Below are 105110 nucleotides of genomic sequence, written 5' to 3'. Positions count from 1 at the left end.
TGGAGTCAAATTGCTCCATGATTGAAAATAATCCCCCAAAAGGAGTGAGTCTGTAGTTTCCTGATTCCATTTGACGACCTTAGGGAAATTAGTTGAAATCCCGATGTATAGCAGGACGCGTATTTAGGACTTGCAATCAAGTCCTGTCAATTAGTTTTACAAACACCCCTTCAGGTTTCGCGAATTTAAAATTCGACACCCCTTGTGTCAGAAATCCGCGAAATATGTGAAATTCGTAGTTCCCTAATTACCAGCTAATTACCTCAAAACCCCAAATCCAACCAGTTTGCTCATCCGCGGTTGACTATCGAATCGCGGTGCGGTTCAAGCCCATCCGCCTCGCGGTTGAGGCTCCGTCGCACGGCCATTGAACCCGAATCGCACAGCCACAAGGTTCTAATCGCAGCGTCGCGTCATTTTTTAGTAGCTCCGACCTTGTTTCTCGTACAGAAACATGGCGTATTTTTCTCTGGATGCTCCGGGAAAAAACATCAAAAAACCGTCATATAATTTTACAGGCGGAGCCATTGGCTCATCAAAAGATAAAATGCACTTTTACGGGTCATTTCACGTCAATGTTACATTGTCACACGATTATGAAACAAATGGGGGGTGTGTTTAGGTCCAAAAAGGCTATCTTTGCGATAGAAATCTAACAATGAAACAGTATGAAACTAAAAACAACCTTGGTGGCAAAAGTCTTTGCCACACTTGCCTTATGTTTTGGAGCAGGTAACGCGCAGGCTGCCGTTGATCCCAATTTCTACATTTTCCTGTGTTTCGGACAGTCGAACATGGAGGGGAATGCCAAAATCGAGGAGCAGGACCTCACGGGTGTGGACCCCCGGTTTATGATGATGGCGGCCGTCGACGATGCTTCCCGAAACCGTCGCATGGGTGAATGGTACACAGCCGTGCCGCCACTCTGCAGGGAGAACACCGGACTGACACCGGTCGATTATTTCGGTCGGACCATGGTGGAACGACTGCCTAAGGAAGTCCGCGTGGGCGTCATCACGGTGGCTGTGGGTGGCTGCCACATCGAGACTTTCATGCGCGATTCGGTCGACAATTATGTCAAAACGCGCGCACCGCAATGGATGAAAGGCATGCTCAAGGCCTATGGCGACAATCCCTATAACCGGTTGGTGGAGCTGGCTCGCAAGGCTCAGCAGGAGGGCGTCATCAAGGGCATCCTGCTGCACCAGGGCGAGTCGAACACTGGCGACAGGCGCTGGCCGGAGAAAGTGGCTTGGGTTTACAACCAGCTCATCGCCGATCTGAACCTGAAATCGGAAGATGTGCCCCTGCTGGCAGGCGAGGTGGTGAGGGCCGACGGGCGCGGACGCTGTGTCGCCATGAACCCCATCATCAACTCGTTGCCCCAGACCGTGCACACGGCTCACGTCATCTCGTCTGAGGGATGCACGAGCGGTCCCGACGATTTGCATTTCGATGCGGCCGGATATCGCGAATTGGGACGGCGCTATGGCAACAAGATGCTCTCGCTTTTGGGCTATCCCACCTATCAGGCAGTGACTGTTCCCGCCGACGCCAAGACGGCTTCGACCGTCATACCGGGCAACGAATTCCCCAAGGTGGACGGTCAGCGCAGGGCCTATTTCCAGCTGCGCGCACCACAGGCAAACCGTGTTCAGTTGGATATCTGTGGTAAGAAATATGATATGCAACGCGATGCCAAGGGCGTGTGGACGGCCGTGAGCGACCCGCTCGTGGTGGGCTTCCACTACTATTTCTTCTTGGTCGACGGCGTGCAGATCGTCGATCCGGCCAGCGACACGTTCTTCGGCTGTCACCGTCAGTCGGGTGGCATCGAGATTTCCGAGGGTGCCGAGGGCAACTACTACCGTCCGCAGCATGGTGTGGCCAAGGGTCAGGTGCGCTCGGTGGAATATTTTGCGCAGTCTACCAATGAATGGCGCCGCGCGATGGTCTATACGCCCGCTGAATATGAAAAGGGAAAGAAACGCTACCCCGTGCTCTACCTGCAACATGGCATGGGCGAGGACGAGACAGGCTGGAGCCACCAAGGGCACATGCAGCATATCATGGACAACCTCATTGCCGCCGGAAAGGCCGTGCCGATGATTGTCGTGATGGAGAGCGGCGACGTAAAGGCACCTTTCCGTGGAGGGCGCAACGAAGTCGGCCGAAGCAACTATGGTTCCAGTTTCTACAAAGTGTTGCTCAACGACCTTATTCCGATGGTCGACAAAACTTTCCGCACCAAGACCGACAGAGACCACCGCGCGATGGCCGGACTGTCGTGGGGCGGACATCAAACATTTGATATGGTGTTTACCAATCTGGACAAATTCTCATACGCCGGAGGCTTCAGCGGAGCCATATTCGGATTGGATGTCAACAAGACTTACGACGGAATCTTCTCGCGTCCGGACGAGGTGAACAGCAAGCTGCACTATCTCTTTCTCGGCTGTGGCAGTGAGGAGAACATGGGAACGGGCAAGTTGATCGACGATTTGCGCGGTGCCGGTATCAAGGTCGACGACTATGTTTCTCCCGGTACTCACCACGAATGGCTCACCTGGCGTCGCTGTCTCAAGGAATTTGTGCCACATTTGTTCAAGAAGTAGGTTGTGTTTATGTTGAAGCAAGTCTTTCTTGCCGGACTTATCTTGCTGGGCACCCTCACGGGGAGTGCTCAGCAACGGCTTTGGTATCATCAGCCTGCATCTAAATGGGTGGAGGCTCTGCCCATCGGCAACGGCTTTTTGGGTGCCATGGTCTATGGTGGGACACGGCAAGAGACTCTGGCGCTGAACGAGACAACGTTTTGGTCGGGCGGTCCCCATGACAACAATTCCACGGAATCCTTGTCCTATCTGCCGGAAATCAGACAGAAAATCTTTGAGGGAAAGGAAAACGAAGCCCAAAAACTCATCGACCAACACGTGGTGAAAGGGCCGCACGGCATGCGCTTCCTGCCCTTGGGCGACGTGAGGATACGGTTTGAGGAACATGGCGAAGTGGGGCAGTACAGCCGCAGCCTGAACCTTGAGAAGGCACTGCACGAGGTGAGCTACACCATCGGTGGAGTGAAAATCCAGCGTGTATCGTTTGCATCCTTGCCGGATCGGGTGATAGGCATGCGCATCAAATCATCGCGGCGAACCTCTTTTACCATCTCTGTCCACAGCCTCTTTCAATCCGAGGCGCAGACCCACGGCAACGCGCTCGAGGGCACGGTCTATGGAGACAGTCAGGAGGGAGTGGCCGGAAGGCTGCGTGCGCACTATCGGATCGTGGTGAAAGGTAATGGCAAGGTGGTGCCCACGGGCGACAGCCTGCGTGTGGAGCGAGCCTCAAATACGGAAATTTACATGGCCGCGGCCACCAATTTCGTGAATTTCAAGGATGTCAGTGGCGACGAGAAGGCTGTGGTCAACCGGCTGATGGCGGGTGTAAGCGGGCAGTCGTTCGACAGGCTGCTGAAGCGTCACGTGCGAGCCTACCGCTGTCAGTACGACCGGGTGAGCCTCACCCTGAACGGCGCCTCGCCGTCACCCCATGCGCAGTTGCCCACCGATGAGCGGCTGAGACAATTTGCGGGGAGCCAGGATATGGGCATGGTGGCACTGATCTTCAACTACGGTCGCTATCTGCTCATCTCCTCGTCGCAACCCGGCGGACAGCCTGCCAACTTGCAGGGAATATGGAACGGCGAAAGAAATGCGCCGTGGGACAGCAAGTATACCATTAATATCAACACAGAGATGAACTATTGGCCTGCCGAGACCTGCAACCTCCGGGAGGCCGTGAAGCCGTTGTTCTCCTTGATCGGAGACCTCAGTCTGACGGGTGAGAAGACCGCACGGCAGATGTATGGCTGCAGAGGTTGGGTGGCTCATCACAACACCGACTTGTGGCGCATAGCCGGTCCCGTGGACGGAGCCTATTGGGGCATGTTTCCCAATGGCGGCGGATGGCTCTCCACCCATCTTTGGCAGCACTATCTCTACACCGGCGACAGGGTGTTCCTGAGGTTGTGGTATTCGGTGCTGAAGGGTGCGGCCGATTTCTATTTGGACTATATGCAGACCGATCCGCGCACGGGCTATCTCGTCGTGGTGCCCTCGGTGTCGCCCGAGCATGGCCCCCATGGCAAGTCGCCGGTGGGAGCTGGCTGCACGATGGACAACCAGATTGCCTTCGATGTGCTGTCCAACTGTCTGCAAGCCACGGAGATACTCAACGGCAACCGAGCGTATGCCGACAGCCTTCGCAAGGCCATTGCCGCCCTTCCACCGATGAAAATTGGTCGGCATGGACAATTGCAGGAGTGGCAGGAAGATGCCGACGACCCCAAAGATGAGCACCGACACATCTCCCATCTATATGGGCTATACCCCTCCAATCAGATTTCTCCTTACACCAACCCAGAGCTTTTCGGGGCTGCCCGCAATACGTTGTTGCAGCGAGGAGACATGGCCACCGGCTGGAGTTTGGCCTGGAAGATGAATTTCTGGGCCAGAATGCACGACGGCAACCATGCGTTCAAGATACTCTCCAACCTGCTGCGGATATTGCCCCACGACGGCGTGACCCGGCAATACCCCAACGGACGGATGTACCCCAACCTGTTTGATGCCCACCCGCCGTTCCAAATCGATGGCAATTTCGGTTGTACGGCCGGTATCGTGGAGATGCTCATGCAGAGTCACGACGGTGCGTTGCACCTCCTGCCGGCATTGCCCGACGCATGGGCTTCGGGTCATGTCCGCGGACTTTGTGCCCGTGGAGGATTCGAGGTGAGTATGTCGTGGAAAGACGGTCGACTTACCGAGGCCAAGGTGTTGTCGAAGTTGGGCGGCGTGCTGAGGCTGCGCTCGTCGGTTCCCTTGCAGGGCAAGAGCCTGCACCCGGCCGTCGGTCCATGTCCCAACCCCTTGATGGCCGGGGCCGAAATCAAGAATGTGGAATATGATCAAGCCAACCTGCACGGCGCTGTAGCTCCGGCCAAGGTCTACGAATACGACATTCAGACCAAGGCGGGGAAGAGTTATCGGGTAGAGCCGAAGGCATTCTGATCAAAAAACGATATAGGACAAAGTAGACGAAGAAAACAGCCAACTATATCAAATCCTATTTAACCAAACAGTAGAACATGAAACGATACCTTTCAATGATAGTGGCATTGGGTGTGATGACATCGGTTTTGGCAACCGAGAAGAGCTTTCTCAGTCCACAAGGAAAAATAAAAACAACCCTTTCGGATGCCGGTGGCCGTGCCACCTATACGGTGACTTATGAGGGAAAAACCATGATTTTGTCCTCGCCCTTGGGCGTTGTGACGCCCGAAAGGGATTTTTCCATGGGGCTGACACTCGTTGGTGCTCAGTCGAACGACATTCGGGAGCACTACCAGCTTAGGAATATCAAGCAGTCGGAAGTCGACTATCAAGCCACGGAAGCTGTGTGCCGATTCAAGACTTCGCAGGGCGACTCGATCGATGTCGTGTTCCGTCTGACCGACCGTGACGTGGCTTATTGCTACCGGCTCTATCCGGCCAAGCAGCGATTAAGGGAAGTGATTCAAAGCGAAAGTTCCGGTTTTCGGTTTCCTGAGGGCACAACGACCTTTCTTTGTCCGCAGGTAAAGCCCATGGGTGGATTTGCCTCGACCTATCCCAGTTATGAAACCAACTACACTTGCGACGACACTCTTGGCAAGAATGGATGGGGCGAGGGCTACACTTTTCCCTGTTTGTTCAAGGTAGGAGCCGACGGATGGGTATTGGTTTCCGAGACAGGGGTAGGCGGAAACTATTGTGGCAGTCGGCTCATCGGACATCAGGACGGTCTTTACACCATCGGATTTCCGCAACCGGGCGAGGGAAACGGCCTGGGATCTGTCGAGCCGGGCATGGCCTTGCCAGGACAAACACCTTGGCGCACGATAACGTTGGGCCGTGATTTGGCCAACATTGTGGAGACCACGGTGCCTTTCGATTTGGTGGAACAGCGTTATCCCGCCTCGCAGGAATATGTTTACGGCAAGGGCAGTTGGAGTTGGATTATCGGCATGGATGGCAGTTGCAACTTCGACGAACAGAAGCGTTATATCGACTTTTCGGCGGCCATGGGGTATAACTCCGTATTGGTCGACGCACTTTGGGACACCCGTATCGGTCGTGAGGGTATTCAACGATTGGCTGACTATGGCCGAACGAAAGGCGTGAGCCTGTATCTTTGGTACAACTCCAACGGATATTGGAATGACGCTCCGCAAGGACCGCGCGGCATTATGAGCGACCCGATCAAGCGAAAAGCCGAGATGAAATGGATGCAACAGACGGGCATCCGGGGTATTAAGGTCGACTTTTTCGGAGGAGACAAACAGGATATGCTGCAGCGTTATGAACAAATCCTGAGCGACGCCAACGACTACGGATTACTCTGCATCTTCCACGGCTGCACGTTGCCACGCGGTTGGGAACGCATGTATCCCAACTTTGCGGCCAGCGAAGCCGTCCTGGCCAGTGAGAATCTGCATTTCTCGCAAGAGATGTGCGATGCTGAGGCTCGTAATGCCTGCATTCATCCGTTTGTGCGCAACACCGTTGGCAGCATGGATTTCGGTGGATCGGCGCTCAACAAGTTCTATAATGCCAACAACCGTACGGGCAACCAGCGACGCACGTCCGATGTTTTTGCCTTGGCCACGGCCGTGTTGTTCCAAAGCCCAGTGCAGCACTTTGCCCTGGCTCCTAATAATCTGACGGATGCCCCCGCATGGGCTGTCGAGTTCATGAAGCAAGTTCCCACCACCTGGGACGAAACAAAATTCATTGACGGCTATCCCGGAAAGTATGTCATTATGGCTCGACGACACGCTGACCAGTGGTATATTGTGGGTATCAATGCAGAGAAAGATCCGTTGAAACGCAGCTTAACCCTGCCCATGTTGGAGCCAAAAAGCGAGCTGACGGTCTACTCTGACAGTCCGGCCTTGCAGGGCAAGGTGAAGCCCATGACCTATAAACGCAAACTCAATATCACGATACCGCAAAACGGAGGCATCGTTCTCATCGGTCGTGCAGAATAAAAGGATGTGATGATGAAAAGAAAAATAATGATGATAAGTGCAGCGCTCATGCTGCCAGTTGCCCTGATGGCGCAAAACCCCTTTGTGCAAACCCGATACACAGCCGACCCCGCCCCTATGGTGAAGGGCGACACCCTCTATGTCTATGCAGACGTAGACGAGCCGGGAGCCGATTTCTTCTGGATGTATCAATGGCGCGTGTATTCCACGACCGACATGGCAAACTGGACCGATCATGGCGAACTTTTAGGGCTCAACTCGTTCAGTTGGGCTGATGACCGCGCTTGGGCTACACAGTGTGTGGAGCGCAACGGCAAATACTACTGGTATGTGTGTGCCCACTCCAAGCTCTCCGGTGGCATGGCCATTGGCGTGGCCGTGGCCGACAGTCCGACCGGGCCTTTCAGGGATGCGCTTGGCCAACCTCTCTATGACGATGGGAAGTGGGACAATATCGACCCAACAGCCTTGGTAGACGGTGACCAAGCGTATCTCGTATGGGGCAATCCGGAGATTCATCAGGCCAAACTCAATCCTGACATGGTGAGTTTTGACGGTCTGGTGACGCGGGTGGAGCAGAATGAGAAAAGCTTTGGCGCCCCATCACCGGCCAAGCGGGAGAAGGGTGTGAAATACAAAGACCTCTATACCGAAGGCCCCTGGCTTTCCAAACGCGGCAAGAACTATTACATGTTATATGCCGCGGGGGGCGTGCCGGAACACATTGCCTATTCCATGAGCAAGAAGCCTCTGGGTCCTTGGACTTACCAAGCCACCATCATGCCACAACTCAACTCCACCCGGTCGTTTACCAACCATTGCGGCCTGGCCACATTCAAGGGGCACGATTACTTCTTCTACCACACCGGAAACCTGCCCGGTGGGGGAGGCTTTGCACGCAGTATGGCCGTGGAGGAGTTTACCTACAATGCTGATGGAACAATCCCAACCATCATGCCTTCTGCCCAAGGAGTGCAGCCCGTGGGCACGTTCAATCCCTATCAGCGGGTTGAGGCCGAGACGATGGCGTTCTCTCACGGACTCACGACGGAGCAAAACCACCGCACGGGCGTGTATCTGAGCGATGTGCATCATGGCGATTGGCTGAAATTGGCCAACGTTGACTTCGGATCATCCGGCCCCCGGCATATCACCGTGAGCGTAGCCAGTGCCACGCAGGGCGGTCGGATAGAAGTATATACGGACAGCATCGGCGGCAAACCCATGGCCGAAATTCCCGTCCCTGCTACCGGCGGATGGGAAGAATGGCAGACCCTTCAGGCCGACATCACTGCGCCGCCTACCGGCATCCACGATCTGTTCTTCTCATTCAAAGGTCAGAAAGGTCGAAAACTGCTGACGTTCGACTGGTGGAAAATGGAAGTTGCGAACCTGCAAGAACCAAGAAAATAACAGTAAAAGGCAAAGGGTTTGGCCAATGGCCAAACCCTTTGCCTTATCATTCAAACGTGGCACGCCTTTAACACAAACTCTTGAGGTTAAAGGCGTGCACACGAAATTTTAGATTAACACACTTTCTCGAGCTTCTTCATCACCGAGAAAATGAAGACGAACGATGCCAAGCAGAGTGCCACCAGCACGCCCCACACCATCGTGAGCGGCACGGCTTTCCACAGGTATGCGGGAATCTGCACCAGGAAGTTGCCAATGGCGGTTGCACCAAACCAGCAACCCATCATTAGGCCTTGGTATTTCAGCGGAGCCACTTTGCTCACGAAGCTGATTCCCATTGGCGAGAGCATCAGCTCGGCAAAGGTCAGCACCAAATACGTGGAAACCAGCCACAGGGGCGACACGCGCTGTTCGTCGGTGAGCGTGTAGCTCAGACCCACCGAGGCTGCAATCATCACCACGAAACCGAGACCGGCCACGAGCATACCGTAACCAATCTTGCGGGGAGCCGAGGGCTCCTTGCCCCGTGAGGCAAGCCATCCGAACAGAGCCATGCTCAGTGGGGTGAGGGCCACCACGAAGGCTGGGTTGAACTGCTGGAAGATGGGGGCAGAAACCGCTACCACCTCGCCGCTGCTCACCAATGCGCTGTATTTGTAAATCAAGAAAGCCAATGCAGCCAGAATCACCAAGCCGGCAATGCCCTTGCCCTTGCTCGTTTTGGCTTGGAAGACGGCTACAAGTGCATAGATGATAAAGATAACAGCCACCACGTTGGTCACGTCAAACAGCATGGCGGTGAGTCCCGTGGCACTGGTCTGCGTGAAGTCGCGGGCAAAGAACGTCAGGGTCAGTCCGTTCTGGTGGAAGGCCATCCAGAAGAAAATCACTACCGCAAACACCAGGAACAAAGCCACCAAACGGCTCCGCGTGTCGGCTTTCTCCTCGGGCGTTTCCTCATGTTCCTCCACCTTGACTTCCGACTTCACAGTCTTGCTCTTGGCTGAAGTATCGATGTGGGAGAACGTATAGCGGAAGACGTAGTAAATCAGCATCGACACCATCAGCGACACACAGGCCACCCCGAAGGCATAGTGATAGGCCACCTGCTCGCTCACGCCGAAAGTGTTTTGCGACCATTCCATCAGCTTGAGTGCGGCCGTGGGTGCAAACAGGGCTCCGATGTTGATGGCCATATAGAATATGGAGAAACCGTTATCACGCTGTCCGGCCATTTCGGGGGAGTCATAGAGTTTGCCCACCATAACCTGCAGGTTACCCTTGAACAGGCTTGTGCCGATGCTGATCATCAGCAGGGCGGCGATCATAATCACCACGGCCGGCGTTCCGGCACCGGCGGGAATGGCCATGAGCAGATAGCCCAGGAACATCACGATAATACCGATGGTCACACAGCGGCCAAAACCGATCTTGTCGGCCACGGCACCACCCACGATGGGGAGAAAGTAGACAAGCATCAGGAACGTGGAAAACACCGTCCCGGTCAGTCCCTCGCTCCATCCGAAGTTGGCTTGGAGAAAGAGTGCAAAGATGGCCAGCATGGTGTAATAGCCGAAACGCTCACCGGTGTTGGCAAGGGCTAAGGCGAATAGCCCTTTGGGTTGATTTTCAAACATAGTTGGTTTAAGTTTTAATTGGGTTATGATTGATGTTGAATATCTTGTTGTGTGGCCATGCGATTAGTGCTTGCCCCGCGTGTCCTGATAGCGGGTGATGTCGAACAGATAGGCCAGTTTCACCGTGATGGTGCCGAAATTGCTCGACCCGAAATAGTCGCGTTTGGAGTCGCCATAGATGTTTCCCAGACCGTAATAATAGCGTGCCTCAAGCAGGAAGCGCCCCGCCTTGGGGTGACTGTATTCCAGTCCCACGCCGGCCATGATGCCATAGTCCAGCTTGTTTTCCACGGCCATCGTGTCCTGCGCCACAATGGTGTTGGCCCGATCGGCCAGATTCATGTTGCGCCATTCAAAATTCGACTTCGTACTCTCGCTCAGGTAATAGCCAAACTGCGGTCCGGCGTTCACAAAGAAGTTCACGCCGCGGTCTTCACGCCCCCAGGCCAGATGGGCCATGAACGGCACCTGGATATAGTTGATCGTGCGACTGTATTCCTCGGGCAAACCCGTGGCAGCATTGATGACAGGCTGATCGTTGAGGTCGCGGATGTCCTCACACCATCCCATCTGCCCATAATTCACCTCGGCAGCTACCGACGCGATGGTGGAAAAATACTTCTCCACCGTGTAGCGCATGGAGATGCCGCCCGTGAGGCCGCCCTTCATTTTCTGCACCACTTTGGGGGTGAAGCGTATGGTCGTCATGTTATACCCGCCGTTCAGACCCACGGAGAATGTGCTGCGGTGCTCGCCCACCTGTGCCCCGACGCATAGGGGTAGCAGCAGGAGGAGTGCGGAGAGAATAGGCTTTGTCATAGCTTAGTAAGCAATGGATTCGATGCGGTTGCCGGGGGCATAGTGTATGAGTTGGAAAAACTGGTTTTGCATGCCGGCAGACCCCACCTGCCCGAACTTCAGCGGGCTCTGCAGCGGTGTGTAGGAACTCTGCCCCTTGGTGCCTTTGAAGTTCTTGCCGTGACTGACGAGTCCCCGGATGAAGAACTGGGCTTGGTCATATCCCGTGATGGCAAACCGTGGCAGCGCGTGCTGCATGTCCTGCCGGAACCATCGGCGGTAGTTCTGCTCCAAGCGCCTCGTCGCAGCATTCATGGGGTTATAGTAAAAATGGGTGGGGATGTAAGTGTCGAAGCGGTGAAACCGGTTCAGATTGTTCTCCGTGTACATCAGCCATTCGGTGTAGCCAAAGAGCGAGATGCGCAGCGAGGGCTGGTTGTTCTGCAGGCTCTCGAGCTTGGCCAGGGCGATGTTCAGTTCCGGCGACCGCCCCGTATTCAGGATAACCACATTGGGCTGGTTGGTGCGAAAGGCCTTGACAAACATGGCCTCGCTGTTGTTCAGATTGGTGATGCTGTAGGCTATTTTCCTGTTTTCCAATCGGTTGCGAAGGGCGAAGGTGAAGATGCCTTTCCTCGAGGTGGAGTCGTTGCAATCCACAAACACCGGATGGGCATTGGGGAAGCGCTGCAAGAAAGCCTCGATGGCGCTGTTGTTCAGCTTGTCGGGAGATTCCCATACCTGGAAAATCTGACTGTAGCGGGCCACGTCGTCTCCGTTGATGGAGAAGGGGATGACCAATTTGATGTCGCGCGCCTTGCAAAATTCGGCCAGGGCGCGCACCTGGTGGGTGTAGAGCGGGCCGAAGATCACGTCGCACTGTGCGGCGGCCGGGTCTTTGGTAAACTGAGTGATGTCGGCATCGATGTTCACGTTCCAGGCGTGCACGTCGGTCGATAGGCCGGCCGCCTTGAGGTCTTCGAGCGCCAGGAGAAATCCCCGATAATATTCCACCATGCGACGCCCGTCGCCGTCCACATCGTGCAGGGGCAGCATCACGCCCACCCTGACGGGTCTGCTTCCGAAAGCCACCTTGTTCTGGGGCTTGGGTGCAGTGCCCTGCTTCACGGCCTCGGGCTTGGGAAAGGGAATAAAGATATAGTCACCCTTTTTCAGCTCATAGCCCTCGACCTTCATCTCGGGGTTGGCCTCCATCAGTTCCGGCATGGTGATGCCGTATTTCTTGGCAATGCCGAAGATGGTGTCTTTCTTTTTCACCTTATACATATCCTGCCACTTGTTCACCTGGGCAGAAGCGTTGGCCACAAAGCAGAATGCTACGGCAACCAACAAATATCGCAATACTTTTCTCATATCTTCTTTACATGCAAAATGCTACTACCCTGCAAAAATACAAAAGTTCGATGTAAAAATGGCTAAAAAACCAAAGATTATTGTCGCGCGCGCCGCCTTTTGTCAAAAAAGATGAATGCTTTTTCGGTCAGGAATTTCGAAGCATTTAGAGAAAAAAGCGCCATGTTTTTGAACGTCAAACCAGGTCGGACATGCAGAAAAATCTTGCGGCGCTGCGGTTGAGGCCTTGTGGCGCTGCGGTTGAGGTTCCATCACCATGCGACGAAACCTTAATTGCGACGCGGTTAGGCTGTATCCGCACTGCGATTGCATAGTGAACCGCGGATGAGGAAACTGATTAGATTTTGGCTTTTGAGGTAATTGGTTGGTAATTAGGGGACTACGAATTTCACGAATTTCGCGAATTTCAGGGAAGGAGGGGGTTGGTTTTTAAATTCGCGAAACCTGAACGGGCAATTGTAAGATTTTCTGCCGGTGGCGATTTGGTCGGGCATCACCCTTCGCGGAGAACGGGGGCGGGGGCACGGCCGCCCTACGGCTCCGACGGTCAGGCCGCAACTTGTTTTCTGCCGGAGATGCAATAATCGGTGGGATTCGTGCGTTATTAGAGCGTATATACAATTTTTGCAAACATGATCGAATATATTCAAGGTGAGCTGACAGAGCTCACGCCGGCTCTGGCTGTGGTGGAGACCGGCGGAATAGGTTATGCCCTGAGCATTTCGCTCAACACCTACGACGACATCCAGGGCAAGAAGGCCGTGAAACTCTATGTTCACGAGGCCATCCAGACCGGTGGACGCGACGACAACTACACGCTCTATGGGTTTGCCTCCAAGCAGGAGCGCGAGCTCTATCGCATGCTCATCACTGTGTCGGGGGTGGGGGCCAACACGGCTCGCACCATGCTCTCGTCGCTCACTCCCAAGGAACTGTGCAACGCCATTGCCAACGGCAACGAGAAACTCATCAAGAGTGTGAAGGGCATTGGACTGAAAACGGCACAGCGCGTCATCGTCGACCTGCGCGACAAAATCGTTAGTTCGGGCATTGCCGAGGTGCTGCATGCCGGCACCCCTGACACCAAGGTCTCGGCTGTGAACACGGCCGTGAAAGACGAGGCAGTCTCGGCCCTGACCATGCTGGGCTTCTCGCCGGCGCCTGCGACCAAGACGGTGACGGCTATCCTCACCGAACAGCCCGACATGGTTGTGGAAATGGTGGTGAAGGAAGCCCTGAAGCGCATCAAGTAGGGCTGTCTGCTGTCTGCCCTTGAGCCTTGCCTGCGGGAGAAGTCAAACACGAAAGCATGAGAATCGGGAAACAATATGTCATTATTTTGCTGATGCTGGCCATGACCATGGTCAGCTATGCCGTTGTGTCCCCGTTTTTCCAGGTAGACCCCGCGCGTCGCAACGCCAACGCTCCAACCGCCACCAACCCCCCGGCACAGCCTGTGGCGAGCGACAGCAGCGAGACGCCCGACTCGCTCATCAACCCGCGGTGGAAAATCCAGCGCACCACGCCGATTACCTACGACGACCTCGACCAGAACGCCATGGACCTGAACCGTCCCGAGGGATTGCGGTATGAGGTGACCTACAACGACACCATCAACCGCTATATCATCGGTACCAAGATGGGCTCCACCTATCTCGCGGCACCCATCATGATGACGCCGGAGGAATATATGAAGTGGAGTGAGAAGCACGGCCGCGACGCTTTCTACCGCAGCAAGAACGACGAGATATACCGAGCCAAGGGCAAGGAGAAGTTCAGCTTTGCCGACATGCATTTCGACCTCGGCCCGGCCGAGAAGATTTTTGGTCCCGGCGGTGTGCGCATCCGGACGCAGGGAACGGCCGAGGTGAAACTCGGCGCCACGTTCAAGAGCATCGACAACCCCTCGCTTCCCATCCGCAACCGCAAGGTAACCACGATGGATTTCGACGAAAAGATTAACATTAACGTGAACGGTAAGGTGGGCGACAAGGTGAACATGAACCTGAACTACAACACCGATGCGACCTTCGACTTCGACGCGCAGAACATGAAGCTCAAGTATGACGGCAAGGAAGACGAGATCATCAAGCTCGTCGAGGGTGGCAATGTGTCGTTCCCATCAAACTCGTCGTTGGTGCAGGGGGCGAGCAGCCTGTTCGGATTGCGCACCGACATGCAGTTTGGCAAACTGAGTCTGCAATTGGTGGCCTCGCAGAAGAAGAGTTCGTCGAAGAGTGTGTCCAGCAAGGGCGGCAAGCAGCTCACGCCCTTTGAGATCGGCGCTGCCGACTATGAGGAAAACCGCCACTTCTTTCTCTCGCAGTATTTCCGCAACCATTACGACGAGGGCATGAAGACCCTGCCCAACCTCGCCACGGGCGTGAGCATCAGTCGGGTGGAGATATGGGTGACCAACAAGAACGGTACCACCACCAACACGCGCAACATCGTGGCCCTGACCGACTTGGGTGAGAGCACGGGCATCAGCAATGCGATGTGGTCGGCGGCCGGAACCAGAGTGCCGTCGAACGCGGCCAACACCGAGTATGCCACGATGGTGGGGAGCTTGGTAGGTGCGCGCAGCATCGACCAGACGTCGGGTGTGCTCGAGGGGGCTGGTCTGGTGGGTGGTGTCGACTATGAGAAACTGCAGAGTGCACGTCTCCTCAATCCCTCCGAATACACCCTGAACCGCGCCCTGGGCTATGTCTCCCTGCGCAGTTCGCTGCAGACCGACCAGGTGCTGGCCGTGGCCTATGAGTATACCTACGGTGGGCGTACCTACCAGGTGGGTGAGTTTGCCAGCGACATCACCGACGTGGGGCAGTCGCTGTTTGTCAAGGCGCTGAAAAACACCAGCAACAATCCCCGGCAGGGCAACTGGGGACTGATGATGAAGAACGTGTATTACCTGGCGTCGAACGTGGAAAAAGACAAGTTCCGCCTCGACGTGAAGTTCCAGAGCGACACAGCCGGCGTATACCTTTCTTATATTCCCGAGCAGCAGGTGAAGAGTCAACCGCTCATCCGACTGCTTGGTGCCGACCGGTTGGACAATAACAACAAGGCTCACCCCAACGGCTATTTCGACTTCGTGGAGGGCTACACCGTGACCGATGGGCGCGTGTTCTTCCCGGCGGCCGAGCCCTTTGGCAGGTATCTCTACAACTATTTGGTGGGCAAAGGCGTGAGTGAGGCCACGGCGCAGAAATATGCCTTCACCGAGCTGTACGACTCCACCAAGACCATTGCCCGGCAGATAGCCGAGAAGGACAAGTATCTGTTGCAGGGTCAGTATCGTGGAACGTCGGCCAATGTCATATCCCTTGGAGCCTACAGTGTGCCGCAGGGGTCGGTGGTGGTGACGGCCGGCGGCGTAAGACTGACCGAGGGTGCCGACTATTCGGTGGACTACAGTGCCGGGGAGGTGACCATTTTGAACCAGAGTATCATCGATGCCGGCACACCCGTCAATGTGTCGTTGGAGAGTCAGACGGCTTATTCGCAGGAGCGCAAGACGATGTTTGGCATGAACTGGGCCTACGATTTCTCCAAGAATTTCCAGCTCTCGGGTACGCTGCAACACCTCTCCGAGCAGTCGCTCACTACCAAGGTGCCCATGGGTAGGGAGCCGTTGAACAACACGTTGTGGGGCATCAACATGAACTGGAAGAAGGAAAGCCAGTGGCTCACCAACATGCTCGACAAGATTCCCTTGCTCCATCTCACCCAGCCCTCGCAGATATCGTTCTCCGGAGAGTTTGCGCAGCTCATCGCCGGACAGAGCCGTGGGGTGCAGGACAATGCCTCCTATCTCGACGATTTCGAGAGCACCACCGAGAAGTTGGACGTTTCCACCCCCATCAACTGGGTGCTGTCGAGTGTGCCTTCGATGTTTCCCGAGAGCAAAGACCGCACGGGTCTGACCAGCGGTTATAACCGTTCGCAGATGGCCTGGTACACCATCGACCCGCTGTTCACCCGTCGCAGCAGCAGCCTGACGCCTGCCCATATCAAGAGCGACCTCGACCAGCTGAGCGATGCCTACGTGAGAGAAGTCTATGTGAGCGACCTTTACCCCCAGCGCGACCGCAACAGCTACAGCGGAGCTACCTCCACGTTGCCCATCATGAACCTGGCCTATTACCCCAACGAGCGCGGGCCCTACAACTTTAACCCCAACCTGTTGCCCGACGGACGGCTCGCCAGCCCGAAAAACCACTGGGGCGGCATGATGCGTAAGCTCGACATGAGCGACTTCGAGGCCGCCAACGTGGAATATATCGAGTTTTGGATGCTCGACCCCTTTATCAATAGCAGCAAGCAACCCAATGCCTCGGAATACGGAGGAGACTTCTACATCAACCTCGGGGAGGTGTCGGAGGACATCCTGTGCGACGGCAAGAAGTTCTATGAGAGTGGTATGCCGGTCGACGGGTCAGACAAATTTATCTATACCCAGTGGGGTAAGATACCCGTGCAAAGCACGGTGACCTACGCCTTTGCCACGACCAAGGGCAGTCGCAAGCTGCAGGACGTGGGCTACAACGGACTGAACGACACCGAGGAACAGCAGTTTCAATCTTACCAAGACTACCTCACCCAAATGAAGGGTAAGGTGAATGCCGCCGTGTGGGATTCCATCTGGGCCGACCCGGCCAACGACAACTACCACTATTTCCGTGGTTCAGACCTCGATCAAATCAAGGCGCCCATCCTGCGTCGATACAAGTATATCAACAATCCGCAGGGCAACTCGCCCGACAACAACAGCCGCACCGAAGGCTATGACACCTCTTACAAGACCACGCCCGACGTGGAAGACATCAATCAGGACTTCACATTGAATGAATACGAGAAGTATTATCAGTATCGGGTTTCTATCCGTCCCGAGGACCTTGTGGTGGGCAAGAACTTCATTGTAGACAAGCGCGAATCGAAGCGCACGGCCCGCAACGGCACGTCGCCCACGCTCACGTGGTATCTGTTCCGCATCCCGGTGGATCGGTATGAGAGTCGCCACGGCTCCATCTCCGACTTCAGCAGCATTCGTTTCATGCGTATGTTCCTCACAAACTTCGAGCATCCGGTGGTGATGCGGTTCGCAAGCCTTGACCTGGTGCGTGGCACTTGGCGGTCATACGAGCAGAAATTGGACAACTCCGCGTCCACGGGGGCCATGACAACGGCATCGGTGAGCATCGAAGAAAATAACGATAAGACGCCCGTTAACTATGTTTTGCCGCCCGGAATAACCCGCGAGCAAGACCCAACGCAGCCGCAACTCGTGCAGGCCAACGAGCAGGCGCTCGACATCAACGTGTCGAACCTCTCGAGTGGAGAATCGAAAGCCGTATACAAGAAAACCATGCAGGACCTCCGGCAGTACAAACGTATCCAGATGTTTGTGCATGCCAATGCCCACGAACAGAACATTACCAACCTGCAGGACGGTCAGTTGGCCGTGTTTGTGCGCTTGGGTTCCGACTACAAGAACAACTATTATGAATACGAGATACCCCTGAAGCTCACGCCACCGGGCAAGTACAATCGGATGCTTCGGTCCGATTGCATCGCCGTTTGGCCTGAGGAGAACATGCTCAACATACCCCTCTCGGTGTTCACCGCAACCAAAAAGGTGCGCAACCAACAGAAGGGTCTCGGGCTCGCCTCATTCAATCGCCCCTACGAAGTCTACGACAACGGACATCCGCAAAACAAGATTACCGTGATGGGAAACCCCACACTGGGCGAGGTAAAGGTGATGATGATTGGCGTGCGCAACCTCTCTTCCGAGACCAAGAGCGGCGAGGTGTGGGTGAACGAACTGCGTTTGCAGGAATACAGCAACTCCGGTGGATGGGCGGCCAACGGCAATTTGAATGTCCAAATGTCAGACTTGGGCACATTGAACCTCCGTGGACGCTATGTGAGTCAGGGCTTTGGCGGACTGGAAGAGGGTGTGGACAGTCGTTCACAGGACGATCAAGGCGATGTCTCCTTTATGACCAACATCGAGCTTGGCAAGTTCTTTCCCGACAAGGCCAAGGTGTCGGCGCCGCTCTATTACAGTGTGACCAAACAGGTGACACGACCCAAATACAACCCCCTCGACACCGACATGGAGCTCAAGGAAGCCTTAGACGGCGCACCGACACGCCACGATCGCGATTCCATTGAGCGTATTGCCGTGACCAAGTCCATCAACACCAACTTCTCGCTGTCCAATGTGAAGGTGGGCATACAGAACAAGCGTCACCCCATGCCCTACGATCCGGCCAACTTCTCGTTCTTCTACAGCCATAGCCACAGTCATATTCAGGGCGAAACCACGGTCTACGAGAACGAGGACGACTGGCGCGGGGGCATGAACTACAGCTGGACACCGGTCTACAAGGCATGGGAACCCTTCCGAAAAGCCAAGGGCAAGAGCAAGTGGCTCGACTTCCCCAAGCGGTTCGGACTGAACTGGTTGCCGCAGAATGTGAGCTTCAACACCGATCTTTCACGCCACTATTATGAGTTCCAGGAACGCGACATGGAGGCCCTCGAGAATGCCGCCTTGCCGTTAGTGTTTGCCCAACAGTTCCTCTGGAACCGCGAATTCCAACTGCGCTGGGACTTGACCCGCAACCTGCACATGAACTTCCGCAGTGCCACCCATGCCGAAGTGGAGGAACCCTACACGCCGGTGAACAAGGATCTGTATCCCACTCGCTACGAGGCATGGAAGGACTCGGTGTGGAGAAGCATCCGAAGTTTGGGCACTCCGCTCGATTATCAGCAAAACTTTACGGCTTCCTACCAGTTGCCGCTCAACCTGTTGCCCATCTTCGACTGGCTCAACAGCGATGCCTCCTACAACGCGACGTACAACTGGTTGCGCGGCACCAAGCTCGAAGACGGCACCTCTCTGGGCAACACCATACAGAATAACCGCCAGCTCAACATCAACGGCACATTCGATTTGGTGAGACTCTACAACCACAGTGCGTTCCTCAGGAAGGCCAACGAGCGGTTCAGCAAGGAGCCGAGCCGAACGGACATCAACAAGAAGAAGGAGGCTCGAGAACGGGCTAAGGCTGAAAAGAAAAAGCAACAACAAGCCGAAGCCAAGGCGCGCGAGCAGGCCTTGGCCGACGGCAAGGACCCCGACGAGGCCGTGAGACAGCTTCGTGAGAGCAACAAACAGGCCGCACAGAAGAAGGCTGCGCTGCCCAAGAACAAGCATTCCTTTGAGAAAGAGATTACGCTTCGACCCGACACCACCATCGAGGTGAGCCACGGGCGGAAGACCAAGCGCCTCATGGTCTCGGCCAAAACAGCCGACGGCAAACGCCTGAAACTGCGATTCAGAAAGCTCGACGACAACAAGATACGCATCAAGAGCAACGTGGACTCGACTCTGAAGGTCAAACTCACCGTCACTCCCAAGTCGCCCCTCGACGAGAAAAAGTGGTACAGGGTGGCTCAATCCATGGCACGCGTGGCCATGATGGTACGGAATGTGAGCATCTCCTACCGCAATCAGTACGCCATGGCACTACCCGGTTTCATGCCCAACATTGGCGATGCCTTTGGCCAGACCAACCGCACGGGAGCCAATGTCCTCTCTCCCGGACTTGACTTTGCGTTCGGACTGATTGGCAACGACTACATTGAGAAGGCTCGTAGCAACAACTGGCTGCTCATCAATGACAGTGTGGCGACGCCGGCAACCACCAACCTGACCGAGGACCTGCAGGTGCGCATGAAGCTCGAACCGGTGAGAAACCTCATCATCGACCTCAACGCCAGTCGCACGATGACAACGGCCAAGAGCGTGCAGTATATGTATGAGGGCAACCCCACCACGCAGACCGGCATGTTCACCATGACCACCATGTCGCTGGGTTCGGCCTTCGAGGGCATGGGCAGTGCCGACAACGGCTTCAGGAGTGCCACTTTTGAGAAGTTCTGCCAAGCCATCACGACCTTCCGGGAGCGTGTCGAAGCCCGCTATGTCGGAACCCAATACCCCGCTGGTACGGCTCTGGCCGGCCGCCCGTTCGACCCCGCCAACGGAAGCGTGAACCCCTACAGTGCCGACGTGATGGTGCCGGCCTTCCTCAATACCTACACCGGCATGGGCGGCAACGGGCTCAACATCTTCCCCACGCTCAGGCAGTTGCTGCCCAACTGGACCATGCGCTACAGCGGATTGGGCAAACTGCCCGGACTGCGCGACTATTTCAAGAGCGTGAACCTGAACCACAGCTACAAGAGTGTCTTTGCCATCGGTTCCTACCAGAGCTATTCCACCTATATGCAACTCATGGGGCCGGGCATGGGCTTCATCAGCGATGCCACCACCGGCAACCCCGTCCCCAACTCGATGTACAATATTTCCACGGCAAGCATCAGCGAATCGTTCTCGCCGCTACTGGGGGTTGATGTCACGTTGCAGAACAATATGACGGCCAAGGTGGAATACCGGCAGACGCGCATTCTCTCCCTCTCGATGACGAGCATCCAGTTGAATGAGGCCGTGAGCAAGGACTGGGTGGTGGGCCTCGGCTATAAGGTCAACAACCTGAACCTTTTCGGACGACGCGGCGCACGGATCGCCCGGGGGCGAAGGAAGACCGGCGGCACCACCACCACGCAGAACAACAACCGCACGACCAGCTCCACGCGCGGCGGGGTGAACAACGACCTGAACCTCAGGTTGGATATGTCGTATCGCAAGCAGGCCAGCATCACGCGCGACATTGCCACCATGACTTCGGCGGCCAGCAGTGGGAACACAGCCTTCAAATTCTCGTTCATGGCCGACTACACCCTCTCCAAGCTGGTGTCGTTGAGCTTCTACCTCGACCGACAGACCAACACCCCGCTGCTGAGCAGCAGCAGCTATCCCACCACCACGCAGGACTTCGGTCTGAGCCTGCGGTTCTCGCTCACCCGATAATCCTCCCAGGCCTCGCCCCTGCCACCGCCGTCTCTGCCCGAACCGACGGGCAACGGGCAACCAACAAAAGGCGGCATCCGTGCCCATTGCACAGATGCCGCCAGTCTATAGCTATTTTTCTCCGACTTTACAGCTCGGCCTTGATGGCCTTTTCCACCTCGGCCATGTCTTTGGTCGGCTCGAAGCGCGCAACCACCTTGCCGTCGCGGCTGATGAGGAACTTGGTGAAGTTCCACTTGATGTCGCTGCTCTTGCGCCAGTCGGTGCCTTCCTTGTCGAACATGTCCACCAAGATGGGTGCAATCTTGTGGTCCATATCGAATCCCTGGAAACCCTTCTCGCTCTTCAGCCATTTGTACAGGGGCAGGGCGTTGTCGCCATTTACCTCGCTCTTCTTGAACTGGGGGAACTCCGTGCCAAACTTCAGGCGGCAGAACTCCGTAATATCCTCATCGGATCCGGGAGCTTGTCCACCAAACTGGTTGCAGGGAATATCGAGAATTTCGAAGTCTTTGTCCTTCAGACGACCATACATGGCCTCCAACTCCTCATACTGAGGGGTGAAGCCGCACTCGGTGGCGGTGTTCACAATGAGCAGCACTTTGCCTTTATACTCTGAAAGCTTCACTTCGTTGCCCTTCTTGTCGGACAAGCTGAAATCATAAATTGTTTTCATCTTCTGGTAGTTTTATGAATTGAATAATGATGTCACCGGGACTGCCCGGCGAAACGGTTGTTATCACAAATATAGTGGAAAAGGTTGATAACAGAAACGATTGCCCGAAACTATTAACGATACTTAACCCATCGGTTTGTACAAATTACATTTCTTAATTGTTGTGCGCGCCCTGCCGCGGCAGCCAAGCTGCTCATTCTTTCTACTCCGCCGCCACATGCTACTGGCCTGCGCTTATCGATCGTGCTTGGCTGCAGGGGAAGAAGCAGGGCTATGCCAGTTGGCAACATGCACCGGACTGCTGCCTGAAAAGCAGCTCACGGTCGATGCTGCATGTGTTAAACTTTGTGACGAGCGTGTAATGATTGTGCGGGAAAATGCGTTTATAGAGAGTAAACAACAAGAGCATCATGAAGCAAAGCATGGTTTTGACGGTCGCAGGAGTTGTCCTGACAAACCTGGTGGCATGTGGCGCGGCGGGGTCGTTACGGCGCGCACAGACAGACGTGCCCTACACCGTGGCACACCACTATTATTATAAACTCCACACCGAGGCGCCGGCCAACCCCATGGTCACCACGCGCGCAGAGTTTGACAAACGCTATGGCGAGGCTGCCGTCATGGGGAAGAACGGACAGCCCACCGCCATTGACTTTGAGCGGCAGTTGGCCATCGGCATTGTGCTGCCGCTCACCAACGACCATGTTGAGGTCAGGCCCACACGACTCACTGCCGACGGCGACACACTGGTGCTCTATTATCAGGTGAAGACCCTCGAGCGAAACATGCCCTCGACCATGCGCCCCATGGTCCTTGTCGTGGTGGATCGGGACCACAAGCGCGGCCATTGCAGGTTGCAGCGGGAGTGAACTGTCAAGAAAAGTTCACCATAAACGTGGGTCTGAAAAATCTTGTTCCAGCGCGCAAAAAAGTCTGTTTCGGGTCGACGGAGGTCGTTGGCGGGCATGTAGGAGACGGGTTGGTTGTGCGATTCATATCTAACGGCACGCTGGATAAGCCTTCGACGCACGGCGACGGAAGCCTACTCGCGCGGCGGTTAGGCTTTTGTCGCGATGCCAGAAAGGCCTAACGGCACGACGGTCTGTCGCGAAATCTGCTCGTTTTTCGCTTGCAACCGTGTAACCGTCTGACAGCTTGATATTTATGAAAAACGTCGAAATTTTGGCGTACAGACAGCGAACGACTTTTCGTTTTCAAATACGCGAAGCATGCGAGGGTGTTTGTCCTGAAAAATCAAGTTCCTTTTTTGTCGTCGATGACAGCCTGGAGTGTTAAATTCTGATGTTTTGTAGCGCCCGATTTGTCGTGATGCGGGAAAAGCATTATCTTCGTGGAAAAATCACGATGATGAAAACTCAGGGCAAGTTGTTGCTTGTGCCGGCGGGCGGACTGGCTAACCGAATGCACGCCATCGCCTCCGCCTATAACATGTGCCGCCGGGCCGATGTGGCGATGCGGGTGTTGTGGTTTCAGGACTGGGCGCTCCACGCGCCGTTTCACGCTATTTTTCGCGACTCGGACTTGATCCAAGTGCGCGAGGCTTCGCTGGTGGACCACGTGGTGTATGACCGTCCGCGACGGCGCAACCTTTGTGTGCCGCGACTGTTTCAGAACCTGCTGTTCGACCAGCGCATCGACGAGGAGCAGGTGACGGCATTGGTGGAGCAGGACTTTGACTTTGTGCAGTGGGCGAGGGATCACAACAGTTATATGAGTTGCTTTCGCGAGTTTGGCACGTTCGATGACGCGATTTACAGCCGCCTCTTCCGTCCTGTGGCTCAGGTGGAGGAGCAGGTGGAGCGCTTGGTGTCGCAGTTGGGCACGCGCGCTATCGGATTTCACATCCGTAGAACTGACAACCGACGGAGCATTGAGAACAGTCCGCTGTCGCTGTTTGTGGAGGCGGGACAGCGGGAGTTGGCCAATTGTCCGGACACTAAGATTTTTCTGGCCACTGACGACGAGCCTACCAAGAGGCAGCTGACGGAGATTTTTGGCGATCGATTGGTGATGCAGCAGGCTGAGGCCGACCGAAGCAGTACGCAGGGCATACGGGGTGGGCTGGTGGACCTGTACACGCTGGCTCGCACGGAGGTGGTGTATGGCTCGGAGGGCAGCTCCTTCTCGATAATGGCGGGGAAGATTGGAGGAAAACGGGTGGTAATTCAAAATTCACAATTCACAATTCACAATTAGGCTAACGCATTGGTAATGCAATATACGATAGCAGGAGGTCGTGAAATGTCGTGAACGTCGTTGCGAAATACGCTTTATGTCGATGCAGATATTCTAAGATTAATCTTGCGAAGCAAGAACTTAAGATTTTCTGCGATAAGCTTTCTGTTCAAATAAAAGATATTCTTCAGATATTCTAAGATACCGCATAGCGGTGCGGAGGAGTTTGCAATTCACATTTCACATTTTTCAATTATTCGCAAGCTCATCAACTCGTCACAATCGACTGCGCGTTGATTCTTTACTCTTCACTTTTCACTTCATACGTAGCCAAGGAAAATACGTTTACACCCTCGCTCTCTTTCACACAGCGCCTGAACAACCACACGCTGCTGGCCGGCGTGCAGGGCTACTTCACCAATCTGCGTGAGACCGGACTGTATTGTGTCAATGATGAGGATGACCCTCATCACGGCACGGCCTATACTTCGGTGGGCAAGAAGCATGCCTGCGAGGTTGGCTTCTTTGTGCAGGACGAGTGGACCATTCTTCCCGGGCATGACGGGCGACCTTGTCTTGGAATATACCCCTGGCACGTGGACGTTCTCTGTGAACGGTTCGTTGCAGGGAAAGATGTATATCGACTATATGAAGGACGACGAAGTTGCTGAGAAAATCAAGGAGACACCCACTTTCATGCTCTTCAATGCGCGTGTGGCCAAGCAGCTCGGTGCATTCTCCGTCTATGCCGGAGGGAAGAATATCTTCAGCTATTTGCAGGACGAGAAGCACACGGACAATGCTGCATTCATGTATGCTCCGGTCTATGGAGCCACATGGTATGCCGGCGTGAGTGTGAAGCTGTAGAACCTCATTTTTCCTTCTTTCCTCTTCCCTTTTCATTCTTCACTTTCTCTTCCCTTTCTTTATTCATTCCGAATTTTGTGAATGATGAGGGTATGTTTGTTTCGAAAAGTTTACAAAACGGATGATTTAAAAATTAGAAAACAAATCGAAGTTTTCTTTTTATTTTTATAATATCCTGATAATTAAATGATTGACATTTATTAACATACCAAAAGTTGTCCAAAATGAACAACGTATGGATATATTTGCTATCTTTGCAAGTGAAATGAAAAGCAACTGACAACAAACTTAAATTTACAAAATAACCCCAGAAAAATGATACAGACAGTAGTAAAACGCGACGGTCGGATTGTGGGATTCAACGACCAGAAAATACAGGCAGCCATCCGCAAGGCCATGCTCCATACCGACAAGGGCGAGGACGAGCAGCTCATTGTGAGAATCACAGACCACATTGCCATGAAGGGCAACCCTCAGATGTCGGTGGAGGAAATACAAGATGCTGTGGAGATGGAACTGATGAAGAGTGCGCGCAAGGACGTTGCGCAGAAATACATTGCCTATCGCAACCAGCGTTCCATTGCCCGCAAGGCCAAGACGCGCGACGTGTTCATGGAAATTGTGAACATCCGGAAAAATGAGGTGACTCGTGAGAATGCCAACATGAATGCTGACACGCCCGCCGGGATGATGATGAAGTTTGCGTCGGAAAGCACCAAGCCGTTTGTGGACGACTACCTGCTGTCGGAGGATGTGCGCGATGCGGTGAAACACAACATGATACACATTCACGACAAGGACTACTATCCCACGAAGTCGCTCACGTGTGTGCAGCACCCGCTGGATCATATTTTGAATTATGGATTCGTGGCTGGTCATGGGTCGTCGCGCCCAGCCAAGCGCATCGAGACGGCTGCCGTGTTGGCGTGCATCTCGCTGGAGACCTGTCAGAACGAGATGCACGGCGGACAGGCCATCCCTGCTTTCGACTTCTACCTGGCTCCCTTCGTGCGCTCGTCTTATATAGAAGAGGTGAGTACCCTGGCGCAGTTGGCAGGTCGGAATCTTGACCATTTGAAGGAGGCCGATATAGACGACTATCTGATTAAAGACCTTGAGGGGCTTGAGGGAGACGAACGGCTGAAGCAGCATGCCATCAACAAGACGGTGAACCGCGTGCACCAGGCTATGGAAGCCTTTATCCACAACATGAACACGATACACTCGCGCGGAGGAAACCAAGTGGTGTTCTCGTCGGTGAACTATGGAACGGATACCTCGGCCGAGGGTCGGTGCGTGATGCGCGAGTTGCTCACCTCGACCTACGAAGGTGTGGGCAATGGCGAGACGGCCATCTTCCCGATTCAGATTTGGAAAAAGAAACGCGGCGTGAACTATCTGCCCGGAGACCGGAACTATGACCTCTACCGATATGCCTGCAAGGTGACGGCACGCCGTTTCTTCCCTAACTTCCTGAATCTGGATGCCACCTTCAACCAGCACGAGAAGTGGAATGCCGACGACCCCGAGCGGTATAAGTGGGAAGTGGCGACGATGGGATGCCGCACGCGTGTGTTTGAAAATCGCTTCGGCGAGAAGACATCGGTGGGGCGTGGCAACCTGAGCTTCACGACTATAAATATTGTGAAGATGGCCATCGAATGCATGAACGTGAAGGATCGGGAGGAGCGCATCAACCTGTTCTTTGCCAAACTGGATCATTATCTTGAGTTGACGGCACGCCAGTTGGAGGAACGGTTCCAATTCCAGAAGACGGCTTACAGCAAGCAGTTCCCGCTGCTGATGACAAAACTGTGGAAGGGTTGCGAGAATCTGGGCGAGAACGATACCATTGCCAGTGTGATTAACGAGGGTACGCTGGGCATCGGGTTTATCGGGTTGGCAGAATGCCTCGTGGCACTCACCGGCAAGCATCATGGCGAGAGCAAGGAGTCGCAGGAGCTGGGCGTGAAAATTGTGACCTATATGCGCGACCGTGCCAATGACTTCTCGGAGAAATATCACCACAACTACTCGATTCTCGCTACCCCGGCAGAGGGCCTGAGTGGACGGTTCACGAGGATGGATCGCAAGGAGTTTGGGACAATAGCCGGAGTGACCGATCGCGACTATTACACCAATTCGAACCATGTGCCGGTGTATTACAAGTGCTCGGCACGCCATAAGGCAGAAGTGGAGGCGCCTTATCATGAGTTAACGCGTGGCGGACATATCTTCTATGTGGAAATCGATGGCGATGCCACTCATAACCCGGAGGTGATTATGGGTGTGGTAGACATGATGGATAAGCTGAACATGGGCTACGGCTCAGTGAACCATAACCGTAACCGGTGCATGGAGTGTGGCTACGAGAATGCTGATGCGCACATGGAGGCATGTCCTAAATGCGGCAGTCATCACATCGACCGCCTGCAGCGTATCACAGGATATTTGGTGGGTACCACGGACAGATGGAACAAGGGTAAGTTGGCGGAGCTGAATGATAGGGTGCAGCACGACGGGCTATAGCCTCGCTCCCTGGCTCCCTACGGCCTCTCCCCCCTTACCCCCTCTCCCGTAGGGGAGGGGGAGTAATTACTATGTTGTACGGTGTGTTGTAATATGGTAGGAAGTTAAAGATATTTGATAGAAAGATATAATGTTAGATAATAGAAGCAATTCCTACATTTCAGAGAAAGAAGAACCCCTCCCGTCTCCATCTGTTTATCCAGCATATCACTCCCCCTCTCCCGTAGGGGAGGGGGAGTAATTACTATGTTATACGGAGTGATGTAATATGGTAGGAAGTTAAAGATATTTGATAGAAAGATATAATGTTAGATAATAAAAACAATCCCCGCTTTTCAGAATCAGAAGAACCCCTCCCGTCTCCGTCTGTTTATCCAGCATATCACTCCCCCTCCCCTACGGGAGAGGGGGTAAGGGGGGAGAGGCTTCTTATCCTCTCCATCCTCGAAGACACCATGGTCGACGGCCCCGGCTTCCGTACATCAATCTATTGTGCGGGTTGCCCCAACGAATGTCCGGGCTGCCACAATCCGCAGTCGTGGGACATACGCAACGGACACGAGATGAGCGTCGAGGAGATTATGCAAGTGATTGAAGCCGACCCGTTTGCCAATGTCACCTTCTCGGGTGGCGATCCGATGTTCCAACCCGATGGGTTTGCCGAACTGGCCAAGGCCATCCGGGAGCGGACGAATAAGAATATATGGTGTTTTTCCGGATTCACGTATGAGATGTTGCTGAGGAATCCGCGGCAGCGCCGTTTGCTCGAGTTGCTCGATGTACTTGTAGACGGACCCTTCGTGCAGAAATTACGCGACGAGAGTCTTGTATTCCGCGGTTCGAGTAACCAGCGCATCATTGACGTGCAGGCATCGCTGCGCGAGGGCAGCGTAGTGATGTATCAAGTGTCGGCGTGAGTGTGAAAAAGCCAGCGAGTCAGGAGTTCCGGCTTAAGAAGGGATGAGAAAATTAATAACTTCCTCTTCCACACTGATGGTGTATGGACCCACGGGGGTGCGCATCAGTCGGCCATCAATACCCACCATGGCATTCTCGGCATTCTCCACCCTGACCATGCGGGTGCGGTAGGGGTGAACGCTGCGGTAGTTGAGAATCTTGCCCTTTACAAAAAGATAGATGCCCTCGGCCACTTGGGTCATGGGTGAATGGTAGGCCACCGATACGTCGAGCTGCCCATTGTATGGCACCGCGTTGGGTGTCTGGCCATAGCCGAGCGCATTGCCCACACACATTGTCATGACGCGTCGGTCGATGGTGTCGGAGTTGATTTTGATTCTCATCTTGTATTCCATGCGCTGGAAGAGAAGAAGGATAAACGAAAAGAGGAATGAAAGGGTGCGACTACCAAAGACATGTCGTGTGCGCCGGCGCAGGTTCATGATGGAAGCGATAAGTCCCACGTTGACACAGTTGAGGAAATAGCGGCGGCAGGCAGCGCCTTCCTTGTTGGTATAGCGCAGGCAGCCGAGGTCAATTTTCCGCACATGACGTTTCTTGAGCCACTTGATGGTCTGCGTGTAATTGTCTTCGTCAAATTCCCAGAAGTGTGCAAAGTCGTTCATCATGCCATTGGGAATCACGCCCAGCACCACGCGGTCGCGCTCGGTCTTTTCGACCTCCATCAGGCAGTTCACCGCGTCGTTGAGTGCGGAGTCTCCGCCCACGATTACGATCGTGTGGTAACCGTTGTTAATCATCATCTTGACCAGTCGGTCTACGCTTCCCTTGCTCTCGCTCTGCACGTGGTCGTACTCAATGTTATTCTTCTTCAGACACTGCTGTATCTTTTCCCATCTGCGAGCGGACGATGCAAACAGTCCCGACTTAGGACAATAGATTATTCCCCAGCGATTCTCTTCCATGATATCTTTCGTTTTATTTCATCGATTTTCTGCTGCATCGGGAGCATGGCATCAACCCAGTAGATGGGTGTGCCGCGGCGTTCCATTCCGCGAAACCAGGTCATCTGGCGTTTGGCAAACTGATGGATGGCTATTTCGAGCTGACGGAACATCTCCTCATAGGATAGTTTGCCGATAACATATTCGGTAACAAACTTGTATTCCAAACCATAATATATAATGTCTTCCGCAGGGATTCCCTTGTCGAGAAGTCCGCGGATCTCGTCGACCATTCCCTCGTCCAAGCGTTGTCTTAACCGCCTTGTGATTCTCCGGCGCCGCTCCTCCCGGTCAATGTCGAGACCGATCACGAGCGATCGGATGGGCGACATCTGCCGCTTGCCAGCATCGTGTTCAAGGTTGTAGGTTTCGATCTCGATGGCTCGGATGGCTCGTTGACATGAGTCCACATCAGTGGTGTTGTGCATGTTGGAACCCGTTTTCTGTTTCAGTTCCACAAGTATTTGTGTCAGTTCCTCCATGCTCTTTTGCTCCAATCGAGCCCGCAGTTCCGTGTTGCAGGGCACATCGGGTAGGGCGTATCCTTTCAGAACAGCTTCTATGTACAGTCCTGTTCCACCACAGAGTATCGGTTGCACCCCCCTCGACACCATGTCACGGTAGGCCAACTGGAAGTCCTGTTGGTAGCGGTAAAGGTTGTATTTGGTGCCGGGCTCGGCTATATCGATGAGGTGATAGGGCACCTGACGCCCGTCTACCACATAGTCAGCCAAGTCCTTTCCCGTGCCGATATCCATTCCCCGGTACACCTGTCGGCTGTCGGCGCTGATAATCTCGGCGTCCAAATCGGCGGCCAACTTAGCTGCCAGTGCCGTTTTGCCACAGGCTGTAGGGCCGAGGATGGTAATCAGGGGAATAGATGCGCCGCTGTTTTCTTCCCCGAGGGCGGAGTCGTCGGTTGTAGTGTCTTTGCTTATCACATCGCAAATATAGGTAAAAATAATCAAAAGCACAAAAAAGAAAAACGATAATCACATAATTCTTTTGGTTCATCCGACAATTGGAGTGATAACCCTTAATGAACAGGAGAGGCAGGGTTATACCTGAACAGGATACCTTCTGTGTCCTATTACATCAACTAAAATGGATCATCGTTCATCCATGCAGTTTTGTTTCATCAACAGTTGTCCGGGATGAATCCTGAGACAACAGATACTGATATTTTTTCTGACAAACATCTCTCTATATTTCGCGAATTTAAAAATAAGTTTCCATCGGTTTGAAATTCGTGAAATTTGGGATAATTTGTAGTGGGTTGACAATCAGAGTTTTAACAAATGTGATTTTACTATACGGCTTTTGTCGTCTACGATTAGATATCAAACGCCACTGCGGTTAAACTCTAATCGGATGGCAACTAATCAACGAAAATGAAGAAATGTCGAAGTTGGTGTAAACAGACTGATAATGAGCAGGAAATGGAGTCATTTGCATAAAACAGCTCTGTTCATATAGGGTAGTAATATACAGATTTAAGCAGAAGTTCAGTTACCAAATCATTACCCGATTTTGTCATAGGTAACGATGGAGCAATATTCGGTAACGAAATTATTTTCGCTCGTGTGGCTGTTGCTACGGTCGGCAGTTTTCTGCATAAGTGATATCTCCGTGAATTTGTCGAAAACAAAGGAGTGCAGGACATACCCATCGGAACCATTACAGAGGACTTGTTCGAGGAATACCGCTTCTTTCTCAAAAAGCGTAGACTGAAAGCATCTACCATCAACAGCAACCTCTGCTGGCTGAGCCGACTGATGTTCCGTGCGGTCAGCAAGAGAATTATCCGCTGCAATCCGTTTGAGAATGCCAAGTTTGAGAAAGTGGAAAAGAAGATACGCTTTCTGCAAAAGAGCGATGTGATGAAAGTTATGGCAATGAAGATGAACGACAAGGAAGCGGAGCTGGCAAGACTGATGTTTGTCTTTTCTTGCTTTACAGGCTTGGCTATCTCAGATATGGAGAATTTGGAATACAAGCATATCCAAACGGCAGCGGACGGACAGATGTACATAAGAAAGGAACGTCAGAAGACCAAGGTTGAGTTCATCGTGCCGTTACATCCCATAGCGGAAACCATCATCAGTCATTGCCGGAAAGAGCCAGAAAGAAGCGAGGTACAGCAGACGGTGAAAGAAAAAGGCGACCACCTTGTCTTTCACCGTGATTGCAGCCGCAGTGTCATGGATGCCAAACTGAGTATTGTGGGAAAGGCTTGCGGTATTCGCCAAAGACTTTCCTTTCACATGGCAAGACATACATTCGGCACGATGAGCCTAAGCGCAGGTATTCCCATTGAGAGCATAGCCAAGATGATGGGGCATGCCTCCATATCAAGCACTCAAGTCTATGCGCAGGTAACGGACAGGAAGATATCAGAGGATATGGACAGGCTTATTGCCAAGTACAAGGCAAAGGACAAAAATACTGGAAATGCAGATGTGGAAGCAGCAACGGACACAAAGACAATTCCCTTTGTTGTCAATTCAAATGGCAGAAAGGAGGAAACGGCATGAACGCAAACAATAACTGCCAAAGAAAGGCAGGCGTAACCAATTATCGCAGCATCTTTGATTGGGGCTACAATATGCAGATTGTCCATAGGGGAAACGGGGACATTGCTATGACGGAGGGAGAACTTGCAAGGTTCTTCGGAGTAACGTGGAGCAAACTCAACCACAGACTGCAAACAATTATGAAATCTGCCAACCTGCATCCCGAAGAAAAAGTTGCAGACGAGGAAGAAGTCGTTATCAATGGACAGCTCAAAGGTTATGCTCCGCTCTATTCGCTTCCTATGATTATCGCCTTATCTTTCCTGTTAGATAGCACGGAAGCGCATTTGTTCAGAAAGTACGTCTGTCTAAAGTTGCAGAATTCAGCATCCATGATAACACCGATATTCCTGATAGGCAACAGGCATAATTGATGATAATACTTCCTTTTTCTTTCACCGATATTATCCTACTACATAACTACAATAGAGATAAGACGGTGAAAGAGAAAGGATTGTGCCGTAGTTGGAAGATGGAATAACTATTACTACCAAGTAGCTACATTCTACATCTATGCTTTATTCGCAAAGTATTTCAGAAACTGTACTTCACTTTCACCCATGCTTCGGAGTTCTTACTGTACATTTGGAACTTACCTTTGTCGGCATGGAAATAGTCGTAGCCAGCGGTGAGCTCGATTTGGTCGTTAAGGGAATAGGAAGCCGAGAAACGATTGAAGATGCCGCCGTTGGTTACATCAATGTAGGCAAAGGTGGAGAGTTTCAGCGTGTTGCGCAGCAGTTCTTTGGCGAGCCGTGCTGTGGCAAGTCCTGCATTGCGGTAGGCAGAAAGTCCGTCAAGATTGCCCGAAGTGTATTTGTGGCAGTATTGAAGACTTACATTCCAATCGTTGCCCGGATACCAATCAAGTCCTGCAAGGGCGTTGAGGGAGTTGCGCTGCACGGCATTCTGTCCCAAGCCTACACTCTGCGCCTCGCCTATATAGTCGGCTATTTCGGCACGGACAACGAACTTACCTATGGGCAGTGAGCAATCGGCACCGAGCATAGTCATGCGATGGTACTTCCCGACTATGCGAAGCGATTTCCCATTAGCCGACAGTTCAGGACAAAAGGCAGGCTGTTTGTTCCACGTTCGCAAGGCACTCACAGAGAAATCCACTCCGCTTAGGTTTACGGTTATGCGTCCACCAAACTCCATATTCTTCAGTCGTTTCTCTGGTTTTCCACTTTCCAAGTCTATCGTATAGGGCAAAGGTGAGGACAAAAGGCGTATTGCCCATGGATTGCGCTCATCTGTGGGCAGTATGAAGAAGTCGGCTACAGGATTGCACACAGCCTCGAGCGTAACCGCTCCCATTGTGTACTTAGCACGCAGGGCATTGACAGGCATACGAATATCGTCATAGTCCTGTGCAAGAAATTCGGTGTAGTCGAACGGCGACACGCAGTCGGTAAGTCGCAGCGCATCTGCCACCCCCCATACCACAATCTGCCGTCCCACACGCAGGTCAAGATTACCCTTTGCATAGGCGAGATAAGCCTCGCGCAGCTCCAGTCCCGTGCGCTCTTTGAGTATTCCGTTGTAGATAGCGTTCAGCGACACAAAGAGCGAAGCCGCCCCTTTTTCAAGTTTCAGTTCTCCTCGCGCCCGAGTCCTCGATGCCATCCAGTCGGCTTTTCCCTCTGTCCTTACAGCGTGATAGGTATCGAGGAAACCTTTTACCTGCACCTGCAAAGCGTTGTCGTCGATAGTTTCGACTGTTTCTTCCAAAACTTCTTTCGAGCCAGCAACAGTGTTTTCCAAACTGATAATGGTATCTTCACAAACAATGGTGTCGCTCTCAGTTTGCAGCGTGTCGATTTGGGCTGATGCCTGTGCCGAGAGCATCGGCACAAGCAGGAACATACATAATCGGAGTAGGTTCATATCAGAGCCCTTTCTCCAATTTGGAAACGGTGAAGAGGTTGGGCGCCACCTTGATGTTGAATCGCTGGTTGTCCATGCGAATGATGGTCTTGTGCCCCGTCTGCACATTTTCCATTTGCATGAGGTGCATCGTCCAAAATCCCTGTACTTTATCGATGTTGGAGATAGAGAGTCGGCGGTGTAGCTTGTTCAGTTTATCGTAGTATTCAGCCTTGACAGCCATCAAACAGTCCTGTCTTATCCATGTTACTCGACGTGTATAGATTTCGTCCTTGTCATTGGGAATCGACTGCACCACCCAGCATCTATGTCCGGCTAAGTTTTCTTCTCGCAGGAGCTGGTGTTTTTCCTCGTCCACATTGCGCATACTCATGTCGTTGTAGGTAAAGTCGCTACCCATGAAGTAGTCGGTCTTCGACGACTTACCGCTGATGCGTCTTGTCTTTTTCATGGCAGGCAGATAGAGCCACTTGTCGTCCACCTTGCGTGGATTGTCGTAGTCCCAAGTGAGGAAACCTGTTCCCTTCACATCTCCGGGATAAGTGAAGAACATAATTTTCTTTGTGTCCTTGCCTATGTCCATTGCCCACGATTCGAGTTTGCGCACCCGTTTGTGCCCGCTTCTCTGCACGAGCGTCATTTCGATGGTGGCATAGCGTGTGTCGCCATCGGCGCGGTTCCTTACTTTCTGCATGATGTCTCTTCCTGTGAGACCTGCGGCGTTTGCACTGCAAATCGCAAACAAGGCGATGAGTGTCAATACTAATTCTTTTGCTTTCATTTGATACTGTTTTTTATTGTGAATTTGTCTTTTTTTCTTTGCCAAACACTCTGAGATACTTAAAGAGAATCGGCGTGAGGAACAGGTCTGCCAGCAATGCCGACACCATGCCCGCCACGGCAAGGATGCCCCAGTTGACCATCTGCGTGGCGTTCGACGACATGAATCCTGCGAACGTCGCCGACACGACCACGGTGGACATCACGATGGCAAGCCCCTCGGTACGGAACGTGCTCCTGATGGCGTTGCCGTAGTCGCCGCATCGGTCGTATGCCACGTGGCTGTGATTGATGAAGTGGATGGTGTCATCGACGGCGATACCGAGTATCATCGGTATGAGAGAGGCGGTCATCATGTCGAGCGGATAGTCGAGCCAGCCCATCATACCGCCCACTATGACCGCGGGAGCGAGGTTGGGAATCATACCCACCAAGCCGACCTTCCAACTGCTGAAGACGAGCACGAGGATCACGCCGATGACCAGCACCGAGAGCATCATCGACCACATCTGTCCACGCTCCACGTATTGCTGCATCACGGTGAACTGCGGTATGTTGCCCACCATCGAGATGTGCGCTTGAGGGAAGAGCCGCCGTGCCTCTGCCTGCAATGCGTCCATTTCCTTCTCCGCCTCGTTGGAGTTGTAGTTCTTGATTTCCACTTGAAGGCGTAGTCGCCGGTAGTCATAGTCCATCCAATACTCCGACTCCGTGCCGCCGGCGTTCTCGTAGAGCAGGAGGAGCTGTGCCACCATGTCTGCATCGTCGGGAATACGATAGAATTGTTGCTTGCCACCGTTGAGCGTGCAGTTCATGTCCTTGATGATGTCCGTCACGGAGTTGTGCCGCTTGGTGAGCAGATAGCCTTCTGTGATGGTAGCCAACTGATCGAGCCGTTTTAGGTTCTCGGGCTTCTTTGCGTCGTCTGCGTGCGGCAGTGTAATCATCAAGTCGTAGGAATACATCGACCCCAATTCCGTGTCGCATAGGTCGAGGAACTTCTTCACATACTCCACCTTGCGCCCCATTGTCTTCTCCACGTCGAACGCCGGCTCGATGAAGAACAGACCGATGCCGCAGAACAGCGTGAGCACCGACGACACGACAACGATACGCCGATGGTTGCGCATGACGAACCCGCCGAAACGCTCGAAGTGGTCGCCCACATAGCCCTCGAAGCTGTGCGACATATTCGCGTGTGGCTTCCTGTCCCTGCCCAGCGACAGCAGCACTGGCGTGACCACGAGACACGTGAGCAGCACCGACAGCAGGCAGAGCGAGGTGTTCAGACCAATGGCTTTCATCGGCACGATGCTCATGGAGAGGAACGTCATCATCGCCGCCACGGTGGTCAGCCCCGAGAGCAATACGCCCCAGCCCGTCTCGCCCACGGCATCGGTAATGGAAGCCTTGCGCCTGCCCGTTTCCACAAATCGTGTCTTGAAGAAGTTATATAGGTGAATGTTGTAGGCAATGGAACAGGCAAAAGTGAGTATGACGGCTATCATAGCCGTGCTCATGTCGATGTAAAGCCCCGTCCATCCTATGATGCCGAAGCCGATTATCAAGGCACATATTGAGGTAATCAGCGGTGCAATGACTCCACGCAGCGAGCGGGTGACGACGAGCATCACCACGATGGAGACGAGGAAGGCGATAGCGAACAACCGTCCCATCTCACCCTTCAGATAAACGAACTTCTCGTAGCTCATATAGGGCATTCCTGCGGCATTGGGCGATAGCTCTGCATACTTTGCTTTCGTGATGATGCGTCCTGCCTCCTTGCCCGTGACCATATCGGGAGCGATGTCGCTCGTCTTCTTCCACACGCTGTCAGCGGGGAATGGGCGCAGCTTCACCATGATCCATGTCATCGTGCCGTCCTTCGACACGAGTTTCTTCGAGAGGTAGGGCTTGCTGTATGCCTTGCGCTTGATTTCATTCAGTCCGGCTGCGTCCGACGGGATTTGCTCGGGTACAATCTGCTCGATGGTCATGCCCTCCTCCGTGCCAACGGCAAACTCAAGGTCGGTGAGCGACGTTACCTTGTCGGCATACGAGAGGCTGTCCTTCAGTTCGTTGCTCAGCTCGCGGATGAGCGTGAGGCTTCGCTTGGAGAACACGTCCTTGTTCTTCACCAATACCGCCACATAGTAGTCGTTGCCGAAGATGGACTTGAACTCATCTGTTTTCAAGAGCATCGGGTCGTCGCTCATAAAGTAGTCGTCGAACGAGGTCTTCATCACGATACGCTTCGTTCCCACGAACGAGAATGCGACAAGCAGGGCGAACAGCCCTACCACAAGCAGCCGGTGGCGCAGTATCCACTCCGCCGTCTGCCTGAACTTACGGTTGATTTTTTCGATTTTCATTGTTGTTTTTATTTTATGATTTATTTTCCTGTTGTAATCTCACCATCTGGGCAAACTTGCCACCTTTTGCTATAAGATCTTTGGGCATACCCTGTTCGCTGACCGTCCCGCCGTCAAGTACCACGATGTGGTCGGCACCCAGCACGGTGCGCATGCGGTGGGCGATGATGATGACAGTCTTGCCCTGCACCAGTTCAGAGATACCAGCCTGAATCTTTGTCTCGTTCTCGGCATCAAGGCTGGCGGTTGCTTCGTCCAAGAGTATCACAGGAGCATCTTTTAAGAGCGCTCGGGCTATGGAGATACGCTGCCGCTCCCCACCCGAAAGGGTTTCTCCATTTTCGCCAATCACTGTGTCGTAGCCTTGTGGCATACGATTGATGAAGTCATCGCACTGTGCCAATCGCGCCACATGCCTTACTTCCTCATCGGTGGCGTTGCGTTTTCCTATGCGTATATTGTCGGCAACAGAGGCATTGAAGAGCATCACGTCTTGGAATACTACGGCGTAATTTTTGAGCAACGTCTCTGGTTCTATGTCCGAGATGTCGTGTCCGCCCAGTGTTATCTTTCCACTATTGATGTCCCAAAAACGTGCAGCGAGCTTGGCAGTGGTACTCTTACCACCACCTGAGGGACCAACGAGTGCGGTTATCTCGCCTTGTCGGGCAGTGAATGAAACATTGTGAAGCACCTGCTTGTCTGTTTCGTAGGAAAAGCTGACGTTGTGGAACTCAATGTCATAGTTTGAAACTTCCACCTTGGTGTCGCCCGTCTGTATGGGCATTGCCTCCATCTCCTTCATTCGCTTGATGCGTATATCGAGAAAAGTAAGAATGGCAAGGTGATTGCATACTTCAAGAATTGGATTATAAACCATTGCCGAAACAAGGAGGAACGCCAAATAGACGAACACCGACACGTCGCCACGCTGAAGCATCCATGCGCCTACAACGATGACGGTAGGCATGCCTAATTTAAGCAGTACGGCAGAGATATTGACAAACGCACCTGTCAAGAGTTCACCGGCAACAAGTTCTTTTTCCAATATTTTTAATCGCTGGTCGAACCGCTGGTTGTATTCGTCCTCGCCATTGTACGACTTGATTTCCTGCACACACTCCAGTCCTTCCTGTATCTGTTCGCTCACGCCTCGTTTGATGTGGTAGACATGTGTAAAAGCCCTGTCCATGCGATTTCGTGAAACCAATAGCACCACCAAGGCAAATGGCACGACCCAAAACACAGCGATGGCTAATCGCCAGTCGTAACAGAACATTCCCGCTGCGATAATGACAATGCTCACCACAGAAGCAAATAGTTGGGGAATGGCGTGCGAGAACGTTGTTTCCAATTGTGTGCAGTCTTCCATAATAGTGGCAGTGAGGTCGGAGAGATTGCGCTCACCAAAGAAGGCGAGAGGCAAGCGGCGCAGTTTCTCGGCTAAAGAGATACGGCGTTGCGCACTCTCATTATATACGGTGGTATAGGTGCTGTCGTATTGCCGACGAATCACGACGAGCATCACAACCATAAGCCCTGCTGCCATGAGGAGATAAAACCACAACGTATGAGGGGTATTCCTTGGCATATTATCGAGATACTCCATTAAGAAGTAAAACAAATAAGTGGGTGGCAGCATCAGCACAAGGTTGAGCAGTGTCGAAAAGATGATGCCTTGCTGCAAGTCTTTTGCCCCTTTTTCCGTAAGAGCGAAACGGTTTTGAAAATATTTAATCATGACTTTATGACTTTATGACTTTTAATAGATGATAGTTTCCACGAAACAGATTGTTGATATTCATTCCACATACGGTGGTAATACTTTTCCTCCCTCAATAGTTCCTCGTGCGTTCCCTGTTCGACTATTTCGCCGTTGTCCACAACTACGATGCTGTCGGCATCCTGCACAGTGGTAAGTCTATGGGCTATCATCAGCACGGTTTTTCCTTGGGTGAGATGTGCCAGTGCCTTTCGGATAAGCTGTTCGTTTTCGGGGTCGGCAAACGCAGTCGCCTCGTCGAGTACGACGATAGGAGCATCTTTCAGAATGGCACGAGCAAGAACAATTCGCTGCTGCTCACCTCCCGAAAGATAAGTGCCTTCGGCACCGATAACGGTATCCAATCCCTGTGGCAGACGGTCGATAATCTCGCGACTTTGTGAGAGGTCGATGGCACGGTTGATCTGCTCGGTCGTTGCATCAGGATTGCCGTAACGTAGGTTTTCGATGAGCGAAGTTTTGAACAGACGGGTGTTCTGGAAGACGAACGACACGTTGCGCATCAGTTCGTCCTTGCGCATATCCCTCACGTCTACACCTCCAATGGTAACGCTGCCATGACGCACGTCCCAAAAACGGGGTATCAATCTTGCTATGGTGGTCTTTCCGCTGCCTGACGCTCCTACAAGCGCAACCGTCTTTCCTTCGGGAATGGTAAGGTTGATATGACTCACTGCATCTTTCTCCGCTCCCTCATATCGAAACGAAACGTTGTTGAAACGAATGTCGTACGCTTCTGCCCGTTTTGGCTTGTCGTGCTGCGAGAGCGGTGCAATATCAGTGAGCTGCTCTAATCGTTCCACAGCCTCATTTGCTAAGAAAAGATCCTGACTGAGATACATGGCTTTCATCACGTTGGAAGCGATGAGCGGTGCAATCACCACATAAAGTATCACGTTGGCAATAATTGTGCTTGTATCTCCACCGTGTCCTATCAGGATAATAGCAGTAGGAACAAGGATGAAGGCAAAGGCATTGATAGCCAGTATATAAAATGACATTGGCGTGCGCCACACAAGCGTACACTTGATGACAAGGTCGCGGTAGCTGATAATGCTATCGTAGAAGCGTTTGAACGAGAAGACTGTCTGTTGGAACACCTTGACCACGGGAATACCTCTGACATATTCCACTGCCTCTGCCCCCATCTTCTCCTGCGCATCAAGGTAGAGCCTTTGAAATTGGTTGTTCTTCGGGTTCATCATATATCCCATAATGCCTATCGCGCCAATGAGAGGTATCATTGCAGCCGCACCCAACTGCCAATCCACAGCGAATAACAGTACGATAACACCTATCGGAGCAACGACACAGCTCGCCACATCGGGTAGCAGGTGTGCCACAAAAGTATGTGTCTGTCCCGAATCCTCATCAATGATTTTGCGCATACGTCCCGTGTTTTGTTCATCGAGATAGCCCAATGGCGCACGCATTAGCCGTTGCATCGCTTTGCGCCTCATGTTGGTTTCGATACGGAATGCTGCAAGATGAGAGAGCATCAGTGCCAAAAAGTAGAGCAACACGTTTGCCACCGATATGACAAAAGCCCATAGAGCATAGTCTATAAGAGGTGTGTTTGAGAGGTTGCCCTTGGCGATAAGTAGTGTGCGCACCACGAGCCACAAAAGTATGAATGGGACAAGCGACAGCAGTCCGTTGACTGCCGACAGTGCTACGGAGCATGGCAGCAAGTATTTGCGCCCTCCCATGTAAGCTCCTAAACGTTTGAGAGTTTTCATCATATATTATTGTCTTTTTAATAATTAGTCCTTATGGTTTCAGTAATGCTTTCCAACCTGCCATGCTAAAGTCCATGTACTGCTCCAAGGCAACTTTGATATCCTCGTCGCTGTAATCTTCGTGTTCTACAATCTCGCAGAAAACGGTTATCCATGTAGAACAATTGATGTGAACCAAGAATGGCGAAATGTTGGCGTTGAGATGTGGATAGCGTTCTTTCATCAGTCGCAGATATTCCATACCCACTTTCATCTGTCTGTCCACCATCTTGTCTTTATATCCTTGTAGCGACGTACCCTCCGAGTTGAATAGGAGCAGTCGAAGCTCTGGGCGGAAGTCTTTGATGATGGCGAGCATGGCAAAGATGTAATCTATTTGGTGTTGCCGCATGTTGAACACGTCTATCGACAGAAACTTTTCGTCATTGTGCGACAGGATGTGTTTGTTCAATGCCTTGGTGAGAGGCCGCAGCACCTCGCAAAACAGTTCGTCCTTGCTCTTGAAGTAATTGTATAGGTTTCCTACAGCGACACCTGATTTGCGAGCCACTGTGCGGATGGAGGTGCAGCGTACGCCATGTGCGATAAATTCTGCACGAGCGGTAGCGATGATGCGCTGCCGAATGTCATCTTTCAGAGTTTGCATGATGAGGGTAAAGGGTTAATAGTGAACGTTGTTCAATTTTGTTCATAAAAAAAACGCACTGTTCTTTTCTTGAACAGTGCGCTTCGATAGTGGAGGGGTGTATATCCATATATGCTATATGGTACTTTCGTTTTATCATACTCTTGTATTTTCTTTGCTGCAAAGGTACGAGGTGTGAACAAGTTTTGCAATACTTAAAAGTGGGTATTTTATAATGGGCATAAATTATAATAGTACCCTCTCACAGAAATTAATCTCTAATTAGACTGTCGTGTCGTAGTGTGCAACTCTGAAAGCGAATACAATATTATCCGAGGCCTCTGCAAAACTCCATTTTGCCAGAAACACAATATCTGCCTACCAATAAGTTATACCTCCTGTCAGGGGAGTTTTGCAGAGATCTCATCTAAATAGCTTTTGGCAGTAGTCGCTAACGTGACGGGCGACTATATGGCACAGGGCTGCTCGGTGAGACTCGGCGGCATAGGCTCATTCTACTTCACGGCTGCGACGAACAATAACGGCGTGGCAACAGAAAAGGAAGTAACCGCCGCACTCATCAACAGCGTGCGTGTGCGCTTCATTCCCGAAACCCGCTTCCGTGGAGGCGGCACGAGGGTCACAGGTGGCGACTGCCGTGCCGTGCGTAGACTGGCAGTTGTGGACATCGAGTGAGAGGAAAGGAAAGGCGAAGTCGCCTCGGATGATTCTTCTTCGGGCGGTGGAGCAATCATCAACCCGTAACCGAAAGTTTTTTATAACTCTCTAATTTGTATGGTGCAAGGTCTGTTTCGAAATAGAGCTTGCGCCTGTTTTGTTTTCAAACAGAAAATGTCAGATCTTATGCTGGAAGGTGTTTGATATGTCCTTACGGTAGTTATGACACTGCAAAAAATGTCAGATTCGGTAATAAAGATATTGTTGGTACGCACTTTGCATTGATTTCAAACAACGACAATCAATATCTATATGGCAGGAAATTCAAAATGGATAGAAGGGGAAACTGTAGATTTCATAAAAACAGAAATTCGCAAGTCGAGACGGATGTTTCCATATATTGATGATAATGATAGGACACCATCATGGGATGGTAATATTTTCTTATATTCCAATTCAAGTGGAGAAAAGAACAATTTACTGGGGAAAATCCCTGTACAAGTGAAAGGACATAATATAAAGTCTTTCCCTAAAGGGAATATGAAATACCGTGCGGAAATGGCAGATTTGCGAAATTTCTATAACGACAAGGGTGTCCTATTTTTTGTTGTGTGTCTTCGGGAACATGAAGCAGGGGGATTTGAAAAGAAAGGGTATTATACATGTTTGCCTATTGTTAAATTGAAAGAATTGCTTGAGAAAGGAAAGGGGCAGACAAAAACAACCATAGAATTATCTCCAATGCCTAACAAGATAAAAGAGTTAGAGAAGTCTCTTTTTACTTTTTATGACGATTTAGGTAAACAAGTTAGTGTCAGATATGCCAAAGAACTTCCATCCATACAGGACTTAACCGATGAACAATTAGGGCGGCAATTTGAATTTACCGTTATTGTAGAGAACAACAAAAATCCATGGAATCAAATTACTTCATCTTATAGGTATCTTTATGCCAAAACAGCAAACGGAATATTGCCATTCAAGGAAGGACCATGCAAACTGTCTTTTATGACAGAGCGTGAAGCTACCATAAGAATTGGAGAGCAAATTTATTATAAGATGGCACTAGTGTCCGGTTAAAATTTCCAGACTGTCATTTAGTTCGTTAATATTCAATGATATACATCGATTTAAAAATTTTCCGATTTGAATTCTTATCTTTGTACTGTCTCATATATAAGATAGCACAGGATATGAATGTAGGAAACACTGTATTCTCGCAACTGATGTCTCTCATCCCTGATTACGAACTTAGGAAATGTGTTGACAGATATCGAGGGGATTTTCATGCAAGACGTTTCACTTCTCGTGAGAAGTGTCAGCCCTAAATTTGTATCTTACCCAAAAGTTTAGCGGACAGTAATAAAAATTATTCGCAAGCTCATCAACTCGTCACAATTAGGCTGCGCGCTGAGCAAGTTGATGCAACAAAAACGGTGGAGGGTTAATTGGGAAGAGGGAAATATAATTCAAAATTCACAATTCAAAATTCACAATTTGGCTGCGCGTTGAGCATGTTGAGGCAACAGAAACGGTGGAAGGATAATTGTGATAGGGAAGAGAAAGGGAAGAATGAAGAGTGAAGAGGGATGAATATGCATTACATGACTGTCGTATCACTCGAAAAGTTGGATGAAGCATTTTTGCGCTAACGGCTGTAGGTTGCCTGACTGCGGAGTATCTCCCGCACTGTCATCGCTCGTAGGATTCAGTGAGCAGCCGACTCCCGTATCACAAAAGAAGCCGCCCGACGCAGTGCATCGGGCGGCTGTATGTTGGACTTCTGTCCAATCAGGTTATCGCTTGTGAGTTATTACTTCAACTCGGCGAGGTACTTGATGGTGCGAACCATCTGAGAAACATAAGAGTTCTCGTTGTCGTACCAAGAAACAACCTGAACCTCGTAGTGGTTATCGTCGAGCTTCAGAACCATGGTCTGAGTTGCATCGAAGAGTGAACCGAACTTCATGCCGATAACATCAGAAGAAACAATCTCGTCCTCGTTATAGCCATAGCTCTCGTTAGCGGCTGACTTCATGGCCTCGTTCACTTTCTCTACGGTTACGTCCTTGCCTTCAACAACAGCAAAGAGAAGCGTTGTAGAACCTGTTGGAACGGGAACACGCTGAGCAGCACCGATCAATTTGCCGTTCAAGTCAGGCAGAACAAGGCCGATAGCCTTAGCTGCACCTGAAGAAGCGGGAGTGATGTTGCAAGCACCTGCACGTGAACGACGGAGGTTACCCTTGCGCTGAGGACCGTCAAGAATCATCTGGTCACCCGTGTAAGCGTGGATAGTCTGCATGATACCAGACTGGATTGGGAAGGCCTTGTTCAGAGCGTCGGCCATAGGAGCCAAGCAGTTGGTGGTGCAGGAAGCAGCTGATATAATCTTGTCTTCCGGAGTCAGGGTCTTGTGGTTGGTGTTGTAAACGATGGTGGGGAGGTCGTTGCCTGCAGGAGCAGAGATAACTACCTTCTTAGCGCCAGCCTTGATATGGGCAGAAGCCTTATCCTTAGAAGTATAGAAACCTGTGCACTCGAGCACCACGTCAACGTTCAAATCGCCCCAAGGCAGCTCTGATGCATCGGGCTTGGCATAGATGGTGATCTCCTTGCCGTCAACGATGATAGAGTTGTCTGTTGCCTCTACTGTGTGCTTACCCTCACCGAACTTGCCGGCGAAACCGCCCTGGGCAGTGTCATATTTAAGAAGGTGAGCGAGCATTTTGGGGCTTGTCAAGTCGTTGATGGCAACAACTTCATAACCCTTTGTTTCAAACATCTGACGGAATGCAAGACGGCCGATACGACCGAAACCATTAATTGCTACTTTTGTCATTTTACTTTTTTATTTATAAAGGTTTAAAAAATATTTTATCCTGTTACAAAGAAACTTTCCCTCGTACACTTGCAAAGTTACGAATTATTTTCTAAATTTGCAGTCGAACCAAGTATTAAATATCTTAAAAACAAGCATATAATCGACTATTTTGAAAAAAATAACAGGTTGAGTTGGTGAGTGTAAACTCTATATGTCAAAAACAACGCGTAATATTAATTATATTCATATACTTATGGGTTTTATTCAAGAATTTAAAGAGTTTGCCATTAAGGGCAATGTCATGGACATGGCTGTCGGTGTGATCATCGGAGGTGCCTTTGGCAAGATTGTATCATCACTTGTCGACGACATCCTGATGCCTGTGACCGGTCTATTCACTGGCGGTGTAGACTTCTCTAAGTTGTCTGCCAAGATAGGCGATGCCACCGTTACTTACGGTATGTTCATTCAGAATGTGATCGACTTTCTGATTATTGCAGGCTGTATCTTCATTATGGTCAAGGCCATGAACAAGTTGATCAAAAAGAAGGAGGAAGAGCCGGCACCTGCCGCTCCGAAGCCATCGGCCGAGGAAAAACTTCTCTCAGAAATCAGGGACTTGCTGAAGAACAAGTAACACCTATTATAATCATGGCGCCAACCTTCACAGAGGTTGGCGCCATGCATTTTATAACTTGATATAGTCTTTCGAGATGAGATCATAATACAGCGCTTCGAGCTCGCTCAGCGATAGTTGCTCCACGCTGTGTTCGATGATGCGTATCAGTTCTGCGCGTCGACTTTCCTCATCTCCGTCAAAATGTGTAAAGACTTTATCCATTTTCCACGATGTATTCAGTTTCCGACCACGATGTAGTTCCCCATACGGGGGAGCCTGCACGTCGTGCCGGTTGTTTTATTGGTTCACCGGCTTACCGGCGTTCATCCATTCCATGATTCCGCCGTTCAGATTCACCACCTCGAAACCCTGCTTGGCCAACATCCTGGCTGCTTTCATCGAGCGTTGACCGCTTCTGCAATACACATAGGCCGGCCTGTCCTTGTCGAGCGTTCCGGCCGCCTTGCTTGCAAAGTCGGGCTGTTTCACGTCGATGTTGACGGCGTTTGCAATGTGTCCTTCTGCGTATTCGCCTGGGGTGCGCACATCAATCAGTTGCACGCTGTCGGCGCTGATAGCTGCTTCGAACTGTGCGGCATCTACCGAGGTGATGTGCTCATTCTGCGCACACGAGCCCGTTCCGAGTCCCAGTGCTGCCAATATAGACATGATCAGGTGTTTCATTCCTTTGCCTTTCTATCGTTTTGTTATTCCTTTTTCTCGCGCTGTCGGTGTTGCAGAAGCGGGGGGGGACAGCACCGTGCCACCCCCGCTTGCATCATCCTGATTAGTCGAGCCACTTCACATAGCAGAAGTCCTGACGGTGAGGCAGATCCTTGTTCTTGGGGAACATGCGCACACAACTGCGGAATGCACCAGCCATATCAGGTTCTACCTCCAGCTCGAAGGTGTAGTTGTTGCCTTCATGGCTCACCTGCTTGAATTCGTGCACACTGAAGATTTCCCGATCCGACGGGTCGGTCTCAGGTTTCAGCGTAACGAGTTCCAGACCCACGGCATCGTTGAGTCCCTGCTCGTCGATGACATACTTCAGCGTATATTTCACACCCGTCTCTCCGCCGTTATCGAATACGCTGATATCCTTGCTTACAACGTGGATTCCGTCCCAGCGCTCGGCTACGGACTCTTTCCAGAGCGCAATATCCTTGGCCAGCTTGCTGTCGTTGGCAGACAGCTTCCTGAATCGTTTCTCCAGTTTAGTGTAGAACTTATCGTAGTAGTCGTCGAGCTGCCGCTTCATGGTGTAGTGGGGCGCGATGGTGGCGATGGAATTCTTGATAACCTTTATCCACTTTTCGCTGTAACCCTTCTTGTTACGGTTGTAGTAGAGCGGTATGATCTCGTTTTCCAGGAGCGAGTAGATGGTAGCCGCATCGAGTTGATCCTGATACGTCTGGTTCTCATAGGTGCGTTCCTGGGGGAGTGCCCAGCCGGCACCCTCGCGATAGCCCTCAACCCACCATCCGTCGAGCACGGAGAGGTTCACCACACCGTTCATCTCGGCTTTCTCGCCTGATGTACCCGATGCTTCGAGCGGACGGGTCGGCGTGTTCATCCAGATGTCCACGCCAGACACGAGGCGGCGTGCGAGCTGCATGTCGTAGTCCTCGAGGAAGATAATCTTGCCCAGGAACTCCGGGCGCTGGCTAATCTCGAATATGCGTTTGATGAGACCCTGGCCGGCACCGTCAGCGGGGTGGGCCTTACCCGAGAACAAGAAGATAACGGGATGCTCTTCATTGTTCACGATGCGGTTCAGGCGATCGATATCCGTAAACAGTAGGTGGGCACGCTTATAGGTGGCGAAGCGGCGGCAGAAACCGATCATCAGCGCATTGGGATTAATCCGATCGAGCAGCGACACCACGCGAGCCGGATCCTGCTGATTGCGGAGCCACGACTGCGTGAACTTCTCGCGGATATAGGTAACGAGCTTCTGCTTCAGTGCCATGCGTGTCTTCCACACTTCGTCATCGGATACATCGTAGATGGCATGCCAGATGTCCTCGTTGCTCTGGTCGTTGATGAAGTTCGGGTCGAAGAACTTATCGTACACCTTGCGCCACTCGGTAGCAGTCCATGTGGGGAAGTGCACACCGTTGGTGACATATCCCACGTGGTTTTCTTCCGGGAAATATCCCGACCATATCGGCGCAAACATCTTCTGGCTCACCCATCCGTGGAGCTTGCTCACGCCGTTGATCTCCTGCGAGGTGTTGCAGGCAAAGGTGCTCATGCAGAAGCGTTCATTGTGGTCGTCGGGATTTTCGCGTCCCATACCGATAAATTCGTCCCAAGAGATACCCAGGCGTGCCGGATAGCCGCCCATATACTTGCCGAAGAGTGCCTCGTCGAAATAGTCGTGACCGGCTGGAACCGGTGTGTGCACGGTGTAGAGCGATGAGGCGCGCACCAGCTCGATGGCCTGGTTGAACGTCAGTCCACTGTCGATATAGTCGCAGAGCCGCTGCAGGTTGCACAGAGCTGCGTGACCCTCGTTGCAGTGGTAGATGTCTTTCTTGATGCCCAGCTTGTTGAGCGTGAGTATGCCGCCGATGCCCAGCAGTATCTCCTGTTTCAGGCGGTTTTCCCAGTCGCCGCCATAGAGGGAGTGGGTAATCGGCCTGTCATATTCCGAGTTCATGTCGTTGTCGGTGTCGAGCAGGTAGAGCTTGATACGCCCCACGTTGGCGCACCACACCAGTGCATGCACCTGATAGTTCATATAGGGCACCTCCACCACCACTTGGTTGCCGTTTTCATCGAGCACACGCTCAATGGGCAACGAGTTGAAGTTTTGTGCATCGTAGTGTGCAATTTGCTGACCGTCCATCGAGAGCATCTGCGTGAAGTAGCCGTAGCGATAGAGGAAGCCCACGGCACAAAGGTCCACGTTGGAGTCCGATGCCTCTTTCAGATAGTCGCCAGCCAACATGCCGAGGCCGCCGGAATAGATCTTGAGCACTTGGTTCAAGCCGTATTCCATCGAGAAATAGGCCACGGAGGGGCGCTTGGTATCGGGCTTGGCATCCATATAGGCGCGGAAGGAGGCATACACGTCCTTCACCTTTTTCATTAGGGTGCGGTCCTTCACAATTTCTTCCTTGCGGTCATAGCCCAGTCGCTCGAGCAACAACACGGGGTTGTGACCCACTTCCTCGAAGAGCTTTTCGTCCAAACTCTTGAACAGTCTGCGGGCCTCATAGTTCCATGCCCACCACAGGTTGTGTGCAATCTCGTCGAGGCAGTTCAACTGCTCGGGGAGACGCGACTTGACAGACAGCTCCTTCCATTTGGGAGCATTGCTGTAATCTGCTTTAATTTTCATAACTATATAATTTATTAATTTTGTTTTACTGTTGTTTTCTTGCCTCAGCCTTGCGCAGTGCCAAGTCGTAGGCACGCTCATAGTGGACGATAAAGCGGTTCCATAATGCTTTTTTCGAGAGTCTCCGGGCTTTCTCCCGCACTTTTCTCACTTGCGTGTCGGACATGTTCGAATAGTCCACCACGATGTTCCTGATGGCGTCGGCCACGTCGGAGAGGTTGTAGTCAGTGCGTTCGATAACTTTCACGCCGTCTTCGATCACGCCCTCATGTCCTAACTCGGAGTTCACCCACAGCCCAAATCCGGCCAAGGTGGTCGTGATGGTGGGCACTCTGAAGGCCACCGACTCCAGTGGGGTGTAGCCCCAAGGCTCGTAGTAGGAGGGGTAGACCGAGAGGTCGCTACCCGGCACAATATCATAATAGGGCATGTCGATGATGCCGTCGTTGCCCGTGAGGTAGCACGGCACGAAGATGACCTTCACCTTGTCCGTGGCCCGATTCTTCATGCCCAGCCCCTGCATCATGCCCAACACCCTGTCGTCGTTGGCATTGTGCAACCAGTGGGTCACGGCGGGGAGTGTCAGCGGTTCGGCAAAGGTTTCCCCCGAGGCCAACCGCTCCTGTAAGTCCTGGCGTGGACCGGCCTCCCAGCCCGGCACCATGATGAAGGCTACAACGTTTCTGGTCAGTCGGTTGTCGCGGTTCAGGTCGTTCATGGCCTCGATGAACACATCGATTCCCTTGTTCCGAAATTCATATCGCCCACTGGTAGACACGATGAGGGTGTTGTCATCGAGCGTGGTTCCCAGCAGGGCATTGGCCACGTCGAGCAAACGCCTGCGCGCCTTGCGCCGTGTGGCCGTGAGTGCCGCGCCCTGTGGCACGAAGTTATCTTCGAACCCGTTGGGCAGCACCACATCCACCGGTTTGTCGAGCAACTCGGCACACTCGCGCGCCGTGATGTCGCTCACCGTGGTGAAACAGTCGGCGTAGTGGGCAGTTTGTTTCTCGATGGAGTGCTTGCTTTGCATGTTCAGCTCGCCGGCCATCTGGTCGCCATTGTAGGCGGGCAGGTAGTCGTAGAGCGGTTTGTTGTTGCCGGCAATGCTTCGGCCGATGCTCGTGGCATGGGTGGTGAAGATGGTGGCCACCTCCGGCAGATGCTTGTGGATATAGAGCAGTCCCAGTCCCGTCATCCATTCGTTGGCATGATACACCACCTTGTGCGATGGACCGAGGCAGAACCGATAGAAGCTCTCCACCACTAATGCGGCTGCATACGAGAATATGGACGCCTCGTCGTAGTCGCCATAGGCATGGAGACTGTCCACCCCGAAACTATTCCACAGTTCGGTGTAGATGCGGTTTTTCTGATCAAAGTAGGGGCTGAAGTCCACGAGCACGGCGACAGGCTGACCGGGGATGTCCCAGCGTCCAACCTTTATCTGGAGTCCTTCCCGGGATGCATGCTCCTGCCAGTCGGCATAAAGGGAGGCATCCTCCTTGAAATAGATACATTCTTGTTGTTTCCAACAATCCGGGCCGATGAAAATCAAACGGTCCCCGATTCTGTCTTGTAATGTCTTGGCGCGTGTCGATAATACGGCATATATACCTCCGACCTTGTTGCAAACTTCCCAACTCGATTCGAAAATATAATCAGGAAACAGCATTTCTGTTGTCATCATTTATCTAATTGTTATAATAAACATACGCAAAGATAGTATAAATAATACAAACGTACAAGTTTCATTAATATATTTTGAAAAACACCTGCCTTTTCTTGATATAAAGCATTAACTTTGCAATATTCAACAAGTTATCACCATGGGGAAAATCATTATAGCAATGGTTGCCTTGATAGCAACCATCGGAGTTTGTGCACAGAAAACAACCACTCTTCCTGACTCGACGTTGTTTAAAGGGTATTTTATAACAACGACTACAATATCTATCTGCAACTCGATGCCTATCGGCAAAACATAACCGTGCCCGGGCAGGATATATACGGTGAGCTGCCGGGCTATTTGGGCGACACTCGCGACTCGCGCAAATAGCTGTTCACGTCGTCGAAAATCATCAACAAGTCTACGCTCAGGCTCAGTGTCATCAACGATTATGGCAGCGAAGACCTTGTGGCTACGCTCACACAGGAAGATGACACAACCTTTGTGCTTAAAAAAGAGTCGGGCAGTACTCTGAAAATTGCGCGCAACGGCAAATCGCAGAAACTGCCCAAGCAAATATCCTTTTATAAAAGAAGGCCGAAGAAATAACCACCCAGGCTGATACGGCGACGCTTCCCTGCTGGGACGCGGCACGCCTACGTCTCAACAGCCATGGCCGTCCCGTTTGTCGGTACGGATTTTGCCATTATCTGCAGGCTCATCCATGCCGACTAATCAACGCTTGAAAAGCCCCTGTGGATATCAGTCGCCTCGATATACACCCATGAAAAATATGGCACCGGTGCTGCTCTCGGTAATGGCATACACGAACGGATGGTCGGCATGAAACTCCATCAAATCAGGCAGACCAGCAGAAGTCATCATCACTACGACAGCAGTAACTGCTGCTGCACGCGTACCCTCCTCGTCCAATTCGATTTTTGCACTCTGCAATACTTCTGACACGGCCGTCTGACCGTCACACAAGGCTCCGAAATCAGCTTGCTGCGAATTGAACATCCGCCGCATACCCATATTCGACAAAGGTTTGTTGAGCACACTTTGACAGGTTGTTGTGAATCGCGGCAACTTCAAGTCAACCTCCATTTCCAAACAGCTTTCTATGTTTTCTCTCCATTTTTCGGTAGAAAGGCCGGCCAAAACGTCGTTCACCGTCTTGCCCTTCTGAGGCAAAAGGACAACCATGTTGAACGAACCGTTGCCATAAGGCAAAATCACAGTCTTGCAGGTGTCGTTGACATTGGCTCTGTATTGGGATTCCTGATGCATCATCGGCAGTTGTCTACGCGCTCCGTTTTCAGTAACAAAAGATTCCTTTTGCGTCCGCGCCTTGTCAAACTTAGATGCCCATATACCCTTGAAATAAACAGCGTTCATCAAATAGGTCACAGCCATAGGGTCGACAGCATTCAACACCTTTGGTATCATGCCTTTTGTTTTTTCCTTGGCCCAATTATTGATAAATGACAATGTAGCCGGCGAACCGAAATCCTTGTTCTCAACCAAAGCATCGTAATGTTGCCTGACTGTTTTCTTAAAGTCGGTCCGGAGCTGATGCTTCTGATTAACCACCACTGCATTGGCAATGTCGATCGTAGCAGACTTGTCCAACCAAGGTGCATCGGTCATCAACTGTTGACATATCGCGTTGACATCCTTCACATCTTCTGTTCCAAATCCCAAACCTCCAACGATTTCCCGCCGCGTATCGCCTTGTGCACCATTGGCCAACATGCCCAACGCATAGGTGGCACTCAGGGGAGAAACGAGCACACTGCCTTCCCCCGAGGCAGCAACTTCTTTGAACATACGCAACGAGAAGTCGTTATTGCTGCTCACTGCCGACAACTGATCCTCCGTCATTCTGACCATACCTGGCATGTTGTTTTTTTTCGACATTTTCTGATTGACACTATGGCAAGAAACCAACAGTATTGTTGCCAATACCAGTACACATATTTCTCTTACAGATTTTCTCATCACTTGATTTTGTTTAAATGTTCTATCAAACCAGTTCTATCAATCAGCCTTATCAGACTGGCAGAACTTACTTAAATAATGCCAAAACTCCGAAATTCTTGCATGGCCGACAACCCTTTTAGCTTTTTTAAGGTTCTTCCGCTTTTCTCGTTGGTCGCCATTAATTTAATTCAGTTTTGACGGTTTCATCTTTCATGCCTAAAAGAAGCAATTTGAAGTATTCGTCATCTCTGTAACCATAGCCTTTCCTCTTTATCAACTTCACCTTGTTGTTTGTCCCCTCAAGTATGGCATTTGTAACCTTACAATCATACCAGGCAAGTATCCCCGTCCGTTTTGCCAATAGCGTGTTAGCTACTTTAACCATTGCCGGCAGTTTGCTTTCTATGGCCCTGTCGCACCAATACCGCAACTGTTCCTCAGCCTCCACCTTGTTGTTTTGCATCCATATCTGTGCGATGTCTTCTTTTAAGTAATATGCCTTGAACAGGGGGGGGTCGTTTGTAGTCAGGATGTTAGTAAAGCGTCTCCTTGATGCTTCATCGAACTTATCCAACGACTTTGACAACAGCATCCATCTCGTTCCTTTTATCAGCTTCCTCTTCTCCATATTCTTCTCCTGATTCCACACGCTACGGCGGACTTGGTTCACGGCTTCATTTACAAGCTCAACCACATGGAACTTGTCATATACATGTGTAGCCCATGAGTAAACGGTATGTCTGCCTGATGTACTTTTCCACACGTCTTGCACTGGTAGCGTTGAACTGTAAGGTATAGGAAAGTCCTTTTGCTGCCAATGGGAAGATTGTGTATGTTGCGATAGACCACACCATATCGTATGACTTCCGTGCTGCCGCAATGAGGGCAGGTTACTTTCTTTACCGGAATACTTTTGAGTTTTAAAACTATTGAGCTATCTTTGTACTCCGTAGTATGATAATGGTAACTGCGGTCAATACCGAAACCATGATATAAGAAGCTTAGTTCCATGTTCTATATTTAAGATTTGTGGTGAATCCTAATATATAACGGAATTAGGCTTCTTTTTTATATGATCTCTAAAATTATCCGATGAAACTTACCATCGACCAACGAGAAAAGCGGAAGAACCTAAAATAATTTGACGAAATCATACAATTCTGATATTTTTTTCTTATCTTTGTCCATGTTTATAACAACTTTTAAACAAATAGAAATTATGATTTGGACAATTATTGTAGGTCTTCTTGCCGGATTGATAGCCGGTAAAATTATGGGTCATGACGGCCAGGGATGTTTGGTCGACTTGTTATTGGGTCTTGTTGGTGGTTTTGTTGGTGGCAACGTGCTCGGCTGGGTTGGCATAGAGTGGAACGGTGTTATCGGACAGATCGCTACGGCCGTTATCGGTGCTGTTATCATCTTGTGGGTCTGGTCTAAAATCAAGAAATAAATATTCGGACAAAGACTTTTGATCATATTGTACGCCTTTTTGGCGTCAGATATCAGTATCACAGGTGTCAACCTGTTGTGCCTATGAGAAAACTGATCGTGGGAATTGTGTGCCTGATGGTGTCGGCATCTGCAATGGCTCAAGGAACTGTGGCCGGCGCGGAGTCGAAACCATTCAAAGGCAACTTCCTCAACCGTGAATACGACGTCTACATCTGTCTCGACCCCTACCAGAAGAACGTCATCGTGCCTGGTCAGGAAATCTATGGGGAGTTGCCCGGCTATCTGGGCGACAACAAAGACGGGCGTAAGTGGCTGTTCACCTCATCGGCCATTAAGAATGCCACCACCCTCAGGCTGGAAGTCATCAACGACTACGGCAGTGAGGATTTGACGGCAACACTGGAACAGACCGACGACACCACGTATGTGCTGAGGCAGGGTGCCGGCAGCACACTTAAGATTGCGCGAAACCGCAAATGGGTGAGGTTGCCCAAAAAACTGACGTTCTACAAGCAGAACGATAGACGGTAAAGCGTGTTGCAGCATTTGTTGGCCATTCCCTTACAGTTTTGTGAGGGATAGGGTGAGATGCTATGTTGACAGCACCAAAATGAGACGGGGTTCGCAATTTTTCACCCTTTCCTATTAAATATGGCAAAATAATAGGGCTTCTTTTGTACTATTTTTGTAATTTTGGCGAAGAATCGATGAAAAATGCATGAACATTACAGGTATGACGACTGAAAGAAGACATCACCACCATCATCACCACCAAGACGCATCAGATATTTTCAAGCAGAACCAGTTTCATGCCAGGAGGCGCCGCCGGATTATTTCCAATGTGCTATTCACCTTGGGATGTATCCTCTCGGTGCTGATTATCATTGCCGTCGTTTGGCTTTATACCAACGAGTAGGGTAGGCTGCCGGCCACCGTATTCTGCCAAACGCAAAGCGCATCTCATGACTTGACTCGTGAGATGCGCTTTGCGTTTCGGTCTATACGACTGCGGGGACTACTTGATGATTCCCTGCTCTGTGAATATTTTCTTCAGAATCTGCACACCACGCTCCACGTGGTCGGTCGTGTGCGATGCCATCAGGGCAAAGCGCACAAGCGTGTCCTGCGGTGCACAGGCCGGTGGAATGACGGGGTTGATGAACACCCCGGCCTCGAAAGCCAGATGGGTGACGAGGAAAGTCTTGTCGATGTCGCGTACGTAGAGGGGGATAATCGGACTCTCGGTGTCGCCAATCTCAAAACCCTCCTCGCGGAATCGCTTCAGCGCGTAGTTGGTAACGTCCCACAAATGCTCGATGCGCTCCGGCTCTTCCTGGATAATGTGAAGCGCCTTCAGTGCGGCAGCTGTGGCTGCGGGCGTGTCACTGGCCGAGAAGATATAGGTGCGGGACGTGTGGCGAAGATAGTTGATGGTGTCGGCATCGCCAGCGATGAATCCACCGATCGAGGCCAAGCTTTTCGAGAAAGTGCCCATGATGAGGTCTACCTCGTCCTGAAGGCCGAAGTGATGGCACACGCCCCGGCCCTGCTTTCCAAACACCCCGAGGCCGTGAGCCTCGTCGATCATGATCGAACAGTTGTACTTATGTTTCAGTTCCACGATTTCGGGCAGCTTGCAGAGGTCACCTTCCATAGAGAAAACACCGTCGGCCACAATCAGCTTAATGGCCTCTTTCGGGAGTTTCTGAAGCACGCGCTCCAAGTCGTCCATGTCGTTGTGCTTGTAGCGTAGTTGCGTGGCGAAACTCAGGCGCCGCCCATCCACGATGGAGGCATGGTCGCGGTCGTCGCAGATGATGTAGTCGCCGCGTCCCACAACGGCCGGAATCACACCGGAATTTACGGTGAAACCCGTGGGGAAGCACAGCACATCGTCCTTGTGTACAAACGTGGCGAGCTCTTTCTCCAGCTGCACATGCAGGTCGAGGGTTCCGTTGAGGAAGCGGCTGCCTGCACACCCGGAGCCATATTTCTTCAGGGCTTGCCCGGCGGCCTCGATGACGCGCTCGTCGCCTGTCAGTCCCGTGTAGGCATTGCTGCCGAACATCAGCACGTGATGTCCGCCCATGGTGACTTCGGGTCCTTGTTTACTGGTAATTTCTCTAAAATAGGGATATACGCCAGCCTCCATATAACGCTGTGGCTCGCGATAGTTTTTATACTTTTCCTGTAATTGTCCCATTTTGATAAATAGGTGTAGAAATCTCTACAGATGTTATAAATAGGCTGCAAAGATACAAAAAAGAACTAATATCGCGACTAAAAAAGGGATAAATCGTTTAATTTGTAAAATTCAGCGGGTTATTCGTATATTTATCACAGTAAAATGACTAAATTTGCGTCACTTAATTCTCATGGCATGAAGAAGTCGATACTGTTTATTATCAATCCGATTTCGGGGACGACGGCTAAGAATCGTCTTCCCGGGGAGATAGAGAAATATATAGACCATGAAAAGTTCGATGTCGACATCAAGTTCACGGAGTATGCGGGTCATGCCAAGGAACTGGCCGCGCAGGCTGCCGACCGCGGTGTGCATGTGGTGGTGGCTGTAGGAGGCGACGGTACGGTGAACGAGGTGGGCAGTGGTCTTGTCCACACATCCACCGCATTGGGTATCATACCCTACGGCTCGGGCAACGGACTTGCCCGACACCTCTTGATTCCGATGAATTTCAAGAAGAGCATGGACATCATCAACCGTTGCAAGATTCGCGAACTCGACTACGGTGTGATCAACGATTACCCATTTTTCTGCACCTGCGGCATGGGGTTCGATGCCTTTGTCAGCCAGAAGTTTGCCGAGGCGGGAAAGCGTGGGCCGATATCCTATATCCAAAAGGTGCTTGAAGAAGGTGTGAGCTATAAACCCGAAACCTACGAAATCATTGAGGATAACGACAAGACGAACCATAAGGCGTTCCTGATTTCGTGTGCCAACGCCTCGCAATACGGCAACAATGCTTACATCGCTCCGCAGGCTTCGATGAGTGATGGGCTGATGGATGTGGTGATCATGGAGCCGTTTGATGTGCTCGAGGCGCCGCAGATAGCCATCGATATGTTTAGCAAGACACTCGACAAGAGTTCGAAAATCAAGACTTTCCAAACCGGACACCTGCAAATTCGCCGGTCCGAACCGGGCGTTATACACTATGATGGTGAGCCTGTGATGACGGGGGCGGACATTGATGTGCACCTCGAAAGAAAAGGCATACGCATCATTGTCAATGCCGAGGGCAACAAGCAACAGCGCAAACCCAACGCCATACAGACTGCCGCAGCCGACCTCTTTAATGGAATCAACGCGGTGCGCTCGGATATCGCCAGAAGGACGAAGCGGGGTATGGCCCTTGCCCGGTTTATACAGAAAAAGATAGAAAGGCGTCTGCCGGGCATCTAACCCCCGTCGCAGCCTTTGCCCAAGACCGAAATTGCCGGATGCGTGAGATGCATCCGGCAATTGTTGTCTTGGCGTGTCCGCCGTGTTCTTGTTGATTATCTTCCGACTCTCGTGTCCAACTTCATCCTCACACCCACGTTGAGGTTGAAGTTCAGCGGCTTATCGGTATAGGAAGACTTGATTCCACTGCCGTTCTTGAAATAGAACTCGGCGCCGGGTTCGGCAAAGAAGCTGACCAGTTTGGCCGGTTGGTATTCCACCCCGGCGGCAGCATGAGTGCTGAACACCGGCCGATGCTCGCTCAAATCGGTCGTTTTGCGTGGTTCGGATGACGTTTCGGACACCCGTTGTGTGATGGATTCGCCCTTGACGAGTTGCTCGATTCCGCCCCCGCCCTTGACGTAAACGTTCAGGTGTGGGGTTTGCCAAACGCTGTAACTCAGGCTGACGGGAATGCCGATGTAGTGGAGTTTCTGTCTGGTTGTACGCACGGCCGAGGGACTTTCCTCGGTCAAGTCGGAGGTCAGTCGGCTGTAGGTGATGCCCGATTGCAGGCTCCAGCGGTCAGACAGACGGTATTCCAGCGACACGCCCACCTTGATGGGGCGGTGGTGTTTCTCGTGCACGATGGGTGGAACGTTGGCCACGGCCAGTCTTTGAGCATCGTCTTGGGAGAGTTCGGTGGAATACTTGCAGTCGGAAGCCGGCAACGACATGATCGTGTTGCTACCGTCACGGACTGATGTTTGCATGGACGGCTGCCCACCGTAGTACATGCCGATTCCCCAGGGCGAGCGTCGGGAGGAGCCGAAGGAGCTCGCGGCGACGTGGCTGCGACGCGTGGTGGCAGGCTGACGGGTCGAGGGAGACACGGTGTTACGCCTGCTTTCGCCCGCGGAGACTTCCCGCGTGTCGTTTCCGGTTTGAGCCACAAGCGGCTCCGACTCGTTGTCGGCATGACCGGTAGCCTTCAGACCCAGCACTTCTTTCGCGTCTGCTGCCACAGCCAGCACACGGCCGCCGAGGCTCCGTGGGGCGCGCTTCACCTGCGATTCACTCTGCAGGAGCGCATCGGGTGCGGTGTCGAGGCGCGGTGAAGACGTTGTCTGCGGTGCCTTTCCAGCCGCAGATGCCATGGCCTTCTCCCCTCCGGAGCCGGCTGAAGCCATTGGCTTCGGGTCGCCGTCGTAGGTCAAATAGCCTATTGTGCCCACGCCCAGCAGGACTGCAATGGCCGCCGCGACGGCCACACGCCGCCACAGGGGCACCGCTTTCGCATGCGTTTCCGCCAAGGCGGGCTCAAGACCGCGGGCTGCCATCACCCGTTTGATGTCGCCAAGCAGTCCCTCGGGTGGCGTCTGGCGGTATTGATCGCCGAGTCGCCTCAGGTCTTTCATCCATTTATCGTTCATAACTTACCTCCTTGATGATTCTTGATGAGTTGTGCCAGCATGTTTTTGGCACGGTGTAGTTGCGATGCCGAACTGTCGGGCTTGATGCCGAGTAGCTGCGCAATCTCCTTGTGGCTCTTCCCCTCAAGGACATAGAGGTTGAGCACAGCGCGGTAACCGTCGGGCAGTTTCCTGATGAGGCGCACCAGCGTATCCGCTTCCAGTCCGTCGGTGTCGGGCTCTTCATCGGGCAAGTCGGGCATCATGTCCTCCGGCAGGGGGCAGGTAAGCTGCTTCTGACGGCGCAAAGCTTGCAGGCTTTCGTTCACCATGATCCGGCTTGCCCATGCGCGCAGCGACCCCTTCCCACGGTATTCGAACCGGTCTATCTGTGTGAAAATCTTGATGAATCCTTCTTGCAACACATCCTTTAGGTCGTCATCGTTGCGGATATATCGTGCGCAAACTCCCGTGAGATAACTGGCATAGTCGGCATACAGCATCTCCATCGCCAAGGCATTACCCTGTCGGAACAAGCTGACAATCCTTTCCTCCCTGTCTGCTGGTACGTGTCTCATCAGATGATACTTCTGTCCATTAAACGCAAACATGCTGAAAACCTTGCATGCCCACCCCCGCAAATTTTCCATCATGTAAATATCCACGGGTACCTTGAAGGTCTCGTCATTGTTCGACAAAGTTAAAGACAAAACTGAAAAGAAGCAATAGCCCAACCCTAAAGATGCCATATGCGCGTATCATCCGCAAGCCTTGCGTGTTGGTATTTTTATTGACAAAAGCCCTCGAATGCTTCGCGTATTTGAAAATAAAAAGGCGGTCGCCCAAAATACGTCCAAAATACGGTGGTTTTTAATTCGTTGACAGTCAAAGGTTTAGCAAAAAGGCGTTTCTGGTGCCATTGAGATCGCCCGCGATGGCATATCGAATCGCATTGCGGTTAGGCTCGAATCGCCAGACGGATGAGGCTTACTCATGGTGCCGTTGGGCTGTAGTCGCGCTGCCATCAGGGCTTAACGGCAGGACGACGAAATTTTTGAGACCTTCGCTGCGCAATTTTGGGCAATGATGCGCAGAAATTTACGCCTGAAAGACGACTTCTGCGCGCTAGAATGAGCAGAACGGAGACCCCGTTTTAAGACAAAAAAATCTGACATCAAAACTTCATGAATATTTCATGGCAAAAGAAGAGCGCATGATGAAAATAATCACTAACTTTGCAGCGACAAAATTAGGATTTGTTGGTTATAAAAAATGAAGAGAGATTTGAGCATTCTCCTGGCCGAGGTTGGCAGGAGAATGAAGCAGGAGCCGCAACAGCTGTCTGCTGATTTGGATCAGGTTTCTGTGGCACTGTCCAGACACCATATCAACCTGAGCAAAGCCTCGCTCAGAAGGTTGTGGGATGTCTTGGCGGGCAGGCGCAAACCGTCGGCTAGCACCCTGAACAGGCTGGCACTCTTTGCCGGGTTTCAGGATTGGCATGATCTCCGCAGCGCCCTTCGTGGCGACGTAGATGCTTCGGTGAACTACGAGCAGGAGCAGAACTGCGACAAGCAGCACAGCTGACAAGCGCTCATGGGAGCATTTCGCCCGACGACTTCTGTATGATTTGTAATCAGTTGGGCTGCCGAAACTTGCCGTCAGCTCGGTTGGGGTGCTAATAATAACTTTTAACTCCCGGGGCACACCTTTTTCGTGCAAAAAGCGTTATCTTTGCATAATCAACTTTTTGCAAAGATGAAAATCAGGCTTTCCCTTTTTACGATACTCTTGGTGCTCTCGTCGGTAGCGGCGAGGGGACAAGGCGCGTTGCCCATCATCTCGCCCACGGCCACCTACACCGACAGCGAGGGCAACGAGCTGAGCGAAACAGCCATATCCGAGTCGGCGCCGCTCACCGTGACCTTCAAGGCCAATGCCGAAAACACGGGCGGATGGGCGGCTCACTACGAATGGCACTTCTACGAGGAGGGGAAGCGCGACCAGGTGTATCTCAAGCGATACGAGGAGAACACAACCTACACCTTCACCAAGGCCGGGGCACACAGCGTGGAACTGTGGGCCATCTTCACCCAGGGCGCCGACAGTGTGGCCTACACGGATGAATACTGGCGTTCGGAGGGCTCGCCGCTCACGGTGACCATATCCGAGAGCAAGCTCGACATGCCCAATGCGTTCTCGCCCAACGGCGATGGTATCAACGATATCTACAAGGCCAAGGAAGGCTACCGCAGCATTGTGGAGTTTGAAGCCACAATCTTCAACCGCTGGGGACAGAAACTGTATTCGTGGACCGACCCCGCAGGCGGATGGGACGGCAAATACAAAGGCAAGGACGTGAAACAAGGTGTGTATTATGTTCTGGTCAAGGCCAAAGGAGCCGACGGCCGGAAGTTCAGTATCAAGCGCGACGTCAACCTGTTGAGGGGCTTTATGGAGGGCAGCAGTCGTCCATAGCCCCTCGCAGCATGGCGAGCATCGGCTTGGGTCGGGGCGGTCAGACCCGTCAGGCCTGTCCCAACACATCCGACCAGTCCGCCAAAAACCAACAAACACAACACAATATGGCTTTAAAAGATAAGCATCAGCATAACAACCCACAAGACACTCCATCCCCACGCCCTACGAACAAGGCTGGGAGCACCCCGACATCCGCGCCCTCACGGGGGGCGGGGGAGGATGGGTCGTGGATCGATGTGCTCGGTGCGCGGGTGCATAATCTGAAGGGTATCGACGTGAGCATTCCCCGAAACTCGCTCACGGTGATTACGGGGCTGTCGGGGTCGGGCAAGTCGTCGCTGGCCTTCGACACCATTTTTGCCGAGGGACAGCGCCGCTACATCGAGACATTCTCGGCCTATGCCCGCAACTTCTTAGGCAACATGGAACGACCCGACGTGGAAAAGATTACGGGACTGAGCCCCGTGATCAGCATTGAACAGAAGACCACCAACAAGAACCCACGCTCCACGGTGGGCACAACGACCGAAATCTACGACTATCTGCGACTGCTCTATGCCCGTGCCGGTACGGCCTACAGCTACATGAGCGGTGAGAAGATGGTGAAATACACGGAGGAGAAGGTCATCGACATGATTCTCTCCGACTACGACGGTCATGCCATCTACATCCTTGCCCCGCTCGTTCGCCAGCGCAAGGGTCACTACCGCGAGCTCTTCGACAGCATGCGACGCAAGGGATATCTCTATATCCGTGTGGACGGGGAGGTGAAGGAGATTGTGCGTGGCATGAAGGTGGACCGATACAAGAACCACAACATCGAGGTGGTTATCGACAAGCTGAAGGTGCAGGGCAAGGACGACGAGCGCCTCAAGCACAGCGTACAGACAGCCATGAAGCAGGGCGACGGCGTCGTGGCGGTGATGGACAAGGAGTCGGGAGCGGTTCGCAATTTCTCCAAACGGCTCATGGACCCCGTGACGGGCCTCTCCTACGGCGAGCCGGCACCTAACATTTTCTCGTTCAACTCGCCCGAAGGGGCCTGCCCCCACTGCAAGGGGCTGGGTTATGTGAGTGTGATCGACATGAAAAAGGTGATACCCAACGACAAGCTGAGCATTCGCGAGGGAGCCATTGCACCGCTTGGGAAATACAAGAACCAGATGATTTTCTGGCAGTTGGAAGCCATTCTGAACAACTATGAATGCGACCTCAAGACTCCCTTCAAGGATATTCCCCAGGACGCTGTGGACGAAATCATGAACGGAACGCTGGAGACTGTGCGCATCCCCAAGGAGGTGGTGCACACGTCGAGCGACTACTTCGTGACGTTCGACGGGGTTGTGAAATACCTCCGTACGGTGATGGAGGCCGACGATTCCGCTGCCAGTCAGAAATGGGCAGCACAGTTTTTGGCCGATGCGGTGTGTCCGGAATGCAAGGGCATGAGGCTTAAACGCGAGTCGTTGTCATACAGAATAGGGGATGAGAACATCTCGGAGGTGTCGAATCTCGACATGACCGACCTCAGGGAGTGGCTCGCCCACGTGGAGGAACATCTTGGCAAGCAACAGCAGAAAATTGCCCATGAGATTGTGAAGGAGCTGTGCACACGCGTGGATTTCCTGCTCGAGGTGGGGCTGGACTATCTGGCTCTGAACCGCCAGTCGGGCACATTGTCGGGTGGCGAGAGCCAGCGCATCCGCCTGGCCACGCAGATCGGCTCGCAGTTGGTGAACGTGCTCTACATCCTCGACGAGCCGAGCATCGGCCTCCACCAGCGCGACAACCACCGGCTCATTAGTTCATTGAAGGAGCTGCGCGACTTGGGCAACACGGTGATCGTGGTGGAACACGACGAGGATATGATGCGGGCGGCCGACTGGATCATTGATATCGGGCCGCGAGCTGGCCGCAAAGGCGGCGAGGTGGTGTTTCAAGGCACACCCGAGGAGATGCTCAAGACGCAGACAATCACTGCGCAATACCTCAACGGGGAGCGCCAAATTGAAATTCCCGAGCACCGCAGGAAAGGCAATGGGAAGTCGATTCGGATCATCGGAGCACACGGCAACAACCTGAAGAACATCAATGTGGAGTTCCCGTTGGGTAAGCTCATCGTGGTGACGGGCGTGTCGGGATCGGGCAAGTCGACGCTTGTCAACGAAACGTTGCAGCCCATTCTCTCGCAGCATTTCTACCGATCGCTGAAGAACCCCATGCCTTACGAGAAGGCAGAGGGTATCGACAATATCGACAAAGTGGTTGATGTGGACCAGAGTCCCATTGGCCGCACACCACGTTCTAACCCTGCCACCTACACGGGTGTGTTCACCGACATCCGCAATTTGTTTGTCAATCTGCCTGAAGCCAAGATTCGAGGCTACAAGCCCGGGCGCTTCTCGTTCAACGTCAAGGGCGGTCGCTGCGAGACCTGCGGTGGCAATGGCTACAAGACTATTGAGATGAACTTCCTGCCCAACGTCATGGTGCCCTGCGAAGTGTGCCATGGCAAGCGGTACAATCGGGAGACCTTGGAGGTGAGATTCAAAGGAAAATCCATCGCTGATGTGCTCGATATGACCATCAATCAGGCCGTGGAGTTCTTTGAGAACGTGCCCACCATCCTGCCTAAGATTAAAACCCTGCAGGACGTGGGGCTGGGATACGTCAAGCTCGGACAAAGCTCGACCACGCTTTCGGGCGGTGAGAGCCAGCGCGTGAAACTGGCCACGGAGTTGGCTAAGCGTGACACGGGCAAGACACTCTACATTCTTGACGAGCCCACCACGGGGTTGCACTTCGAGGATATACGCATCTTGATGGACGTGTTACAGAAGCTTGTGGACCGAGGTAACACGGTAATCATCATCGAGCACAACCTTGACGTGATACGTTTGGCCGACCATATCATCGATATTGGGCCGTTGGGCGGGCGCGGCGGAGGCGAGGTGCTCACCACTGGAACGCCCGAGGAGGTGGCCAAAAGCAAAAAGGGATTCACGCCCAAGTATATTTAGAATCAGTATTTCGATTTCCATCAAGGCGGAAACACAGCTTCATGACATGGTATGAAAGTTCAACACATCTTGCTTAGTCTGGCTTTGGCTCTCGTGGTCTGGATGCCAACCCAAGCCCAAAACAACCACGACGCCCTGCGCGACAGTCTCGCCAAGGCTGCCGACGCACTCGCTTACCACCCCAACTCCATTGACCTGAGACTGCGCAAGGCGGCTTGGAACGTGGAGTTGGAGCAGTGGCAGTATGCCCTCGACGAATACGACAGGGTGCTTGCACAAGACCGCCGCAACGTTGCCGCACTGTTTTACCGCGCCTTTGTCAATCAACAGCTGCACCGATATAACTTTGCCCGCATCGACTATGAGCAGTTGCTGCAAATCCTTCCCGGCAACTTCGAGGCGCGGTTGGGCCTTGCCCTGCTTAACCAAAAGGACAAACACCACACCGAAGCCCTTGATGGCATCAACCAATTGGTGGTTGCTTGTCCCGACTCGGCTGTTGCGTGGGCTGCCCGTGCGGGCATGGAGGAGGAGTTGGGCATGCTCGAACCTGCCGAATATGACTATGGCAGGGCTATCGAACTCGACCCGAGCAATGGCGATTACCTGCTTGCCCGCGCCGACATTCGCATTCGCTTGGGCCGCCTTGACAAAGCCAAGCAAGACCTTGACGCCCTTGTTGCACAGGGCACACCACGGCAAGCGCTGAAAGAATGGTACGAAAAATGCAAATAGGTAGCCCTACATGTAAAAACAGGTAGGGCTATATATAAATAGGAAAGCGGCTCTACCAGTCTTCCAAACAGGCCTCGGCCTCCATCCGATTCTCTATGCTGTCGGGCAGAGCGGGAAAGAAATCCATTCCCGTGATGCGTTCCACATCGTCAACTGTGTTCATATATTCACTCTTGGAACGCCGTCCACCCACATTCTTGAAAATAAAACCGATGGCTTTCGGCGTGCCTTTCATACAGAGAATCACCTTGAAAAAGCCTGTAGGCACGGTGATGCGGCGCTGCCGGCCAATCTTTTTCCTGGATTTTTTCGACACAATCGGGCCACACACAATATAAATTTCGCCATACTCCCGAGCCCAGGCGCGACACTGAATCTCCAGATTATTCCAGTCGCCGGCGTTGAGGCTGTGCAGTTGCGGACAGATATTGGTCATCAGAAAACTCTCTTCCATCGCCTGAAAACTCCATTTGTTGTCGCCCGCCGGACACATATGCCCCCTGTCATAACCCGATCTACTGTAGTCGGAGGGTATGACCCGATAGCGCGGAGCCACATTGAAGTCCTCATGAAAGGAAACCGACTCGCGTTTCACATGGCCGTCAACCGCTTCCGCCGTCAGTCTCCAGGCCACCCAATTGGGCAGCAGAGTCTCCGTGTTGAAGGATAAGACATAGGCTTTCCGACGCAAAATTTGCTCCGGAACATGGCTCAACGGAGCGGGCAGAGCCAGCTGCACATCGACAGGTTCCGGCCGAATTTCGGGCGTATTCATGCTGTATATGCCCCGCACGATGGCCTTCTCGGCCTCGCGAACCAGTCTGTCGGAGCAGCGCTCAAATAGCGGCGAGCCGATCAAACTGCCCAATAGCAGTATCGAAACGAGGTATCGGTTTCTCATTCCTCACGGATTTTCCCCGACAAATAAGCCCTCACATCTTTCCAATGATAATAGGGCGCGCAGTCGGTAGCCACGGGCAGGGTGGCCTCGTCCTCGTTGAGCAGCACTTTTACCAGGATATCCGCATCGCGCAGGCTACCTTCGCGCGGTTTGTAGAACACCAACTGCACGTTGCAGGCCATGGGGTAGATGTTGTAGTTGTACCATCCCCGGTCGTCGAGATCCTCCAGATGGTCGATGGTTTCGCCGTATCCATTGAGATTCATGAGGCACACCAGCGGCATCACGTTCACCTCGTGGCCGTAGCGAAGCGTAGCTCCGGGGTGGGGCAAAAGTAAGCAAGTGTCGGCCGTGGTAATGATGTTCTGCAGCAGATTCGACTGCATGAACATCCCCGCCCCATTGGTTGGCTTGCTCGGTCCGTAATACATATACCAAAAAGCATTGATGCGCAGCCAGAAGTCATACACCTCGTCCTCGGTGAAAATATCCCATAACGAGAGACGATGCCGCAGTTCGGAGCTCTGCACATTGGCCGCCAGGTTCAACATTTTGTTTCCCAATACCTTGCTATCCAACGTTTTGCAATAAGCGGTATCATTGAAAAGCACCTGCATGAGGTGACTGTAGTCGGTATGGTTTGCATTGAACCGTCGCAACTCCTCCTTTGCCTCGGGCGTGTCGCGCAACTGATGGAAGGGCGATTTGGAGTCGTTCATGTAGTACATGTCGTGACGGCTCGCATCGTGACGCACATCTAATTGCGGGTTGAGCGAGATGAGTTCGTGCAGTGCATTCTCCATGGAGAGAATGCTACGGATAACCACCGTCGACCGCGCTTCTATCTTGGTCTTTCCGGCAAACACCTCAGGGAAGCGTTCAACCATGCGGCGCGCAATGTCATGATGCTGCTGCGCGCCCAGTCGTGTCAGTTCGCCGTGTCGTCCCCGTGCCTCCTCACGCAACAGTTTCACCTTGTCCAGCACCGCCTGACCCGTCGGCGTGAGCTTACCCAGCGAGTCGGCCCGCATCAACATCAGGTAAGGTTTGTCGTAATCGCCCGTTTCAATGAGATAGCGCGAGCCGTGCCGACCATAATGACTTATATAATAAGGTGTGTAGCCTTCCGGCGCAGCGGTCAATGCCTTGCGCGGTCCGGGATAGGCCACATAGTTGCTACCCGCGAGATTTGTGTTCGCCTTGATGTCCTGTCGCGACTGTTGTGCATCTACCGAAAGGGCAAAAGCAATGGTCGCCAAAAAGAATAGTGTCTTCTTCATGATTCCGTTATCGTGTTCTATTGACTGCAAAATTAGTCAAAGACGCTATACTCACCAAATATATACACACATATTTACGGACAAAGGCCCAGTCCTATCCTGCCCTTGATAGAGAAGTCCGGGCGCCAAGGGTCAGGACCAACGAACATTTGACAAAGCCCGTGCGCAGGCTCCTGCCGATAGTTGGGCGCCGTCGGAAGGTTTAAAAACAACACCGCAGATTCTTCATTTTCAAGATTCACAGTCTGTTAGGCCTCGACTGATTTGTTGAAAATTATTCTTTTTTTGAGCCGAATGTTTCCATAAATTGCCTATATTTGTGGGGTAAGAGACTATTTATTTCAAGGAGGGAGATATGGAACGTTCGAAAGCCTTTTGGTCAGCGTGCACTGTTTTTGTGCTGATTTTGCTTGCCATGCCTGCGTGGGCGCAGCTGGGAAGGGGTAGGGGGCTCAAACCCTGTTTCATGGAGACGCCTCCCTTGGCAAAACAGCAGGGTTGCTTGTTGATTTTCAGAGTCATAACTCACGTACCGCACAAGGAACAACAAGGCATGCGTCCGCTTCCGGACCGAGGCGATCTATTCGCACATCTTGGGCTGTATGCAGACCCATCCACGCTTATCCAGCACTCCGGTTTTGCGACATCCGGAATGACTAATTATATTGACAAAACCCCTCCTCAATTTCGCCGATTTGAAAAAGAGTTGACTTTCGCCCGAAATACGCGAAAAATAAGCCGGTTTGCAAACGCCTGACAGTCAGCGATTTCAAAATAACAGCCCTTTTTCTCCTGTTTTTTCGCCCGCGATTGAATATCGAATGACATGACGGAAAGGCCTCAATCTCCGCGCGATAGCGGTTCTTTCGCACTGCCACGAAAGCCTAACCGCACGATGAGAAGGCTCTCATCGCACCCGACTTACGTTTTTGGGTTCTGCAAGTCTCGGTTTTGTCGAAAAAAGATGGCGCTTTTCTCTCTGGATGACTCGAAAATTATGCTCCAAAAACGGTAATTATATTTTACTAAATTTGAAATGCCAAATATTCAATTTTCTATCCTCACAACGTCATGCCATGCATACCATCCGATCATTCCGGAGAATAGTCAAGCCTGGGACTAAAACTGGGTAACAACACCAAGATGAGCTGAAAAGCACAATAAAAATGAGATTTTCTGCCGTCAAATACCTATTATGTTAATTTAAATGTTTAACTTTGTGCGGTAAACGCGACAACATCCGTTTTAAGCCTATAGAAAGGAGCGTGCCGATGGCGCCTCTTGTCAGCATGCGGGCATGCGGGCTTATTCACATGAATCATAAAACAAAGAAAATGAAAGGAATCGTATTGGCAGGTGGATCGGGAACGCGGCTCTATCCCATCACGAAAGGCATCAGCAAGCAGCTGATTCCCATTTTTGACAAACCGATGATCTACTACCCCGTGTCTGTGTTGATGCTGGCTGGCATCCGCGACATTCTCATCATTTCCACCCCGCACGATCTGCTCGGCTTCAAGCGATTGCTGGGCGACGGGCACGAGTTTGGTGTACGCTTTGAATATGCGGAGCAACCGAGTCCCGACGGTTTGGCCCAGGCCTTCATCATCGGAGAGGAGTTTATTGGCGACGACAGTGTCTGCCTGGTGCTCGGCGATAACATTTTCCACGGAGCCGGATTCAGCCGCTTCCTGCTCGAAAGTGTGAACACAGCCGTGTACGAAGACCAGGCCACCGTGTTCGGATATTATGTGAACGACCCCGAAAGATACGGCGTGGCAGAGTTTGACAAGGACGGCAACTGCCTCAGTATCGAGGAGAAACCAGCTCATCCCAAAAGCAACTATGCCGTTGTGGGGCTGTATTTTTATCCCAACAGCGTGGTGGAGATTGCCAAGAACATCAAGCCCAGTGCCCGCGGGGAACTCGAGATTACCACTGTGAATCAGGAATATCTGGCTCGCGAAGCGCTGAAGGTGCAGACCCTGCCCCGCGGTTTTGCCTGGCTCGACACCGGCACACACGACAGTCTGTCGGAGGCCAGCACTTTTATCGAAGTTATCGAGAAGCGGCAGGGACTGAAAATTGCATGTCTGGAGGAGATTGCATTCAAGCAGGGGTGGATAGACCGCGCCCAACTGATTGAGGATGCAACCCCCATGGCCAAGAACGAATATGGCAAATATCTCCTGCAATTGGCCGAGGAGGAATCGAAGCGACAACAATAATGCATAAAACAACAACAATGGAAGAAAACAAAAACAAGGAGGTAGATTTAGCGGCAGCTCAGGAAAAAGAGAGTACGTCGTTTGACTTCGCTACCATTTACACCACACTTGTGCTGAATTGGAAATGGTTTCTGCTTTCACTGATTATCTGTTTGGGCAGTGCAGCCATATATCTCCGCTACAAAACTCCTGTTTATCAGGCTTCGGCCAAGCTTCTCATCAAGGACGGCGACCAGAACGGCCGGCGTCGTAGCATGCTCAGCTCGTCGACGCTGGGCATGATTTCCAATTCCGACGGAATAGACAACGAAATGGAAATTCTGTCTTCGCGCTCGCTGGCCGAGCAGACCGTGCGCGACCTGAAGCTCTATGTCAACTATTATTTAGTAGGTAGGGTGAAGAGTAGGCTGATTTACAAGACCCAGCCCATCACTGTAGACCTGGATCCGGCGCACCTCGAGAAACTCACCGCCCCCATAGAGCTGAGCGTTCAACGCGAAGGCAACAAATACCACATCACGGGAACCTATTATGTGCCAATCGGCGAAAACTATGCCGACGGACCATTTGCCATCGACAAAACCTTTACACAACTGCCTGCCACCATCGGTACCCGGGCGGGTATTCTGACGTTCAATCAGAACGGTATGGCACCGATGTATGACGGCGTTGAGATCGAAGTGAAGATCCAGTCGCCCCGCCAGACCGCATACAAATATGCAGGTGCGCTCGGCGTGAACCAGTTGAGCAAGAACACCTCGATTGTACAGTTGGTGCTGAACGACGAGAACTCGCAGCGGGCCGTGGACTATCTGCAACAGTTGGCCATAAGCTATAACCGCCAGGCCAACGAAGACAAGAACGAGATAGCCGTGCGCACCGAGGAATTTATCAACGGAAGGCTCGAGAAAATTAATGCCGAGCTGGGTAGTACTGAGGGTCAGCTGGAGGCATACAAGAAGAAAAACCGATTGGTTCAGCTCGACATGAGTGCCGCCCAAGCGGCCGGAAATGCCGATGCCTACGCACAGAAGTTGGCCGAAGCCAACACGCAGGTGGCGCTGGTAGATGAGATGAGGGACTACATGGACAACCCCGCCAACAAATATCAACCCATCCCTTCCAACGTGGGACTTTCGGATCCGTCTTCCGTGTCGCTCATCAACAACTACAACTCCATTGTGCAAAAGCGTAACCTGCTGCTTCAGAGCGCCAGTGAGTCATCACCATCCGTCACTCCGCTGACCACACAACTTGACGAAATGCGAGGAGCCATCCGCCGCTCGCTGAACCAGAGCCGCCGCAACATGAGCATCCAGCGCAACTCCGTACAGTCGCAGGTCTACAAGTATCAGGGACAGGTAGGGCAGTCGCCGGAGCAGGAACGTATGCTGACCCAGATTGGACGGCAGCAGGAAGTGAAGTCGGGACTTTATCTGATGTTGCTGCAGAAGCGTGAGGAGAACTCTATCTCGCTTGCTGCCACGGCCGATAAGGGAAAACTGATCGACAATCCGACCAAGGGCGGGCAGGTTACGCCCAAGAAGTCTGTCGTGCTTCTGGTCGCCCTGTTGATTGCCCTTGCTCTCCCCGCACTGATCTTGTTCCTCATCCATTTCTTCCACTACAAAATCGAGGGGCATAACGATGTGGTGCGCCTCACGAAGTTGCCTATTATCGCAGATGTGGCGGTGGCATCCGAGACGGCCAAGACCAAGGCCGATATCGTGGTGCACGAGAACAGAAACAACATGATGGAGGAGATCTTCCGCTCGCTGCGCACCAACGTCCAGTTCCTGCTGAGAGAAGACGAAAAGGTGATTATGTTCACCTCCACCACCTCAGGCGAGGGCAAGACATTCGTAGCATCCAACTTGGCGGTGTCGTTTGCCCTGCTGGGCAAGAAGGTGATCATCGTGGGTCTGGACATACGCAAGCCGCGTTTGGCCGAGCTGTTTGAGCTGACCGATAAGAACCATGGCATTACCAACCTCTTGGTCAAGGACAAACCGACCTGGCCCATGATACAGAGTCAGATCATACCTTCGGGCATCAACAACAACCTCGACCTCCTCTTGGCCGGCCCCATTCCTCCAAACCCGGCAGAGCTCGTGGCGCGGCAGAGCTTGGATGATATCTTTGCAGAACTGCGCCGAAACTACGACTACATCATCGTCGACACAGCTCCGGTGGGTCTGGTTACCGATACGCTCCGCGTGGGTAGTGTGTGCGACGCTACAGTCTATATGTGTCGGGCAGATTATACGCCCAAGGAAAGTTTCGAAATGATCAACGGCCTGGCCGCGTCCAACAAATTACCCAAGATGAGTATCGTCATCAACGGCATCGATATGTCGAAGAAGAAATACGGATACTACTATGGGTATGGCAGATACGGCAAGTACGGACGGTATGCCCGTTATGGCAAAAACGGTTCGTACGGCAGCTATGGAAGCTACGGTAGTTATGGGTCTTATGGTGGTTACGGCAATTACAGCAACAGCCACTATGGTGACAAAAACGACGATTCCATAAAAAAATAACCAATAGATAATGGCAACAATTGCAGTAGACTTCGATGGTACTGTTGTCGAACACCGTTATCCGGAAATAGGCGAAGAGCTTCCGTTTGCAACGGAAACTCTTCGCATGCTTATCAAGGATCGGCATCGCCTTATTCTATGGACGGTGCGCGAGGGAGACCTGCTCAAAGAGGCCTTGGACTGGTGCCATGAGCGTGGCGTGGACTTTTGGGCGGTCAACCGCGACTATCCGGAGGAGGTGGCCGAGAACAACAACCACTTCAGCCGTAAACTCAAGGCAGACTATTTCATCGACGACCGCGGCATCGGTGGACTGCCTGACTGGGGTCAGATCTATCAAATCATATCCCAACACAAAACCTACGCTCAAATCATTAGAGAAGGCATGGGGCACACTTCGCCCAGCGAACGGCCCCGGAAAAAGCGCTGGTGGCAGTTCTGAGGTTGGTATTACATCGCACGGCCGGCTTTGGCTTTGCTTTTACAATCTGTGAAAGTATTGTACAAGACCATTAGCCATACGGACAGCACAAACGGTGCGGTGAGCGTGACCATGCCCAATTGCATGCCAACAGATTCTAACACCACCGACAGCACCAAGGCAACCAAAGCCTTGGTGTATCTATAGGAAGTTATATTCAGGATATTCGCCACAGCCAGAACTGTCAGTATAGCGTTATAACCATACAGCCCGTCGTTTACCGAGCGGGTGCTGACAAATGGAATCCATACGACCGTCAGAGTCAGAACACCGGCCAGCAGTGCTTCCATGGCCATCTTGCGGGAGTGAACCAGAATGGCCAGGAAAAAGAAAAAGCCCGTCAGCCAACTGTTTCCCTGCAACATAATCTGTCCGAAACTCAGGGAGATTGCCTGAAGCAAAGAGAACGACTCCGCCTCTGTAACCACAGCAGTGGCCGGTTGCTGAAGTTCGGGCAGGAAATGACTCACAAGCAACATCACCCAAGTCATCATGACAAACGGAGCCGTGAGCGTGGGAAGAAGCTTCTGTTTCTCAAAGCCGCGAGCAACCAATGTGGCCGCAACCGAGGCGACAACCATGAGCAAAACCGACCAGATATTGATGGGCATGAAGCAGGGAACAGCTATGCCTACTAACGTACTGTTAAAGCCATAGAGTCCGTCTTTGATATGCTCCGAATCATATCTCAGCACAATCGCCGTCAGCGTGCCAATCGCTGTGCCCATCAAGGCAAACAAGAACATGGGCAGCGAGTTGCAGCCGATGCCTATAAGCATCAGCAATCCCGAAAGTGCATTGTTTTGAAACATCACTTGTCCCACGCCGCGGAACATGGCTCTTATGATTTCACCTGTATTCATTTCTGTTGTATTCGGTTTGAATGTCCGATGCAATCGCATCTGAACGTCATGGGTTTCGCCACGATCTTCTTCGTTTGAGCGCTAAAGTTACAAAAAAACAACGAACGTTTAGAAGATATCCCGAAGTTTTATACATAGAATAAGCGGACGAGTTTCTTGTGGGCAGAAGGCTTGGTAGGGGAGTGGTGAGAATATGTGTTACAATGGGCAGTAATGTTTGGAGAAAGGTTGCAAATTGTGTAACTTTGCCGATACGGTTGGATCGTTTACAATATTATGGATTGATGTCGCGCGTGCGACAGTTCAGTAAAATAAGAGATAACAGATGGAGAAGAAAGATTTAAGAATTGTGTTCATGGGAACCCCGGAGTTTGCCGTAGCAACATTGAGTAAGCTCATCAGGGAGGAATATCATGTGGTGGCCGTGGTGACACAGCCCGACAAGCCCGTCGGACGTCACCAGAACAGACTGCAACCTCCTGCCGTGAAGACCTTTGCGTTGGAGCATGGCATCCCCGTGTTACAGCCCGCCAAGATGAAAGACCCCGATTTCGTACAGGAACTGTCTGCTTACCAGGCCGATTTGCAGGTTGTCGTGGCTTTCCGGATGCTGCCCGAGGTTGTGTGGGGCATGCCACGTTTTGGTACTTTCAATGTTCACGCAGCTCTCTTGCCTCAGTATCGCGGTGCGGCTCCCATCAACTGGGCTATCATGAACGGTGAGACCGAAACCGGTGTCACTACCTTCTTTCTGGACAAAGACATCGACACCGGCCGCATTATTCTTCAGAAACACTTTCCAATTCCCGACGATGCGGATGCTGAATACGTTTACAACGGATTGATGGAGCTGGGAGCTGAAGCAGCCTGTGAAACCATAAACCTTGTTATAGAGCATGAGGGCAACGTGCCCTCCACCGACCAAGCGGAGTGGGAAAACCAACATGCGACGCTCCATCCGGCCCCCAAGATTTTCAAGGAGACCTGTCGGATAGACTGGAATCGCCCCGCAAAATCGGTCTTCGATTTCATTCGCGGATTGTCACCATATCCTGCTGCTTGGACTATGTTGCAGCCAACCGACAACCAACCGGCAATGCTTAAGGTTTACAAGGCAAGTAAAACAGGGAAGTCATGCCATGGTGCAACACCTGGCAACATCTTTGTCGACAGATTTCAACTCTATATAGCATGTCAGGATGAATGGTTAGAGATAACCGAACTCCAACTATCGGGTAAGAAACGCATGCCCGCACGCGACTTCCTCAATGGGAACAAGAACATCGATCTTGCTACGGTGGAGTAGCCGCACAAACTGAATAAGTCCAAAAATAAGCCTCACTGTCACATCAAGCGAACAGTGAGGCTTTGTTTTTCCCGATAAATCCACACTCTCATTCCATGGGGAACAGCGGTGATGGATAATCAACTTACTCCGGCAAGCTGATGGCTTCCTGCGGGCATACAGCAGCGCAAGAACCGCACTCTGTGCACTCGTCAGGATCAATAGAATAGATGTCACCCTCAGAGATTGCTGATACCGGGCATTCGTCAATGCATGTTCCGCATGCAACGCAGTCTTCATTAATTACGTAAGCCATAATAATTGTTCTTTTTATTGTTTATAATGTTCTTGTGTACGGTTTGTCTTCAGGGGAACGCGTCTCCTTCCTTGTACGATGCAAAGATAAAAACTTTATTTGATATACCTACAAATGATGATTGTTTTTTTGAAGATTTTTAATTTGTCTCATCAAAAATCGTGAGGTTAATCAACTTTAGACATGCAACGTGGCATTTTGAAGCAATAATCAACACGACAGATACGTTATAAGGATATGAAAAGATTGATTGCTGTGATCATGGCTTTGCTGACCTACACGCAAGTGTTGCTGGCTCAAGCACGGACGGTGCAAAACCGGCCGTATACCGACCTACGACCCTTTCACTTCGGTATTCTGGTTGGTCCTCATGTGCAAGACCTTGAGTTCAACAACGTCGGTCCGCAGGTTATCACTCATGATGACGGGACACAGCAGGAATACTCCATTACTGCCGACCAGGATCGCTGGGACCAGGGATTCCATGTAGGGGTCTTGGGAGAACTGCGCCTGAACCGCAGTTTCCAGTTTCGCCTTGCCCCCACTCTCTATTTTGGCAGCCGCCACATATCATTCCACAACATGAATCCACAGGCCGTGGACACGCTGATAACTCGGGCGCAAAATTTAAAGTCGGTGTACATTGGTTGTGCCACAGACCTTATCTTTGGCGCCCAACGCCTCAACAATCACCGTCCTTATGTTTTCTTTGGCCTCAATCCGATGATCAACCTCACTGGAGCACAGAACGACTATATCAGGTTGAATCGATATGATATCTTTGTAGAGGCCGGCATCGGCTGCGACTTCTACCTTCCTTTCTTCAAGTTGCGGCCGGAACTCAAGTTCATGTATGGTCTCACCAACTCCTTCGATGCTGATCATCCTAACCATATTAAGGATAAGACCATGCTGCCTTATGCTACGTCTGTGAACAAGACTCGGGCGAAGATGGTGGCGGTGACGTTTTATTTTGAGTAAAAAAGCCTCTCCCCCCGACAGCCTCTACAGCCTCTCCCCCCAGCCCCCTCTCCCGTAGGGGAGGGGGAGTGATTACTCTGAAGGATGTGATGATGAAAGAGAGAAGTTGGAAGATAAGAGAGGGAGGGTTGAAAAAAAGAAAGGATAAAAGGTTGAATTGTAAATTTTGACTGTGTATTATGGAAAGCGATGATTATTATAAGACTGCCAATCCACTTGTTTACGGTTTGTTGAAGAATAATGCCAAGAGGATGAGGCATGGACAAACCAAAGCAGAAAGTTTTCTTTGGTCATATATCCGGGCTAACCAGTTAGGTGTACATTTTCGTCGCCAACATCCTATCGGTGACTTCATAGCCGATTTTATCTGTATAGACCAGCGGCTTATTATCGAGGTCGACGGTAATATTCATAACAAGCCCGAGCAACAGGAATGGGACAAGCAAAGAACTGCTTTCTTAGAGTCGCAGGATTATCGGGTCGTAAGATTCTCAAATGAACAAGTCCTTCACGATATCGACAAGGTTCTAGCCCATATCAAAAGCTATATTATCAAATAAACTTAACGCAGTTTACCCTACACCTCCACCTATCCTTAATTTCTTCATGAATCCCCCCTTCACTCCTATAACATCCCTCCTTCACTTCCATAACATCCTCCCTTCACTCCCATAACATCCTTCAGAGTAATCACTCCCCCTCCCCTACGGGAGAGGGGGCTGGGGGGAGAGGCTACCGTGGTGAGAGGCTTACTCTCATCCTCCCCACAAATATCCCATGCTTCCCATTCTGGTCCACCGGAATCGCTTTGCCATCAAGGTTTTTCGCGTATCGTAATTCCGTGAAATAAGTGTGGCTATGACCGCCCAGCACCAAGTCAATGCCCCGTGTTCGAGCAATCAACTCCTGGTCGCCGCCCTTGTCAGTCCAGCCCAAGTGAGACAGACAGATGACCAAGTCACATTTCTTCTTTTTCAGCAAATCAGCCATTTTCTGTGCCGTACTCACCGGATCCAGGTATTCCGTCTGCTCATAATTCTTCCGATCTACCAAGCCGTCCAACTCAGGACTCAGTCCGAATACCCCAATTCTCAACCCCTTCCGTTTCAGGATAATATACGGCTTAACGAGTTTGTCAAGCCCATACTGGCTGAACTTGTAGTTGGCGCAGACCACGGGGAAATTCAGTTTGCCGAACACACGGGCCATGTTCTCCAGCCCGAAATCGAACTCGTGGTTACCAATGGTTCCGGCATCATACCCCATCCGGTTCATCAGTCCGACCTCCACATCACCTTTGAAAAGTGTATAATAAGGTGACCCCTGCGAGAAGTCACCACTGTCAAACAGCAGCAAGTCGGGGTTTTTCCTCCGCTCGTCCTTCAGCATCGCCACCCGGCGCAGGAACCCCGCCCGTCCCGCCAGCATCGTGTCGGCCAGATTCTTGCTCAGCGGCATGATGCAGCTGTGCGTATCGTTCGTGTGCAGGATCACAAGTTCTTTCTGTGCTCCCGCAGTCAGGCTCATCATCAAACACAAGGCCATGAGCGAGGCCACTCTTGCTATTCTCATCATTCCACGATTTTAATTCGTCCTTCCACCTGGCTGTCCACCACGTTGCCCGCAGTTTCCTGCTCCTTAAAAAATTCCCGAATCAGTTCCCTGACGTTATCCTCCAGTCCCTGTGGAGACTTCATGTCGCTGAGCGTCTTGAATGCCACCAGCTGGTCGTTGCCCTGAGCCAGATAGTCGAGTGTGGCCACGCGGTAACTCCCCGCCGGATCCACCTCCTTGCCGTTGATGCGGACTTTCAGCAGTTCTCCGCCCCGGGTCATCTCCAGTTCAACTCCGTGGCTCACTCCCTCGCCACCTCGCCGCGCCATCTGCCTAAACAGGTCCACAACGTTGGCTCCTGTCAGCGTGAGAAAGCATATCTTGTTTTCGAACGGCGCCACATCCAGTATGTTGCCCAGCGTCACCGGCCCCTTGGCGAAGGCCGCGCGAATGCCACCCATGTTGTACACCGCGAAGTCCGGCCGCTCGCCATACCGCTTCCCAGTCCACATCAGGATGTCCGCAAGCAAGTTAGAAAGCTCACTTTCAGGCTTGTAGGCGGCCATATACCGGGCCATGGAGCCTACGACCGGACTCATCAAACTGTCCACGCGACGGCTATAAGGCTCCACAAATGCCGCAGCTTCGGCATCGGGGTGCTCGTCATATCGCCCGTCCACCAAAATCCGACTGCGCGAAATATCGGTCATGACATGTGGTGTGTGGCATGCTCCCGCCGCCATCGCCATACCGATCAGTGCTAACCAGAATGTATTTTTTTTCATCTGTTCAAATCTTAATTGGGTCGAGATGCCTCGCAAACCCCATTTGAAAAACATGGCACAAATTTACTGTTTTTAGCCGAAGCCCCCAACACATCCCACCCTTTTTCTTACACCAAAACGCACAAAAGTGTTAAAAAACAGACAAAAAGCCCTCCCTTTCGGCCTTATTCGACCAAAAGTTTGTACCTTTGCACCGCTTTTCGGCCTAACCGCTGGTTGAAGGAAGAGTCTTCAGGCCATGTTGGGTTGGAACGACAAACAATTTTTAATAATCAAGACAATGGATTTAATTAAAGTTGCTGAAAAAGCATTTGCAACCAACAATGAGTTCCCAGAGTTCAAGGCAGGCGATACCATCACCGTTGGTTACAGAATCGTCGAGGGTACAAAGGAGCGTGTACAGCTCTATCGTGGTGTCGTGATCAAGATCAGCGGCCACGGCGAAAAGAAACGTTTCACCGTTCGCAAGATGTCCGGAACCGTTGGCGTAGAGCGTATCTTCCCCATCGAGTCTCCTGCTATTGCAAGCATCGAAGTAAACAAGCGCGGTAAAGTTCGCCGTGCCAAGTTGTTCTATCTGCGTAAGCGTACAGGTAAGGCTGCCCGCATCAAGGAAAGAATCAACATTTCGACAGCCAAGAAATAAATATTCTGACGGGGTACCCCGCATCAATTTCAATCTAACAAAAGGCTCATTCCCTATACGGACTGAGCCTTTTGCGTCTTCTTCTCCTCGACAATCTTTGTCCGAACAATACATGTTTGCACGCAACGAAGTAACCATTTCTCAGGCGTATTGCAAGCATTTTTTTATTCGTAATTTTCCTGACAAACAGTCCTCGGAATTTCGTTTATTCAAAAACAAAGACACATCCTGTCCGAAATTCGCCAAATTTGCGTAATTCGTAGTTTGTTGATAATCAACCCTTTCAGCACCACCCCTTTTGTGCGTCCCAAATCATTCTCTGCGATTGGGTATGGAATGGCCGAGCGTGAAAGGCCTAATCGCCTGGCGAATGAGGCTCAGTCGCAAGCCGGTTAGAGTCTAACCGCAGCGCGATTCGAACCTCGTCACGACAGCACGGAATTATCAGCCCGAAAGCGGAGCTGTTTCCACGTTGTGTGAGGAGGCCATGCGGGCGGAAACATGGCGCATTTTTCGCTGGTTGACAAGAAAATATTCGTCAGAAAACGGTCATCTATTTTTACATTTTTCAACGGGAGAACGGGCTGGAATTTTCTAAAAAAATGGCATGGAAAACTCAGTCACGATGTGGGGATTCCCCAGTCGTTAGCCTCCGTTCGGCAACACAACATACAATCGTTGCCTCAATCCCTACTTAGAAGTAAAAAAACCTCAAACTCGAGCTAACCGATTGATATCCAGTCACGATATACATATTTCTCCCTTATAACCCGATTTCGGGCCGTTGTGTCCTTTTTGAGAAATTAATTGAGCGAACCGTGATTTAGAGTAAATAAATTGTAACAATTGTTTGCAATTCTCGCCGAAAAGGTTTAAATTTGCAGAAAATAGAATCGTAATGGGTGCTACCGAAAAGACAATCAACACGTTTTCCACCCGCGTTAGGCAGATGATTCTCCAGTATCATGACCTGAAACAGGAGAATGAAAACCTGTATGCCATGGTAGACGAGCGGGATGCCCGAATCGGGCAGTTGGAAGCCGAGTTGTCGCGCGCCCGGAACGATTACAGTATGTTGAAGATGGCCAAGATGCTTGAGGTGACCGATGGAGACCTTGACGAAGCCAAAAAGCGCGTGGCCGGGCTTGTCAGAGACGTTAACAAATGCATCACTCTGCTGAGTGGGAAGTAACAGGACGCAATGGCAGAAACAGACTCAAATAAAATAAACATAAGGTTACATATTTACGATACGGATATCATGGTTCGTGTTCCGCGTGAAGACGAGGCGCTGTATCGAAAAGGAGCAAGTCTCATCAATGAGTTGATGAACGCTTATTTTGCTAACTTCAAGGGCAGCAAGAGTGATCGGGAAATCACTTATTTTGCCATGATCGACTTGGCGCTCAGGCATGAGAGGCAGCTCAAGCGCAACGACACCAAACCTTATGAAGATATTCTTTTGCAGTTGACTTCTGAAATTGAATCCGAGCTCGACAGAAAGTAGTGCGAAAAGAATATTAATTTATTATACAAATATAGTTTTTTTAATGATAGGTACGATTGTAACAGTCCTGATTGCCTTGATCATAGGTGGACTGATAGGCTATGCCGCCTTCCGGTATGTTATCACCGGCAAATATAAGGAGATCATCAGTTCGGCTGAGAAAGAAGCCGAAGTTCTTAAAGAAAAGAAGTTGCTCGAGGTGAGGGAGAAATTCCTGAACCAGAAGGGCGAGCTGGAGAAGGAATTTCAACAGCGAAACCAAAAGATGCAGCAGGTTGAAAACCGCCTGAAGCAGCGCGAACTGACGCTCAACCAGCGACAGGACGATTTGGGACGCAAGAAGCAGGAAATAGACCAAAGCCAGGTGCGCATCGACAATGAGCGCAAGGTGCTTGCCACGAAGCAAACCGAGCTTGAGAAAATGCAGGAGCAGGAGCGTAACAAGCTCGAGGAACTCTCCGGACTGTCGGCTGAAGAGGCTAAGGCCCGCCTCGTGGAAAGCATGAAGGGTAAGGCTCGCCTCGATGCAGCCAGCTATGTGAACGAGGTGATGGACCAGGCCAAGCTCGACGCCAACGAGAAAGCACGGAGAATTGTCATACAGACCATTCAGCGTGTCGCCACGGAGACGGCCATCGAAAATTCGGTCAGCGTCTTCCATATTGACAATGATGAGGTGAAAGGCCGTATCATTGGTCGCGAAGGTCGTAACATTCGGGCTTTGGAGGCCGCAACGGGTGTGGAGATCGTGGTGGACGACACGCCGGAATCGATTATGATTTCTGCCTTCGACCCTGTTCGTCGTGAGGTTTGCCGCTTGGCACTACACCAGTTGGTGGCCGACGGACGTATCCACCCCGCACGAATCGAGGAAGTGGTGGCCAAGGTGAAGAAGCAACTCGACAACGAGATTATCGAGACTGGCAAGCGCACGGCCATCGACCTGGGCATCCATGGTCTGCATCCCGACTTGGTACGCATCGTGGGTAAGATGAAATATCGCTCTTCATACGGACAAAACCTCTTGCAGCATGCCCGCGAGACGGCCAATCTCTGCTCGGTGATGGCTGCGGAATTGGGACTGAACCCCAAGAAGGCCAAGCGCGCCGGACTGTTGCACGACATCGGTAAGGTGCCCGACGAGGAGAGCGAACTGCCCCACGCCCTGTTGGGCGGCAAGATGGCCGAACGCTGCAAGGAGAAACCGGAGATCGTGAATGCCATTGCCGCGCACCACGACGAGGTGGAGATGGAAACGCTGCTGGCTCCGATTGTCCAGGTTTGCGATGCCATTTCGGGAGCCCGACCAGGTGCCCGCCGCGAGATTGTGGAGGCTTACATCAAGCGTCTGAACGACCTTGAAGCCGTGGCCATGAGCTATCCCGGTGTGACCAAGACCTATGCCATTCAGGCCGGTCGTGAGTTGCGCGTGATTGTGGGTGCCGACAAGATGACCGACGAGGAGAGCACAAACCTCAGCAACGACATTGCCGAGAAGATTCAGAACGAGATGACTTATCCCGGTCAGGTGAAAATCACCGTTATCCGCGAGACGCGTTCGGTGGCCTACGCCAAGTAGCACACAGCCGGAGAAAATACAGAATCGGGGCATCCTCCATGCGAGGATGCCCCGATTCTGTTAGTTGGTTTAGTGTTCGTGCGCCCAAGTCACGCCCTATTCGAAATAATAGAGGAACTGTGCCTCGCCCTTGAGGGCAGGCTTGCGCTGTCCTTCAATCTCGATCTGGAAGGCAATGGTGGTCTTGCAGATGCCCCGCAGGTTCTCGATTTTCTTCAGGTCGGCCACGAGGCGTATCTTGCTGCCCGTGATGACGGGTATGCCAAAGCGCATGTTGTCCATGCCATAGTTCACCATCATCTTCAGATTGTTCACCTCGATAATCTCGTTCCACATGTGTGGTAGGAGCGAGAGGGTGAGGTATCCGTGGGCGATGGTGTTCTTGTAGATGCTTTCTTTCTTCGCGCGTTCCACATCAACGTGTATCCATTGGTGGTCGAGCGTCGCGTCGGCAAATTCGTCGACGCGCTCCTGGCTCACCTCAAGCCATGATGATTCTCCGAGTCGCTTGCCCTCATAGCTTGCAAACTCTTCGAAAGAGTTGATGATAATTTTTCCCATATCCTTATGTATTACGTTATGATGTCATACAAAAATACGACAATTTTATTGATTGCACAAGGTTTGGATGTACTATTTCCTGACCGTGCGTTGGCGCTCGTTATGGAGAATGTCCATTAATTTGTGGGTGATTTCCGGATATTTGGTGGCCACATTCTTGTGCTCGAACAAATTCTTATCCATGTCGTACAACTGCGGTTCGGGCAGATTTCCCGTTTCGATTTGAGGTGCCCAAGTCACCCTGGCCGGGCCGTCGTTAGGCTCGATGTATTTCCAGCGGGGAGTTCTCACCGAGAGGACGTGATCGCTCGATTGCTCAATGACATAGTCTCGCCCAACGGTATCGTCACCCATGAGCGCGTTCAGCTGGTTCTGGCTGTCGGGTGCGCTGCCCTTGGGCAACCGGGCTTGAACTAAGCTTCCGAGCGATGCCAGCAGGTCCACCTGGCTGATCAATGCATCAGATTGCTGTCGGGGAGCTACGCGGGCAGGCCAACTCACAATCATGGGCACGGCGGTTCCGCCTTCAAAGGCGCTGTATTTGTATCCGCGGTAGGGTCCGGCCGGTCGGTGTCCGTTTAGTTTTTCCTCGGCCTGGTCGGCGTAGCCGTCGTCTACGACCGGTCCGTTGTCGCTGGTCAGAATGATGAGCGTGTTCTCAGTCAGCCCTAATTGGTCTAATGTGCGCATGATTTCTCCCACCGACCAGTCAAACTGCACAATGGCATCGCCACGCACGCCCATAATGTTCTTGCCCCTGAAGCGGTCGTGAGGGAAACGCGGAACGTGCACATCGTTGGTGGCGAAGTACATGAAGAACGGTCGGTTGCGGTTGTCGCGGATAAACTGGACGGCGTGTGTGGTGATGGAGTCGGCGATGTTCTCGTCTTTCCACAGGGCTTTGCCACCCCCTTTCATATAGCCGATGCGACCGATGCCGTTGACAATGGACATGTCGTGACCAACGCTGGACTTCTGGTTGTATAGCAATTCCGGATTGTCTGCACCGGTAGGCTCACCCGGAAAGTTATGGTCGTAGTTGACTTCGATCGGAGCCGACGGGTCGTAGTTGGCCACCTGCCCGTTCTTGATAAACACGCATGGCACACGGTCGGCCGTAGCGGCCATGATATAATGCTCGTCGAAACCCAAGTCGCCCAGCGACTGGGGCAGCGGAGCGTTCCAATCTTGCTGTCCGGTTTCGTCTCCAAGTCCCAAGTGCCATTTCCCGATAGCACAGGTGGTGTAGCCTGCACTCTTGAACAGGTCGGCCAGCGTAAACTGCCCGGGCTTGATAATCATGCCGGCATTGCCCGGAGCGATGTCGGTATCCGGGCGTCGCCAGGCGTATTCGCCCGTGAGCAAGGAGTAGCGCGACGGTGTGCTGGTGGCGGCAACGGCGTGACCGTTGGTAAACCGAATGCCCTGCTGGGCCAAGCGGTCGACATGGGGTGTCTGAACATTGCGTGCACCGTAGCATTGCAAATCGCCATATCCAAGGTCGTCGGCCAGAATAACAATGACATTAGGTTTGGGGGAATTTTTGTCAGGCGTGTTGCCGTTTTCACCGACTTGAGCTGACATGGGCTGAATCAGTGCAGGAGCAACCAATGTGGAAGTCAGCAAGGAATGATGTTTGATACGCATAATAAAATAGAATGATAGGTTGTGTATAATTTGTTTTCGAGTTTCTTATTCTTCGATTACCTCTGCGGCCTTGTTCCATCCGTTGGCCTCGCGGTAGGATTTGGCTGTGCCTTGGGGAACATATAATATAGATTTACTGCTCACTTTACCACGGTTCAAGGTAGGAGGTGTTGTCCATTTCACATGAATTTTCCTGGCCCTCACACCGCCGAGGATGGGCAGATACTTGGTGTCGACTTGCAGAGTTGCCGGGAACCGTATCTCGTCTAACTTCTGTGGGGTGCTTAGTGCCATATCGCCGAGAGTTTCGAGTTGTGAGTTGTCGGGTATGGCGATGCGCTTGAGCGATTCGCAATTCCAAAAGGCGCGTTCACCGATGGTGCGGACCGAGGCAGGAATATCGATGCTCTGCAGGTGTACGCAGAAGCAGAACGCCTGCCTGCCGATGTGTTGGAGGCCCGCTGGAAGCACTATGGATTCTAAGGGAGTGCGTGTGATGAGGAATGCGTCTTCTCCCAATTCGTTATCGCGGGTGACATTGTATCTTTTCTCATAGGAGCGTCCAATGTTTTCCTCGATATATTCATGGCCACCCGCGACGAGTTTACAGTCGCCCAAGTCAACCTGTTTGACGTTCAACTGAACACTGTATTCCACCGACACATTGCCTTCCGCATTGCGCTCCGTGAAGCGCACTTCGGGTTTCAGCAGTGTGCGCAGCGCCTGCATGTCGGTCACATTGAGCGTGCCCGAGAGCTTGAGGTTTTCGATGTTGGCCCAGTCGTTGGCATTGGCTCCGAGCAGAATGCCGAGTTGTCCCGGCTTGTCCACGTGTATGTTTTCAGTGGCATGGAGTGTGCGGCTCCACTGATGCACGTCGGCTGTCTGCCCTTTACCGTTGTCAAGCAGAAAAGAGATGGATGCCAAGCGGCCGAGGTCTGTATTTTTCTCGGCATTGAACTGATAGATTAAGTACATCACGCCGTTGGCCTTGGGATTGCCGCCTCGGCGCTCTGTGCCCACGAAGGTGAGCCATGGAGAGTCTTTGGCTATGACCGGTTTTACTATGGTGTTGGTGCGCAAGGTCACAAACACTTTGCCTCCGGCGCCCGGCACATCCACGTGTGAGTTGACGATTTCGAATTGTGGCGTAGGTTTCTGCATCACGTTAATCTTGTGTGTCTGTGTGCCCGAGGAGAGCAGAACCGTAGTCTTGCGCACGGATATGCCGGGATTGGGTTGTGCCGATACTGTGACAATTGTTTTCTGGCCGTCTGTCTGCACGTCTGTGGAACACCATGCTGTGGATTCTTCAGTGTCATTGCCCACCTTGGCCGTCCACGAGCCGCCATTCATATTGAACCGCAGTTCTGTCTTGCCACCTTGGTTGTCAAACTCTATTAGACCGGAGTTGACAACCTGCTGTGTGGCCTCATCTGCTGGACCGGTTGGCGTAGGGTCTTCGTTGCTGCAACCGGAAAGGAATAAAGCTAATGCCAAGAAAAGGCAAAGTTGAGTTAGTGTTTTCATTTTGAACATATGAATAAGGTTGTTTTATGATTTGTGGAAATCCAATAGTCCGTCCATCGGAGCCTGGATGATCCGCCCGAGGTTCATTCTCTCCTCGTGCATCACCTCCTCAAGCTGTGGCCTAAAGACCATAGCAATGGATCCGATGAAGCCAATGGGCAGGCGTTCGCAGCCGTCATACTGCTGCACATTGCGCCGTAGGAATTGCCGGAATCCTTTTTTCACGATGGCTTCGATGCAGGGTTCGGTAATATTGGCCTTGAGGAATGGGGCGAACGATGCCAGGAATCGGCTCGGTGTTTGCTGCCGATACACTCGTTCGATAATGTCGGCTTGGGTCAGGTTATATTGCTCATGAAACCTGTCGATGATGTGTTGCGGCAGTTGGTGCTTCATGATGTCGCCCAAGAGTGTGCGCCCCAGCACCGCACCACTGCCTTCGTCGCCGAGGATATAGCCCAGGGGCGACACGTTCTTCGTGATTTGACGGCCGTCGAAAGCGCACGAGTTGCTACCTGTGCCGAGTATGCAGGCTATGCCGGGCTGGTGACCGCAGATGGCGCGCGCAGCCCCGAGCATATCGCTGGCCACCTCGCAGGTGCCGGTAATCGTGATGCAACTGCGCAGAATGCCCTCCACGATGGGTTGCTTTTCCACTGTGCAGCCCGCACCGTAGAAGTACACGTCGGTCACTTCTTGGATTTGCAACTCGGGCAACAGCATGGTCTTGATCTCTGCGGCCATGTCTGCTTCGGTCAGCTGGAAGGGATTCAGTCCCTTGGTCTGCACTTTTCTCGTTGTGCCGTCAGGTTTCAGGAGGCACCAGTCTGTCTTGGTAGAGCCGCTGTCGGCAATCAGTTTAGTTGTCATATTTTTGCTGTTTTTTTGTTTCCTCCGCTCGGCTTCGCCGAATCTTAGAATATCTGGAGAATATCTTTTGCTCATCGCCGAATATCTTTTTGAACTCGCAAGCGAGTTTTATCTGAGAATATCCTTGCGGCGTGGATAAGTCTAAAAGGCATGACATCGATTGTCTTCGGTGTCATACCAGTATTTTTCAAAGACCACTCTGCCATGGTTTGTAAAATTAAGTAAGATTCCTATTGGTTTGTGGCTCAGCGACAAATAGGTGAAAAGTTGTTTGCGATGCGAGGGTTCTATGGCGTCGGTAGCTTTCAGTTCCAAGATAATGTTTTTGTCTACAACCACGTCTGTCTTAAGCGCCCTGTCCAGCTTGACACCTTTATAATATATGGGCAATTCAGATTGATGATCAACTTGAAACCCCTTTGCTCTGAGTTCGTAGACCAATGCAGACTCATACACAGACTCCATCAGTCCCCCATGCAGTTCATTATATGCATTAAAGGCACATCGTATGATTGTACGGACACTCTCTTCAAGTTCTTTTTGCTTTGTCATTGCGTAGCTGATATTTTAAGATGAGACTCGCTTGCGAGTCCAAAAAGATATTCGGCGATAAGCCTATAACCTACAAGAAGATATTCTCTATATATTCTAAGATTCGCCAAAGGCGAGCGGAGGCTTATCCTCCACATCGTTTTATTCGCTCGTTTGCTTCTTTCCGTATGATGCATCAACTTTTTCCCGCACAAGGAAGGTTATGACAACGGTGGCGAGACAGCATAGCATGACTATCCAGAAGAACCACTCGTAGCCCACCAACTCTTGCAGATAGCCGGCAAGCATGCCCGGAATCATCATGCTCAGAGCCATGAAAGCCGTGCAAATGGCATAGTGGGCGGTGGCAAATTCGCCCTTGGCGAAGTACATCATATAGAGCATGTAGGCTGTGAAGCCAAAGCCATAGCCAAACTGATCGGCCGCTACGCAGATGCTGATGACCGTAATATTGGTGGGAAGAAATGCCGAGAGATAGACGAATGCGAGACAGGGTAGCGTGATGCTGGCGGCCATGGGCCACAGTGCCTTGCGCAATCCCCAGCGCGATGCGGCTATGCCGCCGATGATGCCACCGACAGTCAGTGCGACGACGCCAATGGTGCCATAGACAATGCCCACCGTGTCGGTGTCGAGACCAAGGCCGCCCTTCGCCTGTGGGTCGAGCAAAAACGGATTCACCATCTTCAGGAGGAAAGCCTCGGGAAGCCTGTAAAGCAGCATGAAAACAATGGCCAGCCACACCCCCGGCTTGCTGAAATAAGTGTAGAAGGTGCGTGAGAACTCGCTCATGATTTCTTTTGCACGATCTTTTGAGACTTGTCCGATATGGGGACTGTCGGCTGCGGGGCGGGGTAGGGAGAAGGTGTGCCAGAGCGTCAAGACGCTGAACATCACGGCAGTGATGGCCATGGTGACTTGCCAAGAGGTCGGGATGTCGCCTGTCGACTTCTCTAACCTGCCGGCGATATACACCAGTACGCCCTGCCCAAAGATGCTGCTGAGCCGATAGAACGTGCTGCGTATGCCCACAAAGAAGCTCTGCTCTTCCTGGTTGGCGGCCAACATATAGAAGCCGTCGGCCGCAATGTCGTGGGTGGCTGAGGCGAACGCGGTGATGGTGAAGAGTATGAGAGTGAAGGTGAACATGCTCACCGGCACTTCCTTACCAGCTATGAGCGACGTGTCGGGGTGGGGAATGGTCAGCGTGAGCAGCACAAAGAGTGTGCTCATGAGTATCTGCATAGTCACGATCCACCACCGTTTGGTGCGGATGATGTCGACAAACGGACTCCATAGGGGCTTGATGGTCCAGGGCAGATAGAGCAGGCTGGTGAACAATGCCATCTCGCCGTTGGGCACTCCCATCTTGGTAAACATCGTCACGGAGATGTTGTTGACTATGAAATAAGGTATTCCCTCAGCAAAATAGAGCGTGGGAATCCACCACCAGAGAGATTTTTTTAATTCAAAATTCATAATTCATAATTCACAATTATGCTGCGCGTTGGGGTAAGGCAGATATTCTTGGATTGTTTGCGCAGCAAACGGACAGATATTCTGCGATGAGCCTTTCGTTCATTCAAAGATATTTTCCAGATATTCTGAGATTCGGCGGAGCCGAGCGAAGGAGTTTTTTTAATTCAAAATTCATAATTCATAATTCACAATTATGCTGTCGCGGTTTTTTAATTCACAATTATTCGCAAGCTCATCAACTCGTCACAATTTTCAATTCACAATTAGGCGGTTGGCAATTCACAATTCATAATCCCAAATTCACAATTAGGTATGCGCGTTGCAATTCACAATTTACCACTTCTCGTTCCTCATTCTTCACTCTTCGTTCTTCACTCATAATTGGGCTACGCGGAGATTATACATAGCTCATAATGGTCTGGGCATTCGTGCTTCACGTCTTTAACGGTAGGGCATCAAATTGTGAATTGAAAATTGTGAATTATGAATTACACCCCGGCTGTCTTCCTCGCCATGAGTTCCCAGGTGCGGATGCGATCCTTGTAGAGATTGTAGCGGTTGTTCTTTTCAATGCTCAGGTCGCCGTCGGAGTTATCTTCCCAGCGTCGGCAATTATAGATTACGTCGTAGATGCGGCCGATGGGATATTGCCTGCTGATGGCCAAACCGAGCGCATAGTCCTCGCCATAGTTCACGTTGGGCAGGTTGATGGCACGCAGCACGGGTGTGAAGAATGCGCGCGGAGCACCCAGACCGTTGATGCGCAGGGCGTTGTTGTGTCCGTTTTCGGGTGTCCATTCGCGGTGGTCAATCTTTCCCGGGGGCAGGATGTTGAGGTTGATGTCGGTCAGCATGTACGACCCGATCACCATGGCACACTGCTCTGCGCGGAACGTATCGACAATTTTCTGCAACGTGTCGGTGCCCGAATACACATCGTCGGAGTCCAGTTGGGCGATAAATCGGCCACACTGCGGATGATGGGCAGCCATGTTCCAACTGCCGCCCACGCCGATGTCGTTGCGTTCGGGAATGAGATGAATTACGCGCGGATTGTCCTTGTACTCGTCGATAAGCTCGGTTGTGCCGTCGGTGGAGTGGCAGTTGGGGCCGTTTTCCACCACAAAGACATTGTATTCGAAGTCGGTTTGCTGGCTCAGCGCACTCTCGATGGCATCGCGAATGGTGCTCACGCGGTTCAGGACGGGTATCATAACCGATGCCTCCACCTTGAAGTCGCCGGCGAAATCCACCGGCTTGGTGTTGGGAGCGAGGTATGCGCCCACCTCCTTGAGATGCTCGGTGCAGGCCGCTTCCATTTCTATCTGCGATTCGCGGTTGCGCGGGTCCACGTAGTCGAAGAGTTTTTCGCCCGTTTTTCGAGTGTCTAATTCTACTTCGGAATACAGAAATTCGTTGATATGCTCAATGCGATGTTTCTGCGATAGCTTCAATCTCAGGTCGTAAAGTCCTGCTGCCGTGTAGTTGGCCGTGGTGCGCTTGGCCGACTCTTTCAGCGCATCGGTGCGGAAGAGCAGCACGCTGCCGAAGTCGAAGTCGTCGCGCAGGCTTCCCGCCTGATAGTCGATGACGGGTGCCTCCGTGCGTCGACCATCGGCCGACACGTTGTAATGGTCGGCATAAACCATGCCCGCACCGGTCATACGGGCCACCTGCACCATGCGTTCCAAGGCCAGATAGCCCATGCGGATATACTGGGGTTTGAGATAGAACAGCGTGTATTCGGCCTTCGCAATGTCGGCCATGGTGCGCACGGTGTCGCTCTCACGCATCGATGTTTCCACAATCGTGATGTCGCCAACGATGTCCAAGGCGTCCAGTCCGTTGACATTCTTGTCGGTTTCTTCGTCAGTGCCCACGGGCACAAAGCAGTCTATGAGTTTGTTCATTGTATGTTTTTTGTGATATTTATTCTTATTAGATGTGGTCGGATTTATCAGAGGTCGTCGAAGTTGATTTCCACTTTCACGGGTGTAATCTTCACTTTTCGGTTTTCCCACTTTGCCGCGCGTCGCTCCGACATTTGCGAAAGCCTGCCGTTGATGTGCTGTTCCATCATCAGGGCAGCGAGCGGAGCGGCCAGATCGGCACCGAATCCCCCGTTCTCCACATAAACGCTCACCGCAATGCGTGGCTTTTCCATCGGGGCAAAGCCCATGAAGATGGAGTGATCTTCGCCTTCGTTTTCTGCCGTTCCGGTCTTTCCACATATTTCATAGTCCGGATTGTTGAGGCTTGCAGCCGTCCCGTTCACTGTTGCGGCTCGCATGCCCCGAACCACGATATCGAATGCTTCGGGTGTGGCGAGGCTGCGGTGCTTGGTGGTGTCTTGTTCGACGATGGCAAGTCCGGCGGCTGACTCGTGAATGTGCGGTGTGAGATAGAATCCGCGGTTGGCTATCACGGCGGCCAGGTTGCACAGTTGCAGGGGAGTCGTTTTCACCTCGCCCTGCCCCATGCCCACCCACATCACCGTGGTGCCGTTCCATGAGCCGTGCTTCGCGGCGAGAAATGCCGAGTCGGGCATCACACCGCTCACCTCGTCGGGCAAGTCAACACCGAGCGCCCTGCCCAGTCCCATGCTCTGCATGTAAGCGTTCCAACGGTTGATGGCACGGTGTTTGGAGACATACAGGCTGCGGTTGTCGAGCATCTCCTGAAATGCTTTGCAGAAATAGGCGTTGCACGACTGGCTTATGGCCTGCACCAACGCCAAGGGCGACTTGTGTGGATGACACCCGATGCGGATGCCGTCGTGTGTGAATCCGCGTCTGCAGGGGTAGGTTGTTTCGGGCGTCAGCGCCCCCTCCGACAGCATCTCCAAGGCTTGCGCCACCTTAAAGGTAGACCCCGGTGAGTAGTCTGTCGAAATGGCTCTGTTCACCCCGTCGTTCACCTTGTCTTGGCTCACGAGTGCCAGGATGCGCCCCGTGGCCGGTTCTATGGCCACGATGCTGCCTTGCTTGCCTTGCAGGAGTCGCTCACCCAGAGCCTGCAGTTTGGGGTCAATGGTCAATGGGCCGTCGGTGGGAAGGTCCAGAGCCATGACCGGGCAGGCTGCGATGAGACCGGCAATGAGAGTCTTCAGTCTAAACATGCGTGTTGTTCTGTTTGGGCGGGTGGTGTCTTGCGCCCCCCGCAATGCTGCAAAGTTACAATATTTCGTTGACAATCATTGTTAAAAGCAGACTCAAAAATCTTCTCCGAGGCTCCATATCATCTTTGTTGAAACAAGATACTTGATATTCGTATTTTTCTTGACAAACACCCCTCTATCTTTCGTTTATTTGAAAACACCACCCTCTCCGCTCTGAAATCCGTGAAATTTGCGGAATTCGTAGTCCGTTAACAATCAATAGGTTATGCGGAACTGCCTTGACAATGTCGGCTTCGTCGTCCGCCGTTTGGTATCGAATGGCAGGCCGATGAAGCCCGAATCGCACGGTGACAAAGGCTTCATCGCACGATGACGAAGCCCGAATCGCATGATGAAAAGATGCCAAACGCGAAGCCATTGAATTTTTTATGTTGTTTCGGCTGATAACTAAGAAAAAAACATGGCGCATTTTTCTCTGGATGCTCCGAATGCAACTACCCCAAAATCGGTAATCATATTTTACAACGGTAGTCCCTGATGAGACGTGGACTTGCCTTCGTCTCCACACAGGAGAATGTCTTCATTATCTGTCGGGTGAGCTATGATGAGGACGGAACGAAACGTGACGCGCGTATGAGAAGTTGTTTAAGGCGGCACGGCTTCGCTTGGGTGAGCATATGGGGGCTCAACATTGGTTGGGGCTTGACGGGGTTTTTGGTGGTGCGCGGGCGGATAGTGAGACGTTGATTTAAAATTAGTATAAATAGCTCGACGGACTTATAATTATTACAATTCCCCTTTGCATCCACCGAATTTATAGCTATCTTTGCCATAGATACAAGAACATAAACTGTATTAACACATTATACAAAAACATTATCATATGAAGAAGAAATTTATTTGCACCGTTTGCGGTAGTATTCATGAGGGAGAGAAGGCACCAGAGAAGTGCCCGGTATGTCACGCCAAGGCAGATCGTTTTGAGGAATTTGACCCCAAGGCCTTGAAGGGAACCAAGACTGAGGCTAACCTCATGGCGGCTTTTGCCGGCGAGAGTCAGGCTCACACCAAATATGCTTACTATGCTTCTAAGGCCAAGAAGGAAGGCTACGAGCAGATTGCCGACATTTTCAACGAGACATCTATCAACGAGAAGGAGCATGCCAAGCTGTGGTTCAAGTTCCTGCATGGCGGCGATATTCCTGCCACCACCACCAACCTTGAAGATGCTGCCGACGGTGAGAATTACGAGTGGACCGACATGTATGCCGAGATGGCCAAGACCGCTAAGGAAGAAGGCTTCCCCGGCATTGCAGCCAAGTTTAAGGGCGTTGCCGACGTGGAGAAGCGCCACGAGGAGCGTTACCGCAAGTTGTTGAAGAACATCGAGGACAAGATCGTGTTCTCTCGCGACGGCGATTGCATCTGGCAGTGCCGCAACTGCGGACACATTGTGATTGGCAAGAAGGCTCCTGAGGTTTGCCCGGTTTGCGACCATCCGCAGTCGTTCTTCCAGATTGCCCCTGAGAACTATTAATTCAGTGGGTGTCCCCGACTAAGGGACATGCGTTGAGGGCGGACAAACCGCCTCCATCAATCATGAAACGGGAATTCCTTTTTAGGGATTCCCGTTTTGTGGATATAGCGCGACACTGCAAATCAGATTCAACCTTATTAATATAAGCAAGCTATGAACAAAACCTTGACAACCCTGCTGCTGAGCCTCCTGCTTGTCGCATCGGCTCATGCGCAAACCGACGCCAAGTTCTGGCTCGGCGCCGACATCAGTGGGACGACAGAAATGGAAGCCCGTGGCCAGAAATTCTATAACAACCGTGGTGAACTGCGCGAGAACACCGCACTGATGCATGAGCTGGGACTCAATGCCGTGCGTCTGCGTGTATGGGTGAACCCCCGCGGTGGATGGTCGGGCAAAGACGATGTGCTCGACATGGCGAAGCGAGCCAAATACTACGGCATGGCCGTGATGATCGATTTCCATTACAGCGATTGGTGGGCCGACCCCGGCAAACAGCACATACCCGGTGCATGGCAGTATTTCAAGTACGATGAGATGAAACATGAGTTGGCTGCACACACCCGCGAGGTGTTGCAACTGCTGAAGGCTCACGACATTGATGTGTGCTGGGTGCAGGTGGGTAATGAGACCACGAATGGTTTCCTGTGGCCCATGGGGCGTGCCCAAGACCACATGGAGCAATATGCCGGACTCACCCAGGCAGGCTACGATGCGGTGAAACAGGTCTATCCCGATGCCCAGGTGATCGTTCATCTTGATGGCGGTTGCGACCGCAAGCGCTATGACTTCATCTTTGACGGCCTGCGCAAGTATGGTGCCAAATGGGATATGATAGGCGTGAGCGTTTATCCCTATTGGGACAAGGAGGCCGGACTCGAGGAAGACTGGCAGGGAACTGTGCGCGATTTTGCGGCCAACATCAAGTATCTCTACCAGAAGTATGGCACGGAGTCGATGGTTGTCGAGACGGGTGTGGAGGCTGGCAAACCCGTTGAGGGTAAAAAGATTCTGTCGGCCATCATCAATGCCGCGCACCACAACACCGACGGCCATTGCCACGGCGTCTTCTATTGGGCACCCGAACTGGAGGGTGCCTATCCGCTTGGGGCTTTCAGGAACGGTAGGCCAACCGAAATCATGGATGCCTTTGCCAATCCCGGCCGGTAGGCAGTGCCCCGATATGTGAAAATCCCCGGACTATCGCTATAGTCCGGGGATTTTCGTGTGTTACAATCACTTGTCAATTCATGGTATCCTACTTACTATTCGAACGTTAAGTGTCTGTTCTATGATGGCCACCACCTCGTCTAAGCTCACGGCATCAAAGTCGCCGGAGAGGTGCTTGCCCGTGTCGGCACACGATAGCTCCACGCCATAATATGCCGACAGATCGCGCAGCACATCGGCCAACGGGGTGTTGTCGAAGTGAAACTGTCCCGTGGCCCACGTCGTGGCATTGCTGGCCGGATGTGCGATGCGTTTCGGGCCGTTGCCGTGGGCGGTCAGGATGGCGGCATCCGATTCGTTGAGCGTAATGCCGGACTTCTTGTTTGCGGTCGAGGCAAAATACACGGTGCCCTCGGTCACATATACCGAGGTGCCGGCAAGTGATTCCTCGACCATGAGCTTGGTGCCGATGTCGTTTATCGTATAGTTTTGATCCATAATCATAAACGGATTATCGGCATCGTGCTTGATGTCTAAGAATACCTTGCCCTCGATTTCCACGCGCCGGCAGTTGTCGCCCTTGTACGACAGGGTAGCGCCGGGGGCGAGGGTCACGCGCGTGCCGTCGGCCAGCGTGTAGCGCTCGACGCTCCGTTTGGCGGTGAGCGTTGTGCTGGGCTCGTGGAAATAGAGCGTAGTTCCTGCAACCACCAGCACGAGCAGTGCAGCGGCTGTTCCCACCCATGCCCAGCGGTAGCGGGTGGGGCGCATGCCTATTCCGGCCTTCACTTTTTGAAGAGCCTTGCGCGTGTCGAGTTTGCCAGGTGCGTAGTAACGCATGACAAAACGCTGTTCCTTGTCCTTGGTTGGTGTCATGGCTGTGTGGTTTTTGGTTTCTATTGTTTCTTGTTTGGCGCCTTCATCTTCCATGCCGTTGTATCGGTGTTCCATCCACCCAGCAACCCCAGTCCGCCGGCAACATTCGACTCCATGGGTCTGATCTGCGAGAATCCGGCACGAGCCAGCTCGTTGTTTTCCACATCGTTCAGTGCGCGGAGGAAGTTGTAATACTCCGGGGAGATGCGCAGCAGCTCTATTTGGTAGGCCTTGGCAAATTCGTAATGGATGGCATAGCCGTGGTCGTACAGCGTGATCGAATTACGGCGGTCAACGTTGAGGTGCAGCGTGTAGGTCTTGCCGTTGATGGCCGTGTCGTCGAAGATGCACAGGTAGCCGAAGAAACTGTTCGAGAATCCGAAGAAATCATCAACCGAGCCTACGGGCATCAGCAACTCCTCGCTCTGTGTCTCGATCTTGGGATACGTATAGGCCGAGTCGGTAAACTCTACGGAGATCGAGTCGTAGTCTATCTGGTCTTTCTCGATCAGGAACTTGTTGTAATGGTTGTAGTAGGCAGTTATCCGCCCGTTCTTGTACATGGTGGCTGTTCCGCAATAGTGTTTGATCTTCACGCGAACGGCATAGTAGTCGCGTGTGGCTGCGTTGTCGGTAAAGGTGGCTACCACTTGGTCGAGGTCCTTTGTTCTCTCGTACTCGTTGTCGTAGGCCGTCACCTCGTGCACCGAAATGTCGCTCACTGGCACTGCTTCGGGAATCGTTGTTGTGCCACTCACGCTTTCTAATCCCTCCGCCGATACACCGAGGGTCACTTGGTCACCGGTTTGTTGTTTCCCTACAACTCGGTAATATCCTTTTCCGATGTGCTCCACACCGCGTTTTTCGCCGTTCACGGCATATTGGATATGGGCATTGTCAACGGTTGTAATCTTGACCGAATCGTTGTAGCTCTTCACGGGGATGCTGCGGCTAACGAATATATAGGTGGTGTCGGAGGCGGTGGGCATGCAGTAGACCACCATCTTTTCCTGGTTGCTCAGAGTTGATATGTCGATATCGTCCTTGCAACCGGTAAGAGGGAGTAGCAGCAGGGTGGCGAGATATATCAATTTGTTCATATTGCTGTTGTTCATGAGAATGTATTAAAACTTTATTGCTTAGAATTTAATGGTATAGCTGAACGACGGCACAACGGGGATGTAGGCGTGATTCTTGATGTAGAACTGCCCATTGCCTTTCTGCTTGACCTCCACAAAGAGCGAGTTGAAGTGGCAATACACGTTGTAGAAGCTCAGGTTCCATATCCGCTCACGCCCGTGCTTGGTGGTGTGGTGGAAGTCGAAACCGATATCCAAGCGGTGATAGGCCGGCAGGTTCATGTTGTTGGGCTTGTCGTAGACAAACACAGTTTGGTCTTCGTAGCTGCGACGCTCCTCCCATGGGTCGTAGGTTTTCCCTTGTCTGACATGGCTTTGGAAGTTGTCGTAGTCCACGGGATGACCACCCGGAGTGTTGGGAGTGGCGATGAGCTGCGTGGGCACGGTGATATGGTTGCCCGAGTGGAAGCTCCATACACCGAAGGCCGAAATCTTGTCGGTAATCTTCCAGCGTGCCGAGAGGTTGAGCTTGTGGCGGTTGTCAAACTTGTCGAAATACCAGTCGCTGTAGAAATCGTCATATTTGCGCTGGTTCCACGACAGGGTGTACGCTCCCTGCAATTCCAATCGCTTGGTGGTGTAGGACGCATCAAGCTCAAGGCCATAGAAGCGTCCCTTGCCGTCCATGACAAACAGATCCCACTTTTCGGCCGGCGGCTCCAAGCTCGACCAGCTGGTATATTGCAGCAGGTGGCGGCTATACTTATAGTATCCTTCCATGGAGAGCATCCAATGACGGGCGGGCTGATAGTACACTCCGCCTGCAACCTGCCACGACCGCATGGGCTTGAGACGCTCGGTGGTGGGCACCCAGTAGTCGGTGGGGAGCTCGAGAACAGCGTTCGAAATCTTATGTACAAACTGAGTCATCATCGTATACGATGCCTTGAACGAGAGCTGGCCAGTGGGCTGGTATTTCACGGCAAAGCGGGGGTCGAGCGTTCCAAATGTCTTGCTGCCGATATTGAACAGCGTAGCGTTCACCCCGCCGTTCACGCTCCAATGGTTGTTGAGGGTCATCTCGTCCTCGGCATAGACGTTCCACTCGTGGGCCGTGTGCCTGTTCCTGCCCGATGTCTTGAAGGTGTCTCTCTTCTCGTAGGTCAGGAAGTATACATCCTGTGCGTGGGTCTGCGGTCTGAACATATGCCATGTGTAGTCGTGGCCGAACCGAATGTGGTGATGGGGTGAGGGACGGTAGTCGAAGGCGGATCTGTAGCCCAGGTCGTTGATGGTCGACTGGTATTGGTGTGCCGAGTGAAAGGTGGTTGTTTGCTGGCCGTCTCTCGTGGTGAAGTCGTCTTCCGAGGAGTTTAGTTTGGCCTTGTTGTAGGTGTACACGGCGGTGAAGTTGGCAAACAGCTTGGGCGAGAACTGGTAGTTCCAGTTCAGGGCTGCATTCAGGTTGCCCCAGCTGAAGCTGTTCTTGGTGATGTCACGATCGCTGTTGCCGCCGTCCCAGTCCGATTTCCACTCGTCCTTCGTCTTGAGTTGGTCCTGTCCGGAATAGAGGCTGAGCGACATGCGCGAGCGGTCGTTGAAGATATTGGTCACCTTGGCGTTGAGGTCGTGAAAGAAGTAGTTGATTGAGATCTTATCCTCCTTGTCCCCCCGATTGGCAATGGCGAAGGCCGGCCGCGACAGAATGTCGAGCCAACTGCGTCGCAACCCGATGTTGTAAGAGGTCTTGCCCTTGCGGATAGGCCCCTCGAAATGCACGCTGCCATCGAGCAGTCCGATGCGGTAGCTGCCGTGGGCATGGTAGAAGTCGCCGTCGTTGGTGCGCACGTCGACGACCGACGAGAGCCTGCCCCCGTAGCGTGCGGGGAAGCCACTCTTGTAAAAGTCCACATTTTTCACCACGTCGGTGTTGAAGGCGGAGAACAGCCCCATGGTATGGTTAATCTGATAGAGCGGTGTGCCGTCGATGAGGAAGAGGTTCTCGTCATTGTTTCCCCCGTGCACATAGAGCCCGCTGGCCAGTTCTACACCCTCTGCCACACCGCTGATGCGCTGCAGGGTCTTCACCACATCGGGACTGCTCAACAGCGCAAACTCGGTTTGGATGTCGCGCGGCGAGAGCGACCGCTTGCCCGTCTGCGTGTTGATGAGCGGCGAGTTGAGGTCGCCCACCACCACCACCTCGCCCACGCGCGCATTCTCCTTCATGCTGATAGTGATATGCTTGTCGGCATCGAGGTTCAGCTTTTCCAGCTTGTCTTCAAAGCCGATATAGCTGCATCGCAGGTCGTGCTCACCCTCGGGCAACGTGATGGAGAAGAATCCGTAGGCATTGGTCAACGTTCCCTGACGGGTGGTGAGGTCGTAGACGGTGGCGTTGATGAGCGTCTCGCCGTCCATGTCCTTCACATATCCGCTCAGCGTATGGGTGCGTTGCGGTTTGCCCCGCGGTTTGCCCTCGGTCTTGGCCGGTGCGGTTGTCGAAGGGGCGGGGGTTGCTGCCCTGAGCATGATGTGGCGGCCCTTCTGTTCATAGCTGATGCCCGAGCCTGCAAAGAGCGTGGCCAAGGCTTGCCCCAGCTGCATCTTGCGGATGTTAGGCCCCGTGTAGGCCTTGTCCACATGGAGCTTGGCGTCGTAGACAAAGTTCACCTTCCTGACCTGGTGCAGCCAGTCCATCTCCTGCTTCAGGGTGGTGTGCTGTGCCCAGGCCGCCATCGGAAGGGTGAGGCAGAAGAGTAGGGCGATGATGAGCCTTGAACTTAAGGAATGATGCGTCATGATGATAAGATGTCAAAGAGATTGGAGACAAATGATGGGGAACACCGGGGCATCAGAACACTAATCCCACGCCGAAATGCACCGAGTGCCGCCACAGACTGCGTTTGTCGTGGTTGAAGATAGTGGTCACTTCCCCCGTGGTTAGGTTTTTCTTCTCGCTGGTGCCGGTAATAATGGGGATGTTGGCAAACTGCTGCAAGCCGTAGCCCAGCTTGAAGTTCAGGCCGAAGTGACGTTTGAACATGAGCTGGTAGCCCACGCCGATGCCCCCGAGCATGCCGCCCGTGAAGTTGTGGTTCTTGCTGTCGTTGAAGAGCGTGTAGCCCAGGTCGCCGTAGGCATAGAGCGCGCGGTGCGTGGCCAGGGGGCGGTATCGGAAGGTGGCATAGAGCGGCATGGTGTTGTTGTCGCCGTTGTATTCGCGCGTAAAGCGGCTCAGGCCGTAGCCCACGCCCACTGTCATGTCGGGGCGGATGTTGTAGAGCGCATTGATGGTGAGCGCGTGCCCACCGAGCTTGCCTTGGGAGTCGTAGTTGTAGCCGTTGATCTTCTCGGTGAAGCCGAGGTTGTAGCCGTAGTCCAGCTCCATATGGAACCGGGCGTCGTTTTGTGCAACTGCAGTGGTGGTCAAAGAACTTGTCCCCAGAACGAGGAGTGACCAGAGAAGAATTTGTTTCTTTTTCATACTCTCGATTTTTTTCATAAACTTAAACTTTTATTTTATCTTCTGCCCCTATAACGTAAGAATATGAATTTACCCCCATCCGAAAATTATTTATTTTTCAGAAAATTTTTCCACCCCCGTTCGGCCATGCAACACGGGATATGAAAATGTCATGCCAAAATATCGGACAAATATGCGCGTATATTTCGCAAATTCCGAAAAAGAAAGCCGACGAGTCGAAATTCTTGAAATTTACAGCCATTTTGCAAGTTGTTGAGCATTAGGGAGTAATGAGTGCTGTTGATAAATCCGACAATCGTCGGGTTTTGTTGAGCTCGCGATGAGGCCTTATCGGCGGTGCGGTTAAGGCCTACTGGCAGTTGGAATCCACCTCCGTGGCCCGCCCATTGGGCTGTAGACGCGATGCGATCAGACTCTAACCGCACCACGCTTCCGCCATTCCGACCGATTGCGGACGGCTTGGGGACTGGAAACATGGCGCTTTTCACTCTGGTTGTCCTGCAAATCCCGACACGATAATGGTGAAGTTTTATTGACAGAACGAGTTGCCCCACACTTTCGTTTGATTTTTTAGAAAAAGCCGCAGTCGTGTCGAGACTGTTCCCAATCTTTTTATTACCTTTGCACCTATGATGAATTTGAACCTTTTATCAGCCGAGCAGGTAGAGACGCTCGAGCGACTCATTGCTTCGGCAGAACACATATTGATAACCACCCACTCGCGACCCGACGGCGATGCGCTGGGTTCATCGCTGGGCTGGGCGGTCTATTTGCGTGAGCACTATGGCAAGGAGCCCGCGGTGGTTGTGCCCAATGGCTATCCCGATTTTCTGCGGTGGCTGCCCACGAGTGAACGCATCATCAGATACGACAAGCATCCGGAGGAGGTGCAACAGCTGTTCGACAAGGCGCAGCTGGTGTTTTGCATCGACTATAACGGACTGAACCGCGTGGATGCCATGGAGGAAGCGCTGACCAACTGTGCTGCTCCGCGCGTGATGTTCGACCATCATCTCGACCCCAACTTGCCGGCCGAGGTCAGCGTCTCGCATGCCGATCTGAGCTCTGCCTCCGAGGTTGTGTTCCGGGTGGTGTGGCAGTTGGGCGGCTTTGAGGAGCTTTCTGCGAAGTTTGCTACCTCTATATATTGCGGCATGATGACCGATACGGGCGGCTTCACCTTCAATTCCACGCGCCCGGAAATCTTTTTCATCATCTGTCAGCTGCTTACCAAGCATATCGACAAGGACAAGATATACCGCAACGTCTACAACAACTACAGCCAGTGGGCCATTCGCCTGCGCGGCTATCTGATGTCGCAGAAACTCAATGTCTTCGACGACCTGCACGCGTCCTACTTCACACTGACCCGGCAGAATATCCGCGACTTCCACTATGTGCGCGGCGACAGCGAGGGACTGGTGAACGAGCCGCTGCGCATCAAGGGCATGAAGGTGTCGATTTCGCTGCGCGAGGACGACCGTGTGGACAATAAAATATGGGTGAGCCTGCGCTCGGTGGACGATTTCTCGGTGGAGGAGATGGCCAAGCAATTCTTCAACGGCGGTGGGCATTTCAATGCCAGCGGCGGTCAGTTGGACTGCACCATGGAGGAAGCTGAGCGGATAACGCGCGAGGCCATTCACCATTATGCCGACCAGCTGAAGGGCAAATGAATGGCTTGACGACGAGCGGAGACCACGCCTGCGCCGGAGTTGTGACGGAGATGTGCGGAACTGGGCGTCAGGAGATTGCACGATGATGTGTTTTTTTATTCTGAATATTCGTGGCTCTATCGGCTTTTTATTAACTTTGCATCCATAAACATAACAAATATGACAATGAGGAAACTGACCTTTCTGTCCTTGCTGCTAATCGGCATCATGGCCCTGGTGGGCTGCAAGGATCGAGAAACCTACGCCGACCAGAAAAACAGGGAACGCGCGGCCATTAGTAAATATGTGGCCGACTCGGCTGTCAAGGTGATCAGCGAGGAGGAATTTGCCCGGAAAAACTATACCACGGACGTGAAGAAAAACGAGTTTGTGCTCTTCGAGTCCAACGGTGTGTACATGCAGATTGTGCGCAAGGGCTGTGGCAGCCCCATCAAAAATGGGGAAAGGGTGAGGGTATTGTGCCGCTTCACCGAGCGAAACATGATGACCGATTCCATCGAGGTGTCCAACGTTCTGGCTTCAGCGCTGGGCTATTGGGTGGACAAGATGTCGGTGACCAACAATTCCGGAACGTTCACTGGGTCTTTTGTTCCAAAAGAGAGCACGCTGGTGGCTGCCCATGGGCTGACGACCAGCTCGGTGCCGCAGGGATGGCTTGTGCCGCTGACGTTCATCAACGTGGGTCGTCCGGCCAACGAGGGCGACGAGGTGGCCAAGGTGCGCATCATCGTTCCGCACGACGTGGGTCACATGGGGGCAACCTCGCGCGTGATACCTTATATGTATGACATCACCTACCAGCGTGGGCTGTAATTCGGATATGAACCTAAAAACCAATCCGGGATAACCGGATGATAACATTTTAAACCAATAGAATATGACCCTAATCAAATCAATTTCGGGCATCCGCGGAACTATCGGTGGCCCGGTGGGTGACACCCTGAATCCGCTCGACATCGTGAAGTTTACATCGGCATACGCCACCTTCATTCGCCGGAACAGTAAGTCACCGAGCAATAAAATCGTCGTGGGACGCGATGCACGCATCTCGGGCGATATGGTGAGAAACGTGGTGTGTGGCACATTGATGGGCATGGGGTATGATGTGATAGACATCGGACTGGCCACCACGCCGACTACCGAACTTGCCGTGACCATGAGCGGGGCCGATGGTGGCATTATCATCACGGCCAGCCACAACCCCCGTCAGTGGAATGCACTGAAACTGCTGAACAGCAAGGGCGAGTTTCTGACGGCTGCCGATGGCAGTGAGGTGCTGGACATAGCCGAGCGGGAGGATTTTGAATATGCCGAGGTAGACCATCTGGGCAAATACAGCCAGGACAATTCGTTTAACAAACGACATATCGAAGAAGTGCTGGCCCTGTCGCTGGTCGATGTTGAGGCTATCCGGAACGCCGGTTTCAAGGTGGTGGTGGATACGATCAACTCGGTGGGTGGCGTTATCCTGCCCGACCTCTTCGAGGCACTGGGTGTTGAGGCCACTTTCCTCAATGCGGAACCCAATGGAGATTTTGCACACAATCCAGAACCCATCGAGAAGAATTTGGGTGAGATCATGGCCGAATGTGCCGGAGGCGACTACGACTTGGGTATCGTGGTGGATCCCGATGTGGACCGACTGGCCTTTATCCAGGAGGATGGAAAGATGTATGGCGAGGAATACACGCTCGTTACCGTGGCCGACTACATACTCGACCACGTGCAGGGACCCACGGTGAGCAACCTCAGTTCGACACGTGCACTGCGCGATGTGACCGAGAAACACGGCTGCAAATACCATGCATCGGCAGTGGGTGAGGTGAATGTCACGACCAAGATGAAAGAAGTTGGCGCCGTGATCGGCGGCGAAGGCAACGGTGGAGTGATCTATCCGGAAAGCCATTACGGCCGCGATGCATTGGTGGGTATCGGTCTGTTCCTGAGCTCAATGGCTCAGAAAAAGATGACCGCCAGCCAGCTGCGTGCAACGTTCCCCAGCTATTTCATGGCCAAAAACCGCATCGATCTCACCGCTTCCACCGATGTAGATGCCATCCTGATGAGGGTGAAAGAGAAATATTCCGGCGAAAACGACGTGCAGGTGACCGACATAGACGGCGTGAAGCTCGACTTCCCCAACAAGTGGGTGCATCTGCGCAAGTCCAACACCGAACCCATCATCCGTGTCTACAGTGAGGCCCTGACCGAAGAAGAGGCTGACCAGATAGGCAAGGAGCTGATGCAAGTGGTGAGCGACATGTGCGAATAAAAATAGGCGAGGGCCGATGGCGGAATTATTCTCCTTCCGAAAAGAGGGTGGATATGTTCCGCATCAGGCCTTTGTATTTCACCCTTTTTACTGCGGAGCCTTTGAAAAGACGGCGATAGTCTTCAACGGAAAGGTTCTTCCAGTTGTCACGGGTCATACGCAGAAGCTCGGGTTTCGGTTGGAACTCGGGAATATCGGAGGGTGTGGCGAAGCGGTTCCAGGGGCATGCCGCCTGGCATCTATCGCATCCGTAGATAACGTTTCCCATTGCTTTTTTGGCTTCTTCGCTTAGTTCCTTGCGGTTCTCAATGGTCTGATAGGAGAGGCAGAGCGTGGAATTGAAGTCATGGTTTGGGCTTAATGCCCGGGTGGGGCAGTGGTCGATGCATTTTGTACACGCCCCACAGCGGTCGGCTATAGGTCTGTCGTAGTCGGTCTCGAAGTCGAGAAACAACTCTCCCAAGAAGAACATACTGCCGGCGTGGGGGATGATAAGCTGCCGGTTTTTGCCCACCCAACCGAGTCCGGCGCGTACGGCCCAATATCTTTCGAGCACCGGACCGCTATCCACAAACACCCGGTAGTTGGCATCTTTGAGCCGATCCTCACCATAGATAAAGGCGGCAAGGCGGTGCAGTCTCTGCTTCATCACCTCGTGATAATCCTGTCCGAGCGCGTATGCTGCAATCTGTGGTTGGTCTTGAGGCAGCCTTTGGGTCGGAGCATAGTTCATGGCTACCGACACGATAGACTTCAAACCGTCCATCAACAAACGTGGATCCATACGTTTATCCAAGTAGTTTCCCATCCATTCCATATCGGCATTCATCCCGTCGGCAAGCCATTGTCGCAGATGGTTTTCAACCTCCTGCGACACCCGTTCGGCCTTGGCTATGCCACATGAAAAAAAGCCAAGACGCTTGGCCTCGGCTTTAATCTCATTCGAAAATCTTGAACTCATATCCTTGTTCCTGTAGCCATTGCAATGCTTCAGGCAGTGCAGTCTTCAGCTTGTCTATGCTCTTTTCCGAATCATGGAAGGTGATGATGGAGCCGTTGCGGGCATATCGCTTCACGTTTCTGACCACATCTTCTGCCGTGAGCCACTTGGAGTAGTCGCGGGTGACGAGATCCCACATCACGATTTTGTATTTGTGTTGCAACCACCAGTACACCGAATGGCGCATCCAGCCATGCGGCGGACGGAAGAGGTGGCTCTTGATCAGGTCGTTGGCCTGTGCCGTGTTGAGGGCATAGGTCAGCGCCCAATGCTTGAAAGCACCCATGTGGTTGAACGTGTGGTTGCCCACTTGATGCCCCTCTGCCACGATTTGATTGTAGAGGTCGTGGTATCGCAGCACGTTTTCGCCCACCATGAAGAAGGTAGCCTTGGCTCCGTACGCCCTCAGTGTTTCGAGAATGAACGGAGTCGAGGTGGGAATCGGACCGTCGTCAAAGGTCAGAT

At 52.2% G+C, this 105110-nt stretch carries 84 protein-coding genes and 1 pseudogene (1 of these 85 cut by a window edge); 42 read left to right on the top strand and 43 right to left on the bottom strand.

Annotated features, from left to right (window positions below):
- Nucleotides 1-668: 668 nt before the first annotated feature.
- The 4 genes from HMPREF0645_RS12200 (at nt 669) to HMPREF0645_RS12185 (ending at nt 8500) form a co-directional block, all read left to right on the top strand.
- Nucleotides 669-2615 carry a sialate O-acetylesterase gene (locus HMPREF0645_RS12200; protein WP_007175350.1) on the top strand — a complete coding sequence of 649 codons (1947 nt, stop codon included), beginning with the start codon at nt 669-671 and terminating at the stop codon, nt 2613-2615.
- Nucleotides 2616-2624: 9 nt separating this feature from the next.
- A complete protein-coding gene (locus HMPREF0645_RS12195; RefSeq protein WP_007175349.1) occupies nt 2625-5069 on the top strand; it encodes a glycoside hydrolase family 95 protein in 2445 nt (814 codons plus the stop codon).
- Nucleotides 5070-5146: 77 nt separating this feature from the next.
- Nucleotides 5147-7087, top strand: a complete 1941-nt coding sequence (locus HMPREF0645_RS12190) for a glycoside hydrolase family 97 protein (RefSeq protein ID WP_044123639.1) — start codon at nt 5147-5149, stop codon at nt 7085-7087.
- 12 nt (nt 7088-7099) lie between these two features.
- Nucleotides 7100-8500 (top strand): glycoside hydrolase family 43 protein, encoded by a 1401-nt coding sequence (locus tag HMPREF0645_RS12185; RefSeq protein WP_044123670.1) that lies wholly within the window; start codon nt 7100-7102, stop codon nt 8498-8500.
- 113 nt (nt 8501-8613) lie between these two features.
- Here HMPREF0645_RS12185 and HMPREF0645_RS12180 read toward each other — a convergent pair whose 3' ends face one another.
- The 3 genes from HMPREF0645_RS12180 to HMPREF0645_RS12170 all read right to left on the bottom strand — a co-directional run bounded on the left by HMPREF0645_RS12180 (nt 8614) and on the right by HMPREF0645_RS12170 (nt 12309).
- Nucleotides 8614-10137, bottom strand: a complete 1524-nt coding sequence (locus HMPREF0645_RS12180) for a peptide MFS transporter (protein ID WP_007175346.1) — start codon at nt 10135-10137, stop codon at nt 8614-8616.
- A 63-nt stretch (nt 10138-10200) separates the two neighbouring features.
- Complete coding sequence (locus HMPREF0645_RS12175) at nt 10201-10956, bottom strand: porin family protein (protein ID WP_007175345.1); 756 nt, start codon at nt 10954-10956, stop codon at nt 10201-10203.
- A gap of 3 nt (nt 10957-10959) precedes the next feature.
- Complete coding sequence (locus HMPREF0645_RS12170; protein WP_007175344.1) at nt 10960-12309, bottom strand: PBP1 and LysM peptidoglycan-binding domain-containing protein; 1350 nt, start codon at nt 12307-12309, stop codon at nt 10960-10962.
- A 632-nt stretch (nt 12310-12941) separates the two neighbouring features.
- Between HMPREF0645_RS12170 and ruvA the strand changes: the two genes are divergently transcribed.
- Nucleotides 12942-13562: a Holliday junction branch migration protein RuvA gene (ruvA, locus tag HMPREF0645_RS12165; RefSeq protein ID WP_007175342.1), complete on the top strand. Its 621-nt coding sequence runs from the start codon at nt 12942-12944 to the stop codon at nt 13560-13562.
- A 56-nt stretch (nt 13563-13618) separates the two neighbouring features.
- Complete coding sequence (gene sov / locus HMPREF0645_RS12160) at nt 13619-21262, top strand: T9SS outer membrane translocon Sov/SprA (protein WP_007175341.1); 7644 nt, start codon at nt 13619-13621, stop codon at nt 21260-21262.
- A gap of 127 nt (nt 21263-21389) precedes the next feature.
- On the opposite strand, the gene HMPREF0645_RS12155 is transcribed toward sov, so the two are convergent.
- Nucleotides 21390-21938: a glutathione peroxidase gene (locus HMPREF0645_RS12155; RefSeq protein ID WP_007175340.1), complete on the bottom strand. Its 549-nt coding sequence runs from the start codon at nt 21936-21938 to the stop codon at nt 21390-21392.
- Nucleotides 21939-22348: 410 nt separating this feature from the next.
- On the opposite strand from HMPREF0645_RS12155, the gene HMPREF0645_RS12150 reads away from it, so the two are divergent.
- From HMPREF0645_RS12150 to nrdG, 6 genes are all read left to right on the top strand, one after another.
- The gene (locus tag HMPREF0645_RS12150) at nt 22349-22807 is read left to right on the top strand and encodes a hypothetical protein (protein WP_007175339.1); all 459 of its coding nucleotides are present in this window, start codon (nt 22349-22351) and stop codon (nt 22805-22807) included.
- Between the two features lie 496 nt (nt 22808-23303).
- Nucleotides 23304-24155, top strand: coding sequence for an O-fucosyltransferase family protein (locus tag HMPREF0645_RS12140; protein WP_245544031.1), 852 nt, complete (start codon nt 23304-23306; stop codon nt 24153-24155).
- Between the two features lie 272 nt (nt 24156-24427).
- Nucleotides 24428-24805, top strand: a complete 378-nt coding sequence (locus HMPREF0645_RS14505) for a hypothetical protein (protein WP_007175337.1) — start codon at nt 24428-24430, stop codon at nt 24803-24805.
- Nucleotides 24783-25001: a hypothetical protein gene (locus HMPREF0645_RS14500; RefSeq protein ID WP_473234613.1), complete on the top strand. Its 219-nt coding sequence runs from the start codon at nt 24783-24785 to the stop codon at nt 24999-25001. The genes HMPREF0645_RS14505 and HMPREF0645_RS14500 overlap by 23 nt, the downstream gene beginning before the upstream one ends.
- Before the next feature lie 315 nt (nt 25002-25316).
- Nucleotides 25317-27530 (top strand): anaerobic ribonucleoside triphosphate reductase, encoded by a 2214-nt coding sequence (locus HMPREF0645_RS12125; RefSeq protein WP_007175336.1) that lies wholly within the window; start codon nt 25317-25319, stop codon nt 27528-27530.
- Between the two features lie 305 nt (nt 27531-27835).
- A complete protein-coding gene (gene nrdG / locus HMPREF0645_RS12120) occupies nt 27836-28447 on the top strand; it encodes an anaerobic ribonucleoside-triphosphate reductase activating protein (RefSeq protein WP_007175335.1) in 612 nt (203 codons plus the stop codon).
- A 33-nt stretch (nt 28448-28480) separates the two neighbouring features.
- On the opposite strand, the gene HMPREF0645_RS12115 is transcribed toward nrdG, so the two are convergent.
- Both HMPREF0645_RS12115 and miaA read right to left on the bottom strand, forming a co-directional pair.
- A complete protein-coding gene (locus HMPREF0645_RS12115; protein WP_007175334.1) occupies nt 28481-29413 on the bottom strand; it encodes a diacylglycerol/lipid kinase family protein in 933 nt (310 codons plus the stop codon).
- Nucleotides 29389-30330, bottom strand: a complete 942-nt coding sequence (miaA, locus tag HMPREF0645_RS12110; RefSeq protein ID WP_419185650.1) for a tRNA (adenosine(37)-N6)-dimethylallyltransferase MiaA — start codon at nt 30328-30330, stop codon at nt 29389-29391. The genes HMPREF0645_RS12115 and miaA overlap by 25 nt, the downstream gene beginning before the upstream one ends.
- 747 nt (nt 30331-31077) lie before the next feature.
- Between miaA and HMPREF0645_RS12105 the strand changes: the two are divergent.
- Nucleotides 31078-31986, top strand: a pseudogene (locus tag HMPREF0645_RS12105) (tyrosine-type recombinase/integrase); the annotation flags it as partial.
- A complete protein-coding gene (locus tag HMPREF0645_RS12100) occupies nt 31983-32399 on the top strand; it encodes a hypothetical protein (protein ID WP_007175331.1) in 417 nt (138 codons plus the stop codon). The pseudogene HMPREF0645_RS12105 and the gene HMPREF0645_RS12100, both read left to right, overlap by 4 nt.
- A 160-nt stretch (nt 32400-32559) precedes the next feature.
- Here the strand turns inward: HMPREF0645_RS12100 and HMPREF0645_RS12095 are convergent, their stop codons facing one another.
- From HMPREF0645_RS12095 to HMPREF0645_RS12070, 6 genes are read right to left on the bottom strand one after another with little or no spacing between them, the layout of a single operon-like run.
- The gene (locus HMPREF0645_RS12095; protein WP_044123633.1) at nt 32560-33915 is read right to left on the bottom strand and encodes a DUF1302 family protein; all 1356 of its coding nucleotides are present in this window, start codon (nt 33913-33915) and stop codon (nt 32560-32562) included.
- 1 nt (nt 33916) lies between these two features.
- Nucleotides 33917-34696 carry an outer membrane lipoprotein-sorting protein gene (locus HMPREF0645_RS12090; RefSeq protein WP_044123632.1) on the bottom strand — a complete coding sequence of 260 codons (780 nt, stop codon included), beginning with the start codon at nt 34694-34696 and terminating at the stop codon, nt 33917-33919.
- Between the two features lie 13 nt (nt 34697-34709).
- Nucleotides 34710-37067 (bottom strand): efflux RND transporter permease subunit, encoded by a 2358-nt coding sequence (locus HMPREF0645_RS12085; RefSeq protein ID WP_007175328.1) that lies wholly within the window; start codon nt 37065-37067, stop codon nt 34710-34712.
- Between the two features lie 13 nt (nt 37068-37080).
- Nucleotides 37081-38808 (bottom strand): ABC transporter ATP-binding protein, encoded by a 1728-nt coding sequence (locus tag HMPREF0645_RS12080; protein WP_007175327.1) that lies wholly within the window; start codon nt 38806-38808, stop codon nt 37081-37083.
- A complete protein-coding gene (locus HMPREF0645_RS12075; protein WP_007175326.1) occupies nt 38805-40592 on the bottom strand; it encodes an ABC transporter ATP-binding protein in 1788 nt (595 codons plus the stop codon). The genes HMPREF0645_RS12080 and HMPREF0645_RS12075 overlap by 4 nt, the downstream gene beginning before the upstream one ends.
- Before the next feature lie 28 nt (nt 40593-40620).
- A complete protein-coding gene (locus HMPREF0645_RS12070; protein WP_007175325.1) occupies nt 40621-41235 on the bottom strand; it encodes a TetR/AcrR family transcriptional regulator in 615 nt (204 codons plus the stop codon).
- Nucleotides 41236-41652: 417 nt separating this feature from the next.
- Here HMPREF0645_RS12070 and HMPREF0645_RS12065 point away from each other — a divergent pair, with 417 nt between their 5' ends.
- The 3 genes from HMPREF0645_RS12065 to HMPREF0645_RS14380 all read left to right on the top strand — a co-directional run bounded on the left by HMPREF0645_RS12065 (nt 41653) and on the right by HMPREF0645_RS14380 (nt 43220).
- Nucleotides 41653-41910, top strand: a complete 258-nt coding sequence (locus HMPREF0645_RS12065) for an HU family DNA-binding protein (protein ID WP_052300850.1) — start codon at nt 41653-41655, stop codon at nt 41908-41910.
- A gap of 294 nt (nt 41911-42204) precedes the next feature.
- Nucleotides 42205-42972 carry a hypothetical protein gene (locus tag HMPREF0645_RS12060; RefSeq protein WP_007175322.1) on the top strand — a complete coding sequence of 256 codons (768 nt, stop codon included), beginning with the start codon at nt 42205-42207 and terminating at the stop codon, nt 42970-42972.
- A gap of 35 nt (nt 42973-43007) precedes the next feature.
- Nucleotides 43008-43220 (top strand): DUF4372 domain-containing protein, encoded by a 213-nt coding sequence (locus HMPREF0645_RS14380; protein ID WP_336433172.1) that lies wholly within the window; start codon nt 43008-43010, stop codon nt 43218-43220.
- Nucleotides 43221-43705: 485 nt separating this feature from the next.
- Here HMPREF0645_RS14380 and gap read toward each other — a convergent pair whose 3' ends face one another.
- Nucleotides 43706-44734, bottom strand: coding sequence for a type I glyceraldehyde-3-phosphate dehydrogenase (gene gap, locus HMPREF0645_RS12055; protein WP_007175320.1), 1029 nt, complete (start codon nt 44732-44734; stop codon nt 43706-43708).
- Nucleotides 44735-44969: 235 nt separating this feature from the next.
- Between gap and mscL the strand changes: the two genes are divergently transcribed.
- Nucleotides 44970-45353, top strand: a complete 384-nt coding sequence (mscL, locus tag HMPREF0645_RS12050) for a large-conductance mechanosensitive channel protein MscL (RefSeq protein ID WP_007175319.1) — start codon at nt 44970-44972, stop codon at nt 45351-45353.
- Between the two features lie 51 nt (nt 45354-45404).
- Here mscL and HMPREF0645_RS13900 read toward each other — a convergent pair whose 3' ends face one another.
- From HMPREF0645_RS13900 to HMPREF0645_RS14450, 7 genes are all read right to left on the bottom strand, one after another.
- Nucleotides 45405-45557, bottom strand: a complete 153-nt coding sequence (locus HMPREF0645_RS13900; protein WP_007175318.1) for a hypothetical protein — start codon at nt 45555-45557, stop codon at nt 45405-45407.
- Nucleotides 45558-45632: 75 nt separating this feature from the next.
- Nucleotides 45633-46019: a rhodanese-like domain-containing protein gene (locus HMPREF0645_RS12045; RefSeq protein ID WP_007175317.1), complete on the bottom strand. Its 387-nt coding sequence runs from the start codon at nt 46017-46019 to the stop codon at nt 45633-45635.
- A gap of 103 nt (nt 46020-46122) precedes the next feature.
- Entirely contained in the window at nt 46123-48684 is a 2562-nt protein-coding gene (gene glgP / locus HMPREF0645_RS12040) for an alpha-glucan family phosphorylase (RefSeq protein WP_007175316.1), read from the bottom strand.
- Between the two features lie 25 nt (nt 48685-48709).
- A complete protein-coding gene (locus HMPREF0645_RS12035) occupies nt 48710-50371 on the bottom strand; it encodes a glycogen/starch synthase (protein ID WP_044123664.1) in 1662 nt (553 codons plus the stop codon).
- Between the two features lie 744 nt (nt 50372-51115).
- The gene (locus HMPREF0645_RS12025; RefSeq protein WP_007175313.1) at nt 51116-52273 is read right to left on the bottom strand and encodes a serpin family protein; all 1158 of its coding nucleotides are present in this window, start codon (nt 52271-52273) and stop codon (nt 51116-51118) included.
- Nucleotides 52274-52514: 241 nt separating this feature from the next.
- Nucleotides 52515-53030 carry a transposase gene (locus HMPREF0645_RS12020; RefSeq protein WP_007175312.1) on the bottom strand — a complete coding sequence of 172 codons (516 nt, stop codon included), beginning with the start codon at nt 53028-53030 and terminating at the stop codon, nt 52515-52517.
- Nucleotides 53015-53347 (bottom strand): transposase family protein, encoded by a 333-nt coding sequence (locus HMPREF0645_RS14450; protein ID WP_156777932.1) that lies wholly within the window; start codon nt 53345-53347, stop codon nt 53015-53017. Before HMPREF0645_RS14450 ends, HMPREF0645_RS12020 begins: the two co-directional genes overlap by 16 nt.
- A 208-nt stretch (nt 53348-53555) precedes the next feature.
- On the opposite strand from HMPREF0645_RS14450, the gene HMPREF0645_RS12015 reads away from it, so the two are divergent.
- From HMPREF0645_RS12015 to HMPREF0645_RS12005, 3 genes are all read left to right on the top strand, one after another.
- Nucleotides 53556-53789 (top strand): GlsB/YeaQ/YmgE family stress response membrane protein, encoded by a 234-nt coding sequence (locus tag HMPREF0645_RS12015; RefSeq protein WP_044123660.1) that lies wholly within the window; start codon nt 53556-53558, stop codon nt 53787-53789.
- Nucleotides 53790-53872: 83 nt separating this feature from the next.
- Entirely contained in the window at nt 53873-54322 is a 450-nt protein-coding gene (locus HMPREF0645_RS12010; RefSeq protein ID WP_007175309.1) for a hypothetical protein, read from the top strand.
- 202 nt (nt 54323-54524) lie between these two features.
- Nucleotides 54525-54707 (top strand): hypothetical protein, encoded by a 183-nt coding sequence (locus HMPREF0645_RS12005; protein WP_156777931.1) that lies wholly within the window; start codon nt 54525-54527, stop codon nt 54705-54707.
- Nucleotides 54708-54806: 99 nt separating this feature from the next.
- Here the strand turns inward: HMPREF0645_RS12005 and spt are convergent, their stop codons facing one another.
- Nucleotides 54807-55994, bottom strand: a complete 1188-nt coding sequence (spt, locus tag HMPREF0645_RS12000; protein ID WP_007175307.1) for a serine palmitoyltransferase — start codon at nt 55992-55994, stop codon at nt 54807-54809.
- Nucleotides 55995-56171: 177 nt separating this feature from the next.
- Between spt and HMPREF0645_RS11995 the strand changes: the two genes are divergently transcribed.
- Nucleotides 56172-57215 (top strand): diacylglycerol/lipid kinase family protein, encoded by a 1044-nt coding sequence (locus HMPREF0645_RS11995; RefSeq protein WP_044123630.1) that lies wholly within the window; start codon nt 56172-56174, stop codon nt 57213-57215.
- A gap of 95 nt (nt 57216-57310) precedes the next feature.
- On the opposite strand, the gene HMPREF0645_RS11990 is transcribed toward HMPREF0645_RS11995, so the two are convergent.
- Nucleotides 57311-58483: an outer membrane beta-barrel protein gene (locus HMPREF0645_RS11990; protein WP_169305466.1), complete on the bottom strand. Its 1173-nt coding sequence runs from the start codon at nt 58481-58483 to the stop codon at nt 57311-57313.
- A gap of 140 nt (nt 58484-58623) precedes the next feature.
- Nucleotides 58624-59184 carry an RNA polymerase sigma factor gene (locus tag HMPREF0645_RS11985; protein WP_044123659.1) on the bottom strand — a complete coding sequence of 187 codons (561 nt, stop codon included), beginning with the start codon at nt 59182-59184 and terminating at the stop codon, nt 58624-58626.
- Nucleotides 59185-59878: 694 nt separating this feature from the next.
- Here HMPREF0645_RS11985 and HMPREF0645_RS11980 point away from each other — a divergent pair.
- The 4 genes from HMPREF0645_RS11980 (at nt 59879) to HMPREF0645_RS11965 (ending at nt 64842) form a co-directional block, all read left to right on the top strand.
- Nucleotides 59879-60193: a hypothetical protein gene (locus HMPREF0645_RS11980; RefSeq protein ID WP_007175303.1), complete on the top strand. Its 315-nt coding sequence runs from the start codon at nt 59879-59881 to the stop codon at nt 60191-60193.
- Between the two features lie 171 nt (nt 60194-60364).
- The gene (locus tag HMPREF0645_RS11975) at nt 60365-61084 is read left to right on the top strand and encodes a T9SS type B sorting domain-containing protein (protein WP_044123628.1); all 720 of its coding nucleotides are present in this window, start codon (nt 60365-60367) and stop codon (nt 61082-61084) included.
- A 107-nt stretch (nt 61085-61191) separates the two neighbouring features.
- The gene (gene uvrA / locus HMPREF0645_RS11970) at nt 61192-64107 is read left to right on the top strand and encodes an excinuclease ABC subunit UvrA (RefSeq protein ID WP_156777930.1); all 2916 of its coding nucleotides are present in this window, start codon (nt 61192-61194) and stop codon (nt 64105-64107) included.
- Between the two features lie 51 nt (nt 64108-64158).
- Nucleotides 64159-64842: a tetratricopeptide repeat protein gene (locus tag HMPREF0645_RS11965; RefSeq protein WP_007175300.1), complete on the top strand. Its 684-nt coding sequence runs from the start codon at nt 64159-64161 to the stop codon at nt 64840-64842.
- A gap of 52 nt (nt 64843-64894) precedes the next feature.
- On the opposite strand, the gene HMPREF0645_RS11960 is transcribed toward HMPREF0645_RS11965, so the two are convergent.
- Both HMPREF0645_RS11960 and HMPREF0645_RS11955 read right to left on the bottom strand, forming a co-directional pair.
- Nucleotides 64895-65743 carry a DNA/RNA non-specific endonuclease gene (locus HMPREF0645_RS11960; RefSeq protein WP_007175299.1) on the bottom strand — a complete coding sequence of 283 codons (849 nt, stop codon included), beginning with the start codon at nt 65741-65743 and terminating at the stop codon, nt 64895-64897.
- The gene (locus tag HMPREF0645_RS11955) at nt 65740-67023 is read right to left on the bottom strand and encodes a histidine-type phosphatase (RefSeq protein WP_007175298.1); all 1284 of its coding nucleotides are present in this window, start codon (nt 67021-67023) and stop codon (nt 65740-65742) included. Before HMPREF0645_RS11955 ends, HMPREF0645_RS11960 begins: the two co-directional genes overlap by 4 nt.
- A 1334-nt stretch (nt 67024-68357) precedes the next feature.
- Here HMPREF0645_RS11955 and rfbA point away from each other — a divergent pair.
- From rfbA to HMPREF0645_RS11935, 3 genes are read left to right on the top strand one after another with little or no spacing between them, the layout of a single operon-like run.
- Nucleotides 68358-69251 (top strand): glucose-1-phosphate thymidylyltransferase RfbA, encoded by an 894-nt coding sequence (gene rfbA / locus HMPREF0645_RS11945; RefSeq protein WP_044123656.1) that lies wholly within the window; start codon nt 68358-68360, stop codon nt 69249-69251.
- 17 nt (nt 69252-69268) lie between these two features.
- A complete protein-coding gene (locus HMPREF0645_RS11940; RefSeq protein WP_044123627.1) occupies nt 69269-71794 on the top strand; it encodes an exopolysaccharide transport family protein in 2526 nt (841 codons plus the stop codon).
- A 10-nt stretch (nt 71795-71804) separates the two neighbouring features.
- Nucleotides 71805-72236: a BT0820 family HAD-type phosphatase gene (locus tag HMPREF0645_RS11935; protein ID WP_007175294.1), complete on the top strand. Its 432-nt coding sequence runs from the start codon at nt 71805-71807 to the stop codon at nt 72234-72236.
- An 8-nt stretch (nt 72237-72244) separates the two neighbouring features.
- Here the strand turns inward: HMPREF0645_RS11935 and HMPREF0645_RS11930 are convergent, their stop codons facing one another.
- Nucleotides 72245-73138: an urea transporter gene (locus HMPREF0645_RS11930; RefSeq protein ID WP_007175293.1), complete on the bottom strand. Its 894-nt coding sequence runs from the start codon at nt 73136-73138 to the stop codon at nt 72245-72247.
- A 325-nt stretch (nt 73139-73463) separates the two neighbouring features.
- Between HMPREF0645_RS11930 and fmt the strand changes: the two genes are divergently transcribed.
- Nucleotides 73464-74444 (top strand): methionyl-tRNA formyltransferase, encoded by a 981-nt coding sequence (gene fmt, locus HMPREF0645_RS11925; protein ID WP_007175292.1) that lies wholly within the window; start codon nt 73464-73466, stop codon nt 74442-74444.
- Between the two features lie 124 nt (nt 74445-74568).
- Here the strand turns inward: fmt and HMPREF0645_RS13475 are convergent, their stop codons facing one another.
- Nucleotides 74569-74739 carry a DUF362 domain-containing protein gene (locus HMPREF0645_RS13475; protein WP_007175291.1) on the bottom strand — a complete coding sequence of 57 codons (171 nt, stop codon included), beginning with the start codon at nt 74737-74739 and terminating at the stop codon, nt 74569-74571.
- Between the two features lie 237 nt (nt 74740-74976).
- On the opposite strand from HMPREF0645_RS13475, the gene porT reads away from it, so the two are divergent.
- Both porT and HMPREF0645_RS11915 read left to right on the top strand, forming a co-directional pair.
- Nucleotides 74977-75720, top strand: coding sequence for a type IX secretion/gliding motility protein PorT/SprT (gene porT, locus HMPREF0645_RS11920; RefSeq protein WP_007175290.1), 744 nt, complete (start codon nt 74977-74979; stop codon nt 75718-75720).
- A 179-nt stretch (nt 75721-75899) separates the two neighbouring features.
- Nucleotides 75900-76280, top strand: a complete 381-nt coding sequence (locus HMPREF0645_RS11915) for an endonuclease domain-containing protein (RefSeq protein ID WP_007175289.1) — start codon at nt 75900-75902, stop codon at nt 76278-76280.
- A 172-nt stretch (nt 76281-76452) separates the two neighbouring features.
- Here the strand turns inward: HMPREF0645_RS11915 and HMPREF0645_RS11910 are convergent, their stop codons facing one another.
- A complete protein-coding gene (locus HMPREF0645_RS11910) occupies nt 76453-77292 on the bottom strand; it encodes a bifunctional metallophosphatase/5'-nucleotidase (protein ID WP_419185649.1) in 840 nt (279 codons plus the stop codon).
- Nucleotides 77292-78059, bottom strand: coding sequence for a 5'-nucleotidase C-terminal domain-containing protein (locus HMPREF0645_RS11905; protein WP_044123626.1), 768 nt, complete (start codon nt 78057-78059; stop codon nt 77292-77294). Before HMPREF0645_RS11905 ends, HMPREF0645_RS11910 begins: the two co-directional genes overlap by 1 nt.
- Nucleotides 78060-78339: 280 nt before the next feature.
- On the opposite strand from HMPREF0645_RS11905, the gene rplS reads away from it, so the two are divergent.
- From rplS to rny, 4 genes are all read left to right on the top strand, one after another.
- Complete coding sequence (rplS, locus tag HMPREF0645_RS11900; RefSeq protein WP_044123625.1) at nt 78340-78705, top strand: 50S ribosomal protein L19; 366 nt, start codon at nt 78340-78342, stop codon at nt 78703-78705.
- Nucleotides 78706-79603: 898 nt separating this feature from the next.
- The gene (locus HMPREF0645_RS11895; RefSeq protein WP_007175284.1) at nt 79604-79897 is read left to right on the top strand and encodes a hypothetical protein; all 294 of its coding nucleotides are present in this window, start codon (nt 79604-79606) and stop codon (nt 79895-79897) included.
- Nucleotides 79898-79906: 9 nt separating this feature from the next.
- Entirely contained in the window at nt 79907-80212 is a 306-nt protein-coding gene (locus HMPREF0645_RS11890; RefSeq protein ID WP_007175283.1) for a cell division protein ZapA, read from the top strand.
- A gap of 43 nt (nt 80213-80255) precedes the next feature.
- The gene (gene rny, locus HMPREF0645_RS11885; protein WP_007175282.1) at nt 80256-81791 is read left to right on the top strand and encodes a ribonuclease Y; all 1536 of its coding nucleotides are present in this window, start codon (nt 80256-80258) and stop codon (nt 81789-81791) included.
- A gap of 96 nt (nt 81792-81887) precedes the next feature.
- On the opposite strand, the gene HMPREF0645_RS11880 is transcribed toward rny, so the two are convergent.
- The 8 genes from HMPREF0645_RS11880 to HMPREF0645_RS11845 all read right to left on the bottom strand — a co-directional run bounded on the left by HMPREF0645_RS11880 (nt 81888) and on the right by HMPREF0645_RS11845 (nt 91548).
- Entirely contained in the window at nt 81888-82352 is a 465-nt protein-coding gene (locus tag HMPREF0645_RS11880; protein WP_007175281.1) for a MaoC family dehydratase, read from the bottom strand.
- 72 nt (nt 82353-82424) lie between these two features.
- The gene (locus HMPREF0645_RS11875) at nt 82425-83999 is read right to left on the bottom strand and encodes a sulfatase family protein (protein WP_007175280.1); all 1575 of its coding nucleotides are present in this window, start codon (nt 83997-83999) and stop codon (nt 82425-82427) included.
- Nucleotides 84000-84044: 45 nt separating this feature from the next.
- Complete coding sequence (locus HMPREF0645_RS11870; protein ID WP_169305465.1) at nt 84045-85529, bottom strand: leucine-rich repeat protein; 1485 nt, start codon at nt 85527-85529, stop codon at nt 84045-84047.
- Nucleotides 85530-85553: 24 nt separating this feature from the next.
- Entirely contained in the window at nt 85554-86399 is an 846-nt protein-coding gene (locus HMPREF0645_RS11865; protein ID WP_044123653.1) for an ATPase, read from the bottom strand.
- Between the two features lie 141 nt (nt 86400-86540).
- Nucleotides 86541-86951 carry a GxxExxY protein gene (locus HMPREF0645_RS11860; protein WP_007175277.1) on the bottom strand — a complete coding sequence of 137 codons (411 nt, stop codon included), beginning with the start codon at nt 86949-86951 and terminating at the stop codon, nt 86541-86543.
- Nucleotides 86952-87092: 141 nt separating this feature from the next.
- A complete protein-coding gene (locus HMPREF0645_RS11855; protein ID WP_007175276.1) occupies nt 87093-88430 on the bottom strand; it encodes an MFS transporter in 1338 nt (445 codons plus the stop codon).
- A 488-nt stretch (nt 88431-88918) separates the two neighbouring features.
- Entirely contained in the window at nt 88919-90340 is a 1422-nt protein-coding gene (locus HMPREF0645_RS11850) for a glycosyltransferase family 2 protein (RefSeq protein ID WP_007175275.1), read from the bottom strand.
- Nucleotides 90341-90387: 47 nt separating this feature from the next.
- Nucleotides 90388-91548: a penicillin-binding transpeptidase domain-containing protein gene (locus HMPREF0645_RS11845; RefSeq protein ID WP_007175274.1), complete on the bottom strand. Its 1161-nt coding sequence runs from the start codon at nt 91546-91548 to the stop codon at nt 90388-90390.
- Between the two features lie 537 nt (nt 91549-92085).
- Here HMPREF0645_RS11845 and HMPREF0645_RS13720 point away from each other — a divergent pair.
- The 3 genes from HMPREF0645_RS13720 (at nt 92086) to HMPREF0645_RS11835 (ending at nt 94255) form a co-directional block, all read left to right on the top strand.
- Nucleotides 92086-92295 (top strand): hypothetical protein, encoded by a 210-nt coding sequence (locus tag HMPREF0645_RS13720; protein WP_156777929.1) that lies wholly within the window; start codon nt 92086-92088, stop codon nt 92293-92295.
- Nucleotides 92296-92431: 136 nt separating this feature from the next.
- Nucleotides 92432-93085, top strand: coding sequence for a rubrerythrin (gene rbr / locus HMPREF0645_RS11840; protein ID WP_007175273.1), 654 nt, complete (start codon nt 92432-92434; stop codon nt 93083-93085).
- Nucleotides 93086-93238: 153 nt separating this feature from the next.
- Complete coding sequence (locus HMPREF0645_RS11835; RefSeq protein ID WP_007175272.1) at nt 93239-94255, top strand: glycosyl hydrolase 53 family protein; 1017 nt, start codon at nt 93239-93241, stop codon at nt 94253-94255.
- Between the two features lie 78 nt (nt 94256-94333).
- Here the strand turns inward: HMPREF0645_RS11835 and HMPREF0645_RS13715 are convergent, their stop codons facing one another.
- From HMPREF0645_RS13715 to HMPREF0645_RS11815, 4 genes are all read right to left on the bottom strand, one after another.
- Nucleotides 94334-95185: a FecR family protein gene (locus tag HMPREF0645_RS13715; protein ID WP_169305464.1), complete on the bottom strand. Its 852-nt coding sequence runs from the start codon at nt 95183-95185 to the stop codon at nt 94334-94336.
- On the bottom strand, nt 95152-96231 hold the full coding sequence (locus HMPREF0645_RS11825; protein WP_044123652.1) for a DUF4249 domain-containing protein: 1080 nt from the start codon (nt 96229-96231) through the stop codon (nt 95152-95154). The genes HMPREF0645_RS13715 and HMPREF0645_RS11825 overlap by 34 nt, the downstream gene beginning before the upstream one ends.
- Nucleotides 96232-96270: 39 nt before the next feature.
- The gene (locus HMPREF0645_RS11820; protein WP_007175269.1) at nt 96271-98949 is read right to left on the bottom strand and encodes a TonB-dependent receptor; all 2679 of its coding nucleotides are present in this window, start codon (nt 98947-98949) and stop codon (nt 96271-96273) included.
- A 115-nt stretch (nt 98950-99064) separates the two neighbouring features.
- Nucleotides 99065-99715 (bottom strand): DUF3575 domain-containing protein, encoded by a 651-nt coding sequence (locus tag HMPREF0645_RS11815; RefSeq protein ID WP_007175268.1) that lies wholly within the window; start codon nt 99713-99715, stop codon nt 99065-99067.
- Nucleotides 99716-100329: 614 nt separating this feature from the next.
- On the opposite strand from HMPREF0645_RS11815, the gene HMPREF0645_RS11805 reads away from it, so the two are divergent.
- The 3 genes from HMPREF0645_RS11805 to glmM all read left to right on the top strand — a co-directional run bounded on the left by HMPREF0645_RS11805 (nt 100330) and on the right by glmM (nt 103645).
- Entirely contained in the window at nt 100330-101373 is a 1044-nt protein-coding gene (locus HMPREF0645_RS11805) for a DHH family phosphoesterase (protein WP_044123651.1), read from the top strand.
- Nucleotides 101374-101532: 159 nt separating this feature from the next.
- On the top strand, nt 101533-102186 hold the full coding sequence (locus HMPREF0645_RS11800) for a BamK family beta-barrel-assembly machinery protein (protein WP_007175265.1): 654 nt from the start codon (nt 101533-101535) through the stop codon (nt 102184-102186).
- A 64-nt stretch (nt 102187-102250) separates the two neighbouring features.
- Complete coding sequence (gene glmM, locus HMPREF0645_RS11795) at nt 102251-103645, top strand: phosphoglucosamine mutase (protein WP_007175264.1); 1395 nt, start codon at nt 102251-102253, stop codon at nt 103643-103645.
- A gap of 25 nt (nt 103646-103670) precedes the next feature.
- Here glmM and queG read toward each other — a convergent pair whose 3' ends face one another.
- Complete coding sequence (queG, locus tag HMPREF0645_RS11790) at nt 103671-104606, bottom strand: tRNA epoxyqueuosine(34) reductase QueG (protein ID WP_007175263.1); 936 nt, start codon at nt 104604-104606, stop codon at nt 103671-103673.
- Nucleotides 104584-105110, bottom strand: the 3' portion of a protein-coding gene (locus HMPREF0645_RS11785) for a polysaccharide deacetylase family protein (protein WP_007175262.1). The gene runs 85 nt beyond the window's last position; only the last 527 of its 612 coding nucleotides appear in the window; its start codon lies off the right edge, out of view; its stop codon occupies nt 104584-104586. The genes queG and HMPREF0645_RS11785 overlap by 23 nt, the downstream gene beginning before the upstream one ends.

Source organism: Hallella bergensis DSM 17361, from assembly GCF_000160535.1.
Classification (GTDB): domain Bacteria; phylum Bacteroidota; class Bacteroidia; order Bacteroidales; family Bacteroidaceae; genus Prevotella; species Prevotella bergensis.
This window is presented reverse-complemented; position numbering and strand designations above follow the sequence as displayed.

Coding starts and splice junctions, on each gene's coding strand:
- HMPREF0645_RS12200 (WP_007175350.1), top strand. CDS start 669: ATGAAACTAAAAACAACCTTGGTGGCAAAAGTCTTTGCCACACTTGCC.
- HMPREF0645_RS12195 (WP_007175349.1), top strand. CDS start 2,625: ATGTTGAAGCAAGTCTTTCTTGCCGGACTTATCTTGCTGGGCACCCTC.
- HMPREF0645_RS12190 (WP_044123639.1), top strand. CDS start 5,147: ATGAAACGATACCTTTCAATGATAGTGGCATTGGGTGTGATGACATCG.
- HMPREF0645_RS12185 (WP_044123670.1), top strand. CDS start 7,100: ATGAAAAGAAAAATAATGATGATAAGTGCAGCGCTCATGCTGCCAGTT.
- HMPREF0645_RS12180 (WP_007175346.1), bottom strand. CDS start 10,137: ATGTTTGAAAATCAACCCAAAGGGCTATTCGCCTTAGCCCTTGCCAAC.
- HMPREF0645_RS12175 (WP_007175345.1), bottom strand. CDS start 10,956: ATGACAAAGCCTATTCTCTCCGCACTCCTCCTGCTGCTACCCCTATGC.
- HMPREF0645_RS12170 (WP_007175344.1), bottom strand. CDS start 12,309: ATGAGAAAAGTATTGCGATATTTGTTGGTTGCCGTAGCATTCTGCTTT.
- ruvA (WP_007175342.1), top strand. CDS start 12,942: ATGATCGAATATATTCAAGGTGAGCTGACAGAGCTCACGCCGGCTCTG.
- sov (WP_007175341.1), top strand. CDS start 13,619: ATGAGAATCGGGAAACAATATGTCATTATTTTGCTGATGCTGGCCATG.
- HMPREF0645_RS12155 (WP_007175340.1), bottom strand. CDS start 21,938: ATGAAAACAATTTATGATTTCAGCTTGTCCGACAAGAAGGGCAACGAA.
- HMPREF0645_RS12150 (WP_007175339.1), top strand. CDS start 22,349: ATGAAGCAAAGCATGGTTTTGACGGTCGCAGGAGTTGTCCTGACAAAC.
- HMPREF0645_RS12140 (WP_245544031.1), top strand. CDS start 23,304: ATGATGAAAACTCAGGGCAAGTTGTTGCTTGTGCCGGCGGGCGGACTG.
- HMPREF0645_RS14500 (WP_473234613.1), top strand. CDS start 24,783: ATGAAGGACGACGAAGTTGCTGAGAAAATCAAGGAGACACCCACTTTC.
- HMPREF0645_RS12125 (WP_007175336.1), top strand. CDS start 25,317: ATGATACAGACAGTAGTAAAACGCGACGGTCGGATTGTGGGATTCAAC.
- nrdG (WP_007175335.1), top strand. CDS start 27,836: ATGTTAGATAATAAAAACAATCCCCGCTTTTCAGAATCAGAAGAACCC.
- HMPREF0645_RS12115 (WP_007175334.1), bottom strand. CDS start 29,413: ATGGAAGAGAATCGCTGGGGAATAATCTATTGTCCTAAGTCGGGACTG.
- HMPREF0645_RS12100 (WP_007175331.1), top strand. CDS start 31,983: ATGAACGCAAACAATAACTGCCAAAGAAAGGCAGGCGTAACCAATTAT.
- HMPREF0645_RS12095 (WP_044123633.1), bottom strand. CDS start 33,915: ATGAACCTACTCCGATTATGTATGTTCCTGCTTGTGCCGATGCTCTCG.
- HMPREF0645_RS12090 (WP_044123632.1), bottom strand. CDS start 34,696: ATGAAAGCAAAAGAATTAGTATTGACACTCATCGCCTTGTTTGCGATT.
- HMPREF0645_RS12085 (WP_007175328.1), bottom strand. CDS start 37,067: ATGAAAATCGAAAAAATCAACCGTAAGTTCAGGCAGACGGCGGAGTGG.
- HMPREF0645_RS12080 (WP_007175327.1), bottom strand. CDS start 38,808: ATGATTAAATATTTTCAAAACCGTTTCGCTCTTACGGAAAAAGGGGCA.
- HMPREF0645_RS12075 (WP_007175326.1), bottom strand. CDS start 40,592: ATGATGAAAACTCTCAAACGTTTAGGAGCTTACATGGGAGGGCGCAAA.
- HMPREF0645_RS12070 (WP_007175325.1), bottom strand. CDS start 41,235: ATGCAAACTCTGAAAGATGACATTCGGCAGCGCATCATCGCTACCGCT.
- HMPREF0645_RS12060 (WP_007175322.1), top strand. CDS start 42,205: ATGGCAGGAAATTCAAAATGGATAGAAGGGGAAACTGTAGATTTCATA.
- HMPREF0645_RS14380 (WP_336433172.1), top strand. CDS start 43,008: ATGATATACATCGATTTAAAAATTTTCCGATTTGAATTCTTATCTTTG.
- gap (WP_007175320.1), bottom strand. CDS start 44,734: ATGACAAAAGTAGCAATTAATGGTTTCGGTCGTATCGGCCGTCTTGCA.
- mscL (WP_007175319.1), top strand. CDS start 44,970: ATGGGTTTTATTCAAGAATTTAAAGAGTTTGCCATTAAGGGCAATGTC.
- HMPREF0645_RS13900 (WP_007175318.1), bottom strand. CDS start 45,557: ATGGATAAAGTCTTTACACATTTTGACGGAGATGAGGAAAGTCGACGC.
- HMPREF0645_RS12045 (WP_007175317.1), bottom strand. CDS start 46,019: ATGAAACACCTGATCATGTCTATATTGGCAGCACTGGGACTCGGAACG.
- glgP (WP_007175316.1), bottom strand. CDS start 48,684: ATGAAAATTAAAGCAGATTACAGCAATGCTCCCAAATGGAAGGAGCTG.
- HMPREF0645_RS12035 (WP_044123664.1), bottom strand. CDS start 50,371: ATGACAACAGAAATGCTGTTTCCTGATTATATTTTCGAATCGAGTTGG.
- HMPREF0645_RS12025 (WP_007175313.1), bottom strand. CDS start 52,273: ATGTCGAAAAAAAACAACATGCCAGGTATGGTCAGAATGACGGAGGAT.
- HMPREF0645_RS14450 (WP_156777932.1), bottom strand. CDS start 53,347: ATGGAACTAAGCTTCTTATATCATGGTTTCGGTATTGACCGCAGTTAC.
- HMPREF0645_RS12015 (WP_044123660.1), top strand. CDS start 53,556: ATGATTTGGACAATTATTGTAGGTCTTCTTGCCGGATTGATAGCCGGT.
- HMPREF0645_RS12010 (WP_007175309.1), top strand. CDS start 53,873: ATGAGAAAACTGATCGTGGGAATTGTGTGCCTGATGGTGTCGGCATCT.
- HMPREF0645_RS12005 (WP_156777931.1), top strand. CDS start 54,525: ATGACGACTGAAAGAAGACATCACCACCATCATCACCACCAAGACGCA.
- spt (WP_007175307.1), bottom strand. CDS start 55,994: ATGGGACAATTACAGGAAAAGTATAAAAACTATCGCGAGCCACAGCGT.
- HMPREF0645_RS11995 (WP_044123630.1), top strand. CDS start 56,172: ATGAAGAAGTCGATACTGTTTATTATCAATCCGATTTCGGGGACGACG.
- HMPREF0645_RS11985 (WP_044123659.1), bottom strand. CDS start 59,184: ATGAGACACGTACCAGCAGACAGGGAGGAAAGGATTGTCAGCTTGTTC.
- HMPREF0645_RS11980 (WP_007175303.1), top strand. CDS start 59,879: ATGAAGAGAGATTTGAGCATTCTCCTGGCCGAGGTTGGCAGGAGAATG.
- HMPREF0645_RS11975 (WP_044123628.1), top strand. CDS start 60,365: ATGAAAATCAGGCTTTCCCTTTTTACGATACTCTTGGTGCTCTCGTCG.
- uvrA (WP_156777930.1), top strand. CDS start 61,192: ATGGCTTTAAAAGATAAGCATCAGCATAACAACCCACAAGACACTCCA.
- HMPREF0645_RS11965 (WP_007175300.1), top strand. CDS start 64,159: ATGAAAGTTCAACACATCTTGCTTAGTCTGGCTTTGGCTCTCGTGGTC.
- HMPREF0645_RS11960 (WP_007175299.1), bottom strand. CDS start 65,743: ATGAGAAACCGATACCTCGTTTCGATACTGCTATTGGGCAGTTTGATC.
- HMPREF0645_RS11955 (WP_007175298.1), bottom strand. CDS start 67,023: ATGAAGAAGACACTATTCTTTTTGGCGACCATTGCTTTTGCCCTTTCG.
- rfbA (WP_044123656.1), top strand. CDS start 68,358: ATGAAAGGAATCGTATTGGCAGGTGGATCGGGAACGCGGCTCTATCCC.
- HMPREF0645_RS11940 (WP_044123627.1), top strand. CDS start 69,269: ATGGAAGAAAACAAAAACAAGGAGGTAGATTTAGCGGCAGCTCAGGAA.
- HMPREF0645_RS11935 (WP_007175294.1), top strand. CDS start 71,805: ATGGCAACAATTGCAGTAGACTTCGATGGTACTGTTGTCGAACACCGT.
- HMPREF0645_RS11930 (WP_007175293.1), bottom strand. CDS start 73,138: ATGAATACAGGTGAAATCATAAGAGCCATGTTCCGCGGCGTGGGACAA.
- fmt (WP_007175292.1), top strand. CDS start 73,464: ATGGAGAAGAAAGATTTAAGAATTGTGTTCATGGGAACCCCGGAGTTT.
- HMPREF0645_RS13475 (WP_007175291.1), bottom strand. CDS start 74,739: ATGGCTTACGTAATTAATGAAGACTGCGTTGCATGCGGAACATGCATT.
- porT (WP_007175290.1), top strand. CDS start 74,977: ATGAAAAGATTGATTGCTGTGATCATGGCTTTGCTGACCTACACGCAA.
- HMPREF0645_RS11915 (WP_007175289.1), top strand. CDS start 75,900: ATGGAAAGCGATGATTATTATAAGACTGCCAATCCACTTGTTTACGGT.
- HMPREF0645_RS11910 (WP_419185649.1), bottom strand. CDS start 77,292: ATGAGAATAGCAAGAGTGGCCTCGCTCATGGCCTTGTGTTTGATGATG.
- HMPREF0645_RS11905 (WP_044123626.1), bottom strand. CDS start 78,059: ATGAAAAAAAATACATTCTGGTTAGCACTGATCGGTATGGCGATGGCG.
- rplS (WP_044123625.1), top strand. CDS start 78,340: ATGGATTTAATTAAAGTTGCTGAAAAAGCATTTGCAACCAACAATGAG.
- HMPREF0645_RS11895 (WP_007175284.1), top strand. CDS start 79,604: ATGGGTGCTACCGAAAAGACAATCAACACGTTTTCCACCCGCGTTAGG.
- HMPREF0645_RS11890 (WP_007175283.1), top strand. CDS start 79,907: ATGGCAGAAACAGACTCAAATAAAATAAACATAAGGTTACATATTTAC.
- rny (WP_007175282.1), top strand. CDS start 80,256: ATGATAGGTACGATTGTAACAGTCCTGATTGCCTTGATCATAGGTGGA.
- HMPREF0645_RS11880 (WP_007175281.1), bottom strand. CDS start 82,352: ATGGGAAAAATTATCATCAACTCTTTCGAAGAGTTTGCAAGCTATGAG.
- HMPREF0645_RS11875 (WP_007175280.1), bottom strand. CDS start 83,999: ATGCGTATCAAACATCATTCCTTGCTGACTTCCACATTGGTTGCTCCT.
- HMPREF0645_RS11870 (WP_169305465.1), bottom strand. CDS start 85,529: ATGAAAACACTAACTCAACTTTGCCTTTTCTTGGCATTAGCTTTATTC.
- HMPREF0645_RS11865 (WP_044123653.1), bottom strand. CDS start 86,399: ATGACAACTAAACTGATTGCCGACAGCGGCTCTACCAAGACAGACTGG.
- HMPREF0645_RS11860 (WP_007175277.1), bottom strand. CDS start 86,951: ATGACAAAGCAAAAAGAACTTGAAGAGAGTGTCCGTACAATCATACGA.
- HMPREF0645_RS11855 (WP_007175276.1), bottom strand. CDS start 88,430: ATGAATTTTGAATTAAAAAAATCTCTCTGGTGGTGGATTCCCACGCTC.
- HMPREF0645_RS11850 (WP_007175275.1), bottom strand. CDS start 90,340: ATGAACAAACTCATAGACTGCTTTGTGCCCGTGGGCACTGACGAAGAA.
- HMPREF0645_RS11845 (WP_007175274.1), bottom strand. CDS start 91,548: ATGTTTAGACTGAAGACTCTCATTGCCGGTCTCATCGCAGCCTGCCCG.
- HMPREF0645_RS13720 (WP_156777929.1), top strand. CDS start 92,086: ATGAGACGTGGACTTGCCTTCGTCTCCACACAGGAGAATGTCTTCATT.
- rbr (WP_007175273.1), top strand. CDS start 92,432: ATGAAGAAGAAATTTATTTGCACCGTTTGCGGTAGTATTCATGAGGGA.
- HMPREF0645_RS11835 (WP_007175272.1), top strand. CDS start 93,239: ATGAACAAAACCTTGACAACCCTGCTGCTGAGCCTCCTGCTTGTCGCA.
- HMPREF0645_RS13715 (WP_169305464.1), bottom strand. CDS start 95,185: ATGGAAGATGAAGGCGCCAAACAAGAAACAATAGAAACCAAAAACCAC.
- HMPREF0645_RS11825 (WP_044123652.1), bottom strand. CDS start 96,231: ATGAACAAATTGATATATCTCGCCACCCTGCTGCTACTCCCTCTTACC.
- HMPREF0645_RS11820 (WP_007175269.1), bottom strand. CDS start 98,949: ATGGCGGCCTGGGCACAGCACACCACCCTGAAGCAGGAGATGGACTGG.
- HMPREF0645_RS11815 (WP_007175268.1), bottom strand. CDS start 99,715: ATGAAAAAAATCGAGAGTATGAAAAAGAAACAAATTCTTCTCTGGTCA.
- HMPREF0645_RS11805 (WP_044123651.1), top strand. CDS start 100,330: ATGAATTTGAACCTTTTATCAGCCGAGCAGGTAGAGACGCTCGAGCGA.
- HMPREF0645_RS11800 (WP_007175265.1), top strand. CDS start 101,533: ATGACAATGAGGAAACTGACCTTTCTGTCCTTGCTGCTAATCGGCATC.
- glmM (WP_007175264.1), top strand. CDS start 102,251: ATGACCCTAATCAAATCAATTTCGGGCATCCGCGGAACTATCGGTGGC.
- queG (WP_007175263.1), bottom strand. CDS start 104,606: ATGAGTTCAAGATTTTCGAATGAGATTAAAGCCGAGGCCAAGCGTCTT.